This window comes from Acidaminobacter sp. QWL-03, from assembly GCF_058683855.1.
Genome location: NZ_CM178752.1, coordinates 346,028 through 461,370 on the forward strand (window position 1 = coordinate 346,028; position 115,343 = coordinate 461,370).

Annotated in this window: 99 protein-coding genes, 2 riboswitches and 2 other annotated features (2 of these 103 running past the window's edge); of the genes, 68 read left to right on the forward strand and 31 right to left on the reverse strand. The window is 49.8% G+C overall.

Annotated features, from left to right (window positions below; translation table 11 throughout):
- From AC4PHM_RS01510 to AC4PHM_RS01545, 8 genes are all read left to right on the forward strand, one after another.
- Positions 1-790: the 3' portion of a macro domain-containing protein gene (locus AC4PHM_RS01510; RefSeq protein ID WP_492019138.1), read on the forward strand. Its footprint begins 206 nt before the window's first position; only the last 790 of its 996 coding nucleotides appear in the window; its start codon lies beyond the left edge, outside the window; its stop codon occupies positions 788-790.
- 125 nt (positions 791-915) lie between these two features.
- A complete protein-coding gene (locus tag AC4PHM_RS01515; protein ID WP_492019139.1) occupies positions 916-1,608 on the forward strand; it encodes a vWA domain-containing protein in 693 nt (230 codons plus the stop codon).
- Positions 1,609-1,800: 192 nt separating this feature from the next.
- Positions 1,801-2,367, forward strand: a complete 567-nt coding sequence (locus AC4PHM_RS01520; RefSeq protein WP_492019140.1) for a flavodoxin family protein — start codon at positions 1,801-1,803, stop codon at positions 2,365-2,367.
- 39 nt (positions 2,368-2,406) lie between these two features.
- Positions 2,407-2,805: an iron chaperone gene (locus AC4PHM_RS01525; protein WP_492019141.1), complete on the forward strand. Its 399-nt coding sequence runs from the start codon at positions 2,407-2,409 to the stop codon at positions 2,803-2,805.
- 44 nt (positions 2,806-2,849) lie between these two features.
- On the forward strand, positions 2,850-3,164 hold the full coding sequence (locus tag AC4PHM_RS01530; RefSeq protein ID WP_492019142.1) for an MGMT family protein: 315 nt from the start codon (positions 2,850-2,852) through the stop codon (positions 3,162-3,164).
- Between the two features lie 227 nt (positions 3,165-3,391).
- Positions 3,392-3,829, forward strand: coding sequence for a MarR family winged helix-turn-helix transcriptional regulator (locus tag AC4PHM_RS01535; protein WP_492019143.1), 438 nt, complete (start codon positions 3,392-3,394; stop codon positions 3,827-3,829).
- 14 nt (positions 3,830-3,843) lie between these two features.
- Positions 3,844-5,082 (forward strand): efflux RND transporter periplasmic adaptor subunit, encoded by a 1,239-nt coding sequence (locus AC4PHM_RS01540; RefSeq protein ID WP_492019144.1) that lies wholly within the window; start codon positions 3,844-3,846, stop codon positions 5,080-5,082.
- Between the two features lie 17 nt (positions 5,083-5,099).
- Positions 5,100-8,219 (forward strand): efflux RND transporter permease subunit, encoded by a 3,120-nt coding sequence (locus AC4PHM_RS01545; protein ID WP_492019145.1) that lies wholly within the window; start codon positions 5,100-5,102, stop codon positions 8,217-8,219.
- 182 nt (positions 8,220-8,401) lie between these two features.
- Here AC4PHM_RS01545 and AC4PHM_RS01550 read toward each other — a convergent pair whose 3' ends face one another.
- Positions 8,402-8,839, reverse strand: coding sequence for a MarR family winged helix-turn-helix transcriptional regulator (locus AC4PHM_RS01550; RefSeq protein ID WP_492019146.1), 438 nt, complete (start codon positions 8,837-8,839; stop codon positions 8,402-8,404).
- Positions 8,840-9,028: 189 nt separating this feature from the next.
- Here AC4PHM_RS01550 and AC4PHM_RS01555 point away from each other — a divergent pair, with 189 nt between their 5' ends.
- On the forward strand, positions 9,029-9,586 hold the full coding sequence (locus AC4PHM_RS01555) for a glutathione peroxidase (RefSeq protein WP_492019147.1): 558 nt from the start codon (positions 9,029-9,031) through the stop codon (positions 9,584-9,586).
- Positions 9,587-9,760: 174 nt separating this feature from the next.
- Here the strand turns inward: AC4PHM_RS01555 and AC4PHM_RS01560 are convergent, their stop codons facing one another.
- The gene (locus tag AC4PHM_RS01560) at positions 9,761-11,929 is read right to left on the reverse strand and encodes a stalk domain-containing protein (RefSeq protein ID WP_492019148.1); all 2,169 of its coding nucleotides are present in this window, start codon (positions 11,927-11,929) and stop codon (positions 9,761-9,763) included.
- 450 nt (positions 11,930-12,379) lie between these two features.
- Between AC4PHM_RS01560 and AC4PHM_RS01565 the strand changes: the two genes are divergently transcribed.
- From AC4PHM_RS01565 to AC4PHM_RS01580, 4 genes are all read left to right on the forward strand, one after another.
- Complete coding sequence (locus tag AC4PHM_RS01565; protein ID WP_492019149.1) at positions 12,380-14,599, forward strand: immune inhibitor A domain-containing protein; 2,220 nt, start codon at positions 12,380-12,382, stop codon at positions 14,597-14,599.
- A gap of 341 nt (positions 14,600-14,940) precedes the next feature.
- A complete protein-coding gene (locus AC4PHM_RS01570; protein ID WP_492019150.1) occupies positions 14,941-15,822 on the forward strand; it encodes a VOC family protein in 882 nt (293 codons plus the stop codon).
- Between the two features lie 34 nt (positions 15,823-15,856).
- Positions 15,857-16,336, forward strand: coding sequence for a hypothetical protein (locus tag AC4PHM_RS01575; protein ID WP_492019151.1), 480 nt, complete (start codon positions 15,857-15,859; stop codon positions 16,334-16,336).
- 349 nt (positions 16,337-16,685) lie between these two features.
- The gene (locus AC4PHM_RS01580) at positions 16,686-17,054 is read left to right on the forward strand and encodes a hypothetical protein (RefSeq protein WP_492019152.1); all 369 of its coding nucleotides are present in this window, start codon (positions 16,686-16,688) and stop codon (positions 17,052-17,054) included.
- A 38-nt stretch (positions 17,055-17,092) separates the two neighbouring features.
- Here AC4PHM_RS01580 and AC4PHM_RS01585 read toward each other — a convergent pair whose 3' ends face one another.
- From AC4PHM_RS01585 to AC4PHM_RS01595, 3 genes are all read right to left on the reverse strand, one after another.
- On the reverse strand, positions 17,093-18,388 hold the full coding sequence (locus AC4PHM_RS01585) for a M48 family metallopeptidase (protein WP_492019153.1): 1,296 nt from the start codon (positions 18,386-18,388) through the stop codon (positions 17,093-17,095).
- 66 nt (positions 18,389-18,454) lie between these two features.
- The gene (locus AC4PHM_RS01590) at positions 18,455-19,600 is read right to left on the reverse strand and encodes an HD-GYP domain-containing protein (protein WP_492019154.1); all 1,146 of its coding nucleotides are present in this window, start codon (positions 19,598-19,600) and stop codon (positions 18,455-18,457) included.
- The gene (locus AC4PHM_RS01595) at positions 19,593-21,692 is read right to left on the reverse strand and encodes a PAS domain S-box protein (protein WP_492019155.1); all 2,100 of its coding nucleotides are present in this window, start codon (positions 21,690-21,692) and stop codon (positions 19,593-19,595) included. Before AC4PHM_RS01595 ends, AC4PHM_RS01590 begins: the two co-directional genes overlap by 8 nt.
- Positions 21,693-21,961: 269 nt before the next feature.
- Between AC4PHM_RS01595 and AC4PHM_RS01600 the strand changes: the two genes are divergently transcribed.
- The 6 genes from AC4PHM_RS01600 (at position 21,962) to AC4PHM_RS01625 (ending at position 28,482) form a co-directional block, all read left to right on the forward strand.
- On the forward strand, positions 21,962-22,288 hold the full coding sequence (locus AC4PHM_RS01600; RefSeq protein ID WP_492019156.1) for a hypothetical protein: 327 nt from the start codon (positions 21,962-21,964) through the stop codon (positions 22,286-22,288).
- Between the two features lie 162 nt (positions 22,289-22,450).
- On the forward strand, positions 22,451-23,941 hold the full coding sequence (locus tag AC4PHM_RS01605; RefSeq protein WP_492019157.1) for a vWA domain-containing protein: 1,491 nt from the start codon (positions 22,451-22,453) through the stop codon (positions 23,939-23,941).
- A gap of 34 nt (positions 23,942-23,975) precedes the next feature.
- Positions 23,976-25,553, forward strand: a complete 1,578-nt coding sequence (locus AC4PHM_RS01610; RefSeq protein ID WP_492019158.1) for an ATP-binding protein — start codon at positions 23,976-23,978, stop codon at positions 25,551-25,553.
- A 48-nt stretch (positions 25,554-25,601) separates the two neighbouring features.
- A complete protein-coding gene (locus AC4PHM_RS01615) occupies positions 25,602-27,197 on the forward strand; it encodes a leucine-rich repeat domain-containing protein (RefSeq protein ID WP_492019159.1) in 1,596 nt (531 codons plus the stop codon).
- 79 nt (positions 27,198-27,276) lie between these two features.
- Positions 27,277-27,744: a UPF0158 family protein gene (locus tag AC4PHM_RS01620; protein ID WP_492019160.1), complete on the forward strand. Its 468-nt coding sequence runs from the start codon at positions 27,277-27,279 to the stop codon at positions 27,742-27,744.
- Between the two features lie 216 nt (positions 27,745-27,960).
- A complete protein-coding gene (locus tag AC4PHM_RS01625; RefSeq protein WP_492019161.1) occupies positions 27,961-28,482 on the forward strand; it encodes a GNAT family N-acetyltransferase in 522 nt (173 codons plus the stop codon).
- A gap of 71 nt (positions 28,483-28,553) precedes the next feature.
- Here the strand turns inward: AC4PHM_RS01625 and AC4PHM_RS01630 are convergent, their stop codons facing one another.
- Together AC4PHM_RS01630 and AC4PHM_RS01635 are read right to left on the reverse strand one after the other, a co-directional pair.
- Entirely contained in the window at positions 28,554-29,132 is a 579-nt protein-coding gene (locus tag AC4PHM_RS01630; protein WP_492019162.1) for an RraA family protein, read from the reverse strand.
- Between the two features lie 211 nt (positions 29,133-29,343).
- Positions 29,344-31,257 carry a peptidoglycan-binding protein gene (locus AC4PHM_RS01635; RefSeq protein ID WP_492019163.1) on the reverse strand — a complete coding sequence of 638 codons (1,914 nt, stop codon included), beginning with the start codon at positions 31,255-31,257 and terminating at the stop codon, positions 29,344-29,346.
- 319 nt (positions 31,258-31,576) lie between these two features.
- Here AC4PHM_RS01635 and tdh point away from each other — a divergent pair, with 319 nt between their 5' ends.
- The 9 genes from tdh (at position 31,577) to ypfJ (ending at position 46,305) form a co-directional block, all read left to right on the forward strand.
- Positions 31,577-32,602, forward strand: a complete 1,026-nt coding sequence (tdh, locus tag AC4PHM_RS01640; RefSeq protein ID WP_492019164.1) for an L-threonine 3-dehydrogenase — start codon at positions 31,577-31,579, stop codon at positions 32,600-32,602.
- Between the two features lie 287 nt (positions 32,603-32,889).
- Positions 32,890-34,422 carry a histidine ammonia-lyase gene (gene hutH / locus AC4PHM_RS01645; RefSeq protein WP_492019165.1) on the forward strand — a complete coding sequence of 511 codons (1,533 nt, stop codon included), beginning with the start codon at positions 32,890-32,892 and terminating at the stop codon, positions 34,420-34,422.
- A 356-nt stretch (positions 34,423-34,778) separates the two neighbouring features.
- Positions 34,779-36,005 (forward strand): M20 metallopeptidase family protein, encoded by a 1,227-nt coding sequence (locus AC4PHM_RS01650; RefSeq protein WP_492019166.1) that lies wholly within the window; start codon positions 34,779-34,781, stop codon positions 36,003-36,005.
- Between the two features lie 189 nt (positions 36,006-36,194).
- Complete coding sequence (gene aspS, locus AC4PHM_RS01655; protein ID WP_492020440.1) at positions 36,195-38,273, forward strand: aspartate--tRNA ligase; 2,079 nt, start codon at positions 36,195-36,197, stop codon at positions 38,271-38,273.
- A gap of 15 nt (positions 38,274-38,288) precedes the next feature.
- On the forward strand, positions 38,289-39,746 hold the full coding sequence (gene gatA, locus AC4PHM_RS01660) for an Asp-tRNA(Asn)/Glu-tRNA(Gln) amidotransferase subunit GatA (protein ID WP_492019167.1): 1,458 nt from the start codon (positions 38,289-38,291) through the stop codon (positions 39,744-39,746).
- Positions 39,736-41,175: an Asp-tRNA(Asn)/Glu-tRNA(Gln) amidotransferase subunit GatB gene (gene gatB / locus AC4PHM_RS01665; protein ID WP_492019168.1), complete on the forward strand. Its 1,440-nt coding sequence runs from the start codon at positions 39,736-39,738 to the stop codon at positions 41,173-41,175. Before gatA ends, gatB begins: the two co-directional genes overlap by 11 nt.
- Positions 41,176-41,780: 605 nt before the next feature.
- Positions 41,781-43,118 carry an NADP-specific glutamate dehydrogenase gene (gene gdhA / locus AC4PHM_RS01670; RefSeq protein WP_492019169.1) on the forward strand — a complete coding sequence of 446 codons (1,338 nt, stop codon included), beginning with the start codon at positions 41,781-41,783 and terminating at the stop codon, positions 43,116-43,118.
- Positions 43,119-43,471: 353 nt separating this feature from the next.
- Positions 43,472-43,730, forward strand: a binding site (T-box leader).
- A gap of 114 nt (positions 43,731-43,844) precedes the next feature.
- Positions 43,845-45,221: a TrpB-like pyridoxal phosphate-dependent enzyme gene (locus AC4PHM_RS01675; protein WP_492019170.1), complete on the forward strand. Its 1,377-nt coding sequence runs from the start codon at positions 43,845-43,847 to the stop codon at positions 45,219-45,221.
- Between the two features lie 223 nt (positions 45,222-45,444).
- The gene (gene ypfJ, locus AC4PHM_RS01680; RefSeq protein ID WP_492019171.1) at positions 45,445-46,305 is read left to right on the forward strand and encodes a KPN_02809 family neutral zinc metallopeptidase; all 861 of its coding nucleotides are present in this window, start codon (positions 45,445-45,447) and stop codon (positions 46,303-46,305) included.
- A 95-nt stretch (positions 46,306-46,400) separates the two neighbouring features.
- Here the strand turns inward: ypfJ and leuB are convergent, their stop codons facing one another.
- From leuB to AC4PHM_RS01700, 4 genes are all read right to left on the reverse strand, one after another.
- Entirely contained in the window at positions 46,401-47,480 is a 1,080-nt protein-coding gene (gene leuB, locus AC4PHM_RS01685) for a 3-isopropylmalate dehydrogenase (protein ID WP_492019172.1), read from the reverse strand.
- Positions 47,480-47,977, reverse strand: a complete 498-nt coding sequence (locus AC4PHM_RS01690) for a 3-isopropylmalate dehydratase small subunit (RefSeq protein ID WP_492019173.1) — start codon at positions 47,975-47,977, stop codon at positions 47,480-47,482. The genes leuB and AC4PHM_RS01690 overlap by 1 nt, the downstream gene beginning before the upstream one ends.
- 50 nt (positions 47,978-48,027) lie before the next feature.
- Positions 48,028-49,326: a 3-isopropylmalate dehydratase large subunit gene (leuC, locus tag AC4PHM_RS01695; protein WP_492019174.1), complete on the reverse strand. Its 1,299-nt coding sequence runs from the start codon at positions 49,324-49,326 to the stop codon at positions 48,028-48,030.
- Positions 49,327-49,401: 75 nt separating this feature from the next.
- A complete protein-coding gene (locus tag AC4PHM_RS01700; protein ID WP_492019175.1) occupies positions 49,402-50,961 on the reverse strand; it encodes a 2-isopropylmalate synthase in 1,560 nt (519 codons plus the stop codon).
- A gap of 128 nt (positions 50,962-51,089) precedes the next feature.
- Positions 51,090-51,346 (reverse strand) — a binding site (T-box leader).
- A 270-nt stretch (positions 51,347-51,616) separates the two neighbouring features.
- Between AC4PHM_RS01700 and AC4PHM_RS01705 the strand changes: the two genes are divergently transcribed.
- The 4 genes from AC4PHM_RS01705 (at position 51,617) to AC4PHM_RS01720 (ending at position 55,368) form a co-directional block, all read left to right on the forward strand.
- Entirely contained in the window at positions 51,617-53,683 is a 2,067-nt protein-coding gene (locus AC4PHM_RS01705; protein WP_492019176.1) for a molybdopterin-containing oxidoreductase family protein, read from the forward strand.
- On the forward strand, positions 53,680-54,177 hold the full coding sequence (locus AC4PHM_RS01710; protein WP_492019177.1) for a YbhB/YbcL family Raf kinase inhibitor-like protein: 498 nt from the start codon (positions 53,680-53,682) through the stop codon (positions 54,175-54,177). The genes AC4PHM_RS01705 and AC4PHM_RS01710 overlap by 4 nt, the downstream gene beginning before the upstream one ends.
- Positions 54,178-54,255: 78 nt before the next feature.
- Complete coding sequence (locus tag AC4PHM_RS01715) at positions 54,256-54,852, forward strand: protein-L-isoaspartate(D-aspartate) O-methyltransferase (protein ID WP_492019178.1); 597 nt, start codon at positions 54,256-54,258, stop codon at positions 54,850-54,852.
- A gap of 57 nt (positions 54,853-54,909) precedes the next feature.
- On the forward strand, positions 54,910-55,368 hold the full coding sequence (locus AC4PHM_RS01720; RefSeq protein ID WP_492019179.1) for an acyl-CoA thioesterase: 459 nt from the start codon (positions 54,910-54,912) through the stop codon (positions 55,366-55,368).
- A gap of 124 nt (positions 55,369-55,492) precedes the next feature.
- Here the strand turns inward: AC4PHM_RS01720 and AC4PHM_RS01725 are convergent, their stop codons facing one another.
- A complete protein-coding gene (locus tag AC4PHM_RS01725; protein WP_492019180.1) occupies positions 55,493-56,536 on the reverse strand; it encodes a LysM peptidoglycan-binding domain-containing protein in 1,044 nt (347 codons plus the stop codon).
- 461 nt (positions 56,537-56,997) lie between these two features.
- Between AC4PHM_RS01725 and AC4PHM_RS01730 the strand changes: the two genes are divergently transcribed.
- The gene (locus AC4PHM_RS01730; RefSeq protein WP_492019181.1) at positions 56,998-58,803 is read left to right on the forward strand and encodes a DUF4153 domain-containing protein; all 1,806 of its coding nucleotides are present in this window, start codon (positions 56,998-57,000) and stop codon (positions 58,801-58,803) included.
- A gap of 61 nt (positions 58,804-58,864) precedes the next feature.
- Here AC4PHM_RS01730 and AC4PHM_RS01735 read toward each other — a convergent pair whose 3' ends face one another.
- The 3 genes from AC4PHM_RS01735 to AC4PHM_RS01745 all read right to left on the reverse strand — a co-directional run bounded on the left by AC4PHM_RS01735 (position 58,865) and on the right by AC4PHM_RS01745 (position 62,352).
- Positions 58,865-59,281, reverse strand: a complete 417-nt coding sequence (locus AC4PHM_RS01735) for an ACT domain-containing protein (protein ID WP_492019182.1) — start codon at positions 59,279-59,281, stop codon at positions 58,865-58,867.
- Positions 59,281-60,582 carry a phenylacetate--CoA ligase family protein gene (locus tag AC4PHM_RS01740; RefSeq protein WP_492019183.1) on the reverse strand — a complete coding sequence of 434 codons (1,302 nt, stop codon included), beginning with the start codon at positions 60,580-60,582 and terminating at the stop codon, positions 59,281-59,283. The genes AC4PHM_RS01735 and AC4PHM_RS01740 overlap by 1 nt, the downstream gene beginning before the upstream one ends.
- Before the next feature lie 99 nt (positions 60,583-60,681).
- Positions 60,682-62,352 carry an IS1634 family transposase gene (locus tag AC4PHM_RS01745; RefSeq protein ID WP_492017511.1) on the reverse strand — a complete coding sequence of 557 codons (1,671 nt, stop codon included), beginning with the start codon at positions 62,350-62,352 and terminating at the stop codon, positions 60,682-60,684.
- A 579-nt stretch (positions 62,353-62,931) separates the two neighbouring features.
- Between AC4PHM_RS01745 and glmS the strand changes: the two genes are divergently transcribed.
- The 14 genes from glmS (at position 62,932) to AC4PHM_RS01815 (ending at position 77,994) form a co-directional block, all read left to right on the forward strand.
- Positions 62,932-63,351, forward strand: a complete 420-nt coding sequence (gene glmS / locus AC4PHM_RS01750; RefSeq protein WP_492019184.1) for a methylaspartate mutase subunit S — start codon at positions 62,932-62,934, stop codon at positions 63,349-63,351.
- A 20-nt stretch (positions 63,352-63,371) separates the two neighbouring features.
- The gene (glmL, locus tag AC4PHM_RS01755; protein ID WP_492019185.1) at positions 63,372-64,769 is read left to right on the forward strand and encodes a methylaspartate mutase accessory protein GlmL; all 1,398 of its coding nucleotides are present in this window, start codon (positions 63,372-63,374) and stop codon (positions 64,767-64,769) included.
- Between the two features lie 18 nt (positions 64,770-64,787).
- A complete protein-coding gene (locus AC4PHM_RS01760; RefSeq protein ID WP_492019186.1) occupies positions 64,788-66,290 on the forward strand; it encodes a methylaspartate mutase subunit E in 1,503 nt (500 codons plus the stop codon).
- Between the two features lie 22 nt (positions 66,291-66,312).
- A complete protein-coding gene (locus tag AC4PHM_RS01765; RefSeq protein WP_492019187.1) occupies positions 66,313-67,560 on the forward strand; it encodes a methylaspartate ammonia-lyase in 1,248 nt (415 codons plus the stop codon).
- A 157-nt stretch (positions 67,561-67,717) separates the two neighbouring features.
- Positions 67,718-68,560: a fumarate hydratase gene (locus AC4PHM_RS01770; protein ID WP_492019188.1), complete on the forward strand. Its 843-nt coding sequence runs from the start codon at positions 67,718-67,720 to the stop codon at positions 68,558-68,560.
- Positions 68,561-68,574: 14 nt separating this feature from the next.
- The gene (locus AC4PHM_RS01775; protein WP_492019189.1) at positions 68,575-69,231 is read left to right on the forward strand and encodes a Fe-S-containing hydro-lyase; all 657 of its coding nucleotides are present in this window, start codon (positions 68,575-68,577) and stop codon (positions 69,229-69,231) included.
- Positions 69,228-69,512, forward strand: coding sequence for a citrate lyase acyl carrier protein (citD, locus tag AC4PHM_RS01780; RefSeq protein ID WP_492019190.1), 285 nt, complete (start codon positions 69,228-69,230; stop codon positions 69,510-69,512). Before AC4PHM_RS01775 ends, citD begins: the two co-directional genes overlap by 4 nt.
- Positions 69,509-70,453 carry an HpcH/HpaI aldolase/citrate lyase family protein gene (locus AC4PHM_RS01785; RefSeq protein ID WP_492019191.1) on the forward strand — a complete coding sequence of 315 codons (945 nt, stop codon included), beginning with the start codon at positions 69,509-69,511 and terminating at the stop codon, positions 70,451-70,453. The genes citD and AC4PHM_RS01785 overlap by 4 nt, the downstream gene beginning before the upstream one ends.
- Positions 70,453-72,030 carry a citrate lyase subunit alpha gene (gene citF / locus AC4PHM_RS01790; protein WP_492020441.1) on the forward strand — a complete coding sequence of 526 codons (1,578 nt, stop codon included), beginning with the start codon at positions 70,453-70,455 and terminating at the stop codon, positions 72,028-72,030. The genes AC4PHM_RS01785 and citF overlap by 1 nt, the downstream gene beginning before the upstream one ends.
- 840 nt (positions 72,031-72,870) lie before the next feature.
- The gene (locus tag AC4PHM_RS01795) at positions 72,871-74,082 is read left to right on the forward strand and encodes an ammonium transporter (RefSeq protein WP_492019192.1); all 1,212 of its coding nucleotides are present in this window, start codon (positions 72,871-72,873) and stop codon (positions 74,080-74,082) included.
- Between the two features lie 15 nt (positions 74,083-74,097).
- Entirely contained in the window at positions 74,098-74,460 is a 363-nt protein-coding gene (locus AC4PHM_RS01800) for a P-II family nitrogen regulator (RefSeq protein ID WP_492019193.1), read from the forward strand.
- A gap of 237 nt (positions 74,461-74,697) precedes the next feature.
- Positions 74,698-75,726, forward strand: coding sequence for a 3-deoxy-7-phosphoheptulonate synthase (locus AC4PHM_RS01805; protein WP_492019194.1), 1,029 nt, complete (start codon positions 74,698-74,700; stop codon positions 75,724-75,726).
- Between the two features lie 322 nt (positions 75,727-76,048).
- Positions 76,049-77,773 carry an aldehyde ferredoxin oxidoreductase C-terminal domain-containing protein gene (locus AC4PHM_RS01810; RefSeq protein WP_492019195.1) on the forward strand — a complete coding sequence of 575 codons (1,725 nt, stop codon included), beginning with the start codon at positions 76,049-76,051 and terminating at the stop codon, positions 77,771-77,773.
- Positions 77,770-77,994 carry a MoaD/ThiS family protein gene (locus AC4PHM_RS01815; protein WP_492019196.1) on the forward strand — a complete coding sequence of 75 codons (225 nt, stop codon included), beginning with the start codon at positions 77,770-77,772 and terminating at the stop codon, positions 77,992-77,994. Before AC4PHM_RS01810 ends, AC4PHM_RS01815 begins: the two co-directional genes overlap by 4 nt.
- Positions 77,995-78,162: 168 nt before the next feature.
- On the opposite strand, the gene AC4PHM_RS01820 is transcribed toward AC4PHM_RS01815, so the two are convergent.
- The 5 genes from AC4PHM_RS01820 to arcC form a co-directional block, all read right to left on the reverse strand.
- Positions 78,163-79,440 (reverse strand): MFS transporter, encoded by a 1,278-nt coding sequence (locus AC4PHM_RS01820; protein ID WP_492019197.1) that lies wholly within the window; start codon positions 79,438-79,440, stop codon positions 78,163-78,165.
- Positions 79,440-80,393 (reverse strand): ketopantoate reductase family protein, encoded by a 954-nt coding sequence (locus tag AC4PHM_RS01825; protein ID WP_492019198.1) that lies wholly within the window; start codon positions 80,391-80,393, stop codon positions 79,440-79,442. Before AC4PHM_RS01825 ends, AC4PHM_RS01820 begins: the two co-directional genes overlap by 1 nt.
- Before the next feature lie 273 nt (positions 80,394-80,666).
- Positions 80,667-82,259, reverse strand: a complete 1,593-nt coding sequence (pruA, locus tag AC4PHM_RS01830; protein ID WP_492019199.1) for an L-glutamate gamma-semialdehyde dehydrogenase — start codon at positions 82,257-82,259, stop codon at positions 80,667-80,669.
- 12 nt (positions 82,260-82,271) lie between these two features.
- Positions 82,272-82,718: an Lrp/AsnC family transcriptional regulator gene (locus AC4PHM_RS01835; protein ID WP_492019200.1), complete on the reverse strand. Its 447-nt coding sequence runs from the start codon at positions 82,716-82,718 to the stop codon at positions 82,272-82,274.
- Positions 82,719-83,094: 376 nt separating this feature from the next.
- The gene (arcC, locus tag AC4PHM_RS01840) at positions 83,095-84,045 is read right to left on the reverse strand and encodes a carbamate kinase (protein ID WP_492019201.1); all 951 of its coding nucleotides are present in this window, start codon (positions 84,043-84,045) and stop codon (positions 83,095-83,097) included.
- 443 nt (positions 84,046-84,488) lie between these two features.
- Here arcC and AC4PHM_RS01845 point away from each other — a divergent pair, with 443 nt between their 5' ends.
- From AC4PHM_RS01845 to AC4PHM_RS01860, 4 genes are all read left to right on the forward strand, one after another.
- A complete protein-coding gene (locus AC4PHM_RS01845; RefSeq protein ID WP_492019202.1) occupies positions 84,489-84,911 on the forward strand; it encodes a VOC family protein in 423 nt (140 codons plus the stop codon).
- A 176-nt stretch (positions 84,912-85,087) separates the two neighbouring features.
- The gene (locus AC4PHM_RS01850) at positions 85,088-85,624 is read left to right on the forward strand and encodes a DUF2284 domain-containing protein (RefSeq protein WP_492019203.1); all 537 of its coding nucleotides are present in this window, start codon (positions 85,088-85,090) and stop codon (positions 85,622-85,624) included.
- Between the two features lie 42 nt (positions 85,625-85,666).
- Positions 85,667-86,581 carry a DMT family transporter gene (locus AC4PHM_RS01855; RefSeq protein ID WP_492019204.1) on the forward strand — a complete coding sequence of 305 codons (915 nt, stop codon included), beginning with the start codon at positions 85,667-85,669 and terminating at the stop codon, positions 86,579-86,581.
- Entirely contained in the window at positions 86,578-87,375 is a 798-nt protein-coding gene (locus AC4PHM_RS01860) for an MBL fold metallo-hydrolase (RefSeq protein ID WP_492019205.1), read from the forward strand. Before AC4PHM_RS01855 ends, AC4PHM_RS01860 begins: the two co-directional genes overlap by 4 nt.
- 276 nt (positions 87,376-87,651) lie before the next feature.
- Here the strand turns inward: AC4PHM_RS01860 and AC4PHM_RS01865 are convergent, their stop codons facing one another.
- The 7 genes from AC4PHM_RS01865 to AC4PHM_RS01895 form a co-directional block, all read right to left on the reverse strand.
- Positions 87,652-89,241, reverse strand: coding sequence for an IS1182 family transposase (locus AC4PHM_RS01865; RefSeq protein ID WP_492019206.1), 1,590 nt, complete (start codon positions 89,239-89,241; stop codon positions 87,652-87,654).
- Between the two features lie 147 nt (positions 89,242-89,388).
- Positions 89,389-90,186, reverse strand: a complete 798-nt coding sequence (locus tag AC4PHM_RS01870; protein WP_492019207.1) for a UPF0280 family protein — start codon at positions 90,184-90,186, stop codon at positions 89,389-89,391.
- Positions 90,187-90,188: 2 nt separating this feature from the next.
- Complete coding sequence (locus AC4PHM_RS01875; RefSeq protein WP_492019208.1) at positions 90,189-90,608, reverse strand: NIL domain-containing protein; 420 nt, start codon at positions 90,606-90,608, stop codon at positions 90,189-90,191.
- Entirely contained in the window at positions 90,608-91,777 is a 1,170-nt protein-coding gene (locus tag AC4PHM_RS01880; protein WP_492019209.1) for a homocysteine biosynthesis protein, read from the reverse strand. Before AC4PHM_RS01880 ends, AC4PHM_RS01875 begins: the two co-directional genes overlap by 1 nt.
- A gap of 85 nt (positions 91,778-91,862) precedes the next feature.
- Positions 91,863-91,962: riboswitch (SAM riboswitch) on the reverse strand.
- A 77-nt stretch (positions 91,963-92,039) separates the two neighbouring features.
- Positions 92,040-93,005: a hydroxymethylglutaryl-CoA lyase gene (locus AC4PHM_RS01885; protein WP_492019210.1), complete on the reverse strand. Its 966-nt coding sequence runs from the start codon at positions 93,003-93,005 to the stop codon at positions 92,040-92,042.
- Between the two features lie 215 nt (positions 93,006-93,220).
- Positions 93,221-94,063, reverse strand: coding sequence for a 5-dehydro-4-deoxy-D-glucuronate isomerase (kduI, locus tag AC4PHM_RS01890; protein WP_492019211.1), 843 nt, complete (start codon positions 94,061-94,063; stop codon positions 93,221-93,223).
- Positions 94,064-94,184: 121 nt separating this feature from the next.
- Entirely contained in the window at positions 94,185-94,415 is a 231-nt protein-coding gene (locus AC4PHM_RS01895) for a hypothetical protein (protein WP_492019212.1), read from the reverse strand.
- A gap of 393 nt (positions 94,416-94,808) precedes the next feature.
- On the opposite strand from AC4PHM_RS01895, the gene AC4PHM_RS01900 reads away from it, so the two are divergent.
- The 9 genes from AC4PHM_RS01900 (at position 94,809) to glyA (ending at position 104,836) form a co-directional block, all read left to right on the forward strand.
- Positions 94,809-95,489: a GntR family transcriptional regulator gene (locus tag AC4PHM_RS01900; RefSeq protein ID WP_492019213.1), complete on the forward strand. Its 681-nt coding sequence runs from the start codon at positions 94,809-94,811 to the stop codon at positions 95,487-95,489.
- 180 nt (positions 95,490-95,669) lie between these two features.
- Positions 95,670-96,848, forward strand: coding sequence for a M24 family metallopeptidase (locus AC4PHM_RS01905; protein ID WP_492019214.1), 1,179 nt, complete (start codon positions 95,670-95,672; stop codon positions 96,846-96,848).
- 45 nt (positions 96,849-96,893) lie between these two features.
- The gene (locus tag AC4PHM_RS01910) at positions 96,894-97,436 is read left to right on the forward strand and encodes a TRAP transporter small permease (protein WP_492019215.1); all 543 of its coding nucleotides are present in this window, start codon (positions 96,894-96,896) and stop codon (positions 97,434-97,436) included.
- A gap of 82 nt (positions 97,437-97,518) precedes the next feature.
- Positions 97,519-98,787, forward strand: coding sequence for a TRAP transporter large permease (locus tag AC4PHM_RS01915; RefSeq protein ID WP_492019216.1), 1,269 nt, complete (start codon positions 97,519-97,521; stop codon positions 98,785-98,787).
- 26 nt (positions 98,788-98,813) lie between these two features.
- Positions 98,814-100,004: a M20 metallopeptidase family protein gene (locus AC4PHM_RS01920; protein ID WP_492019217.1), complete on the forward strand. Its 1,191-nt coding sequence runs from the start codon at positions 98,814-98,816 to the stop codon at positions 100,002-100,004.
- Positions 100,005-100,110: 106 nt separating this feature from the next.
- The gene (locus tag AC4PHM_RS01925) at positions 100,111-101,160 is read left to right on the forward strand and encodes a TRAP transporter substrate-binding protein (protein WP_492019218.1); all 1,050 of its coding nucleotides are present in this window, start codon (positions 100,111-100,113) and stop codon (positions 101,158-101,160) included.
- 195 nt (positions 101,161-101,355) lie between these two features.
- Positions 101,356-103,245: an aldehyde ferredoxin oxidoreductase family protein gene (locus tag AC4PHM_RS01930; RefSeq protein WP_492019219.1), complete on the forward strand. Its 1,890-nt coding sequence runs from the start codon at positions 101,356-101,358 to the stop codon at positions 103,243-103,245.
- Between the two features lie 36 nt (positions 103,246-103,281).
- Positions 103,282-103,497: a sulfur carrier protein ThiS gene (gene thiS / locus AC4PHM_RS01935; protein ID WP_492019220.1), complete on the forward strand. Its 216-nt coding sequence runs from the start codon at positions 103,282-103,284 to the stop codon at positions 103,495-103,497.
- Positions 103,498-103,612: 115 nt separating this feature from the next.
- On the forward strand, positions 103,613-104,836 hold the full coding sequence (glyA, locus tag AC4PHM_RS01940) for a serine hydroxymethyltransferase (protein WP_492019221.1): 1,224 nt from the start codon (positions 103,613-103,615) through the stop codon (positions 104,834-104,836).
- 123 nt (positions 104,837-104,959) lie between these two features.
- Here glyA and AC4PHM_RS01945 read toward each other — a convergent pair whose 3' ends face one another.
- Positions 104,960-106,258, reverse strand: a complete 1,299-nt coding sequence (locus AC4PHM_RS01945; protein ID WP_492018262.1) for an IS110 family RNA-guided transposase — start codon at positions 106,256-106,258, stop codon at positions 104,960-104,962.
- Positions 106,259-106,861: 603 nt separating this feature from the next.
- Between AC4PHM_RS01945 and AC4PHM_RS01950 the strand changes: the two genes are divergently transcribed.
- The 5 genes from AC4PHM_RS01950 (at position 106,862) to AC4PHM_RS01970 (ending at position 111,073) form a co-directional block, all read left to right on the forward strand.
- Positions 106,862-108,034: an ATP-grasp domain-containing protein gene (locus AC4PHM_RS01950; protein WP_492019222.1), complete on the forward strand. Its 1,173-nt coding sequence runs from the start codon at positions 106,862-106,864 to the stop codon at positions 108,032-108,034.
- Positions 107,961-108,929, forward strand: coding sequence for an esterase family protein (locus AC4PHM_RS01955; protein ID WP_492019223.1), 969 nt, complete (start codon positions 107,961-107,963; stop codon positions 108,927-108,929). Before AC4PHM_RS01950 ends, AC4PHM_RS01955 begins: the two co-directional genes overlap by 74 nt.
- A 222-nt stretch (positions 108,930-109,151) precedes the next feature.
- Positions 109,152-109,610, forward strand: a complete 459-nt coding sequence (locus tag AC4PHM_RS01960; protein WP_492019224.1) for a GyrI-like domain-containing protein — start codon at positions 109,152-109,154, stop codon at positions 109,608-109,610.
- An 82-nt stretch (positions 109,611-109,692) separates the two neighbouring features.
- Positions 109,693-110,199 (forward strand): nucleotide triphosphate diphosphatase NUDT15, encoded by a 507-nt coding sequence (locus tag AC4PHM_RS01965; protein ID WP_492019225.1) that lies wholly within the window; start codon positions 109,693-109,695, stop codon positions 110,197-110,199.
- Positions 110,200-110,284: 85 nt separating this feature from the next.
- Positions 110,285-111,073, forward strand: coding sequence for an SDR family oxidoreductase (locus AC4PHM_RS01970; RefSeq protein WP_492019226.1), 789 nt, complete (start codon positions 110,285-110,287; stop codon positions 111,071-111,073).
- Positions 111,074-111,311: 238 nt separating this feature from the next.
- On the opposite strand, the gene wrbA is transcribed toward AC4PHM_RS01970, so the two are convergent.
- Positions 111,312-111,923, reverse strand: coding sequence for an NAD(P)H:quinone oxidoreductase (wrbA, locus tag AC4PHM_RS01975; protein WP_492019227.1), 612 nt, complete (start codon positions 111,921-111,923; stop codon positions 111,312-111,314).
- A gap of 343 nt (positions 111,924-112,266) precedes the next feature.
- Here wrbA and AC4PHM_RS01980 point away from each other — a divergent pair, with 343 nt between their 5' ends.
- Positions 112,267-112,557 carry a hypothetical protein gene (locus AC4PHM_RS01980; RefSeq protein ID WP_492019228.1) on the forward strand — a complete coding sequence of 97 codons (291 nt, stop codon included), beginning with the start codon at positions 112,267-112,269 and terminating at the stop codon, positions 112,555-112,557.
- Between the two features lie 183 nt (positions 112,558-112,740).
- Here AC4PHM_RS01980 and AC4PHM_RS01985 read toward each other — a convergent pair whose 3' ends face one another.
- Together AC4PHM_RS01985 and AC4PHM_RS01990 are read right to left on the reverse strand one after the other, a co-directional pair.
- Positions 112,741-113,076 carry a hypothetical protein gene (locus AC4PHM_RS01985; protein WP_492019229.1) on the reverse strand — a complete coding sequence of 112 codons (336 nt, stop codon included), beginning with the start codon at positions 113,074-113,076 and terminating at the stop codon, positions 112,741-112,743.
- A 255-nt stretch (positions 113,077-113,331) separates the two neighbouring features.
- The gene (locus AC4PHM_RS01990) at positions 113,332-113,529 is read right to left on the reverse strand and encodes a 4Fe-4S binding protein (protein WP_492019230.1); all 198 of its coding nucleotides are present in this window, start codon (positions 113,527-113,529) and stop codon (positions 113,332-113,334) included.
- A gap of 383 nt (positions 113,530-113,912) precedes the next feature.
- On the opposite strand from AC4PHM_RS01990, the gene AC4PHM_RS01995 reads away from it, so the two are divergent.
- A complete protein-coding gene (locus AC4PHM_RS01995; RefSeq protein WP_492019231.1) occupies positions 113,913-114,251 on the forward strand; it encodes an arsenate reductase family protein in 339 nt (112 codons plus the stop codon).
- Between the two features lie 112 nt (positions 114,252-114,363).
- Positions 114,364-114,454: riboswitch (cyclic di-GMP riboswitch) on the forward strand.
- A 72-nt stretch (positions 114,455-114,526) separates the two neighbouring features.
- Positions 114,527-115,343, forward strand: the 5' portion of a protein-coding gene (locus tag AC4PHM_RS02000) for a stalk domain-containing protein (RefSeq protein WP_492019232.1). Its footprint extends 83 nt past the window's final position; the window shows 817 of its 900 coding nt (coding positions 1-817); its start codon is at positions 114,527-114,529; the stop codon falls past the right edge of the window.

Consider the following 115,343-nt stretch of genomic DNA (forward strand, 5'->3'; position numbering starts at 1 on the left):
GGCAAAATTCGTCATTCACGCGGTTGGACCCATCTGGCAGGGTGGCGGGAACAGGGAAGAAGAGCTCCTGAGAAGTTGCTACATCCGTTCCATGACGTTGGCCGTAGAAAGTAATTTACATTCGATCGCCTTTCCTTTGATTTCCTCAGGCATTTACGGCTATCCAAAAGAGGAAGCCTTACGCGTGGCTATAACGGCCATCAGCGAGTTTTTAATGAAGCATGAGCTTGAGGTATACCTGGTGCTGTTCGACAAGAAGGCGTTTGTCCTGAGCCAGAAGCTGGTCGAATCGATTGATCAGTATATAGACGATCATTATGTGGATGAGCACAGTATTAGAGAAAGCAGCCGCAGTTTGCGGGAGTTTGACATTAGTTCTATGGACTACATGAATCGCCCCTCGGCATCCATTAGTAAACAGCTCTCTCTGGAGGAGCGTCTGGACCGGCTGGACGAATCATTTTCAGGAATGCTCCTGAGGCTGATCGACGAGAAGGGCATGACGGACGTGGAGGCCTACAAGAAGGCCAACATTGACCGGCGCCTGTTTTCGAAGATCAGAAGCCAGCCGGAGTACAGCCCCAGCAAGGCGACAGCCATTGCCTTTGCCATTTCCCTCAGACTGGACCTGGGAGAGACCAAGGAGCTGCTAAGCAAAGCAGGCTACACCCTGTCCCGCAGCAGCCGCTTTGACCTCATCATCTCCTATTTCATTGAAATGGAAATCTACGACATCTTCAAAATCAACGAGGTCCTGTTCGCCTATGATCAAGCGCTGCTCGGCGCGTAAGGATCAAACCTGATTTCGATATATTGGCGCGTTTTAGAAAGTTTAAATTGTCGCTTCCAAGGCGACCCTTCGACCTCCCGAAATTGGTATGCTTAAGGCATCCAATACCAGGGAGGTTTTAAATTATGAAAGCTATGACTGAAACAATGGGAAATAAAACGCAAGCCGCAAACCTCACCGAACTGATTTTTATCCTGGACCGCAGCGGATCAATGGCGGGGCTTGAGAGCGACACCATAGGCGGGTACAACGCCATGATAGAAAAGCAAAAGCAGGAACCCGGCGATGCCGTGATCACCACGGTGCTCTTTGACGACCGATACGAGCTGCTTCACGACAGAATCCCGCTGAAAGGGATACGTCCAATCACAGAACGAGAATACTACGTTCGAGGGACGACCGCGCTGCTGGATGCAATCGGCCAGTCGATCCAAAAACTCATCAATGTTCACCGTCACACTGCGCCGGAAGCCCGGGCGGACAAGGTTCTTTTCGTTATTACTACGGACGGCATGGAAAACGCCAGCCAAGAGTATACGTATAAAAAGATTTACGATATGATTCGCCATCAAAAAGAACGCTATGGCTGGGAGTTTATTTTCCTCGGAGCCAACATTGACGCTATCAAGACAGCGGCCAAGTTTGGGATAAATGCCGACCGCGCAGCCAATTACCATGCGGATGAAGCTGGGACGCAGCTGAACTTCAGATCTGTAAGTGAAGCCGTCAGCGCGGTGCGGGCGAATCGGGAACTGACCGAGGACTGGAAGGCAGAGATCGAGCAGGATTTTGTAAAGCGCGGGGGAAAGAGAAAGTAGTACGCCGCTCAGTTATAAGTTATCAGGAAGATGGGATCTTAAAGCCTATGTGGGGATGCCATCTTCTTTTTTCAATTAACGTCATAATTTCCCGTTTCAGCGCTCGCTATAAAGGGGATGAATAGGGTAATACGTTTGCCCATTGTCTTCCAAGGCATAAGATATGAACAAATTTATCTTCAGGGGGATAATATGAAAATCATTATTTTGACAGGAAGCCCGCACTCGAATGGAACGACAGCTCTATTAGCGGACGAGTTTTGCGCTGGCGCCACTGAAGCTGGCCATGAGATTCTGAGATTTGATACGGCTAAACTGAGGATTGAAGCGTGCCTTGGCTGTGATCACTGTAGAATAATCAGCGGCAACTGCGTTCATGAGGATGATATGTCGCAGATTTATCCACATCTCCAGGAAGCAGAGGCGGTTGTTTTAGTGACGCCGCTTTACTATTTTGGAATGACGGCGCAGCTCAAACGCGCTGTAGATCGTTTTTACGCCATCAATTCTGCCATGAGAGCAACCTCCAAGAAAGTCTGCTTGATCAGTGCCGGGGCTGATGAGGACGAGTGGGCAATGGAGGCCCTTGTCGCCCATTACAGGACTATCTGCCGCTATATGAACTGGGAAGCCGCCGGGGAAGTTGTGGCATTAGGTTCCGGGAAACGTGACGATCTTGCTGAAACTGAATATCTTTCTATGGCAAGATCTTTGGGTGCAGAAATTAGAATGGATCCATCTCGTTATACAATTCTTTAACATGAACATCACAAAATTAAATTTGGGGTAGTGATATATATGTCAGGACAATCCAGTGTTATAGACGACTACATCTCTCAATGTGAGCCTGTGCTGCAGGAACGGCTGAGAGAGATTCGACGAGTTATTCGGGAGGCTGCGCCAGATGCCACAGAGTCCTTCAGCTACCAGATGCCGACGTTTGTCTTTCATGGCAATCTGGTGCATTTTGCCGCCTTTAAAAATCATATTGGTTTTTATCCCGCGCCAAGCGGGATTGAGGCTTTTAAAGATGAAATCTCCGCCTACAAGTGGGCGAAAGGCTCAGTTCAGTTTCCCCTTGATCAGCCCATTCCTTTCGACTTGATCCGCAGAATTGTGCTGTTTCGGGTCGAGGAGAATCAAAGGCTTGCTGAAGAGAAAAAGGCCAGGAAGAAATCAGCTGTTAATAAACCGTAGGGCTAGCAACTTGACTAAAATTAGTGCAAAGGGGCTGCGGAACCATGACACCATTTACAGAACGCACCATTGAAATCATAAAAAGCATTCCACTGGGCAAAGTGGCAACTTATGGCCAAGTTGCACTTTTGGCAGGAAACCCCAGGGCTGCCCGTCAAGTGGCGCGGATTCTCCATTCAATGAGCAGCAGTCAGGGCTTGCCTTGGCACAGGGTCGTCAATGCCCAGGGTAAGATTGCACTCAGTGCCCCTGAAGCGTTTATAACGCAAAAGCGATTGCTCGAAGCGGAGGGTGTGGAAGTGGATGCTGCTGGACAGGTGGATTTGGATGTGACTTTGTGGAATGAGAAGTCTTTTTAGAGTAAGTGAATGTAGGAGAGATGCTGGTGGTTGAAGTGACCATCGGCATATTTTTTTTTGGATTGGAAGGCTGGAGATGGCGGCCAGCACCTATTGATGCCTCGTTAACAGTCTCGCAATTTCCTTATTTTGCTGGATTGACGTTAGCTCATACAAATGTTACATTCTATAATAGTTACTAAACATAACTATTTAATATTATAACCATAACGGAATGGAGGCTGAGGATGGACCGGAGAATTCTGATTGAATCCATAATGACTTTGGTGCCGGTGCTTCATAAGAAATTTTCGAAGGATCTTGGCAGTTGCGAGATTACTCGACAACAAATGGAACTCTTATTCTTTGTAAGCACGGAGGGCGAGAAGCCCATGTCCTATTATGGATCGAAGCTGATGATTTCCAAGCCAAACCTGACAGTTCTCGCCGATAAATTGATTGAGGAAGGCTATATTGAGCGTATTTTATCTCCAGCCGACCGCCGGGTGGTACTGCTGAAGATGACCGAAATGGGTGAAGGCTTTTTCGCTAACCAGCAAAAGAAAATGATTGAGCTGATGCTTGAAAAACTTGAAGACTTTAATGATCAGGAAATCGAAAGACTGAATGAATTGTTTACTGAGATCAAGTCGATCTTCATGAAAAATGAAGCATCAGACGTTTAAATGGAGGATGCCCTTTGAAAAGAATTTTTAGTGCACTATTGATAGCGACCTTGGGTCTGACTTTGCTGACAGGGTGCAGCGACAATGCCACTTCCACTGAACCACCTGAGGTCCAGGCCGTAGCAGTCAGCATTACTGAGATTCAGAGGTCTAGCATTGAAAACTTACGCACGGTTGTGGGCAAGACTCAGCCAGTTCAGGAAGTCAGCGTCTTTGCCAAAATGCCGGGTACGGTGACTCAGGTCAATGCCGAGGTCGGACAACCAGTCAGTAAAGGTGACCTGCTTTTCTCTGTCGAAGATGAGGATATACGACTTCAGGTTCAGCAAGCCCAGGCGGGACTCAACTCTGCCCGTGCGAATCTGGCCCGCACAAGCGGCGGTTCGGTCGAGCTTCAGCTCGCACAGCTGAAGTCCAGCCTGCTACAGGCCGAGCTCATGTTCAAGGATGCTCAGACTGCTCTGGACAGCGCCAGGATTTTGTATGACGCAGGCGCCGTATCAAAATTCGAGCTGGACTCTACAGAGACCCGCTTCAGGACTGCCCAGGCGCAGTATGAAACCGCAAAAAAGGCCGTCGAGCTGACGGAGTCGACGATCAATAAAGAAAATGCTGCCATTGCCAGCGCTCAGGTTCAGCAGGCTCAGGCGTCTTATGATCTGGCTCAAAACCAGCTTGAGAACGCCCGCGTGACAGCGCCCATCAGCGGAATAGTTTCCGTGAGAAACGCCACCAAGGGTGAGCTTATTTCCGGCGCGGTGCCTGCGTTTACCCTGGTTGACCTCTCGACGGTGGTCGTGGAAATCAGTGTCATGCAGGAGCTTGTAAATTCGGTGACTATGGGCGAAACCGTTGAATTGAAGATAGAAGCCGCCGGCGGTTCCGGCACTTACACCGGTAAGGTGACGGCTATCAGCCCAAGCGCAGACCCGCGTACCCAAGCCTACCTGATTAAAATTGAAGTTCCTAATACCGACGGCAGGATCAAGGGCGGCATGCTCGCTACGGTCAACCTGACTACTGACGCCCGCGCCGAAGCCTTGGTTGTCCCGATGGACGCGGTCCTGGACGACAACGGCAAGAGCATTGTCTATGTGGTCGAAGGCGACATGGCAGTGCGCAGGGAAGTGACTGCCGGTCTGTCCAACGGGGAATTCGTGGAAGTTTCCGGTGGGATCGCTGAAGGCGATAAAGTCATCGTCAAAGGTCAGAACTACCTTCAGGACAAATCTAAAATCACCGTGGTGGACTAAGCGGAGGGGGAAGACTTATGAATATTTCTGAACTTTCCATTAAGCGTCCGGTCACGGTGATCATGATGATGCTGATCATTGTGGTACTCGGCGTCGTGTCGTTTATGCGTGTGCCTATTGACCTTATGCCAAGTCTCGAAGTGCCAGTTGCCATTGTTGTGACGAGTTACGAGGGCGCCGGCCCTCAGGAAGTGGAAAACTTCGTTACGCGCAATATTGAAAACGCCCTGGGCTCGGTCAACAACATGAAGAGCATCCAGTCCCAGACCTCAGAGGGCACCTCTGTAGTCATTGTGGAGTTTAATGATGGCACTGACATGGACTTCGCTACGCTGCAGATGAGGGAAAAAATTGACCTCATCAGAGGTTTCCTGCCGGATGGCACCAATAATCCTATGGTTCTCAAGATGGATCCCAATATGCTTCCGATTGTTCAGATTGGCGTATTTTCATCCACTCAGGACGACATTGAACTCAAGCAATATGTCGAGGACGTCGTCAAAATGCGTCTGGAACGCTTGGACGGCGTGGGTTCAGTCAACGTCACCGGCGGTGTGGAGCGGGAAATTCAGGTGGAAGTGGATCCGGACAAGCTTACGGGCTATGGGATCAGCTTCAATCAAATTGTGTCTGTGCTGCAATCCGAGAACATCAATCTTCCGGGCGGCAGTGTGGAATATGGCAGCAAGAATCTCATTGTGAAGAGCATGGGCGAGTTTTCGTCCGTTTCAGAGATCAAGGAGATGCCGATAGCGCTGCCATCGGGCGGTGTCGTTTATCTTTATGATTTGGCGCAGGTCAACGATGGACTGAAGAATCAGTCCACCCTCACCCGAATGAATCAGGAGAACAGCGTCGGCGTCTCGATCCAAAAGCAGACGACGGCAAATACGGTCGCTGTGGTCAATCTGGTCAAGGAAGAGATCGAGCGGATCAAAAAGGACAACCCGGAGGTCGACATTCAGCTGGTCTTTGACCAGGGGCAATTTGTCGAGTTTGCCATCAGCAACGTGTCGACGAACGCAGTCATGGGGGCGAGTCTTGCCGTCCTGATTCTGTTCATTTTCTTAAGAAACCTCAGAACGACACTGATCATAGGCATCGCTATCCCTGTGTCGATCATTACGACATTCATTTTGATGTATCTGGCGGACACAACCCTTAATCTGATTTCCATGGGTGGTCTGGCGCTGGGGGTCGGCATGATGGTCGACAACTCTATAGTCGTCCTGGAGAACATTTTCAGGCACCGGCAGCAGGGTGAGGGACGCTTCCACGCCGCCATCAAGGGCGCCAAAGAGGTCGGTGGCGCCATAACGGCCTCAACGCTGACCACCGTTGTCGTCTTTTTGCCAATCATCTTTACGGAGGGAATGGCAGCCCAAATATTTAAGGAAATGGCGCTGACAGTGACGTTCTCACTGCTGGCTTCACTGGCGGTGGCGTTAACGGTCGTACCAATGCTCAGCTCAAAAATGCTGGCCATGGCCAAAACGGACAAGCCAAAGAAGACCTTCCTGGATGCCGTCTTTGATGGCTGGGGCAGATTCTTCGACAGAGTGGATGCCTATTATCAGCACGTCCTGGTGGGGGCGCTTAAACGTCGAAAACTGACGGTGCTGATCGCACTTGTCATATTGGTGACTTCTTTGTTTGCTGTCCCGTTGATTGGCGTTGAATTCATTCCGGCGACGGATCAGGGCCAGTTCACGGTCAGCATTGAGCTGCCTCAGGGAACGCAGCTTGTGGAGACCAATCAGGTCGCTTCTCAGGTGGAAAGTCTGTTGGCGGCAACGCCGGAGGTTGAGAAGGTGTTTACGACTATAGGCGGGGGCGAGAGCATGATGATGTCCACCTCGACCGATTCCCACGTCGCTTCCATCAGCGCGACTCTGGTGTCAAAGGGGGACAGGAGCCTGAGTACGGCTGAGGTCGTCGAGGCGATCCGAAATCAGGTTAAGCTGATCCCAGGTGCAAAAATTGACGTCACCGAGGTTACTATGATGATGGGCGGCGGCGCTTCCGGTATGGGCGGCGACGCGATTTCCGTCGAGATTTCCGGGTTTGATTTTGAACAACTGGAGCAGATTGCCGGGGAGGTTGAGGAAAAGATTCAGCGTGTGGAAGGGACCAGACAGATCAGTTCGAGTATTGCCGATGGTCGCCCCGAAGCCCAAGTCCTCGTCAATAAGGAAAAAGCGTCACAGTACGGCATCACCAATATCCAAGTGGCCTCAGCGATACGGAGCGCGCTCCAGGGTCAAGTAGCGACGCGCTATAGAGTGGAGGGCGACGAGATCGACGTCCGCGTTCAGCTGCCTGAGGACCAATCTTCAACTTTTGAACATCTAAAGGATTTGAAATTTACGGCACCGACCGGTTCGGTCATGAGATTGGGAGATCTGATTGACATTCAGATTGATGAAGGCCCGGTCAGCATAGCCCGAAAAAATCAGGTGCGTTATGCAACTGTGAGCTCGGAACTCTTTGACCGGGATGTCGGGAGCGCGACGGATGAGCTCCAGATTTATTTAGACGAACTCGTCCTGCCGGAAGGCTATGACTTAACCATTGGCGGACAGTACCAGCAGATCGTGGACGCGTTTTCATCCTTGGTGCTGGCGCTGATTCTGTCGCTGCTTTTGATTTACATGGTCATGGCGGCGCAGTTCGAATCCCTGATTCAGCCATTCATCATTATGTTTTCGGTGCCGCTGGCATTTTCAGGGGCGGCATTTGGACTTGCCATCACGGGAAGGACCTTCAACGTCCCAGCGTTTATTGGAATTATTATGTTGTCGGGGATTGTCGTCAACAATGCAATTATCTTGATCGACTACATCAATATGCTGAGGCACAACGGTCACGAGCGCAATGAGGCAATTATTAAAGCCGGCCCAACCCGTCTCAGGCCAATCCTGATGACGACGCTGACTACGGTCCTGGCCATGATTCCTATGTCCTTTGGACTGGGTGAAGGCGGCGAAATGCAGGCGCCCCTGGCGACGGTCATTATCTTCGGTCTGTCGCTGTCGACCATGCTGACCTTGCTGGTTGTGCCGGTAACCTATACGTTGTTTGATGATTTGGCTATAAGGCTCAAGGATAAGTTTAAGAAGAAAGAATTGAACCACTAAAAAAAGATCAAACAGATGCCTTTTGGCGCCTGTTTGATCTTTTTTTGTGTGGAAGAGTGTGGGCGATTGGCCAAAGTCCGCTGGCTCCTGCTAAAAAGTTGGAGTGTGGGAGCGGGGATCAATAGTTCAAAGGCCTAAGACGCCGGCTTCCAAGAAATTTTGGTCACCTTACGGCATTAAGCTTACTTTTTTAAAGCGCCTATCAGACGGTGCAGATCGACGAGCAGGTTGCCGGTGGATTCCAGATCTGACGGTAAGGCGCAGATCATCTGTTTTGGTACTTCCAGCGCTGGTTTTTTCAGCTGCTGGCCTTTTGCGGTCAGCCAGATGTAGACCTGGCGTTCGTCGAGCGGACTGCGGCGGCGGGAAAGGAGACCATCAGCCTCCATTTTTTTGAGGAGAGGGGTTAAAGTGCCGGTGTCCAGGGAAAGGCGTTCGCCCAGCTCTTTGATGGTGATCTGGTCTTTTTCCCAGAGGACGAGCATGACAATGTAGCCTGTATAAGTCAGACCAAGGGGATCCAGCAGGGGTTTGTACATTCGGATGATTTCTTTGGATGCAACGTAAAGCGCGAAGCAGAGCTGGTTGTCGAGTTTTAACAGATCGTCAGTGGTTGTCATGGTAGTATGACCTCCCGTCGATTTATCAATGATACAATTGAATTGTATAAAATATTTTAAGAAAAGTCAATGAAGGGGGTTGACGGCAATTATTATATTGCGTACAATACAATTGTATCAAATACAAATGAGTTGCTCCCTGATAAGATAAAAATGAACACACAATATTGCGAATGGATGGTGCTTACTATGTCAGTACATGAATTTATTGTCAAAGATGCAGAGAATAATGATGTTTTACTTAATGACTACAAAGGCAAGGTGCTTCTGATCGTCAATACGGCCACGGCCTGTGGACTTACGCCGCAGTATGACGGCCTTCAATCCCTTTATGAGAAGTACTCGGACAAAGGCTTTGAAATTCTGGACTTCCCGTCTAATCAGTTTCTGAATCAGGCACCGGGAACGAATGAAGAGATCGTCAGCTTTTGCCAGCTCAATTTTGGTACGACTTTTAAAACCTTTGGCAAAATTGATGTCAACGGCGAGAATGCAGATCCGCTTTATAAGTATTTGAAAGCTCAAAAACCATCGGACGCTGAAAATAAAGAGAGCGAAGGCTTCCTGGGCAAGCTGAAATCCATCAACCAATTGGTTTTGGGCAACAGCATCAAGTGGAATTTCACAAAATTCCTGGTGAATCAGGACGGACACGTGGTCAAGCGCTATTCGCCAACAGTGAAGCCCGAGGAGATTGAAGGCGACATTGAGGCTCTACTGCAATACAGTGAAGAAAAAGCGGTATAAGCAGTTTCGGTTAGGAAGAGGGAGGAAACTTGGGGTTTGTAGGCTTAAGCCGCTGACGCCAAGTTTCTTTTGAGAAGTGAAACTCGGGGTTGATAGGCTTAAGCCGTGGACACCAAGTTTTCTTGAAATGAAAAAGTGAGGTCATCGTCGCCGATGATCTCACTTTTTTTAGTCTTACAAATCGATTTCGTCCAGCTTGTACAGCTGGTAGGTTTCAATCAGGTCCATCAATTTGATAGGGTACTTCGAGTCAGTGGCATAACCGGCCCGCTTCAGTGCCCAGGCGCCTAGGCTGCTGTCGAACATGACGCTTCGGAAGGTTTCATAGCGGGCACCGGTCAACAAGAATTTCTTATGGTCCGCCCAGCTTTCGTTGGCGCTGTAGTAAGCTCTGAATTTCGCGTCCACTCTAAAGGCAACGCCGTTGTATTCTTCCCAGGTGTTGGAGGTAACGGAGCCGGCAGGGCCGCTGCCCTTGATGCCGAAGAGGTTGGAGGATAGGCGGCCAGTGTATTTGTCAACGGGAACGCTCTGGCCCCAGCCGGTCTCCAGGATCGCCTGGGCGGTTTGCAAGGCGGCAGACATGCCGGATTGGCGGAAATCGTATACCGCCAGATTTGAGGCCATACTGAGAAATTTGCTTTTTTCGATGATAGGCTGAGGGCCAAAGATTTTGCCTGTGTACACGGTTACAGAAACTTCTTCGGTTTCTACGAATTGGCCTGAGGCCGTTGTGGCGATGGCTTTGAGTTTGTACTGGCCGTCATCGCCAGGGACCGGGGTATAGGTGAAATCGGTCGCACTGCCTTGCAGGGTCGCAATAGTTTTTTGCTTGCCTGTCGACGTCTGGGTTAGGATATAGCGAATCCCGGAAAATTCGAAATTGCTCAGGGCGCTTAACTTGGCAGGGACAGCAGTTGTGATGACCTGATCCGGTCCTGCGCCTCTCAGCAGCAGCCGGTTGGAGCCGCTGAGCACAACCGGTACGGGATCGCTCGTATACCACTGGCCGGTCATGTCTTTGACACGGACAATGAGCTCCTTATTGCCTGAATAGGCCGGTCCCGGGAACCAGACATACGCGCCGTAAGGGATTTGAGCCAAGTACTCTTCTCTCTGAGTGACGGGATCCTTAAGGATATATTCTGTTGCCTGAGCATCAAAATTTCGGACGGCTATGAGGGAAACTGGTTTGCTGATGGTCTGCCCGGCCTTGACACCGCCTAGAGCGAGGTTTCGCGGAACATTCACCGTTAGGTTCACGATTTGCCCCGGATAAGCTTGATGCTTCTGATCGTAGGCGGTGACTTTCAGGTTCACGTCGCCATTATATTCTATGGTTGGGGTCCACGCGTAAGTACCCATTGGATCCTGTACATCTGTGGCGAGGGTCTTTCCTGAGGCGAGGTGGACGATTTCATATTTTACATAGGATGCGCCAAAATTGAGGCGCGCACTCAGGTTGACTGTGCCCGTCGCAGGCTGCCCGGCCTCGACGCCGGTGACTGTCAAGGCCACTGCAGGGCTGATGCTTATGGTCACGGGAACTGCGTCGCCGCCGAGAAACTGACCACTTTCAGAATAAAGGGCAGCGGCGAGGACTTTCGTGCCTTGATCTCTCATTTTAGGATGCCAGGTGTAGGAACCGGACAAATCGCTACCCTGTGCAACCACCACACCCTTGCCTGTCGCAGGATCTACCAAGAGATACTTGATCTTGGCGGCATTCGCTGGGGGTGCAGCTGTAAAGGCCGACTGAAGGGTGGTGGTGCCTGGGACGAGGGCATTCGGCTTGATCGAGGTGAGCTTGATGTCGAAGAAGGGTTCGATAACGGCGCTTGTCGAGGAATTCACACGAACGGTCCGGGTCTCACCCTCCCAGGTGATCCCTACGCCAAGGGCGTTGCTGATCAGGCGCAGGGGAACAAAGGTGCGGTCTTGATGGATGAAGGGCTGGACGTCGCTCAGCTGGTAGTGCTTGAGGCCATCAAAAGTGTAGTCCACGAGGCTGCGGTCGATTCTGAGGAGGATGGTTCTGGTGCCTTTTTCAATTAATACAGAGCGGTCGGCCGAATTCCAGGTGACCTCGGCGCCCAAGGTTTCAGAGACGACCCGCAGTGGCACGACGGTTCGGTCATTTTTGATCATAGGCGCCGGGTCAGCAGTGATGGTCTGGCCGTCGATGATGAGGTTGACCGGCGAGGTGTAGGTTGGTGCGGCAAAGGTCGGGGTCATAATGCTGAAGGATACTGCCAACATGGCGGTCAGAAGAGTGGCTTTGATTTTTTTGTTTTTTGCCGCAAAGAGGATTGATTTTGATGGTGCATTATATTTAAAGATCATGGTGTGTATTCCCCCAATAGTTGAATGATAGGTGAGGTGGCAGATGGTGACCATCGGCATAGAAAAGCCTTTGCTTTTAGACGTCGGAAAGGGGTGAAAAGTTTCATTTGAAATTATGATAACACATTTATCCGGCAGAGGGGCAGGGGCGGTGGATTTTGTGGTAGGAAACCCAAATTGGTTAATGAATAATTTTTAGTCGCTTTTAAAGTATAAATGGGTATAAATGTGCTGGAAGCTAAGATTGTGAGGATTATTTGGACGCGTTTCCCCACAGGAGCCAACAGCGTAACCGACCATAAAGTGTGGTCGGTTTTTTTATTGAGGAAAATGTTGCTAAATTAAGGGGATGATCCTATAGGAATGTTTAAAATTGTATAAATCTTATGAAATTTGTCACTCTGCGCCGTGATGTTCACTCCTTATGTTTGAAAGTTGGAGGTCTTGACAATGTGTTTGAGAAAAATTGGGCTATTGCTATTGATGGCCATTCTCATTCTGGGGATGATGCCTACAGGCTATGCTGTGACGGATCGGGATGGAAATGTTGAGGAAGGTGTCGAAGAAGCACCCAAAATGGACAATAAGCCGGATCCTTTGACCACCGAGCAATTGGAATTGAAAGGAAAGGCTTTGGAAGCAAAATTGAGTGGCAAGGACGGCGGTAATTCAGTCGAAGTCGCCAAAGGGCAATTCGTAGAGTTGGCTCGAGAAGGCGAAGGGGCTATTTGGACGGTGCTTGGGGAGTTTGCGGATTTACCGCACAACACACTTCCTGAACCGGACAGAATGGTTAATAACACAACGATTTGGGTTCCTGACTTTAGCAGGGATTATTACATGGACATATTATTCAATGATGCTAAAGGCGCAAATTCCATGCTCAACTATTACATTGAGCAGTCTTCCAACCGCTACACGGTGTATGGGGATGTGACGGATTGGGTCGAAGTACCGGGTAATCTTGAGGATTATGATGATAATCCGGATTCCAATGTTTGGTTCTTTCTTGAAGACAGCGTCAATGGCTGGTACGATGCTCAGATCTCAGCAGGAAAGACACCTGAAGAGATTAATGCCTACTTAAGTCAGTTTGACGTTTGGGACCGCTATGACTACAATGGGAATGGCAATTTTGATGAACCTGATGGCTATATTGATACTTTCCAGTCTGTCCATGCTGGTGAAGGGGAAGAAGGCGGCGGCGCGCCTGAAACTATTTGGAGTCATAGTTGGTACGCTCGATATAACCTGATTGGGCTTGCAGGACCTGGATTTAACTTGTATGGTGGGATCCAGATTGGAGACAGTGACTATTGGATAGGGAAATATACCATTCAGCCTGAAAATGGCGGTGTTGGTGTATTTGCGCATGAATTTGGCCATGACCTTGGACTTCCTGACCTTTATGACTATTATGGAGAGAATGGAACTGGCTTCTGGACGCTGATGTCCTCTGGCTCATGGTTAGGTGAGGGGAAAGACGACATTGGCTCCAAACCAAGCCATATGGGCGCATGGGAAAAATTCCAACTTGGCTGGTTGAATTATGAGGTCGCCAGAGCCGGTTTGAAGACTGTTCATAGGCTAGGTCCTATGGAATTTAACACAAAACAGGCTCAGGGATTGTTTGTGATTTTGCCGCCGAAAGAAGTTACTTCGGTCATTAGTGCACCATATGCAGGGAGTAAGTTTTATTATAGTGGTTCGGGCAACAATTTAGATCAATACATGTATAAAGCATTCACTTTACCAGCTGGCGCTACTTTGTCTGCGAAAGTGAATTATGAAATTGAAGAGAATTGGGATTATGCTTATCTTGTCGCTTCGACTAATGGCGGAACGACATGGACCTCAATTGATACCAATCTATCTATTTCGACTGATCCAAATGGACAAAACAAAGGTTATGGTATAACAGGATTCTCATCTGGTTGGACTGATTTAACTGCTGATCTGTCAGCGTTTGAGGGAGACGTATTACTTGGCTTCAGATACTGGACAGACGTCGCTGCTATTGAGATTGGATTTATGATCGATGAGATTAGCATAACTGGTTATCCTTCTGATGGAGCTGAAGCCGATGCTGGTTGGATCTTTGATGGTTTCAGAGTATCAACCGGCACAGAAAGCAAATTATTCAACCATTATTACGTCGCTGAATACAGATCCTACCAGGGTTATGACAGTGTTCTCAAAACAGGCCCTTATTACTTTGGGTATCCAACAATTCCTGATTTCGTCGACCACTTCCCATATCAGGATGGCCTACTGATTCACTATTGGGATACATCACAAGCGGACAATAATACGGGATTACACCCAGGACATGGTTTGCTCCTGCCAATTGATGCCCACTTCCAGACGCTCTATCGAAATGATGGCGTAAGATGGCGCAACCGTATCCAATCCTATGATTCTACCTTCACAATTTCGCCAACGGACGGTATTCCAAACATTCATCACAATGGCGTTCTTTCTCCGGTTCCTAGCCTCCCAGGCGTCAAGGTCTTTGATGACAGAATCCTTCACTATGATGCAGCCAATCCACTTGGCAGTGTCATTCACCCTAACACCGGGACACTCATCACCGTCCTTCAGGAACCATACCTGAAAGTCAGAAATCCACAGGCACCATTTATGCAAATTCAGGTTAGTCCTGCAAAATAACGCTCAAAAATAGCCTGAAAGAATTAAATTAACACCATAATAAACCATAAACAAATCGAGTTCATACTGATGTCTATTTGATCAATCTTCGATAGGGAAAGCAGCGCCTCGGAAGTCGGCCCCCCAACTTTCAATAGGGCGCTGCTTTCTCTCGTTTTGAAATGCTTTCAATATATTTAGAAATAGCGCGATATTTGGGTATAATAGAAAGGCTGACAAAATGAATCTTTGATTGTTTGTCGCAGTTAGACAGCACAATTTGAAATTATGGATGATGGGCTGGTGGGGGGATTGGGTGACCATCGGCAAACACTCACTTTTTTAAGCCAAGGAGGATCTTTATGCAAAAAATAGTGCCGCATTTATGGTTCGACACTCAGGCCGCTGAAGCCGCGGAGTTCTACGTTTCCTTGTTCGAGAATTCCAGGATCAACAGCAAAAACATTCTCACAGATACCCCTTCTGGCGATGCGGAGATTCTGACCATCCAACTCGCCGGCCAGGACTTTATGCTCATTTCGGCGGGACCTTACTTCAAGTTCACACCAGCGGTGTCCTTTTTGGTCTCCTGCAGTACGCCGGAAGAGGTGGACACTTTCTGGGGGAAAATGATCGAAGGCGGCGCAGCGCTCATGCCGCTGGACACGTATGACTTCAGCGCCAGATATGGCTGGCTGATGGATAAATACGGTCTGTCCTGGCAGTTTATGTGCACGGGGGAAGCGCCAATTACGCAAAAGATCAAACCGACCCTCATGTTTGTTGGTGATCAGTGCGGTAATGCAGAGCCTGCGGCTGAGTTTTATACCAGTCTCTTCAACAACTCTGAGATTGGCGGCATAATGCGCTATGAAGAGGGCTGGCCGCCGAACAAACCGGGAACAATTCAGCATATGCAATTTACCCTGGAGGGCTATCAGATTGCCGCAATGGACAGTGCTTATGAGCACGATTTCACTTTCAACGAGGCGGTTTCTCTGGTAGTCCACTGCGATACTCAGGAGGAGATCGATCGTTTCTGGGAAGCCCTCAGTGCGGTTCCTGAAGCGGAGCAGTGCGGCTGGCTGAAGGATAAGTTTGGTTTGTCGTGGCAAATAGTGCCATCCATTATGAATGACTTAATGACAACCGAGGACAAGGCGCAGATTGCACGAGTGACTCAGGCGTTTCTCAAGATGAAGAAATTTGACATTGAAACGCTGAAAGAAGCTGCGAACGCTTAAGCGACCGAAAATTTTCAACAAGGAGCGTCAACAAATGGCAAAAATTGTATCTAAAAATCAACCGCCCAGGAGAGAAAAATCTGAAGGTAGCTCAAAGTCAGTAGTTCACGGGAAAAGCACTGGAGGTTCAAAGGTATTCGGTGGGGAAAAATCATCAGGCGGAACGAAGTCCTTTGGTGGATCGAAGCCAACAGGCGGCGCGAAGACTATGAGTGGATCAAAACCCGTGAGTGGATCAAACCCCAAAAGTGGATCGAAGCCATCAGTTGGGGAAAAATCAACCGGTTTTGAAAAATTCTCTGATAGCACCAAGTTTAACAGTCCTGTCAAAGCTATGACAGATCAGCTGATTCTCGAACTGCTTCTGGAAGACGTTTTTGAAGAACCAACGGATTACGGCGCGGCGAAGATCCAATCCTTTAAAAAAGCTGGCGTCCAAAGCGCGCAGCCGGGTGTTCTCGTTACTATGGAGGATGGCTCGGCGTACGAAATTATGATTAAGAAGGTTAAATAACAAAGCGAAAGAAGCGGAACACAGCGGTGTTAAACTGTTGGTCCGCTTCTTTTTATTTGCGTGAAGAAGCGAGGGGCGATAGGCCTACAGCCGCGATAGGCCTACAGCCGCAATAGGCCCACAGTTGTGATAGGCCACCGGCCGCTGATACCTGCTCCCTAACCACTAAAAATTTTTTCATAAAAACGCGAAATTTAACTCAGATTCGAAAAATATTTTCATTATTGCGAAATTATTTATTGAATATTCAGAATTCCTGTGTTATAGTCAATTTAACAAATACATAAATAATTTTACTTAAACAAATAATATCAACAAAAATTTAACGAAAAATTAGGAGGGAATAAACATGAGTAAAAAAGATGCCATCCACGCTAACGACAGGATCCCTTTTGTTCTTAACGAAGATCTCGACTATGACTTTATGCGCGGAGGAGACATGTTCCCTTCCAATTACAAAGAGGTTTCTGCTGAGGCCTTTGGAAATGCCTATGATCAAGCAATCACCAACATCAGCAGGTCCATAGCCAGGCAGAGTGAAAAACAAATGGAAAATGGATTTAAAGTGGATCAGGTCACTTTGAATCTCGAGTTCAAACTGGATGCCTCCACCGGAAGGATTGGACTGGACGGATCAGCAAAAATTGAGGTAGTGCTTAAACCGGCAGATCAGGTGCAAGTGTTTGAAGTGACAAAACAATTTGGAGCCGCAGTTTAAAAGAGAAGGGCAGCCAGCGCGGTAACGCGCCAGCTGCCCTATATTTTTTCGTTAAGTTTATGCCCGACAAGCCGCTCAATCGCTTCAATCGCCTCAATCCGCTGACTAACCGGCGGATGGGTGTAGGTCAGTTTAACGGACAGGGGGTGAGGGGTCAGGTTGGAGAAATTCTCTCGGGCGAGAATTTTGAGAGCGCGAATCATGGCTGGGGCGCTGGTGGTGTAGGCGGCGAAACCATCGGCCGAGTACTCTGCCCTACGGGAGATCGCGGTGAGGGGTATGCCGAGCAGGAATCCGAGGGGATCCGTGAGCATCCCAAAATGGAGAAGGGAAAAGCCGAGATGCGCGGCCGAAAATCCAAAGGCATGCACCCAGCTGCCTGAAGCAGTCAGGAAGTAAAGGAGCAGCGCGAGAGTCGCCCCAACTTGGAACACTGACAACAGGAAATTCTTAAAAACGTCCTTATGTTTCGCGTGGCCAATTTCATGGGCCAAGACGGCCACAACCTCCTCAACACCGCACTTTTCAATGAGTGTGTCATAGAGCACAATGTGCTTGAAGCGGCCAAAGCCAGAGAAAAAGGCATTGAGCCGGGTAGAGCGCTTGGAAGCATCCATCACGCTGATTTCCTTAATGGCGTACCCGGTTTTGTCCGCCAACCCGACGATTTGATCGTATAGGGGTCCCGACCTCAGCGGTGTCAGGGTATTGAACAATCGAATGAAGACCTTTGTATACAAAAGATTTACGATCAGGGTTACCAGAACAATGAGCAGCCAGGCGATCAGCCAGACCTGGAGCCATGCTGCCCTGCTGCCTGACTGAGAAGGCGACGCAAATAAGTTTAAATACAGCCACAGCAGGCAGTAAAGCAGGCCGCCGCCAAGCAGCAGTCCCAGGAGCACCGACTTGATCTGATCCAGAACAAACACGCGGGGTGTCGTGACGTTAAAGCCATAGCGCGTCTCTATGCCGAAAGTTCTGTAGAGTTTAAAACCCAGGTTCAGGGCGTACTGGAGACTAAAAACCAGCCCCAGAAAAACAAGCACTCTCAGGATTTCGTGGCCGGTCAGGGCATCAGCGCGCCGGGCTAGGTATGGAAACCCGTTGAATAAAAGCATTGCGATCAGCGCGCCTGTGTTGACAACCCGAGAGATCATGGCAAGTCTGTGAGTCTCCATGGTGTAGTCGAGCCAGCGCTTATATTGAGCGGAGTCGTAAACATCCCGGACATTGTCGGGGATTGGCTGGCTGCGGTGGCGGTAGTTTAGCAGGCTGATGGTTGTTTCCAGCACCAGCGTGAAAGTGACGATTAGGATTGTAAAGATTAGCATGTCTGAATCGCCGTCCTTTAATTTTGACGTCTGTGGGGTTTGTACTCAAGCTCCCGCCCAAATAGCTCAAAACACCGGAAACGTCGTATGGTACGCAGTGTCCTCAATCTCGTAATGATCTTCCAGGAACAGGCTGACGCAGGCGCTGACGATGTCCTCCCGGTACCGTGTTCCGGCGTTACCTGTGATTTCGTCCAGCGCGGCGGCCAGGCCAAGGGCTGCACGGTAAGGGCGGTGGGACATCATGGCTTCGACGACATCCGCGACCATCAGGATATGGGCCTCGGTTGTGATCTCATGGCCCATGAGGCCACGGGGGTAGCCACTGCCGTCACTTCGTTCATGGTGCTGGTAGATGGTTTCGCCAATGATTTTGGGCAGATAAACGTCATTCAGCATATTGAAGCCGGTAGTGCTGTGATTTTTGATGAGCATGAACTCCACCTGGCTCAGTTTGCCAGGTTTTGACAGTATTTCTGCAGGGACTTCAATTTTACCAATGTCGTGGATGTAACCAATGATGCGCAGCATCTGAACCACATCTTCCTCCAGGTTCATTTTGCGGGCTATGGCTGCCGATAGATTCCCAACCCGCCTCTGATGGCCCGCTGTATATGGGTCCCGAACCTCGACCACAGTAGACAGCAATGAAATGATGCTCTCCATAGTGTTTTGCAAATCCAGGGTTTTTTGTTCAATGATCTGTTCCAGATTCTTCTGGTAGAGCTGGTTCTCGAACTCGAGCCGCTTTTTCTGGTCAGACAGCTGCTTAATTTGCGCCGCGTGACCGACAGCCTTCAGCAGATCCTCCTTGACTATGGGCTTGATCAAATAATCATTTGCACCATGATGAAGGGCTTGTGAAGCCGTTTCCACAGAGGGATCACCGGTCATGATGAGGATCTGGACGCTGTGGCAGCGTTCGCGGATCGACTTCAGCAGTTCCAGTCCGGACATCTTGGGCATGACAATATCTGTCATGACGATATCGAATTCCTGCTCATCCAGTTTTTTCAGCGCGCTTGGGACATCTTCCGCGATTTCTGCAGTGTAACCGTTTCGCTTCAGCATTTCACTCAGGGTCAGGCGGATGCTTTTTTCGTCGTCCACTACCAGGACCCTGCTTGTTGGGACTTGGGAGTTGCTGGTTTCAATTTTACTTGATGCGCTGCTCGTACCACTTCTCATCTCGCTGCTCATTCCTCTACTCATTGTCTTGCTCCTTGGCGTGGATATTCCAGCCGTTATCCACCGGCAGGTCCAGCACGAATCTGGTCATTTTGCCCTGTTCCGTATCAAAAGACAAGTCGCCGTGGTGTTCTTTGACTATGCCGTAACTTATGGACAGTCCAAGGCCTGTGCCAATATCTTTGGGCTTGGTCGAAAAAAACGGTTCAAAGATTTTGCTCTGGACCTCCTGAGGGATCCCGCCGCCATGATCCTCGACGGTCAGCCTTAGCCACCTGCGGCCATCATGGTCATTTTGACGACAGGTAAGCCGCATGATCTTATCCTCGTGGAAGCCCGGATATTTTTCGTTGAGCGCGTCCCGGGCATTGGTCAGCAGGTTCATGATGACCTGTTGGATCTGCTGGCTACGACATTTCAGATCAGGCAGGTGCTCATCCAGTTGAACGTGGAACTTGATCTGGTCCTTGCGAATGACGGTCTTAATGAGTGCGGTGGTGTGGTTGATGATGTCGTAAGGGCTGGCATAGCTGTGAGACTGCTTTTCATATCTCGAAAACTGCAGCAGATTCCTGACAATTTCGGAGATCCGCTTTGACTCATGTATGATTTCTTTCGCATATTCCGTGGGCACCGAGAGCGTCTCCATTTCCTCGGAGATCAGCTGGGCGTAATTTATGATGCCGTTGATGGGATTGTTGATCTCGTGAGCCACGCCGCCCGCCAGGGTGCCTATGGCTTCGAGTTTTTGCTGCTGCCTGAGCTGGGACTCGATCTCCATGCGCCTCATTTCATTGGCCTTACGCTCTGATATGTCCCTTGCAAAGACTATGGCGCCGATGGTTTCGTTATATTTCACTGGGACCGAAGCAATTTCGGAGTAGGCCAGTGTACCGTCGAGCTTCAGCAGCACTTCCTCTCTCATCGGCACAGCTCTCTGGAGGACGTTCAGCTCATGAATGCGCTGTTTAACCGCTTCCCTGTAATCCTCATGCACTTGATCCAGGACCTTGAGGCCTATCAAATCCTCTGGTGTTTTGGCGCCGAAGAGTTTCAAAGTGGCTTCATTCACGTAAGTAAAACAGCCATGAGTTTGAATGAAGATAGCGTCAGGGGAATTCTCAACCAGGAGCTTGAAGCGCTCCACGCTGTCAAGGAGCTCTGCTTCGGCCTTTAAACGGTCGCCAATGTCGTGGACTATGGAATAGAGCAGCGTTTTTCCCTGAATTTGAATGGCGCCGCTGTAGACTTCAACGTCTGCAAGGTTGCCGCCGGCCTTTCGATGTTTGAATATAAAACTGTTGCGCTTGTTAGTTTTCGCCTTTTGCATCTGTTGTTTAATTTCTTCCATGGAAAGGGTATTCAAGTCTGAAACCTTCATTGATTTGAGCGTTTCTATGCTCCAGCCGTAAAAGGTTTCTGCGGCGGGGTTGGCGTCGACAATACTGCCGGTTTCCGGATCGACGATCATCATGACAGTATGGTGATTGTTGAACAGGCTTTTATATTTTTCCTCGGCTTCTTTGATTAAGGCGATGGATGACTTTTGCTGTTTTTGATCGTGAATCAGCCTGCTGAGCAGGACGGTGGTGAGCGGATAAATCATCAGGACTGGAAGGGTGATCGCCTGGAGGACAGAGACGGCGGTTTCCTGTGGCAGTGTCAGCATACACAGGAGCATGCCAATATGTAAAGTCAGACCAAAAGCGAAGGCATTTTTCCAGTCAAAGGCGGAGGTATTGGGTGCAAAATAGGTTTTCCAGAGGGTGCCCAAAAGGGCGGACAAACTGATGACCAATACACCGGTGAGTGCTGCCGCCCCACCAATAAAGATGCGGTAGCCTGCCATCATGGCGGCTGCAATCAGTGTGGTGGGAAGTCCAAAATAGAGTGCCGTCAAGCCAACCAAAATGGAACGGGTGTCAAAAATAATGCCTTCCTGGAGTTCGAAAGGAATGGACATGATGATTAAGCCAATTAATCCGAGAATTGCACCTGAGGCTACGTTGTGAAGCTTCGATTCTCCGGTGGTACTGAAGGAGATTTCGTAGATGAGACTTATGGTAAGCAGTACCGCGGAATTGTAGATGATTTGCAGCAACAGGTCTGGATTCATTGGAGCCTCCCGGTTGTAGATTTTGGATACTACATAATAATTTTAATGTAAATTGACAGAGACAGCAACGTAAACTGCAAACAAAAACGTGGATAATGTTACTTTTTTCGACTGAATTAGACAATAAATGACAATGCGCGATAGTTAATGGCATTTCGGAAGTGATTCGACAAAATAATAATCAACACCTAACTTTTTAAATTATGAGTAAGCCTATTGCTTTTGGGCATAATAGAGGCATGACATTTTAACATGAGGAGGCGGGCGATATGAGTCAACCGGAAAAAAAGGACAATACAAGTATGATTCCTTTTGTTTTCAGTGAGGATCAAGACTATGATTTTATGGGCAGCGAGAATATGGAGACGCCCAACTATCTGGAAGTGAGCACGGATACATTTGAACAAGCCTATGATAATGTTATGAATAACCTCAGCAAAATCATTTCCGCTCAGAGCGAAAAGCAGAAGGATGCCGGATTTAAGCTGGATCAAGTCAAACTGAATCTTGAATTTGGCGTGGATGTCGCTTCCGGAAAAATTGGTATTTCTGACAGTGCGAAGATTGAGGTTGTTCTGAAGCCAATTGAGAAATGATTTAATAAAGATGCGAAAAAATTAGGTGGAAAGCCCTGCGTCCGGAAGTCGGACTTGGGGCTTTCTTTTAGGTTTCAAACACTTTACTTCTTTTTGGAAGCGTGATACCGTCATAATAAGAAGGCATGGACAGCTCAGTCAAGAGATAAGGAGGGGGCTTGAATGCAGGAGAAGTTAAGCTCTGAGGCGGCCAAGCTGTCTGCAGAAATTATGAAGCTGACGCGAGATTCACTGATGGTAGCGCTCAGATTCATGGATATGGCCTTATGTCAGCTGGTCCCGATCCCCTTTGACCTGAAGGGATTTGCCTCAGATGGCACCCACTTCTTTTACAATACTCGATATGTACTTGAAACCTATATGAAGGACCGTGACATTTTATCCAGAGATTATCTGCACGTCGTCTTTCACTGGGTGTTCAATCACCCGATCGTGGGAAGAGGCATTGACCGGGAGCGCTGGAACCTGGCGTGTGATATCACTGTGGAAAACCTGATGCTGGAGTTGGGTGTACATAAGACCCCGGACCCGCGCGAGGTTGAAAAACTCGGACACATTGAGGCGCTCAAAAGCAAGCTGGCAGCCATAACGGCTGAGACCCTCTACAGATACTTGGTAGACTCAGATACCGGGGAACGGGAATTTGCCGAACTTAAACAACTCTTTTTAAGAGATGACCACCAAACCTGGTACCTAGAAAATCCCGAGGACCAAGAGAGCAAACCTGAAGAGCAAAGAAACAAAGACCCTGATGAAAATCAAGAAGACCAGAGCCGCCGGCGAGAGCAGAATCAAGACCATGGTGAGGAAGACAGACAGCATGAATCCGTGAAAAATGACCAAACGCAGAGCTCCGACAACACAGAGACTTTAAGAACGCGAATGCCAAGAACCTCAGAGGCGGACCGCCAGGAAGCCTTGGACACCTGGCAAAAAATCAGTGATCGCGTTAAAATGGATATAGAAAATTTTTCGAAAGCCTGGGGGGAACAACCAAACAGCCTGATCCACAACCTGAACGCTCTCCATCGAGAAACCTATGACTACAACGCTTTTCTAAAGCGCTTCGCGGTCCTCGGCGAGGAAATGCAGGTCAACGAAGATGAATATGATTACATATTCTACACCTATGGACTTAAGCTCTATGAGAAGGTGCCGTTGATCGAGCCGCTGGAGTACAGGGAAACCAAGCGGATCAGGGAGTTCGTCATTGCCATTGATACCTCCGGTTCCTGCTCGGGGACCGTGGTGCAGGCGTTCCTCAATAAAACCTACAACATTCTGAAGCAGAGCGAAAATTTTTTCTCGAAGATCAATCTTCATATCCTGCAGTGCGATGACACGCTACAAAAGGATACCAAGATTTCGTCTCAGGCAGAGTTTGATGCATTTCTGAATACCCTCGAACTGCTGGGCGAAGGCGGTACGGATTTTCGACCTGTCTTTCGCTACGTGGATGAGTTGATTGAAGCCGGGGAGTTCGAAAACCTTAAAGGATTACTCTATTTTACCGATGGTTTTGGCACCTACCCCAAACACCCAACCCCATATGACACCGCTTTCGTCTTTTTAGGGGATGAAATCACCAGCCAGATTGATGTTCCGCCCTGGGCCATCAAGCTGGTCTTGCCACCGGAATCATTGATAAATTAAGGCCGCTGGACCAACAGAACAAGGAGTGACGCTCATGAATATCAAAGACGCCAAGACCCAGGTCAAAAACGCGGTCTTCGCCTATCTTTCCAAGGATGAATTCAATGACTACAAAATTCCGGTTGAGAAGCAGCGCCCCATTTTTCTATATGGTGTGCCGGGAATTGGCAAAACCGCAATCATGGAACAGATCGCTGAGGAAATGAGCATTGGACTCGTAGCCTATTCCATGACCCACCACACCCGCCAGAGTGCCCTGGGACTGCCGTTTATTGCCCGAAAAACCTATGGCGGCAAGGAATATGACGTTTCAGAGTATACCATGAGCGAAATCATTGCCAGCATCTATGACACCATGGAAGCATCCGGAGTTCACGAAGGGATCCTTTTCCTGGATGAGTTGAACTGTGTCTCAGAGACGCTGGCCCCGGCTATGCTTCAATTTCTTCAGTTTAAAATTTTTGGACGCCATAAGGTGCCTGATGGCTGGATCATAGTCACCGCAGGCAACCCGCCGGAATATAACAAATCCGTCCGGGAGTTCGACATAGTCACCATGGACCGCATCAAAAAAATAGAAGTGGAACCCAACCTCAAAGTCTGGAAGGAATACGCCTACCAGCAGCAGGTTCACGGTTCGATTCTGTCCTATCTTGAACTGAAGAACCACCATTTCTATTCGGTGGAAACCACTATAGATGGCAAGGCCTTCGTGACAGCCAGGGGCTGGGAAGATCTGTCCAAAATGATACAGCTCTACGAAGGTGCAGGTATTCTGGTAGATGAGCACTTGATTATCCAGTATCTGCAAAATGATAAAATTGCCAAGGACTTTTCGGTGTATTACGATCTCTACAATAAATATAAATCTGACTATCAGATTCGTGAAATATTAGAGGGTAATGCCTCTGAGACACTTCTGGAGCGGGCGGCTGCGGCGCGGTTTGACGAACGCCTGTCCCTTCTGGGGCTCCTTCTGGACGCAGCGACTGCTGAAATGCGTGATACTGTAGAAATGGACAGGGTGATTACTGAGTTAGTCGGACTTCTCAAAGATGTGAAGACAAGGCTTCTGGGAGCCGGGGTCTCATCCTATGTGCCAGAGGGAAACGCGGCACAGACTGCAGCGCCGTTGGCAGCGGATCTCCTTGAGGATGCCATTCGAAGCCAGCAGCAGGCTATGTATAAGGAAAAGATGACTGGCGCGGTATCTCAGGATAGGAAAGCGATCCACCTCAGGATCATTCAGGCGCTGGAAGGATATAAATCAAAATTGGCACTGGAAGCTGCAAATAGTCCTACCGAGGCATTTGCGATCCTGAAGTCCAATTTTGACCAGGACGTGGTTAAACTGAAATCCCGTATTGCGGAAGTTCAAAAAAACCTCGACCACATGTTCGCATTTGTAGACGAGGCTTATGGAGCCGGCAATGAAATTTTGATTCTGGTGACTGAACTCACCGCCAATTGTCACAGTGCCGGGTTTATTGGACAGTTCGGCTGTGAAGCTTATTTCAAGCACAACAAGGCACTTCTGTTCTATGAGCGCCAGCAAGAGATCGTTCAAAAAATTGAAGCTCTTGATACAGCTCTGCACGCGTTGGAGAAATGATTATTGCCTTTTGTTGATTAAATAATCGCGCTTCAAAGGAGGTCGCCTATGGATACGGCAGGTTTTCACGTGGATCAGGAGCAGGGACTTCTGATCCGCTATAAGGGTCATGATCCTCATGTCGTAGTGCCTGAGGGCATCCGCGCTATAGGCGAGTACGCCTTTTCCAACAACAAAGATCTTTACAGTGTAGAGCTCCCGGGGAGTGTAACCGAGCTGGGCAGCTGGGCCTTTGACCGCTGTGAGCGGCTCGGAAGTGTTCATTTGCCGGAAGGACTAGAGACTATAGGCAATAATGCCTTTTATGCGTGCTACAACCTTTCTTCCATACATTTGCCAACCAGCCTGAAGCGGCTCGGGGAGAACGCGTTTTGGGGCTGCATCCATCTTCAAAGTATCGCATTGCCTGAAGGGCTGGAGGAAATCAGCCACTGCGCTTTCAAAATGTGCCTCAGGCTGAAGCGCGTTGAGATTCCTGAAAGCGTCAAAAGCATTGGCCGATGGTCATTTTCAGACTGCGAAAGCCTCGACGGACTGGTGCTTCCAAAAGGCATCCAGCGGATTTCGGATCACGTGCTGAGCGGCTGCAAGTCACTTACCCGCCTGGAACTTCCAGAGGGCATAACACACATTGGTGAATGGTCATTTTCCGGCTGCGTGTCACTTGGCGCTCTAACACTTCCGAGAGGTCTTGAGGAAATTGGAGAATGGGCCTTCAAGGGCTGTGTTGGTCTCCAGTGTATGGAGATTCCTGCGGAAGTCAAACGTATTGGCGCCAATGCCTTTCACTTATGTACCGGTTTAAAGCGCATTGAGGTATCAGGGGACAACCTCTTTTACACGTCAGTGGACGGTGTTTTGATGAATCGGTCTCAGAGTCTGCTGATCAGGCATCCGGTGGCATATGGTGCAGCTGAATACCACATACCTTCTGGTGTGAGACAGATTTCAGACAGGGCATTTGGAGACTGCGTCAGCCTTGAGAAGGTGGAGATCCCTGAAAGCGTCGAGCGCATCGGCGATTTCGCTTTTGAAAACTGCAGGCATCTGAAAGTGGTAAGTTTTCGAAATCATTTGGCGCAGGTGAAGGATGACACCTTCAAAAAGTGCCCGGAGCTGAGACTGCATCTCGGCCATCAGGCTTTTAACGGAGAGGATTTAAACGAGGTGATTCAACGCCACGATGTGGATCCTGAGCGTATTCTGTTTCCTTTTGTGTCAGTGTGGAGCAAAGTCCCGCTCTCCAGAATCACTGAGCTCAAGGCGTGTGTTGAATCGGATGAGTCAGAAATCCGCATTCAGTACAGCGCCTACCAAAGGCTCTTTGAAGTAGTTGACACTATGGATGAAAAGGTGGAACTTGCTCTCAAGCGCATGATCCACTCTGTGGCGCTGACCGCTGAAAACTATGAAATCTATCATCTCTATCTTCGAAATAACCTGAAAAAAAGTGTCTGGCATTTCATGAAACGGCATGATGCACATGCCATGCTTCAACTGATTGAGCATGGCGTGATCCACTCAGACAATATCGATCAGATAATCCAAATGGCCAATACGGGTAAGCACGCGGAAATTGTGGCCATGCTGCTTCAATACAAATATGAGCATTCGAGTTTTGCCGGGGACAAGTACACATTATAGATTAGCGGTGTGGTGAAAGCAGAGCCGATTGAATGCGATTCAATTTCATAAAATACAAGTGGTTGAGGGGGCGTGCAAAATGAAAGTCGATATTGACGCACTTGCCAGTGAACTTGAGATGAGCTTTGACGAACTAGACATGTATTTGGATTTGGAAACCGGCGAGCTGATCATGGTAAGCGATGAAGAGATGAGGCTTGCCATTGATGCAGAGGAGGGGGAAGATTACGCTTCTTATTCGGAATGGGAAAAAGAGGCTATCGAAACAGCTTTAAAAATCCATTTGAATAGTGATCGTTATAAATTGATTCCGAAGATGTCCTCCCATGAAGCCTATGAGATCATGTCTGATTTTTGTTCTACGGTCAAATCTGCGCCCATCAGAGAGAAACTCTATGAGGCACTTGAAGGAAAAGGGCCGTTTCGAAGGTTTAAAGAGTCGGTCTTACATTTTAATATTGAACAGGATTGGTATGCTTACAGGAGTGAGCGGGTCAAGGCGTTCGCGGTGAGCTGGTGTAATGTGAATGGCATCCCTTACGAGTAAGTAAAGCGGTACTGGTGTGAAATGAATAAGACCAAAACTGAGACAAGCCTGCTGGCTGTGGTGAGATCACAATCGGCAGGCTCGTTTTTTATGCAATTTTGTTTATGAATATTGCTTTTTTCTCTTGAAATGATTTTAGGTTTCGTGTATCATTATGCATATCAAATGTATAACTTGTATTATCTGAAAATAAAATCTTTTCCCGGGAGGTGCCTTATGGCTGTGAACACTGTTATGGTAAGACTAGCGACAAAAGAAGATGTGCCTGCGATTCGTCAAATCATGCAGGAAGCCTTTTCCTTCTACGCCATGAAGGTTGGAATCACGACCCCGGGAGCGGTTCAAGCCCTTGATGAAACCTGTGCTGATATCGAGAAGCAGCTGTACGAGAAAATTATCTATGTCGCTGAATGTGACGGCGTAGTAGCCGGCAGCGTGAGACTTGAAGTAATGTCAGACGGCACTGTATATTTCAGCCGTTTTGGCGTTTTGGAGGCCTATAAAGGTCAAAACATTGGCGATCAGCTGATGGAAGCTGTAGACGACTTTATGCATCATCATGGTTATGAGTGTTTGAGTCTGCATACGGCTGCGAGTTTATTGTCCTTGATCAGGTTTTATTATGGCAAAGGTTTTGTGATTGTATCCTCAGACGCGCCGCGTGGCTATACCCGTGCCATGCTGAGCAAGTATTATGAAGGTGTTCAGTCGAAATGCGCAGTTGGCGGCAGCTGGTAGGGATTTGCAGATGTTAAGTTAAAGGAAGTTGGAGCATCATTTGATGTCGCCAACTTCCTTTTTGGTTGCAGTTATTTTGGTGAGGAGATGATTTCCTTTTTAAGGTCGTGATCCGCCTGCCATTTGCGCTGCGCGGCGGCATAGACGGTATGAAAATGCGCTGCAGGGATGACGACAACGCCGTTTTCGTCCCCAACCACAATATCTCCGGGGTGCACATTGAGGCCGCCGCAGCTGACGGGAACCTGAGTTTCGCCCAGTTCGCTGTCAAAGTAGGAGGCGGGCGAAATATATCTGTAAAAGACGGGCAGACCCATTTCGGTGATGCGGTTGACATCTCGGATTGGTCCGTCCACGACGACGCCGCTGACACCTCGCTGAAGGGCCATGGTCGTACGTACATCACCCCAGACAGCGCGGCGTTTGCTGTTGCTGGTGGATATGACAATGACGCTGCCTTCCGGCGCGTTCAGGACTTCATCCATTGTCTTTTTCCCGTTTTCAAAGGGCAGGTGGATGGTAAACGCGGGACCGGCCATTTTCATATTGAAGTGGATCGGGCGGATTTCCACATCCATGACGTTTTCGCCGCGCATTGCGTCGGCCAGTTCTGCGGTGGAAAATTTGCTGAGTAGGTCAGATGTTGTCATTTTTATAACCTCATATCTTTTGAATTGGTGTTGTTGGAATAGGTTGGAGGGTTATTTAAAGATTGTATAAAATATAATGTTTTTTTGAGACTATGTCAATACTCTTAACACGGCTATGACTTATAGTCACAGGTGCTCTCACGATATGAATAAAAAAACGGCCCTGCTGGAATGAGTCCCGCAGGGCCGTTTTTTTAACTTGATTCATTAATTACTGGCCAACAGTAGAAGTTGTGCCTGTAACAGCGCTCTTCTCATCCATAGTAAAGCCAACTGCAGCTTCTGCGCTCATGAAGACAAGGTTTCCGACGATCTTGGAGTTTGTCATCTTGAAGTTAGGAGTGCTGACGTAGACATTGCCGTCAACCGTCGTGTTGACCAATTGGAAGTTTGTGCCTTCAACGTAGACATTACCGTCGAAGATGCCGCCCTGAATGCGGGCATTCGGGCTCTTCACCGTGATGCGCTGAGCAGTCAGAGTGAAGTTTCTGGTAATGTTTTTGTCTGCGTCCTGACTGTAAAGCGCAAGCTTTCTAGCAACTGCAGGAGGCGTTTTAGTGTTTTTGAATTCGCCGTCCATAACCAGTGCTTTATTGACTGCAAGGTCTCTGGAAAGTGAAACAATCCACTTGCCTTCTGTGCCGATACCTTTTTCGAGGTCAGCAACGTTGTTGACGAGAGAAGCGTTTGTAACTGCGTCAACCTGGATCAGGACTTTGCCGCCGCTGACTTTGCTGACTGCGTCCGTTTTGAACGTGTCTTTCGCTTCTTGAGTCATGAAGTAGATTGTACCGTTAATTGTTTGCTTCACAAGGTTGAAGCCTTTAGCGTTGACGTAAACGTCACCGTTAAAAATACCGCCTTGGAAGACAGTGTTCGGGCTGTTGACCCAAACTTTTGGCGCTGTCAGGGTGAAGACGCGCGTAATGTTGCGCTTGTCATCCTGGCTGTAGAAAGCGAGCTTTCTGCGGATAATATCGTTGCCGTTAGCATCTTTCTTGCCGTCTGTGAAAGTGCCGTTGATGACGACTTCTTTATCCGTTTTAATGTCGCGAAGCGCTGCGACGATCCACTTGCCGTCAGATTTGAGACCGGCGATCATAGCGTCTGCGTTGTCAACGAGGGAAGCTGTTGTGACGACGTCAGGCTGAATAAGGATGATTTGACCTGAAACCGTGCTCTTCGCGTCAACTGTTGCGCCATCTTTTGCAGCTTGAGTCGTGTAGTAAACGTTGCCTTCAACTTTTGCATTTGTCAGTTTGAATCCAGCTGCTGAAACGTAGATGTTACCAGTGACCTTAGTACCACGGATCTCTGCGTTTGCAGCGTTGACGTAAACATCACCGACAAAAGCGCCGTTCTGAATGCGGGCGCTTGGGCTTTGAATCGTGAGCTTAGGCGCTTTTAATGTAAAGTTGTCAATGACGTTACGATTCGCGTCTTGAGTGTAAAGCGCGATTTTTCTTGCTTCTTTGCCGTCATCATTGACGAAATTGCCGTCGAGGACGAGCGGTGTAGTGAACGTCAGATCTTTAAGCGCAGCGGCGAGCCAGAAGCCCTCTTTGCCGATTGCTTTTTCAAAGTCTGCGTTATTGTCTACAATTGAAGCGGTTGCGACGGTGTCGACAGCCGGACCAACAGTCTTCTCTTCAGAAGTTGCTGTTCCAGTTGTAACAGGCGCAAGCTTAGCAAGGGTTTTTGGTCCAACAATGCCATCTGCAGCAAGACCGTTAGCGCCTTGGAACGTTCTGACTGCTGCTGCTGTCAGTTTTCCGAAGAAGCCGTCCACTGAAAGATTGTAGCTGAACTTGTTGAGCAGGGTCTGAAGGAGCTTGACATCTTCGCCGAAAGAGCCTTCAACGAGGAGTCTCAGGATGCTCGTGCCATTAGCGGGCGCTGAAACAACAGGAGCTGAAGTGGATGGAGCCGGTGCAGCAGGTTTTGGAGCCGGTGCTGGAGCTGGCTTTGGAGCTGGTGCTGGAGCAGGTGCCGGAGCAGGTGTCCAGTTCGATGCGCCTGTGTTGCCGTCAGTGGCATAAGAGCCGGTAGACGTCACAGCAGGAAGCATTGAGAAGGAAACTGCCGCCGCCATGGTGAGTGCGATGAGTTTTTTGTGTTTAATCATACTGTCCCCCTTGATTTTTTTTGTGAAAAGCCACGCAAGTACTTATGACATTTACTAGTCCTATAGCAGTCATAAAGGTGCGTCATTGCGTTTTATTTTTCACATAGTTACATTATATCAGATGATGTAATTTCGTATATGAATTCATTGTCATTTTTCCGTAAACAATATTTACAAAATAATATTAGACATTAATGTAAATAAATACCTCTTTTTTTATCTTGAAAATATTATGTAATTGTAATAGAATGCTGAATTGTATTAAACCGCAGGATACGATAAAATTAGAGCAGAAATTAATCAAAGGGGATTGAAAATTATGAAAGCTTTAGTTAAAAAGTATGCCAAACCCGGCCTTTGGCTGGATGATGTCGAAATGCCGGAAGTCGGTAAAAATGACGTTCTGATCAAAATCAAGAAGACCTCAATTTGTGGTACGGACATCCATATCTATCAGTGGGATGACTGGTCCCAGAAAACGATTCCAGTACCAATGCACATTGGTCATGAATTTGTTGGCGAAGTCGTTGGTTTCGGCGAAAATGTCTACGACGTCCACATTGGTGAAATTGTTTCCGGTGAAGGTCATCTGGTCTGCGGCCGCTGCCGTAACTGCCTGGCGGGCAGACGTCACCTTTGCATGAACACCAGCGGTGTTGGTGTAAACCGTCCTGGCGCTTTTGCTGAGTATCTTTCTATCCCTGTTACAAACGTTTGGCACTGCGATCCTGAAATCCCCCTCGAGATCCTTTCCAGCTTTGATCCATTTGGTAACGCAGTTCATACAGCGCTCAGCTTTGATCTTCTTGGCGAAGATGTCCTCGTAACCGGCGCGGGTCCTATCGGTATTATGGCTGTGGCAGTCGCGAAGCACGCCGGCGCCCGCAATGTGGTTATTACCGACGTCAATGAATATCGTCTTGAGCTCGCCAGAAAAATGGGGGCTACTCGTGCGGTCAATATCATGGAAACCAAAATTGAAGATGTCATGAAAGAGCTGAAAATGAAGGAAGGCTTTGACGTTGGACTCGAGATGTCCGGCAACGCCGCTGCCCTGAACAGCATGATTAAAAATATGTGCCACGGTGGAAAGATTGCAATGCTCGGAATTCAGCAGCCTGGCACGTCTGTTGACTGGAATACAGTCGTTTTCAATGGCCTCACCATCAAAGGGATTTATGGCCGCGAGATGTACGAGACTTGGTACAAGATGACGGCGCTGCTCCAATCCGGGCTCGACCTGTCGCCAATCATCACGCATCAGTTCCATTACACTGAATTTGAAAAGGCTTTCGAACTGATGGCATCCGGCCAAACGGGCAAAGTTGTACTCAACTGGGATTAATTGAGGTCTTTGACTGCGACATACAGACACATTTGAATAGGGATTGACTTTTGCGACCATCGGCATAGCTTTAAAGTTTTTGTGCCGATGGTCGCTTTATTTCAAAGCCCGCCTTCATGCCGGGCAAATAATTTTAAACTCTCTCAGAAAATTTGACGTATTCTTGACGCTTTATCCCTATACTTTGGGTAAATATTAAAAGTGTCAAGCGGATGCCTTTCGATAGTTATGACGCTAAGTCACTCACAAAATAAAATGAATCCGTCCAGACCAAAGGAGAGAATTACATGTCCAAAATCAGAATTGACGGCAATCAATTGACGATTAACCAGGTTGTTCAGGTAGCGCGGTACGGTTACGAAGTCGAAATCGTTGAATCTGCTCAAGCGGCGATCACGCGTTCCAGGGAAATCGTCGACCGGTTCGTCGAAGAGAAGCGTAATGTCTATGGCATCACAACAGGTTTTGGCAAGTTTTCTGATGTGCCAATCTCCAAGGAAGAGACCAAAGAGCTCCAGCGCAACCTGATCATCAGCCACGCATGCGGTGTGGGACCGTTTTTAAGCGAAGAAATCTCAAGAGCCATCATGCTGCTGCGGGTCAACGCGCTTTCAAAAGGATATTCCGGCATTCGCCTTTCTACGGTAATGACGCTGGTTGAGATGATCAACAAAGGGGTTACGCCTTTGGTGCCTGAAAAGGGCTCCCTTGGTGCCAGCGGGGATTTGGCGCCGCTCTCTCACATGGTTCTGGTTATGCTTGGTCTGGGCGAAGCGCTCTATAAAGGCGAGCAGCTTTCCGGTGCTGAAGCTATGTTGCGTGCTGGCATCCCTGTCGTCGAGCTGACCTCCAAAGAAGGGCTTGCGCTCATCAACGGCACTCAGGTTATGACAGCCGTAGGCTGCATCACAGTCTATGATGCCATGAACGCATTCAAAATGGCGGATATCACCGCTTCTATGACCATGGAAGCGCTGAATGCAGTCACGGACGCGTTTGATCCGCGCCTTCATGCCGTCAGACCGCATCAGGGACAAATGGATACAGCTGCGAACTTGCTCAGACTCCTTGGGGGCAGCGGGCTGACGACACGTCAGGGCGAAATCCGCGTTCAGGATGCTTATGCGCTGCGCTGTGTACCTCAGATCCATGGTGCGAGCAAGGATGCGCTCAAGTTTGTCAAAGAAAGAGTTGAGATTGAGATCAACTCTGTGACGGATAACCCAATTATCTTCCCGGATGACGACGCGGCTATTTCAGGCGGCAATTTCCATGGTCAGCCTGTCGCAATGGCATTTGACTTCCTCGGTATCTGCATTGCTGAAATTGCCAACTCCAGCGAGCGCAGAATCGAGAGACTCGTCAATCCGCAGCTCAGCGGACTTCCGGCATTCCTCACACCAAACGGCGGCTTGCACTCAGGCTTCATGATCGCACAGTACAGCGCTGCTGCGCTGGTTTCTGAAAATAAAGTTCTGGCACATCCAGCCAGCGTGGACTCCATTCCTTCCTCTGCGAACCAGGAAGACCACGTCAGCATGGGTACAATCGCGGCCAGAAAGGCCAGAGACATTCTGACCAACACCATTCATGTCCTTGCAGTCGAGCTGCTTGCTGCGGCACAGGGCATTGAATTCAAGGATCCGGGCAAGCTCGGAAAAGGTACTGCGGCTGCCTTCGAGGTTGTACGTGCGTCTGTGCCTAAGTGGGTGGAAGACCGCGAAATGTACATTGACCTTCGTAAAGGTGAAGCCCTCGTCCGAAGTGAAGAGGTTGTCAAAGCTGTTGAAGCTGCAATTGGTGAGCTTAAACTGGTATAGTGGATATGAAACAGGCAAGAAAAAGGCGTGTCACGCCAATTTCTTGCCTGTTTTTCTTTTTGAAGAGGATTAATTCAATGTCAAAAAAGCCTCACTTGGTAAAAATGATTTTACAGATTGAGTCGCCAATACGGATTCAGCCAAAGGTCTTTTGAATCTGAACCTGCCTGTCTGGCGGTTCATTCCTGAGGAATATAGTGTTTGCAACAGGCAGCTTTAAAAATTGAAAGTTTAAAAATTTGTCGTCATGTGGCATATTTTTTGCATAAAGATAATATAACTTCATTTGTGTACAAAAGTGAATCTATGGAGAAGAACAGGTCAGATGAACCCAAATTGAATTGGAGGCTTACGCTATGAAAGGTATTATCGACGCTGCAAAGGCAGTTGAGAGCAAGATTATTGAAAACAGACATGCGCTGCATCAAATCCCTGAGATTGGATTCGATCTCCCTGCAACGGCTGCTTATATTAAAAAACAATTGATGGAAATTGGGATCGAACCTGAGGATTGCGGCGGGACAGTGGCGCAGTACGTAAGAGAAAAATTTCATTCAGCTGGTTTTCCGGATATGGCCAATTGCACCGGAATTACAGCGACTATTGGACAAGGAGAGCCCTGTATTTTGCTGAGAGGTGACATGGATGCGCTGCCTATGAAGGAAACCTCAGGATTATCTTTTGCTTCCCAAAACAATTTCGCTCATACATGCGGTCATGACAGTCATTCTGCCATGCTTCTCGGAGCGGCAAGGATTCTCAAATCCAGGGAATCCGAATTGAAGGGCACAGTCAAACTTATGTTTCAGCCGGGCGAGGAGCTTGGGTACGGATCCAAGCTGATGATCGACGCCGGACTCATGGAAAATCCGAAAGTCGATGCCGCACTCGCCATACATGTCATGTCGGATATTGAGGCGGGGCAGGTGCAGTATGTCAAAGGGATTACCTCTGCTGCCATGGACACCTATATGCTGAAAATAAAAGGCAAAGGCGGCCACAGCTCCATGCCGCATAAAGCCGTAGATCCCAACATGATCATGACACAACTGTATACGGCCCTGAACCTGCTTCCTGGTCGCGAGGTCGATCCTCAGGAAACAGTCATCCTGACAGCGGGCAAGGCCGCTGGCGGTTCTGCTGCAAATATCATTCCGGACACTGCTGAGCTGCAGGTCGGCATCAGATCCTACAATAGAGAAGCCAGGTCTCATATGCTGCAAAGGGTGCCGGAGATGATTGACCATTACGTAAAGGCATGGCGCGGTGAGGTTGACATAGTGAAGTTTACAACACCTTCGACTTACAATGATCCTAACCTGTGTAATACTTTATTGCCGTTCGTTCAAGAAGCGGCAGGCGCGGAACAGGTTGTCGAAGTGACAAAACCGCTCCCGGGCTCAGAAGATTTCAGCTACGTCAGCGACCTTGTACCCGGACTGTTCCTCATGCTTGGCGCGGGTAAACCCGGCGCGTACCCAATGCATAATCCGAACATGGTGCTGGATGAATCGGTTTTCGCGACGGGATCTGCCATTTATGCGAACTGTGCTGCAGGGTGGCTTGAAGCTAACGCAAAATAAAGATTTTTACAGATGGCTACGGTCGTGACCTCAATCTGGGGGAAGCTGTTTTAGAAGCTCAATAAAAGGATATATATACTTTAATTCGGGGTGGGGGATCTGTTAAGGTGCCCTGCCTCTTTTTATTGGATGAGAAAAAGGAAAGTTAATTGAAAGGAGGGTATCAGCTTGGCGGAGACACTTGGCACCATGAAACGCAGTCATTACTGTGGTGAAATCAGAGAAACGGACATAAACTCAAAAGCTGTCATGATGGGGTGGGCGCAGCGCAGGCGCGATCTTGGCGGTGTCATATTCATTGATCTGAGAGATCACACAGGCCTTGCGCAAATCGTCATAGATGCGAAAAATGTGGACGAAGCGGATTTTGTCAAAGCAGAGCGTATTCGGAGTGAATATGTCATTGCAATTGAAGGTGTGATTGAGAAGCGTGATCCAGAAACGGTCAATCCGCTGCTGGAAACAGGTATGGTGGAACTGAGGGCGAGTAAGCTCAAAATCCTGTCAGAGGCCAAAACGCCGCCTTTCGCCATTGAAGAAAAGAGCAGTGTACGCGAAGAACTGCGGCTCAAGCACAGATATTTGGACCTCAGGCGGCCGGACCTCTTACATAATTTGAAAATGCGTCAGAAAATGACCCAGGCAGTGCGGGAATTTTTAATGGGGCAGCGCTTTCTTGAAGTCGAGACACCGGTGCTGACCAAGAGTACACCGGAGGGTGCCAGAGACTATCTGGTGCCAAGCCGCGTTTTCAAAGGCAGCTTTTATGCCTTGCCCCAGAGTCCGCAGATCTACAAGCAGCTCCTTATGGTGGGCGGGGTAGACCGGTACTTTCAGGTGGCACGCTGTTTTCGGGACGAAGACCTCAGGGCGGACCGTCAGCCGGAGTTCACCCAGGTGGACATGGAAATGAGTTTCGTGGATGAAGTGGAGATAGAGTCTCTTCTTGAAACATTATTCGCTTCGGTGTTTAAAACAGTGCTTGGGAAGGATATTTCGGTGCCTATGCGCCGGATGACCTGGCTGGAAGCTATGGACAAGTATGGCGTCGATAAGCCAGACCTTCGTTTTGGTATGGAAATTGTTGATCTGACGGATATAGCTGCGTCCTGCAGCTTTGAAGTCTTCAGGAAAGTCACCGCGTCCGGCGGCGTCGTTCGGGCGATCAATGCCAAGGGTTATGGCGATTTGACGAGAACGGAAATTGAATTTCTCACAGAGAAGGCGGTATCCTACGGCGGAAAAGGTATGGCGTGGATCTCGATTCGAGAAAACGGAGAGCTTTATTCTGTGCTGACTAAGTTCTTTAAAAAAGAAGAACTCGACGACATGATAGAGCGTCTGGATGGAAAACCCGGTGATTTCATAATTTTCAGCGCAGACAGGCTGGAGGCAGTCAGGGCGATACTGGGAAGTCTGCGCCTTGATCTGGCGGACCTCAGGCATTTGAGACGAAAAGACGATTTTGCGTTTCTTATAGTGACGGACTTTCCTCTCCTGGAGTGGGACGCCCAGGAAAATCGCTATGTGGCCATGCACCATCCTTTCACCATGCCGGTGGAAGCGGATTTGCCGATTTTGGAGAAAGAGCCCCTCAAGGTCCGAGCCAAAGCCTATGATGTGGTACTGAACGGCGTTGAGCTGGGGAGCGGCAGTATCAGGATCCACCAGAGAGAGCTTCAGAAGAGGATGTTTAAGCTTCTTGGCTTTTCTGAAACCAGCGCTCAGGAACGCTTTGGGTTTATGCTGGACGCGTTTCAGTATGGCGCACCGCCCCACGGTGGGTTTGCTTTTGGTCTGGATCGTCTGATGATGTTGGTGGTGGGTGCAGACAGCATTCGGGATGTCATTGCGTTTCCGAAGATGCGGGACGGATCCTGCGCTATGAGTCAAAGTCCGTCGAGGGTCAGTCAGAGTCAGCTCAAGGAACTGGATTTGCTTTCCGGTTCCAAGGATTACATCCATGTAGAGCCTGAAAAGCCGTTGGTGTCTGAAGAGGATGTTGATTATGTTGCTGCTCTGGCGCGGCTTGAACTGAACGAAGAGGAAAAAGAGGAGCTGACGAGAAACCTCCGGGATATTATTGCTTTTGCAGACAAGTTGAATGAATTGGATGTCTCAGGGCTGGACCCAATGGCCCATGTCATGCCAATTGAAAATGTCTTCAGGGCGGATTTTCAGGGGATTTCAGATGACCGTGAACTGATTCTGAAGAGCGCACCTGCACAAAAGGATGGCTGCTACTTCGTGCCTAAGGCTGTAGAATAGGAGGTGTCAGAGCTTATGAAAAAAATGAATGAATTTTCACTTGCTGAGAGCCTTTCGCTTCTCGGCAAAAAAGAGATCTCCAGTCAAGAGCTCGTGAGCGCCTGTTTCGATCAGATCGACCGAGTGGATGCGGAGGTTGGCGCATGGATTACCTTGGACCGGCAGGGTGCGTTGCGTCAGGCGGCGCGGATCGATGACCATCGGCTAAAAGGTCTGGCACTTGGACCTTTGGCTGGCGTGCCTGGGGGACTGAAGGACAATTTGTGCACGACGACCATGCCGACGACGTGTGCTTCCAAGATGCTGGTTCAATATACCTCGCCTTTTGACGCGACGGTCGTTGAGAAGCTCGCCGGTGCAGATGCGGTGATCTTGGGGAAATTGAATATGGACGAGTTTGCCATGGGTTCCTCTACGGAGAATTCGTACATAAAGCCGGTACGAAACCCGGTTGATCTGACGAGGGTACCCGGGGGCAGTTCAGGTGGTTCAGCGGCGGCGGTGGCGTCTTCGCAGGCTGCGTTTACACTGGGATCGGATACTGGGGGTTCGATTCGCCAGCCGGCAGCTTTTTGCGGTGTGGTGGGTTTGAAGCCAACCTATGGTGCAGTGTCGAGATATGGGTTGGTGGCCTTCGCGTCTTCTCTGGATCAGATTGGGCCATTGACGCGGGATGTGACGGATCTTGCCCATGTCATGAATGTTTTGGTTGGGCATGATTCAAGGGATTCCACGTCCGCGCCGGTGGCGTGGCCGGATTTCAGAGACAGCCTGATGACGGATGTGAAGGGCATGAAAATTGCGCTGCCGAGAGAGTATTTTGGAAAAGGATTGAATCCGGAGGTCAAGGCGGCTGTATTGGAAGCGGCGCGGCGTTTTGAACTGCTTGGTGCAGATGTGGACGAAGTCAGCGTTACGACTATGGAATACGCGCTCCCTGCGTATTATTTGATTTCCTCTGCAGAGGCTTCGTCGAATCTGGCGAGGTTTGACGGCGTGCAGTATGGCTATAGGGCAGATGACTTTGAGGATCTGAGGGACTTGTATGTCAAAACGCGAAGCCAGGGCTTCGGGAAAGAGGTCAAGCGCAGGATTTTATTGGGTACCTATGCCTTAAGCTCGGGCTATTATGACGCCTATTACAAAAAGGCCCAGCAAGTCAGAGGTTTGATCCGCAAAGAATTCAGCGATTTATTCAGGACCTATGACCTGATCTTGTCGCCTGTGACGCCTACCACTGCCTGGAAGTTGGGGGAGAAAAGCAAAGACCCGCTGGAGATGTATATGGAGGATATCTATACGGTGCCTATCAATATCGCTGGCGTTCCGGCCATTTCAGTACCCTGCGGTAAGGACTCTGGCGGAATGCCTATTGGCATGCAGCTGATAGGAAAGCCTTTTAATGAGAAGACACTGATTCGTGCAGCGTATACCTTTGAACAATCGGTTGGGGGGTGGCGACATGACGGCTAAGGACTTTGAAGTGGTCATGGGGCTTGAGGTGCACGTGGAACTCAAGACGTCGACTAAAATATTCTGCGGCTGTTCAACGGCTTTTGGCGCACCGCCCAACACGCAGGTTTGCAGGGTGTGTCTCGGACTTCCTGGGGCGCTTCCGGTGCTGAATGAGAAAGTAGTGGACGCCGCTATAAAAGCGGGTATAGCGACCAACTGCGAGATCACGGCGTATGGCAAGCAGGACAGAAAGAACTATTTTTACCCGGATCTTCCAAAAGCTTACCAAATCAGTCAATATGATCTGCCGCTATGCCATGGAGGCTACATTGATGTGGAGGTGCGTGGTGAGACCAGAAGGATTGGCATCACCCGCATTCATATTGAAGAGGATGCCGGAAAATTGATTCACGATAGTGAAGGAACGCTGATTGATTATAACCGCGGCGGAGTCCCGTTAATTGAAATTGTCTCAGAACCAGACTTCCGAAGCGCGCAGGAGGTGGAGGCTTACCTGAGGAAACTCAGGGCGATCCTGATTTACGCGGGGATCTCGGACTGCAAAATGAACGAAGGTGCCTTTCGATGCGATGTCAACTTGTCGGTCAGACAGCGCAGCAGCTCGGAATATGGCATCCGAACGGAAATGAAAAATCTGAATTCCTTCAATTTTATTCAGAAGGCCATTGAGCATGAGGCTCAGAGGCAGATTGCCCTGGTCACTTCCGGAGGCAAGGTCGTTCAGGAGACGCGGCGTTGGGATCAGACCGCGGGAAAATCAATTTCCATGAGGACGAAGGAAGACGCGCATGATTACAGGTATTTCCCGGATCCGGATCTGATGCCTATTGTCGTCTCAAGTGAAAGGATCTCCAATTTGACTTTGGAACTTCCGCAGATGCCGGATGAGCGAAAAGCCCATTATATCCAGCACTATGGACTCAGTGCCTATGATGCAGAACAGTTGGTATCCTCCAGAGCTATCGCAGACTATTTTGAACAGGCTGCAATAGGCTGCAGCAACGTCAAACTCCTTTCCAATATCATGACGACAGAGATCTTCAGGCTTCTGGGGGATCAGGAAGGGGAAGAAAGCGTGCCGGCTTTTGATGCAGCAGATCTAAGAGACTTGGTGAATCGCATTGAGGATGGAACCATCCATATGGGCATTGGAAAGAAGGTTCTTTCTTTTATGTGGACGGTCGGAGGGCATCCGGATATGATCATTAATGCCCAGGATCTTAAGCAGATTAGTGATCCGGAGTTTTTAAAGCCGGTCGTCACTGAGGTCGTTGAAGCGAATTGGAAAGCTGTTCTTGAATTTTTGGATGGTAAAGATAAGGCATTTCAATCTTTAGTGGGTCAAGTTATGGCGAAGACTAAAGGTAAAGCCAATCCTAAATTGGTCACCGAATTGTTGGAAAGCGCGATTCGAAGTAAGAAATAGATTTGGGAAATCAAGTCGTTTTTCTGTCGATTTACAGCGATAGCGGATATTTGCCGGAGTTTTCTCGAAGATTAGGCAGAATTGTTGAAGGCTTGTTGAAAAAATTGAAAAGTGCCGCTATGCGGCATCGATCCGAACGTTAAATCTGTTAAAGAGATAACGTTCGGATTTTTTGTTTCTGGATTTCAACTTTATAAAATACGCGAAAAGAGATTTTATAATAAAATTGGGCACCTGGATGCCGCTGATTTCAAATTGTTTATACAATCACGCTGAAAAAATGAATATTATAAAATTGCAAATTTCATAATTTGAATTATTAGATAATTCGACCTACGAATATAATTGCGTTTATGCATTATCGTATACAATTATTTGGATTTCTAAAAAAATAAGAAAACGTGCGTCATGTTTTCAACGTTGTTTTGAAAAACGACTCAATTTCAAGGGTTTTGAGGACGTGTACCTTCAAAAAGACAAAGTATTCTGTCAAATCTCTATTGACTTATTCGTGTTTCACTATTAAAATCAATAACTAATCAAGCAGTATTCGAGTGATAATTATACAACGTCGGATACGTAAAATTGAATGGAGGTTTTATAAAATGAATTATGTTGAAAAGGCACTTGCAAATGTGAAAAAGAGAAACGCAAACGAGCCGGAATTCATACAAGCAGTTGAAGAGGTGTTTATGTCCATTGCCCCGGTCATTGAACAAAGACCGGATTATGTAGAAGCGAACATTCTTGAAAGAATGACTGAACCTGAGAGAACGATCATCTTCAGAGTGCCTTGGGTGAATGACAAAGGCGAATTAATCATCAACCGTGGTTTTAGAATTCAATTCAACGGTGCACGTGGTCCTTATAAAGGCGGACTTCGCTTCCATCCTACTGTTAACCTTAGTATTCTCAAATTCCTGGGCTTCGAACAAACCTTCAAAAACACATTGACAGGCAGACCGATTGGCGGCGGTAAAGGCGGATCGGATTTTGATCCAAAAGGAAAGAGCGACAAAGAGATTATGCGTTTCTGCCAAAGCTTCATGACAGAGCTCTACAGACATATCGGTCCTGACGTTGACGTTCCGGCTGGGGACATTGGTGTAGGCTCAAGAGAAATTGGTTTCCTCTATGGTCAGTACAAGAGAATTCGCGGCGCTTATGAAGGCGGCGTTCTCACTGGCAAGCATCTTCAATACGGCGGTTCTTTTGTCAGAACAGAAGCAACCGGTTATGGGCTGCTTTATTTGACGAAAGCTATGTTTGATCACCACAATATCCCTATGAAAGATAAAGTCGCCGTCATCTCCGGCTCTGGCAATGTCGCGCTCTATGCCGCTCAAAAGGCTATAGAGTTTGGTATAAAGGTCGTCGCAATGAGTGACTCTTCCGGTTATGTTTATGATGCTGAAGGCATTGATCTCCCTTACATGATTGATCTTAAAGAAGTCAAGAAGGGAAGAATAAGTGAATACGTCAAGACACATCCGAAAGCCCAATATGTAGAAGGTTGGGAAAATATCTGGAATGTTAAATGTGATATCGCGTTCCCTTGCGCGACTCAAAATGACATTACGCTGGAAATCGCTGAAAAGCTTGTTGCGAACGGAACTATTGCAGTGGCGGAAGGTGCGAATATGCCTACTACGAACGAAGCGCTCGAGTACCTCAAGCAAAACGGTATCCTGATCACGCCTGCAAAAGCCAGCAACGCAGGCGGCGTCGCAATCTCATCTGTTGAGATGACTCAAAACTCTATGCGCCAAAACATGACTTTCGAAGAGGTGGACAACATCCTCAAGGACATCATGATGACCATTCATACGGATTGTGTTGAAGCCGCTCAGCAATACGGCTTTGGTTACGACCTCGTAGCAGGTGCCAATATTTCCAGTTTTATGAAAGTCGCAGACGCTATGCTGCTTCAAGGCGACTACTAAAACCGTCGATCTCATCATTTTGAGGGCCGCCCGGATTCCCCTGGATCTGGGCGGTTTTTATCAAGCTGGTTATCAAGTTGGTGACGCGGACAGGTTTTGATTTGGTGACGCGGACAGGTTTTGATTTGGTGACGCGGACAGGTTTTGATTTGATGACGCGGACGGGTTTTGAAATGGGGCCAGAGCTTGGTGTAAATTTACACTTTTGAATCGAATGTAACGTTCATTGAAACTCGGTGTCAGACACCGAGTTTCACATTCAAATTAATTTCAAACGTTCAAAATAGTTGGAAAATTTCATGTTATTACTTGACAATATTTCGAGGACCGAGTAAGATAACTCCAATACAAATTTTAAACCGTCGATCAAGAGGAGTACATGTCAGGCTTAACTTTCAGAGAGCCGCAAAATGGTGGGATTGCGGCAGCGCAGGCGACATGGAATGGACTTGTGAGGGTGGCGCGAACAGCATGGTCAAATAAACCAAAGCTCAGTAGCAGCCAACGGGATCTCCACCCGTTATCCAGAGAGCACGCATGTTGGTGCGTGAATGAGTGGGTCTTTTCAGACCAATTCGGGTGGTACCGCAGGAAATAACTCTTGTCCCTTAGCTTAAGGGGCAGGAGTTTTTGTTTTATCCGGAATTCCCGGGCCAGCCTATAACCAACGAGACGTGAAGTAAACTTATAGAAGCATCAATAATGCGAAAGAGAGGCGACTTGATCATGACTGTCAAAAAAACTGTACCTTACAAAACTTATCTCACTGAAGAGGAAATGCCGAAGAGTTGGTATAACCTGAGAGCGGATATGAAAGAGCAGCACGCGCCCTTCCTGAATCCCGGCACGCTGGAGCCCATTCAAGCGGCTGATCTTTATCCGGTCTTCGCTGAAAAGCTGGCGGACATTGAAATGGACGAGACCACACCTTACATAGCGATCCCGGAAGACGTTCAAAATTTCTACAAGATGTTCAGACCATCGCCGCTCGTCAGAGCTTATGAGCTCGAGAAGCTGCTGGGGACACCGGCGAAAATCTATTATAAATTTGAAGGCAACAATACCTCAGGCAGCCATAAGCTCAATGCCGCTGCGGCTATGGCCTATTATGCCAAGGAACAAGGGCTTAGCGCCCTGACAACGGAAACAGGGGCGGGTCAGTGGGGAACTGCTCTTGCCGTAGCGTGTGCCCATTACAAGCTGGATCTGACGGTCTTTATGGTCAAAGTCTCCTTTGATCAGAAGCCGTTCAGAAAAGCTGTCATGGAAACCTATGGAGCCAACATCATTCCAAGTCCGTCAACGACAACAGCAGTTGGAAGAGCTATTCTCGAGAAAAACCCTGAAACCGGTGGAAGCTTGGGCTGCGCCATTTCTGAAGCTATTGAAGCGTCCATGAAGGATGATGAGTGCCGTTATGCCCTAGGCTCCGTACTGAATCAAGTTCTGGTGTTTCAATCTGTCATTGGACTTGAAACCAAGATTGCCATGGACAAGCTCGGCGAATATCCGGATGTGATCGTGGGCTGTGCAGGCGGCGGTTCCAATATTGGCGGTTTAATGGCCCCGTACATGCAGGACAAATTGACGGGGAAAAAGAATCCTCGAATAGTCGCCGTTGAACCTGCGTCTTGTCCTTCCCTGACCAGAGGCAAATATGCCTATGACTTCTGCGATACAGGTCGAATCACACCGCTCGCCAAAATGTATACCCTGGGCAGCGACTTCATGCCGGCGCCAAACCATGCCGGCGGACTGCGCTACCATGGCATGTCCCCAATTCTGTCCAAGCTTTATCACGATGGATACATGGAGGCGATCTCTGTCCCGCAGTCAGAGGTATTTGAAGCCGCAGTTGCCTTTGCGAAATGCGAACAAATCCTGCCGGCACCTGAATCCTCACATGCAATCTATGGCGCGGTACAGGAAGCCCTCAAATGCAAGGAGACCGGAGAAGCGAAAACGATCCTCTTTGGTTTGACAGGTACCGGTTATTTTGACCTTCAGGCCTATGCTAATTTCAATGCAGGCAATATGTCGGATTACATCCCGACTGATGCGGATCTGAAACAAGGTTTTGATGGCCTGCCGAACATTGGATAGTCATTACTCTGGTGAAAAAATCATAACCAAGTCGCCGGCCTGAAAATCCCGCTTTAGTCCGGTAAATAAAATGGTGCTGAATGGAGGACTGTGAACTTCGACTTCCATCGGCACCATTTCCCTGTTTTTTGGGACAATAAATTTCCATTGGGTATTATAATTCTTGAAGGCATTAAAACGCCGGCAGCAACATGGAACAAGATTAAGTCGGGGGGGGAACGTTATGCGTTGGCAGGGCAGACGTGGCAGCAGCAATGTGGAAGACAGGCGTGGCGCAGGGGGCGGTGCAAGAGGCGGCGGTGGCAAAGCCATAGGCGGCGGCTTCGGTATCCTCCTGATCATCATAGTAGCGCTCCTGGGCGGGGATCCGGGCCAGATCCTCGGCACCACGGATATTTTGGGACCGGGTTCAGATCAGGCCTACGAAGCGACTCAGGAGGAGCAAGAGCTGGCGGAGTTTGTCTCCGTTGTCTTGGCGGATACGGAAGTCGTGTGGAATCAAATTTTCGAAGAGTCCGGCCTGGGTGACTATGAGGAACCGGGTCTGGTGCTTTACTCCGGTTATGTGGATTCCGCCTGTGGTACCGCGGGTGCCTCAACCGGACCATTCTATTGTCCGGCAGACAACAAAGTCTACATTGATCTGAGCTTCTATGAAGAGCTGAGAACGAAGTTTAAGGCTCCGGGGGATTTCGCCATGGCCTATGTCATAGCCCACGAAGTCGGCCATCACGTGCAGAACCAGCTGGGGATCCTCCAGCAGGTCCAGGATCTGCGCACCAAGCTCAGCGAAGCAGACTACAACGAGTACCAGGTGCGGCTCGAGCTGCAGGCCGACTATCTCGCCGGTGTTTGGGCCAATCACGTCAAGGGCATGGGCTACCTGGAAGAAGGCGATTTGCAGGAAGCCATGAACGCCGCCAGTGCCGTTGGCGACGACCGGATCCAGATGCAGAGCAGGGGTTATGTCGTACCGGACAGCTTCACCCACGGCACGTCTGAACAGCGTCAGCGCTGGTTCTACAAGGGATTTGAATCCGGGGATCTCAGCAGCGGCGACACTTTCAACACCAACGATTTATAAACAAGTAAAAGGGGAACACCTTCAGCGAAAGCCATAATTTAGACTTCCTGCTGACTGTGTTCCCCGTTGATTTTTGTTTTTACAGTTGCCTCGGATTATCGCTTCAACGCTTCTATAATCCTTCTTCCCATTTCCTTTGTGCCGATGGTTCTCTCACCCGGCTTCGCGATATCCGCGGTACGCCATCCTGCCTCCAAAACCTCGCTGACGGCGCGGTCAATTGCGGCGGCTTCCTGCTCCAATGAAAAGGCGTGGCGCATCATCATGGAAAGAGAAAGGATCGTCGCGATTGGATTGGCAATATCTTTGCCGGCAATGTCTGGCGCAGATCCATGGATAGGCTCGTAGACCCCTGGCATTCCGGCGCCGCTGAGGCTCGCGCTTGGGAGCATGCCGATGGAGCCGGTGACCATGCTGGCTTCATCGGAGAGGATATCTCCAAAGATGTTGCTGGTGAGAATGACGTCGAACTGCTTTGGATTTCTGACGAGCTGCATGGCGGCATTGTCGACAAACATATGCTCCAGAGTGATGTCCGGATAGTCTGCCGCGACTCGGATGACCACTTCTCTCCAGAGTCTGGAGCTCTCCAGGACATTATTTTTATCTACGCTGGTCACTTTTTTGCTGCGGTGTCTGGCGGCGTCAAAAGCCGCTCTGGCAATGCGTTCGACTTCCATTTCGCTGTAGCACTCTACATCAAAGGCTTCAGGGCCGTGCGGGCCATTTCTTCGGCCTTTTTCACCAAAGTAAATGCCGCCGGTCAGCTCCCTCATAACCAGTATGTCGAGGCCGCCTTCAACGAGGTCTGCGCGAAGGGGGCAAGCATCCTTCAGAACGTCATACAGAATTGCAGGGCGGAGGTTCGCATAGAGACTGAGGGATTTTCTGAGCTTCAGAAGACCTGCTTCCGGCCTGAGATGCCCCGGCATGCCGTCCCATTTTGGGCCGCCTACCGCGCCGAGAAGGACAGCGTCCGATTCTTTGCAGATCTCAATGGTTTCATCCGGAAGCGGCTCACCAAAAACATCTATGGCGGCGCCTCCCGCGAGAACATGGGTCATGGCAAATTCATGTCCATACAGTTCGCCAAGGCGTGAGAGAACGGATTCCGCCTGTCCTGTGATTTCGGGTCCGATGCCATCCCCGGAAATGACAGCTATCTTATACTTCATTAGGCTTCACCCCTCGACTTTTTGATGGAGGCAATCAGACCGCCGCCGTCGATAATGTCGCGCATGAAAGGTGGAAGTGGCTGAGCCTGGTAAGTTTCGCCTTTCGTGATGTTTTCGATTTTGCCGCTTTCGAAGTCGACGCGGATCTCGTCGCCATCGGCAATTTTTTGAGCGGCCTCGGCGCATTCGATGATGGGAAGACCGATGTTAAATGAGTTTCTGTAGAAAATGCGGGCAAAGGTTTCGGCAATGACGCAGGAGACGCCTGCGCCTTTAATGGCGATGGGGGCGTGCTCGCGGGACGAGCCGCAGCCAAAGTTGCGGCCGCCAATCATGATGTCGCCCTTTTGAACTTTGCCTGCAAAGGTGTCGTCAATGTCGATCATACAGTATTTTGCTAGAATTTCAGGATCTGCGGTACTCAGATAGCGTGCCGGGATGATGACGTCGGTATCAATATTATCACCAAACTTAAAAGCGCGGCCGGATGTGCTCATGGAATGTCCTCCTCGTAACGTTTATATTATATAGTAGAAAGTGGTTTGGATTATGCGCGCTCCGGGTTGGCGATTTTGCCGGCAACTGCTGAAGCTGCCGCTACGGCCGGGCTGGCGAGATAGATTTCTGACTCGGTGTGCCCCATGCGGCCAATGAAGTTTCTGTTGGTCGTCGCGACCGCGCGCTCGCCTTTTGCCAGGATGCCCATATGGCCGCCCAGGCAAGGGCCGCAGGTCGGTGTGCTGACAATGGCACCGGCTTCAATGAAAATCTCGATTAACCCTTCTCTCATGGCGTCCAGATAAATTTTCTGTGTCGCTGGGAAGATGATGACGCGAACGCCTTTGGCCACTTTTTTACCTTTAAGATAGCGCGCCGCAATGCGAAGGTCGTCAAGTCGGCCGTTGGTACAGGAGCCTATGACTACCTGATCAATAGTAATGGCGCCGTTCTCCTGCTCCATGCGCTCAATCTCATCAATGGTGCGGGTGTTATCTGGGGAATGCGGGAAGGAAACCGTAGGACGGATGGCAGCGAGATCGATTTCAATGACTTGGGCATAGACGGCGTCCTGATCTGCTTCGAAGATGACGCTTGGCCGCTTGCCGCGGTTTTCGAGATAAGCCTTGGTACGCTCGTCCACCGGGAAGATGCCGTTTTTAGCGCCGGCTTCAATGGCCATGTTGGCAATGGTGAAGCGGTCGTCCATAGTGAGGCTGGCAACGCCTTCGCCCACGAATTCCATGGACTGGTAGCGGGCGCCGTCGACGCCAATTTTGCCGATGATGTGGAGGATGACATCCTTGCCGCTGACATGCTCTGACAGTTTGCCCTTCAGAACAAACTGGATCGCTTCCGGCACTCTGAACCAACAGAGTCCCGTTGCCATACCCGCAGCCATGTCAGTGGAGCCTATGCCAGTGGAGAAAGCACCCAGGGCGCCGTAAGTACAGGTGTGGCTGTCTGCGCCTATGACGACGTCGCCAGGGACCACGAGTCCTTTTTCAGGCAGAAGGGCATGCTCAATACCCATTTCGCCGATCTCAAAATAATTTTCAATGGACTGGTCGTGAGCAAAGACGCGCATTTGGCGGCACTGTTCAGCACTTTGAATGTCCTTGTTCGGCGTGAAGTGATCCGGAACAAGCGCGATTCTCTTGTTGTCAAAGACTGCGGGCTGGCCAAGCTTGGTGAACTCTTTGATGGCGGGCGGTGCGGTGATGTCGTTGCCGAGCACGAGGTCGAGCTTTGCCTGGATGAATTCACCCGGTGCGACGAAGTCTTTGCCGGCGTGGGCCGCGAGGATTTTCTGAGTCATTGTCATAGGCTGTTGTGCTTGAGTAGACATGAATGATGGCTCCTTTTTAGCAGATTTATTTGTGAAGGATCCTTAGCTTTCGCGCCGGATCCCTGGGGGTACGTTCTACGAGATCACGCGGATAGGAGGCTCTGCTGAAATGGACTCAAGTTTTTGAGCCGCGTTCAGGTAAGCGAGAATACTTGCTTCAATAATGTCTGTGGAAAGTCCGCGACCTGTGACGGCACGGCTGCCTTTCCTGAGCTTGACAATGGCTTCGCCCTGGGCGTCTTCCTGCTCTGTGATGGACTGGATTTTGTAATCCTCCAACGTCGCGCCGGTTTTGACGATTTTCTCAATGGATTTGTAAGAGGCATCAATTGGGCCGTCTCCGGCAGAGACTTCCTCGTAGATTTGACCTTCGACTTCCAGAGCGATCGTCGCCGTGGCGGTGATGGTGTTGCCGCTGTTGATGATGAAGCGCTTGAGCTTGTACTTGTTGTGTTCTTCGAGGTTCATAACGTCGTCCTGAAGGAGTGCTTCAATGTCCCGGTCGTCGACGGTTTTCTTTTTGTCGGCGAGGACTTTGAAATCTTCAAACGCGCGGTTGACTTCTTCTTTAGTAAGTTCATAACCAAGAGTCTTAAGTCTGTCTTCAAAGGCGTGGCGACCTGAGTGTTTGCCAAGGACCATGGCATTCGTTCTCAGGCCTACGGACTCCGGGGTCATGATTTCGTAAGTTGAGGCGTTCGCAAGCATACCGTGCTGATGGATGCCGGACTCGTGGGCAAAGGCGTTGGCGCCGACAATAGCCTTATTTGGCTGAACGCTGATGCCGGTAATGGAAGTCAGAAGCTTGGAGGAACGGGCAATTTGAGTGGTCTCAATGCCGGTCTTGATCCCGTAGTAATCAAAGCGTGTCGCGAGGCCCATGGCAATCTCTTCGAGGGCAGCGTTGCCGGCGCGCTCGCCTATGCCGTTGACCGTACATTCTACCTGGGTGGCGCCAGCCTTGACTGCAGCCAGTGAGTTGGCGACAGCCAGACCTAGGTCATTGTGGCAGTGAACGGAAATGTCGACCTTGTGGATGCCGTTGACTTTTTCGCGGATGGACGAGATCAGGCTGCTGTATTCCATTGGTGTTGTATAGCCAACCGTGTCAGGTACATTAAGTGTCGTTGCGCCGGCTTTGATGACGGCTTCAAAGATGCGGTAGAGAAACTCAGGATTGGACCGGGTCGCATCTTCCGCTGAGAACTCTATGTCCTCGCAGTAGCGCTTGGCATATTTGACCATGGCCACCGCGCGCTCGAGCACGGCATCCGGCTCCATTTTGAGCTTATACTGCATATGTATGTCGCTCGTCGCAATGAAGGTGTGAATTCTAGGTCGTTTCGCGTACTGGACGGCTTCCCAGGCAACATCGATGTCTTTTTCAAGGGCCCGCGCCAAGCTGGCTATGGTCGTTTCTTTAAGTTCTCTGGCTATAGTCTGGACGGATTCAAAATCGCCGGGTGAAGCTATGGCGAAGCCGGCTTCAATGATATCGACTTTCATTTTCTCAAGTTGTCTGGCCATGTCGATTTTTTCTTTAAGGGTCATGCTGCAGCCCGGAGACTGCTCCCCGTCGCGAAGCGTCGTATCGAAAATTTTGATCGTCTTGTCCGGTTGAATAATTGTACTCATTTTTTTGACCTCCCTGTTCTGGATGAATCCATGTGTGCCGATGGTGTTTAAAGATGAGAAATGACTTAACCGTAAGATTCTGATCCTCAGAAAAAGTGTTTTTCTGCAACAAAAAAGAGCACGTCCTATGCAAGGACGAGCTCTATGCCCGCGTTACCACCTTTTTTTTGCCTCCGAATTCAACTTGGAGACAACTCTCTACGGTTCAAACAAACCTGTGCCGATAACGGGGCGACCGGATGCTCTTAATGCCGAAAATCTCAAGAGGTTTCGGAGCATCTGCTCAGGAGCGAGAGTCTTACTGGTGTCATTGCCGGCTTTCACCATGTCCGGCTCGCTTTGAATGACGGGTGCAGTAAGGGTATGTCTCCATCAGCGCAAAATTGCTATTAGGGTGTGAATGTTAAGAATATTTATTAAACGAATCTTAACAGGTGGGGCATGGATTGTCAACACTTCGGAAAGAAATTTTATAAATTTTTATTTTTAACGCACATCCGGCTCGCAGGGCGGGATTGGATGGCTTGATACAGTGTATGGATTTCGGTACAAATCGCGCCTTGAGTATGATGGATTGAAAAAAAGTATTTTTTGAAAATTCAAAAGACTGAGGCTGCTGCAGACGAGGTATAATGGAGGTGAGGGGGTGGGGCGGGTGACCATCGGCAAAAAAACGGATAAAGAAAAACAGTTAATTTCAACGGCGTGTCCCCTGGATTGCTGGGACGCATGTTCAATTTTGGCTTCGGTGGAGGACGGTATGATCAAGTCGCTGGCTGGGAATCCGGCGAATCCGGTGACTGGGAAGGGACTGTGCTCCAAAGGGCTGGCCCATTTGGCGAGGCGGACGCACCCTGAGCGGCTCAGGCGTCCGCTGGTCAGGGACGCTTCGGGTGATGGCTTTCGGGCGGTGTCCTGGGATGAAGCGCTGGATCTGGCGGCGAAAAGACTGGATCAGATCCGTCGTGAGGGTCCTACCACGGCGGTGCTGCACTGTGCACACGCGGGGAGCGTGGGGCTGCTGAAGAAGCTGGAGGCGAGGTTTTTCAGTGCTTATGGTGGGGTAACCACCTCTGTGGGCAGCTTGTGTGAAGGCGCGGGGCATCAAGCGCAGAACTACGATTTTGGCGCTGCCTTGAGCCACGAGATTACAGACGTGGTGAATGCCCGCTTAGTAGTGATTTGGGGGCGGAATCCGGCGGAAACCGGGATTCATGCCATGCCATTTTTGAGGCAGGTGAAAGAGCGCGGCGCTGAGATTGTCGTGATTGATCCTCGGGGTTCTGATACGGCAGCAGCGCTGTCTGCGAGGCTTGTGTCTCCAAAGCCGGGGACGGATGGGGCTTTGGCGTTGGCTTTAGCACATGTGCTGATTGAGGAAAACCTGGTGGATGCTGAGTTTATACGCGCATCGGTAAAAGGCTATAAGGCGTTTAAAGATGCGGTTAAACCGTGGACGCCTGAGGCGGCTGAGGCGGAAACAGGGGTTTCGGCTGAAGTGATCCGGTCGTTGGCGCGTCTGTATGGGAGCGCCAAACCTGCCTGTCTCTTGGTGGGTTATGGGGTGCAGCGCTATACCAACGGCGGTGAGACTGTCAGGGCTATTGACGCGCTGGCGGCGATTACCGGCAATATTGGAATTTCTGGCGGCGGTGTGAATTACAACAATGACCGGATGTCCGGGTATTTGGATTCGGAGGTGCTGAGCGGCCAGTCCCTCAGAGTTCACCACCGGACCTATCCGAGGCCAATGATGGCGGATTTTATCCTTTCTGCGGATCGCCCCAAAATTAAGGCGATCTTTACGACTAAAGCAAATCCTGTGACGCAGTTCATGAACACCGGGAAAATGCTGAAGGCCTTTGAGTCAGTTGAATTTAAGGTGACCGTTGACCACTTCATGACGGATACGGCGCTGGCCTCGGATGTCGTGCTGCCTTGTGCGCATTTTTTGGAAACGACGGATGTGATCCTGCCGCCGGCAGTGCACTCCTTTTTGACTTATTGTTCGCCGGTCGTTGAGGCGGACCCTTGGGTGCCGTCTGAGCATTGGATTTTCACGCAGCTGGCCAAGCGTCTTGGTCTTGAGGCTTTTCCGGAACAGAGCGAAGAGGCGTGGCTGGCGCAGGCATTGAAGCCGTTTTTTGAGGTGAGCGGTCATGATTTGGAGTCTCTTAAAAAGGGGCCGGTCAAGGTAACCTTGGCGGGGTCCGCTTTGGATAACGGGCTCGTTGCCTGGCCTGAGCTGAAGTTCAAGACTCCGAGCGGACGGATTGAGCTTTGGTCCAACCGGGCGGGTATGGATGGCTTTGATCCTATTGCGACCTATAGACCTGTCGGGAAGCGGCCTTCAGCTGAAGAGCCTTATTATCTGCAGACACCGCACATTAAGGATTCTCTGCATTCCCAGCATTTCCTGGATCTTTTTGGTCAGGCTCTTCCTGTGGCATATCTTGGTCTGACAGCAGCTGAAAGACTTGGGGTAGCCGATGGTGACAAAATCAAAGTCTTCAACACCACCGGGCAGCTGATCTGTGCCGCGAAGGTGGAGGCGGATCAGAGTCCGGAGATCGTTTTAATCCATGAGGGTTGGTGGCTTCAAAAAGGCGGCGGCGTCAATCAGCTGGTCGCGGAACGCGCTGCGGGTATGGGGCTGCACGCGGCCTATTATGAAGTGACCTGCAATGTGACTAAGTGTGATGGGGAGGAGAATCGTAAATGAAAGTGACGAGTTCAGGCATAATTGACGGCGTGATCCAAGACCGGTTTGGAAAGCGCGGCACGGAGTTTCATGAAGGGAAAATCGCGACGAGGTCGCTGCCGCTAAACATTGAGAAGGCGCCGGAGGGGACGAAGTCCTTTGCGCTGGTACTGGAAGATAAGGACGCGGTGCCGGTTTGCGGCTATTCCTGGATCCACTGGGTTGTGGGGAATCTGACTCGAACTGAGCTTTCGGAAAATGAAAGCCGTACTGCTTCTGATTTTGTTCAGGGCGCGACCAGCTGGTCGGGTTTGATCTACAAAATGGATCGCTTGGAAACGAGTTATTACGGCGGTATGGCACCGCCGGATCAGCCTCATGTTTATGAGCTGCACGTCTATGCGCTGGATACTATGTTGGATTTAGCGCCGGGCTTCTATATGAATGAGCTTTACAAAAAGATGGAAGGGCATATTTTAGGGTATGCCACTCTGAAGGGGATCTATAACGCCTAGGTTCGGAGGTTTGTGGGAAAGGTGTCTTGGTGCATGTGTCTTGGCGTCATACTTGGTTAGCGTGTGGAGGTGTTAGCCATGACCGAAAAAGAACTTCTAATGTTTTTCAAGTCGCTGGACAGGGCTTACTTTATTGACGGACCCTCTAAAGCGCTGGCAGGGTTAGATCACGCGCTGCCAATAGGCTATGGGCAGACTATTTCTCAGCCCAGCCTGGTGTTTGAAATGACCTGGTACCTGGCCCTTGAGCCTGACAGCAAAGTGCTGGAAATAGGGACGGGTTCTGGGTATCAGACGGTTTTTCTTGCGGAATTTGGCGGTACGGTTTACACTATAGAACGTCTGGAAGAACTTGCGGTACCTGCCAGGAAGCGTCTGGAGGGACTTGGCTATGACAATATTCACTACAGGATTGGGGATGGCAGCGGCGGCTGGCCTGAAGCCGCGCCTTTTGACCGCATCATAGTTACTGCGGCATCTTCCGCGGTTCCGGTTGAACTGGTTGAACAACTGGCCCCTGGCGGCAAGATGATTTTGCCGGTAGGCGTTCCCGGAGACCAGGATTTGCTTTTAGTGGTCAAGGATTCGGAGGGCGTTATGAACCAGAGGGTGTTGACTAAAGTCGTATTTGTAGAACTGGTTGGAAAGTATGGCTGGGATGGGTTCGAGGATTGAAATGATTAATAGCGGGGCGCACAGAGACGAAAATGACTTCATTATGGGAGGATTCAATTGGTAAATGACATTTCATTCACAAGGGCTGAGACATGTATGGTTATGGAACCGCGACACAGCAATATCATGGGCAACGTTCACGGTGGAGAACTGATGAATCTGATGGACAATACTGCCGGCATTACGGCCTTCAAACATTGCAAAGGCGACGCGGTGACGGCAAGGGTGGATGAAATCGTCTTTCTGAAGCCGATCCATATTGGTGATATTGTCACCTGTGTTGGTCAGTTAACCTATGTTGGGCGAAGCTCGATGCAGATCATGGTCAGTATTTATGTCAACGATTTCAGCTCAGACGTCGTGCCGGAGGCTTCTCTCAAAGCGTTTTTCACCATGGTGCATATTGTAGACGGCGTACCAACGCAGGTGCCGCGCCTGGTGCCTAAAACGCCTGAGGAGCATGCGTTATATGCATTGGGAGAGAAGAAGTACTTAGAGATTAAGGCCAAGTATTAAATAAGGAATGAAGCGGGTGTCGGCGGCTGGGTGGAAATAGGTGTCTGACACCATCTTCCACATCGCCAAAAGACAAAACGGTCCATTTCACGTATGAAATGGACCGTTTTGTCTTTTGTTCCTGCTATTTTACTGGAACCACAACTTCAACTCTATTTTTGTATGCTTCGCCAACTGCGCCAAGGAAATCGCCGTGTGCGTCGCGTATGGACATAGTTGCACCGGAGACGACATCAGCGAGTGCCGCTTTTTCTTCTGCAGTTAAAGCAGCGAGTTTGGCAAGATCCGCTTCATTCGTTGTCGTTGCTTTGATTGGACGACCTGCTGCAGTTGTGTTTTTAGCAAACCACTGCTCGAGTTCCATGACAGTTTTGCCTTTGAAGAACTCTTGGAAGAAGTCCATTTGCTTATACCACTCGTTAGCTGGATTCATGTGATAAGAATCGCCGCGTTGGCGCTTAGTGAGCCAGTTGTTGACTTCGGCAGCTGCGGATTCAGGTGTGTTGGTTGAAACGCCGGTGACCTTTTCTGTGGTATGGTCTGTGACGTTATAACCTGCTTGGCCAGGCCAGCCGGAGAAGTGAGGCATTGAGGCACCATCATAGTTAGGGGAAGAGACTTCATAACCGTCTATGTAGACATTGAGAATTCTGCCAGCTGAGTCGAAAGTAGCAGCGGCCATTGCAACGTTGAAACTATAGACTGGAACTTCTTCGCTGTCTTTGCCAGGGCCGTTTCTAAAGGCGACTTTGTAGCCAATGCCCTGATAAACCTTGACGACGCTGTCAGTTGCCGCAGGCGCTGCAGGAGTAGTGCCGGCTTTAAGAAGAAGCTTTTGACCAACGTAGATCATGTTGATATTTTTGACTTGAGGATTGAGTGCGACCAACTCACTCAGGGTCATACCGTGTTTGACAGCGATTTTGTACATGGTGTCGCCGCTGACAACGACGTGGTACTCTCCGCCATCCATTGCAGGCATAGGGGCTGGAGCAGAGGTGCTGACCGGTGCAGGAGCAGGTGAACTTGGTACGCTTGGCTGTGTTGGCTCAACCCATGGCGGGGATGCGGAAGTAGTGCTGTCTGCTGCAAGTGACATAGGCGCGAAAACGATCGCGGATGTCAAAAGCATCAAAAGTGCCAGGGCTCTTGCTAGATTCTTTTTCAAACGTATTACCTCCTCTTGAATTTTTTCAGGCTGTCCTCTGATTAATAATTGTTGTGAAAATGTTGACAAAGCAAGTCGAAGACGACCTGATTTATACTAAAAATTGTAACACAATTGTCATCCCTTAACCACAATTTACCTCTTATTAATTAAGAACAATATGACCAAAACCCTTTGGCGTCGCCTGTTGCAGGGGGATTTGCGCGATAGTGATATAGTGTGAAAAGTTTGAATATTTAGGTGTTGCGAGTTATAAAGATGTCAAACTTTTAATAAAATTGCTGCACACACTTATTGCATTAATTGTAGATGGCACTAGGCTGTAACTATTCTGTAATGCGCATTGAAGGTTAGTCATCTAAGATGTGGATGTAGGATGTCATCTCTGTGCAGGATCACTGCAATGCTCAGCCTGTATTCATTCGCCATTTGGGAAAAATAGGAATCGGGAAGGTGCTGTTATGAAAGTAATTAAAGGATCACTAGTTAGAAGGCTCCAAGGTCTTGTTAAAGCTTCGGAGAGGTTTCCGGCCTCGGTTGCCGGATTTGTTGCAGCGCTGCTGGTGGCTTATGCTATCATAGGTGAAGATCTGAATCCGCCACTGATCCTGCAAAAAATGGTATTCACTTCAGTCGTTGGCGCCGTCCTTGGGATTGTGATTCAATTTGCGGTTGAGCGATTTGATGGACTTTCATCCCGAAGGGTTGTGGCGTACATTGCCGGGCTGCTGTTGACGCTGGGCTATTTTCTGATTCTGCTGCCGGCATCAGAGATCAGCGACGCGGTGGTGATCCGAAGTCTGGTAACGATTTTCGCCTTGATCTGCGTGGTGCTTTGGATACCATCCGCAGGCGGGAGAGCAGACTTTAACAGGACTTCGCTGACCTTTTTCAAAACCTTCGCTACGTCGTGGCTTTATGCAGCGGTGCTGACCGCGGGATTTGCGGCTGTGATCGCGACCGTTGACATTTTACTGTTTGATGTCAGCGATAAGGCGTATGCATATTCAATGGCAACAGTGTGGATCTTATTTGCGCCGGTGTATTTTTTATCGCTTTTGCCGCACTTTGACCATCGGCAAAACGCTCTTGAAAATGGTTTGGGCGAAGGACTCCCGGCTGGGGCCGGCACGTTTGATTATCCAAGATTTCTGGAGATCCTGGTCTCTTACATAGCGGTGCCTCTGGTGGCGGTCTATACGGCGGTGCTGGCAGCTTATTTGGGGAAGATTCTGGTGACTCAGGTCTGGCCTTCAGGGCAGCTGGGACCTATGATCCTTCTATATTCTGCAGCAGGACTACTGATCTTTGTAATGGCCAGCCTTCTGGACAATGGATTTGCAAGAGCCTACACGCGTGTGTTTCCAAAGGTGCTGATTCCGGTAATCATTTTGCAGCTGATCTCGGTGGGTATACGGATTGAGGCATATGGCGTGACGGAATCGCGGTATTATGTGGCGCTCTTTGGTGTGTTTTCATTGGCAGCGGGGCTGATGCTGAGCTTTAGTCCGGTTTCGAAGAATGGCCGGGTGGCAATGCTGGCAGCGGTGTTCGCGCTGGGATCCATCCTTCCGCCGGTGGACGCGTTTACGGTGTCCAGAAACAGTCAAATTGGACGGCTTGAGGGGCTTCTCGCCGCAGAGGGGATGCTCATCAGTGGTGAGCTGGTGGCGAAAGCAGAGGCTTCGGAGCTTACGAAAGCTGAAACGACGAGTATTGTGAACTATTTACAGAGTTCCGGAGGGTTGGCGTATGTCAAGTGGCTGCCTGAGGGTTTTAAAGCCTATGAGGATTTTACACGCACTTTTGGATTTGAGCGTACCTATAAACCGTCGGGAGGACAGCGTTACACCATGGTGTCGCTGGACCCTGGGGTGGCTTTGAATGTTGTGGGATTTGAAAAGCTGTTGTCTTTTGACCTGGCCAGGTACGAAAAGGAAATGAGGCCGATGTCCCAAAACGCAGAACTGGCTGGTGAAACGTATGAAGTCAAGGTGACGCGAAGATCTTCTGAGGATGCCTTGGTAACGCTGGTGACGCCGGAGGGCAATGACGCGCTTACAATTGATCTGGAAAAGGCGGCGGACAATATTGCGCCTGAAATGGGAATGCTTAAGGAAATGATGCTGCCGGAGGCTATGACCGTCGCGGTTGAAAACGACAGGTTCAAGATGTCGGTGGTGTTCCGGGGCATTCACAGATACGAGATGGATCAAGGTGTTATTGCATCGGATTATAGTTTCTATGTATTAGTGGGGCGCAAATAAAAATAAGTCAGTGTCGACAAGCCATTTTGGGCTGTGGACACTGACTTATTTTGCTTTTTGACTATAGATCCACAACTGTGTTAAGGCCTTTGTCTTTCAAAATTTGCAGTGCCTTTTCCTGGTTGTCAGTCTTGAAGACGACATAAGGCATTTCGCGGCGGCGCATGACGAAGGAATAAATGTATTCGATGTTGATGCCGTTGTCGCTCATGATGTGGAAGAGCTCGTTCAGGCTGCCGGGTTTGTCGATGGGCTCAACGGCGATGACTTTGCTGAGTTTGGCGACGAAACCATCGGCCTTAAGGTCTCTCAGGGCTTCTTCGGGCTTGTCGACGACGATGCGGACAATGCCAAATTCAGTCGTATCAAAAACGGCGATGGCCCGGATGTCAACGCCATACTTATAGAGCGCATCGGTGACGGCAGCCAGGGCGCCGTGGCGGTTTTCAACGAAAACGGAAAGCTGATCGATGAGCATTATTTTACCTCCCTCATATCGATGACGCGTTTGGCCTTGCCTTCAAAGCGTGCCAGAGTGCGGGGCTCATGCAGGTGGATTTTGGCGTCGATGCCCAGTACGGTGCGGAGTCTCGTACGGATGGTTTGCTTGAGGGCTTCGAGCTGGCCAAAGGATTCAAGCAGGTTGTCGTCGATAAGCTCGACATCGATTTCGATTTTGTCCAGGTAACCCTTCTTGAAGACTTTGATCTGGTAGTGCGGGCCAATCCCTTCGGTGTTGAAGAGAACTTCCTCGATTTGGGAAGGGAAGACGTTGACGCCGCCGAGGATCAGCATGTCGTCTGTGCGGCCTTGAATTTTGGCCATGCGGACAGTGGTGCGGCCGCAGTCGCAGGTCTCATAGTGTAGGGACGTAATATCCTTGGTGCGGTAGCGCAGAAGCGGCAGGGCTTCTTTGGTGATGGTGGTGATGACCAGCTCGCCGACTGAGCCCGGCGGCAGGACTTCGAGGGTCTCGGGGTCGATGATCTCCGGGATGAAGTGGTCCTCGAATATGTGCATACCGCAGAGAGCCTTGCATTCGCCGGAGACACCGGGGCCAATCAGTTCACTCATGCCGTAGTTTTCGGTGACGAAGATGCCCCATGCTTCCTGGAGCTCCCGGCGCATGGCTTCGGTAGAGCCTTCGCCGCCGAAGAGGCCCCATTTTAGCTTCAGGTCTTTCTTGGGATCAATACCCATAGACTTGGCAACTTCTGCCATATGTAATGCGTATGAAGGGGTGCCGATGAGGGCGGTCGTTCCAAAGTCCTGCATGATCATAATCTGCTTTTCGGTATTGCCGCTGGACATTGGGATGACGGAGGCGCCGACGCGTTCGAGGCCTTGGTGAAGGCCAAAAGCGCCTGTGAAAAGGCCGTAACCAAAAGAGACCTGAGCTGTGTCATCAGCTGAGACACCTGCCATGGTGACGATGCGGGCGATCAGCTCGGTCCAAGTCTCCATGTCATTTCTGGTGTAGCCAACCACTGTTGGCTTGCCTGTGGTGCCTGAGGAAGCGTGATAGCGGACGACTTCTTTTTGTGGCACGGCGAAGAGCCCGAAGGGATAGTTGTCCCTGAGGTCATTCTTGACTGTCAGTGGCAGTTTTTTAAGGTCATCCAAAGACTGAATGTCATCAGGTTTCAGGCCAAGCTCATTGAGCTTGGCGCGGTAATGGGGAACGTGATCATAGACACGGCGGACGGTCTGCTTCAGCCGTTCGAGCTGAAGCTTTTCCATCTGATCGCGCGCCATGGTTTCGTAGGTGCTCCAGATCATTTTGCTTCCTGCCTTTCACTATTTTATAAATTTTATTGGTTCTTTACGCATAGTCCGCTGAATAGTTTAACGTTTTTCTATAGTTAATATTATCCATTTTTAACCGCGGATAAAAATATCCTCTGGTATTCCAAGATACCTCATGACGGCTTTGACATTTGGGCGCAGCGGCTCGTTGAAACCACGATGAAGGGTTCCATTGACTCGTATCGCTGATGTTTTAACAGAAAAAAAGATACGGAAAATAGCCATCAAGGAAGGCCTTGTAAGCTTCTTATCTCCAGGTCCCATAATGGTTGCTGATTCTTTCTTCATTTCTCTTCGAACAACATGTTCAGCAATACTCAGTACAAGCATCAGGATCAGCATCAAGTACCCAAGGGCTTCAACGCGTCTTGGGGAGTCCACGTAAAGTGCATTGACAAACTGTGGCGACTTCAAGAATTGAAACTTTCGTTCGACGCCGCCCTGCGTCTTGTATTCTCGAAGAATCGCTTCTCCTGACAGGCTTTGGTCTGTAGAAACCACCACAAAGATACATTCCTTGTTGATGCACCGCTGGATCTTCTGTTTATCCTCTCGAATCGAAACAATGACGGAGAAGATGCTTCGCGTTGGATTTGCATCAGGATTCTTGCTGGGCCGCCCAGGACGCTTGATGATTTCCTCCGTGATTTCAAGACCAATGTCATGATACTTGATTTTACTGATCTCAGACTTCATCAACGTCTCAATCTCAATCTGTGCATCTTCCCGGCAGGCAAAAGTTCGTTTACCTAAACGTTTCACCAATGTTTCCAAGGATTCGCGCTCTTTAGTAATACGCTTTTCGACAGTTTTACGCTTTGAAGCCTCAAGCTTTTCGGAATAGCACACAGCCATCTTCATCGGAACATCATGATAGACGCATGACTCCGACATTATGCGGTAGATGGAAGGCTCTGTGGCGGTTTCATACTTGTAAACTGGCAAAGTGTCCAACTGATCCAGCGCTTTTTCAACCGCACGCCTGCACTCAAGGACATTGTCAGGCATACGTGTGATGATCTCAATCTGAAGACGTTTGGCCTTTTCAAGGAATTCACGCGTAAAAGCTGCGCTGTCCGCGATGTAGAAAAATGGTGTCCCGTCACTTTCGAACTGATCTCTCAAATGTGCAGCACGTTCAAGGTTGTCTACGTTGTAGGTTTTGTCGCTGAGATTGCCTGAAAAAACCTGGCCATCAATGCAAATCCCTTGAGTGACGCCCATTCCATACATGATTTGTTTTTTGTCAGGACGATGTTGTTTTGAATAACCGAAGGTAATGTCAACCGCTCCAACTGTTCCTTCTTCAGTTTCATACTGGCCCCACATCACCTTAGACGTGGTATCAAAGTTGACGCTGCCCAGCCGTATGCCATAATGTTTAAATGCTTGAACTGCAATGGCTGAGAGGAGATTTGCACCGCCTGCTTGCTGCATCAGGTCCAAGAATCCGCCGAATCGGTCATCGTTGAGTTTGTTGCGATCTATAGAGCAATTAAAAAGGGAATCCAGATCAATTCTTTCAAAGTAGTCGCGAATCCGATACAGTGGGTGATGCTCATCAGCCATCGTCACCAGCATCATCTGAGCGAGGTGTCCGTATTGAATGTCAGTAGGCCTTCCGTTATGCGAGGTCAAGTGTTCATCGAAAATCTTGCCTAATCCGATCTGCTCACAAATCCCAATAATTAAACCGGCTTTGCCGCTGTAGTAAGGAATAATTTGTTCAAATGAAAGACTCATGGATTCACCTCGAAATATTTGATATAGCTATATTTCGACACAAATCACAAAATTCCTTTTTGAATAATTTGGAAATTATAAACTTTTTATTTGGTAATATTAGTTAGGCGGACTATGCGTCTTTAAAGAATACCTTTTAGGGATTTGATTGGCAAGCGGTGAATTTTGAAAGATTGTGAAAGAATTTGGAAGGATAATGGCAGTTTGGAGCAGGGGGGGAGACATGATGGGACTGATTCAAGAAGAACCGAATGAGAATCATTCTCGCATGCTCTGGCACCGAGTTGAATTCTGTCCGCGTCACTAAAACGAAACCTGTCCGCGTCCCCAACCCAGAAAAAAGTTTGAAATCAGAAATGTATGCAAAATCATACAAAGAGCTGAAAAATTATGGAAATGTAGTGTTTTCAATGGTTTTAGCATGTATACAATAATAAAAATGCAAGATATAATGCAATATAAGTCATATTTGATGACAAAACGATAAAATTATGAAATATTACTTGCAATTTAGAAAGAATATGATATTCTCATATCAAACAAAGCGATCCACTTCAAAGTGAAAACGGAGGCATAAGAATGACGAATACGGTTGTACTTGGAGTCATAGGCGCGGACTGTCATGCAGTCGGCAACAAAATTTTGGATTACGCATTCAGCAAAGCGGGTTTCAATGTGGTGAACATTGGCGTCTTATCATCGCAGGAGGAATTCATCAATGCCGCGGAAGAGACTGGCGCGAAGGCTATGATCATCTCGTCCCTCTACGGCCACGGTGAGATCGACTGCCGCGGATTGAGAGAAAAATGTGATGAGGCGGGTCTCGACGACATGCTCCTCTATGTCGGCGGAAACCTGGTTGTAGGCAAACACGACTGGGAAGAAGTCAAAGAGAAATTCCTAGCTATGGGCTTCAACCGCGTCTACCCACCAGGCTCAGATCCGGAGCTCGGCATCCGCGACCTGAGGGACGACCTCAAACTTCCCAAGCCTGAATAGCCTCGAAAGGGGTCTTTAAAGTGAACCATTACTTACTTATCGATTTTGGCAGCACCTACACCAAGCTGACAGCAGTGGACTTAAACGCTGAAGTCATCCTGGGCACTGCCAAAAGCTACACCACAGTCGAAACCGATATCATGACGGGCTATGAAGCCGCGCTGGCCGAGCTGAAAGCGACCCTCGCAGCTAAAGGCCGCCCGGACCTTGAGTTCGACCGAAAACTGGCATGCTCCTCGGCGGCAGGTGGCCTTAAAATGGTGGCCATAGGACTGGTCCAGGAGCTGACGGCGGAGGCGGCCAAGCGGGCGGCCCTCGGCGCAGGCGCACGGGTACTTCAGGTCTTCGACCACGATCTGACCCGTCGAGACATCGAAAAAATAGCAGCCCTAAAACCGGACATGCTCCTGCTGGCAGGCGGTACGGACGGCGGCAATCAGACCTGCATCCTTCACAACGCAAAGCGCCTCGCGGAGGCAAAGCTTCCCGTTCCTGTCGTCGTGGCAGGCAACAAATCCGCCATGGATGACATCGACGATCTTTTTAAAGAGGCTGAGCTCATCTACAGCATGTCCGACAATGTCATGCCAAAGCTCAATGTGCTCAACGTCGACCCAGCCCGCGAGGAAATCCGGGAAATTTTTATGCAGCGCATCACCCACGCAAAAGGTATCCACACTGCCACCGGCATGATCGACGACATCCTCATGCCGACCCCGGCAGCGGTCCTGAAGGCCGCTGAGCTCCTGTCGAAAGGGACCGATCTGGAGGACGGCATAGGCACCCTGGTCATGGTGGACATAGGCGGCGCGACCACGGACGTTTACTCCATCTGCGACGGCGAGCCGACTCAGCCGGGCGTGACGCAAAAGGGGCTCGAGGAGCCCTTCGCCAAACGCACTGTCGAAGGCGACCTGGGCATGCGCTACTCCGCTCTTTCGCTCAAGGAGGCCGCCGGATCCAAACGAATCCGCGCTTATCTGAAAGATGACTTAGCCGATGTCGACGCTGCCTGCCGTCACCGCAGTCTGCAGCCAGACATGATCCCGCAGTCGCCCGAGGAACGTCACATGGACGAAGCCATTGCCAAAGCGGCAGTGGCCCTCTCCGTAGAGCGCCACGCAGGTTGCCTCGAATCCTATTACTCGCCCATGGGGGTCGTGATTTCACAGCTCGGCAAAGACCTCGGCAATGTGGCAGCCTTTATAGGCACAGGCGGCGTCTTGGTCGCCAGCGAAAATCCGAAAGCCATATTGCAGGAAGGACTTTACGACCAGGAGACACCCACGAGCTTAAGACCAAAAGCACCGGCTTTCAAGCTGGATCAGGACTACATCCTGTCGGCCATGGGACTGCTTTCTCAGGACCATCCCGACATTGCGCTCAGAATCATGAAGCGGCATATCGTGACGCTCTAACTTATAGGGGGATACAAAATGGAACTCAAAAATAAGAAATTGTCCATGGACGAATTTTTACGCATCCGCGAAGAAGTCCTCAAGCAGTGGCCAACCGGCGAAGGCATAGACCTCGAAGCCAACGTCGCTTTTCTGAAACAAGTGCCGGAGCACAAAAGCTTTCCTGCGAAGCTCCGCTGGGCGAAGGAAAACGGCATCACCCTGGCGCAGCCTCGCGCCGGCGTCGCCCTGATCGACGAGCACATTCAGCTCCTCAACTTCCTTCACTCTGAAGGCGGCGCGGATCTGCTGCCTAGCACTATCGACAGCTATACCAGACAAAACAAATACAACGAATGCGAACGCGGCATCACTGAAAGCCGCAAAGAAGGGCGCTCCCTCCTGAATGGCTTCCCGGGCGTTAATCACGGCGTTCACGGCTGCAGAAAAGTATTCGAATCTGTCAATCTGCCGCTTCAAGCGCGTCACGGCACACCGGATGCCCGTCTTCTGTCCGAAATCATCCACGCAGCTGGCTGGACCTCCAACGAGGGCGGCGGCATTTCCTACAACATTCCTTACGCCAAGAAAGTCAGCCTTGAAAAGACGATTACAGACTGGCAGTACTGCGATCGCCTCGTCGGCTACTATGAAGATCATGGTATATCCATCAACCGCGAGCCGTTTGGTCCGCTGACAGGAACGCTGGTGCCGCCAAGCATGTCCAATGCTGTGGCGATCATCGAAGCGCTCCTGGCGGCAGAGCAGGGCGTCAAGAACATCACCGTAGGCTACGGCCAGTGCGGCAACCTGGTTCAGGACGTCGCGGCCATCCGCGCCCTCGAAGACCAGTGCAACGAATACTTAAAAGCTTCCGGCTACAACAACGTTTACCTGACCACCGTCTTCCACCAGTGGATGGGCGGCTTCCCGCAGGATGAGTCTAAAGCCTTCGGCGTCATCTCTCTGGGCGCGATCGCAGCTTCCCTGGCAGGTGCCACCAAAGTAATCGTCAAGACACCTCACGAGGCTTACGGCGTTCCTACAAAAGAAGCAAACGCTCAGGGCATCAGAGCTACAAAGATGGTCCTCAATCTCCTTCAGGAGCAGAAAATGCCCCTCAGTATCCAGCAGATCAACGAGAGCCGCATGATCAAAGCTGAGACTCAGTGCATCATTGATAAAGTCCTAGAACTCGGTGAGGGCGATCTCGCTGTCGGTACAGTCCGAGCTTTCGAAGCCGGTGTTCTGGATATCCCGTTCGCGCCATCCGTCTACAACGCTGGCAAGATGATGCCGGCCCGGGACAATGACGGCGCGATTCGTTACCTCGACTTTGGCAACGTGCCGTTCTCTGAGGAGATCAAAGAGTTCAACCGAAATAAGCTCGAAGAGCGTGCCATGTTTGAGCACCGGGAAGTCGACTTCAAAATGACGATTGATGACGTCTATGCTGTCAGCAAGGGCAACCTGATCGGTCGGCCTGAAACGGAGTCAGACGCTGCAAAAAGCATTAAAAAATATCTTTACAAAACCGAATAGCAGAAGGGGTTAGGTGGACGTTATGAAAATTATTGATGTGGTTTGCGCGCCGGGAAGAACTGGCTTCTATTTTGACGATCAAAGAGCGATTAAAAAAGGCGCGACTTTGGATGGCTTTGCTTACCAAGGCGCGACTATGACGCCGGGTTTCCATGCCATTCGGGTGGCCGGTGAAGCGATTTCTGTCATGTTGATTCTCGAGGACGGCCAAATAGCCCACGGGGATTGCGCCGCAGTCCAATATTCCGGTGCCGGCGGCCGAGATCCGCTCTTCATTGCAGCTGATTTTATTCCCGTCATTGAAAAAGAAATCGCTCCTAAGCTGATTGGTATGGAACTCACTGCTTTTAAACCTTTGGCGGAAGCTTTTGACAAGATGGAGATCAACGGAAAACGCATGCACACGGCGATCCGCTATGGCATTACACAAGCCCTTCTTGACGCGGTAGCGAAGGCCCAGCGCATTACTATGGCTGAAGTCGTTCAAAAGGAATACAATACGGGCATTGATATCAAACGCATCCCAATATTTGCGCAATCCGGTGATGACCGCTATGACAACGTCGATAAAATGATCATCAAAGGCATAGACGTCATCCCTCATGCTTTGATCAACCACGTTGAAACGAAGCTTGGCCGTCAGGGCGAGCTGCTCCTCGCGTATGTGGAGTGGCTCAGAGACCGCGTCATCAAGCTCAGAGCGGATGAAACCTATAATCCTATTTTCCACATTGACGTATACGGGACCATCGGCATAGCCTTTGAAAATGATCTCGCTAAAATGACGGACTACCTGGAGACGCTGGCCAAGGCGGCGGCGCCGTTCCAGCTTCGCATTGAAGGCCCTATGGACGTGGATGACCGGGAGAAGCAGATGCACGCGCTCAAAGACCTCTGCGCTATGGTCGATGCCCGGAACATTCCGGTGGAGATCGTTGCCGACGAATGGTGCAACACGCTGGAGGACGTCAAGTATTTCGCGGACAACAAGGCAGGCCATATGCTTCAGGTTAAGACGCCGGACCTTGGCGGTGTCAACAATATTATTGAAGCGCTGCTCTACTGCCGTGAAAAGGGCCTCGGAGCCTACAGCGGCGGCACATGCAACGAGACTGCCCGTTCGGCGGAGATCACGACGCAGATCGCGATTGCGTGCGACGCCTCCCAAGTTCTGGCGAAGCCGGGCATGGGTGTTGACGAAGGCTTCATGATCGTCAATAATGAAATGAATCGCGTTGTGGCCCTCGCAGCGCGACGCCTGCGCGCTTAGTGAACGCATAACTAAACGCATAACTAAACGCATAACTAAACGCACAACTAAACAGTATGTGATTTTCAGCAGGGTCTGGGTAAAGGTGAACCGTCAGGGAAGTGATGGCTAAACCCGCCCAGACCCTGCGTTTATTAATTTTAATGAGGTGAAGCGATTGAAACAGATTCACGTAAGTGTTATAACAGAAGCGGTGAAAAACAGCTGTCTGGAAGCGAACTACCGACTGCCGTCGGATGTCATGAACGCGCTGGAAACGGCGGCGGCATCCGAGCCCTTCAAGCCCGCTGCGGGGATCCTAAACCGTATTGTTGAAAACCACCATCTCGCGGCCAAGGGCGTCTATCCCATCTGTCAGGACACGGGGATGGTCTTTATCCTGGTCGAGCTGGGACAGGAGGTCCATATTGAGGGGGGCTCGCTGGAAGAAGCTATCAATGAAGGCGTCCGGCAGGGCTATGGTCAGGGTTTCTTGAGAAAATCCGTAGTGGGGGATCCGATTCAGCGGGTCAACACCGGAGACAATACCCCGGCGGCGATTCAGTGGCGCGTGGTGCCCGGGGATCAGCTGCGGGTCGTTATTGCGCCTAAAGGCTTTGGCTCGGAGAACATGAGCCGGCTTAAAATGCTCAAACCTTCTGATGGGCTTCAGGGCATTGAGGACTTTATCCTGGAGACGGTCGAACTGGCCGGTTCCAACCCGTGCCCGCCTATTGTCATAGGTGTTGGCATTGGCGGGACCTTTGATCTGGTAGCGGGTCTGGCAAAGCGAGCGTTGATGCGTCCGCTGGATGAGCTGCATCACGATCCGTATTATCAGGCACTGGAAGCGTCGCTGCTGGAAAAGGTTAACGCAACAGGAATAGGCCCTCAGGGCTTTGGCGGAAAAACCACGGCGCTGGCTGTTCGGATTGAAGCTTATCCGACCCATATCGCCGGGCTGCCGGTCGCGGTCAATATCAATTGTCACGCGGCAAGACACGTTGAATTTACCTTATAAGGAGGCGGGTTTGTATGATGGAGAAAACTGAAAACATTCAAAAAGATATCCGCATTACATCGCCTCTTTCCCGTGAGCAGGCTTTGGCGCTGAAGGCAGGGGATTCCGTGCTGATCAGCGGCGTGATTTATACGGCTCGGGACGCGGCGCACAAGCGCATGGTGGAGACCCTCGACCAGGGCGGAGAACTGCCTTTTGACGTACGCGACGCCATTGTGTACTATGTGGGGCCTTCCCCGGCGAGACCGGGCAATGTCATAGGCTCTGCGGGTCCGACGACCTCGGGGCGCATGGATGCTTATGCACCGCGGCTGCTGGATTTGGGGCTGCGGGGCATGATTGGAAAAGGCGCCCGCAATCAAGGGGTTATTGACGCCATTGTCCGAAATGAGGCGGTTTATTTCGCGGCCATAGGTGGCGGCGCGGCGGTCATTGCGGACAGCATCAAGTCCATGGAAGTAATTGCGTTTGAGGAGCTGGGTGCGGAAGCGGTCAGAAGGCTTGAGGTCGTGGATCTTCCGGCGATTGTGGCCATTGACAGCACGGGCGCGAACTATTATGACATTGGACGTCGGGCTTATCTCGCGGAGCGGGATGGCGCAGTGGGTGATGCAGCTGAGGGTGATGCCGAAGATGCTGCTGCGGGTGCCGGGGAAGGTGGTCGGTTATGATAGTGACCAGAACGGCCAAAGCCGGAACCCTGGAGTCCAATGACATTTTTATAATGGTGTCGCCTTCTGAAAGCGAAGGTGTCACCCTGGAGCTGCAGAGCATTGTCCTGGCTCAGTTTGGCCGTCAGATCCGGGAAACTATTTTGAAGACTGTGGCGGCACGGGGCGTGACTCAGGTCAGCATTTTGGCTCAAGACCGGGGCGCGCTGGATTATACGATTGAAGCCAGGGTTGAAACGGCCCTTGACAGGGCGCTGGCGGAAAGCGGGGTGATCCTGTGAAGCGACTTCGAAGAACGATGCTCTTTGTACCGGGCAACAATCCCGGTATGATTCAAAGTGCCACCGTGTTGGGCGCGGACTGCGTCATCCTGGATCTGGAGGATGCTGTGAGTCTCAGCGAAAAGGACAGCGCGAGAAGGCTTGTCACGAAAGCCCTGCGCAGCTGGTCTTTCAAGACGACAGAGGTAACGGTGCGCATCAATCCCATCACGACGGTGTATGGGCCTCTCGACCTGGAGGCTATGCTGGAGGTTCAGCCGGACATATTGCTGATTCCCAAGTCGGAGGTGGCTTCTATTCGGGAGGTCGAGTCGCGGATTTCAGCCTTTGAGGCAGCCCGCGGGGGTGAGGCGGTGCGGACCAAGCTCTTTGCGCTGATCGAGAGCGCAGCCGGCGTCGAGTGTGTTCACGAAATCCTTGAGTCATCGCCGCGGCTTGAGGGTGTGCTCTTTGGCGGTGAGGACTATACCTCGGATATGGGGATTGCCAGAACCATGGGCGGCATGGAAATTGAGTATGCGAGGAATAAGGTGGCGGTGGCTTGCAAGGTTCACGGGGTGGACGCGGTGGATACGCCGTTTACGGATGTGGACAATCACGAGGGGCTGCTGGCGGACACGCGCAAGGCGAAGGCCATGGGCTTTACCGGCAAGGCGGCGATCAACCCGCGGCAGGTGGGCATCATTCACAAAGGCTTCGCACCGGATCCGGTGGAGGTGCGGTATGCCCTCCGGGTGCTGGAAGCCATGGAAGAGGCTGAGGCGGAAGGAAAGGGTGTCTTTTCGCTGGACGGCAAGATGGTGGACGCGCCTATTATTCAGCGGGCCCGTCAGATGGTGGCTCTTGCGGAGAAATTAGGGATGGTCAAGGCTTCAAAGGCTTTGGAAGTTTCAAATAATTCGAAGGATGCGATTGATTCTCAGGAAGGAGGCTTGGTGTGATGCATGGTATTGAATTTGAAATGACGCCTGCGTCAGGGGAAACCCGTCGCCAGGCGCTTCCGAAGTATATCGAGGGCTATGGCGAAGTGCGGGCGTTTAATGGGGCGTTTGCGAATGTCGGGGTGGGAATTTCTGACCATCGGCCAAGGCGCTCTAAATCTGTGCGTCCTGGACAGTCGAAGCTTCTGGCGACTATTGAGGAAGCGCTGGACCGGGCTGGGCTGCGGGACGGCATGACGCTGTCCTTTCACCATCATCTGCGCAACGGCGACCATGTGCTCAATCTGGTTATGGACGCGGTCGCGCGGCGGGGCGTGCGGGATCTGACCCTGGCGGTTAGCTCGATTTTTCCGGTCCATGAGCCGTTGGTGGCACTTATGGATGCGGGCGTTGTGACGGGTCTGGCGACGAACTATATGTCCGGACCAGTGGCGAAGGCGGTGTCTCAGGGCCGCCTGAAAAAGCCAGCAGTTATGATGACCCATGGCGGGCGGCCGCGGGCCATTGAGAGCGGCGACTTGCCTATAGACATTGCGTTTATAGCTGCGCCATGCTCAGATCCGTACGGCAACTGCAACGGTGTCCATGGCAAGTCGGCCTGCGGGGCGCTGGGCTATGCGGTGGCGGATGCACAGTATGCGGATGTGGTGGTGGCGGTCACGGATCACCTGGTGGCGTATCCGGCGTCGCCGGCAGAAATCACGCAGACCATGGTGGATTATGTGGTGGAGGTGCCTTCAATTGGGGATCCCCAGGGCATTGTCTCGGGGACGACCCGAATTACCCGGGATCCGGTGGGTCTTGCTATAGCCCATAAAGCAGCCCAGGTCATTCAAGCGTCGGGGCTTCTCGAGGACGGCTTTTCCTTCCAGACCGGCGCCGGCGGTACGTCGCTGGCGGTGGCGGCAGAGCTTAAGGGCATGATGAAGGACGCTGGGATTGTTGGGAGCTTCGCGGCTGGCGGGATCACCGGCTACCTGGTGGATATGCTGGAAGAGGGTTTGTTCAGCAATTTGCTGGACGTTCAGTGCTTTGACCTCAGGGCGGTAGAGTCTTACAGAGACAACCCAAGGCATTTGCCGATGGACGCTTCCATGTACGCCAATCCCTTCAGCAAGGGTGCCGTTGTCAATCAGCTGGATGTGATGATTCTGGGGGCGACGGAAATAGACCTGGATTTCAACGTCAACGTCACGACGGGCTCTGACGGCACCATCATGGGCGGCTCCGGCGGCCACAGCGATACGGCGGCCGGCGCGAAACTGGCCATGGTGGTCACACAGCTGGTCAAGGCCAGGCTGCCGATTGTCCGCCGTCACGTCACCACCATTACAACACCGGGCGAAACGGTGGACGTGCTGGTAACGGATCACGGCATTGCGGTAAATCCGGCGCGGCAGGATTTGATTGCTGCTTTGGAAGCGTCTGGTCTCGAAGTGGTTTCGATTGAGGCCTTGCTGGCGCTGGCGGAGTCCATGACGGGCGTTCCGGACGAAATCACTTTTAGCGATGACATAGTCGCTGTGGTTGAATACCGGGATGGTACTGTGGTGGATGTAGTGAGAAGGACGAAGTAGGTTGGGGAAGAGCTAATAAAAGAACTCAGTGCGAAGGTAAAAAACCGATCAAAGGAAGTCGCGTGCGACTTCCTTTGATCGGTTTTCTTTTTGTCGAAGTGTTGAATCGAGGTGCACGTATGGCAGCCGAAGATGTACTTTTCGCGACTCGGATGGAGCGAAGTGGTACGCTGTATATTACAATTTCATTACCGTCCCCAACTCAGAAGTTGTCCGCGTCACCAACTTGAAAGTTCCCAAAACTTAAAACTGGAAAATGGCGCGCCATTTTCCTTCCTTTTTATTATTTTGATCGAAATGTTGCAATTTCCACATATTCTAAATTCATTTTATAAAACTTCGCGATGAATAGAAATGTGTATAAATGATCATCTGTATATAAAAATACAATCTGGCACATTGTATACAATAAGTGCAAATACGAACGAAAATTGTTTTAATATATATAATAGTTTGTATAATTGGCATAAAAACTATAAATAAATTTAATATTTATTGAAATGCCACTTGACAATGGGAGTGAACGGTTCTAGAATCATATACTATATTAACAAAGCGCGCTCATAAATATGCATCGATGCAAAAACAAGTCGAAGGAGGTGAATGTCTGCAAATGAATACAAAAGAATCGGAAATTTCATTTATCAGCCATTTTGCGTTACAGCCTATTTGCATGCTAAACTTGCAGACTTCACCAAATCGTACTGGAAGCCGGCACTAAAATTCGAAATGAACTTCAAACCGCAAACCATAAAGACATCAGGTTTGTGAGTGTCAACCATCGGCATGCTTTGGTGATAAATAAAGAGCATGCCAAACAGAAGAGGAGGGAACTGTCAAATGGATACCATGATCCTGAATACCATGTGGGTTTTAATCGCCAGTGTTTTTGTTTTCCTGATGCACGCAGGCTTCGCAATGGTCGAGGTCGGATTTACACAATCGAAAAACGCCGTCAACATCATTATGAAAAACTTCGTCACGGTGTCCATAGGGGTTCTCGGCTATTATGTCGTGGGGTACGCTTTAATGTATGGGGCCGACGTGAGCGGTCTGATTGGAAGCGACCAGTTTGGGCTGATGGGCTCGCCGGAGTCGGTCGCCGGGATCTCCTTTGACGTGTTTTTCTTTTTCCAGGCGATCTTCGCGGCGACCTGCGCGACCATCGTTTCCGGCGCCATGGCGGAACGCACGAAATTCTTTTCTTATGTGGCCTTTTGCGTTGTCGCGACGACACTCATCTACCCTCTGATTGGCCACTGGATCTGGGGCGGCGGCTTTCTCTCAAGCGTCGTCGGATTCAGGGACTTCGCGGGCGGCACGGCGGTTCACGCGGTCGGCGGGTTTTGCGCGCTGATAGGCGCTATTATGGTTGGTCCAAGAAACGGGAAATATAAAAATGGGGTACCTAGAGCAATACCTGGCCACAACATTCCCCTTGGCGCCTTGGGTGTGCTGATCCTCTGGTTTGGATGGTTCGGCTTTAATCCAGGCAGCACTCTCGACATCACCTCGCCGGCAACGGCCCACGCCGCAGTGACGACCCTGATCAGCGGCGCGGCGGCCACCATCACATCTATGCTGCTGAGCAATGTCAAATACGGCAAGCCTGACGCTGGTCTGACCCTTAATGGTGCTTTAGCGGGGCTGGTCGGGATCACGGCGGGGGCCAACCAGATTTCGTTTGCCGGCGCCATAGTGGTTGGCGTTGTCAGCGGCGTACTGATGCTTTTGGCAGTTGAGTATATTGATACGAAGCTGCGCATAGATGATCCGGTGGGCGCGATTTCGGTCCACGGTGTCTGCGGCGTCTTTGGCACGCTGGCGGTGGGAGTGCTGTCCGTGGACGGCGGCCTCCTCTATGGCGGCGGGATGACACTGTTGGCCGCTCAGGTCATTGGTGTGGGCGTCAGCGCGGCGGTGGCCATGGGGCTGGCCTTCCTGACCTTTGTGGGGATTAAGGCGACCATTGGCCTGCGCGTTGAGGAAAGCGAGGAGCTGCACGGTCTGGATGGGATCGAGCACGGTATAGCGGCATATATGGATCTTTAGAGGGAGGCGCGGATAATGGTTGAAAAGATGAGCAAAATTGAAATCATAATGAACCCTGACAAGTTTGAGGACCTGAAGGAAGCCATGAACGGCATTGGCGTGACGGGGATGACGGTGACGAACGCGCTGGGCTGCGGCCTCCAGAAGGGGCACAAGGAGTATTACCGCGGGGTTCAGGTGGAAATTAACTTGAAACAGAAGTTGAAGGTGGAAATTGTCGTGTGTGAGGTCCCTGTGGAGACGGTGATCCAGACGGCGCTGAAGATCCTGCAGACAGGGAATATTGGTGATGGCAAGATTTTTGTCTATGACGTGGTCGACGCGGTGCGCATCAGGACGGCGGAGCGGGGACCGGCGGCGGTTAAGGATCCGAAGTGATCAAGGACAAGGCGTTCAGCCGATGGTCACAGTCACACCAGGTGAGATTGTGAGTGGTGATGACCATCGGCAAAATGCTTTTAGAGCGGATGGTGTGCCATACAATTTTTCCCATAATTCAACGCCTTTATGAAACGTTCTAAAAAATCAATTTGAATTTTGGAACGAAACGTAATATAGTGTTCTGAATACATAGAATTTTATGTGAATGTTCACGGAATTAAAGGGGTGTTAACTATGGGAATGAAATTTATCAAACGGTTGCCAAGTAAAGAGGAAGTCCTTGCGGAACAGCCTCTATCGCTTATTTCAAAGAAGAAAAGGGACAAGCGCGTGGACGAAATCAAGGCGGTGCTTGAGGGGAAGGATGATCGTTTCCTCTTGATTATTGGGCCGTGCTCGGCGGACAATGAGGAGTCGGTCTGTGAGTATGTCGAGAAGCTGGCGCTGGTACAGGAGAAGGTCAAGGACAAGCTGATCCTGATTCCGCGGATTTACACCAATAAGCCGCGCACGACGGGGGCTGGGTACAAGGGGATGGCCCACCAGCCGGACCCGAATAAGGAGCCGGATATCCGCCAAGGGATCCGGGCGATTCGCCAGATTCACTTGCGTGTCCTGATGGACTACGGCCTACCGGGTGCCGATGAGATGCTGTACCCCGACAACTACTCCTATTTGGCGGATGTATTCGCCTACAACGCGGTGGGCGCGCGGTCTGTTGAGAATCAGCAGCACCGTCTGACCTCCAGCGGGGTGGAGGTGCCGATAGGCATGAAAAACCCAACCAGCGGCGACTTTTCAGTGATGCTGAATGCAATCAACGCAGCGCAGCAGAGCCATATGTTTATTTACAGGGGCTATGAGGTGGAGTCGGACGGGAACCCACATGCTCATGCGATTCTTCGCGGGGCGGTAGATGTCCACGGACGCAATCTACCAAACTATCATTATGAAGATCTGATACACTTCATTCATATGTATGAGAAGTCGGGTTTCCAGAATCCTGCGATTGTGATTGACACGAATCATTCGAATTCCATGAAGAAGCATTATGAGCAGCCGCGGATTGCTAAGGAGATTATGTTCAGCCGCAAATATGATCCGAGCATTCGGAGCATGGTCAAGGGTCTCATGATTGAAAGCTATTTAGTGGGCGGCACTCAAAAGATAGGCGAGAACGTTTACGGGAAGTCCATTACCGACCCATGCCTGGGCTGGGAGGAATCGGAGCAGCTGATGTATTATATTGCGGATAATGTTTAGGTGAATTTGAATTTGACATGGTGAAAACCCGGCGGTGCCCAGAGGGATTGGGCACTGCCGGTTTTTTTTATTTTAAAGAAAGTGAGACTTGAATAATGAACACTGATACGTGATGAGTATTACGGATTCGTTACCATCCGCGTCCCCAACTCAGATGTTGTCCGCGTCCCCAACCCGAAACCTGTCCGCGTCCCCTGTAGCCCATTGCCCCCCAAAAAACCCCACCCCATGGAACATCTGCCGGCGACGCAACTAACACGTGAATTAACCTCCAATTTTTGTTAAACTGTTTAGTAAGAATAATGAATCTCAGGAGGGCGTTATGGACAACCTGCTCAGAATCAACACCAGAACCAGATCGATCCAGTACGAGACAACACCTGAGGCTTACCTAAAAACCGGCGGCAGAGGCCTGATCGCGAAAATCCTGCTGGACGAAGTCGATCCGACCTGTGAACCCCTGGGGCGACATAACAAATTAATTTTCGCCATGGGACTCCTCACAGGCACCAATGTTTCCAGTGCCAGCCGCGTCTGTATAGGGGCCAAAAGCCCGCTGACACAGGGCATCAAGGAGAGCAACTCCGGCGGCACCACTGCCATGCGGCTTGCGCAGATGGGGCTCAAAGCTCTGATTCTGGAGGATCAGCCGGAAGATGATCTTTGGCACTATGTCAAAATCAGCAAAGAGGCATGTACCCTAGAGCCTGCAGAGGCTTACCTTGGCATGGGCACAGGAGAATTCTGCAACGCTATACATAAGCTCTACCCGGGCGCGGCTATCAGCTGTATTGGTCCCGTCGGTGAAAGGCTTTACAGCTCAGCGGGGATCGCAACGACGGATACAGACCATAAACCTGGTCGTTTCAGCGGCCGCGGCGGCCTTGGCGCGGTCATGGGCTCCAAGAAAATCAAAGGCATAGTCGTCCTTGGAAAGGATCCTATGCCACTGACAGACAGGGAGAGCTTTATGGCTGCCTTAAAAACCTACACTAAAGTGGTGAAGGACGCGCCATCCACGCTCAACTACAGAACCTTGGGCACAGCGTCCATGGTGCGCGTTATGAATGGTCACGGCGGTCTACCTACCCGCAACTTCAGTCTTGGTCAGTTCGAGGGTATGGATCAGATCTGCGGAGAGACGATCTTTGACGTCATCACCGAGCGAGGTGGAGAAGGCAGAACCTCCCACGCCTGCATGCCGGGCTGCGTGATTCAGTGCTCCAACATTTATCCGGACAAAGAGGGCCGGGCTATCGTTTCCCCGCTGGAGTACGAAAACCTGGGCCTCCTGGGTTCCAACCTGGGCATCTCTGACCTTGATACCGTCGCCCGGCTCAATGCCCTGTGCAACGACATGGGCATTGATACCATCGAAACCGGCGCTGCCATTGGCGTGGCTATGGAAGCGGGGATTGCAGCCTTTGGAAATGGTGAGGCCGCACTGAGTCTCCTGGAAGAGATCAGAAAAGGCACCGTGCTGGGCCGCGTGCTGGGTAACGGCGCTGTTGTCACGGGCAGAGTCTTTGGAATTCGCAACGTGCCAGCGGTCAACGGTCAGGCTATGCCGGCCTATGATCCGCGGGCTATCAAAGGCATGGGCGTGACGTACGCCACTTCACCCATGGGCGCGGATCACACCTATGGCGCAACGGCCAGAGCCCAAATCGAACAGGCCTCAAGCGTTGGCCAAGCGGAGCTTTCCTTCAGTACTCAGAAAAATATGGCCATCTATGATACCCTGGGATTTTGCATCTTCTGCAGCGGCGCTATAGGAAATCAGCATCAGCTTATAGCGGACCTGATCAACGCAAGATATGGCTGGTCAGTGGATGTCCCGTGGATGAAGGCGCTGGGAGAAGAAACACTCAAAAATGAGCACCTCTTCAATCAAAAGGCGGGCTTCACCAACGCCCATTACAAAATGCCGGAATGCTTTACCGAGCGCGTGCTGCCCGGGGTGAACACCGTCTTTGACGTGAGCCAGAAGGAACTGGAACAGGTCGTAGAGGCACATTTAGAAGGTCGAAGGACCCTAAAACCATGATTGTGATTAAGATCGCAGGCAGCATAAAAAATGACGTCACTGGCCCAGTGACGCTGACGCTTGAATGGAAACCGCTGACGGTCCTGGAATGCTTGGAGCAACTGGGAATCGACGAAAAGCAGGTCGGCGCGGTGCTCGTGAACGGCAAGCCAAAGAAAATGTCTCATACCCTTGAGGATGGAGATGAGGTGCAGATCCTGCCCGTTTTGAGCGGCGGATAGGGTGGGATTGCAGCGACATCATGTGGAAGTGGGTGTCCACAGCCTATGCCTGTTGATACCTTCTTCATGCAAAATGAATGACCATCGGCAAAGTTTTTGAAAGCTTTTAAAAGCTTTTAAAAGCCCAAGAACTCTGCCGATGGTCATTTCTTATCAATCCAATTAAGATCATGCTGCTTTCAACAGCCTCTTGAAAAACACTGACTGCAGCCACAACAGACTAATGCCGCACAGGACCGCCAGGAAAAGGAAGACCATCCAGGCCAGACCGTAACTGCCCGTCCGGTCGAAAATCAGGTTTGTCACCAGCGGCCCGGTCGTCGCGCCTGTGATCATGGTGACGTTGACCAGTCCATAGACGTTGCCAAAGTCCTTGTTCCCGAAGAAACTGCCCGTCAGGTAGGCATTGCCCACCGTAGTGATGGAAGCGGCCATACCGACGAGTACCGAAGATGCCTCTGCAACCGGGACTGAAGCGGCGTTTAGGTAGCCTGCTATCGCTGTGACAAATGCCAGGATGGCAATGGTAATCCCGCGCCTTGCGCCAAACCGGTCGAAGATCGCGCCCAGGCTCAATTTGCCAACCAGCATGCCCAGAGCCTGAACAGAAAACATCAGCGCTGAAAATTCAGGGGAATGGTCCAGTTCCATAAAATACGCCACAATAGTCAGTTGAGCGCCGCCAACCATGACGCAGATCAGAAACATGGTGACAAAATACATCCAAAAGGCGGGCATGGCTTTCAGCTCAGACAGCAGAAACCCTATTGGCGCTTCTGGGACACTCTGTGTTTGAAGTTCAGTAAGGTTCGATTGTTTCTTTAGCGGACCCAGTCCTTTTTCTTCAGGACTGCGCACCGCCAAAAGCCAAACCAGCGGCAGACAGATTGTCAGGATCATGCCTCCACTGAACCAATATCCCGCTTGCCAGTTGTTGCTTGAAATGACTTTGGTGATCATGGGAGAAAAAAGCGCAGTTCCTATACCGCTTCCCGCAGCGACAATTCCAAGGGCGAATCCCCGCCGGTCCATGAACCAATGGTTCACCATGAGGGATCCAGCGAGATTGGAGCTGCCAACAAATCCAGGTCCGAGGAGGAGGGCAATCAGATAAAAGTGCCATGGTGAACGCGCGAAGGAAAAAGCGGCAAAACCAAGTCCTGCCAGAAGGACGAACAGCGCGAGGCGCCGCTTAAGATGACGGCTGCGGCTGAGAATCCGCCCAACCCAGGCGGAGGAGGCTGCTGCGGAAAGACCGACTAATGTGAAGGTGAGGGTAAATTCACCACGCTCCATACCCAGGGCTTTTGTCACGGGCAGTATAAACAGACTGTGACAGCTCATAATGATCGAAAAGCTGACGGCCATCAGCATGAAGCCAAGGACAACAATCCACCAGCCGAAAAAGATTCCGGGCTGGTTCTTAGAAAGGCTGCGCGCTGCCATTACGCGTTAACCCGGCTGCTGGGAGCATCAGCCCCAATGAGAACTTCAGCAGATTTGATCGTCCTGTACAACGCTTCATTAACAGGGGTTGGGACGCCGTACTGCCGACCCAGCGCCATGACTGTTCCGGAGAGCATGTCTACCTCGGTTTTTCTGCCGCTTTCCAGATCGTTCAGCATGGAAGGGCGGCTCTCCGGTGGCATAGCCATCAGGACCTTGTCCCAGTTTTCAAGATCCGTCTCATTTAACCAGATCCCGTTCTTCTCTGTGATCCGGATCAGCTCCCACATGGCGGAGCGCATGAGGGCGTGAGCTTCGGGAATCCTCTGAAACGCCCCAAAGCCGCTTCGGACCACTGCAGATGCCTGATTGATCCCCACGTTGACCATAAACTTGTACCAGAGCTCCCTCAGCATATTTTGGGGGAGGTTGTATGATAAACCTACTCTGTCAAAAAAGTCGGCCACGGCTTTGACTTCCTCTTTAAGCTCTGTATTATCTGCGAAACCAAAGCTGATTGTTCCATACTGGCTGAAGCGGATTTTGTTCTTTTCCCGCGCGCCGTCAATGCTCATCACCAGGCCGTACAGAACTCTATGTCTTCCAAAGGCTGCCGCCAGACGGTCTTCGCTGGTGATGCCGTTCATTAACGACAGAATCAGCGTTTCATAACCTACAAAAGGGCGCATTTCTTCAATTGCCGCCTCAAGTCCGTAGTCTTTGACTGCCACGAGGATCAGGTCTGCGGGCGTCGGATCCGGTTCGTCCGGATCCGCAAGAAGGAAATTATATCGCTGGTCATTAATGATCAGCCCATCAGTTTCATAGCGGTTTTTTCGCTCTCCCCGAGCGAGAATGCGGAGGCAGTCGGGATCTGCTTCCGATATTTTTTTTGCGTAGGCGCCGCCAACAGCGCCCGCGCCGCAAAGGATGACATTCTTTATGATTTTCAAGGGGGGGTACCTCCTGGATAACTTTAGATTATATTTTATAAAACATTGGTTGTATAATCTTACCATAAGACCCTGCAAAAATGTAAGATGGAATGGTAAAAATCCGAAAAAATGAAAAGTGAGATGTTTGTTTTTGTTAGGAGTCTGTCCCCGGTTTCAGGTTGGGGGTTTCAGGTTGGGGACGCGGACCGTAATATAATTGCAACAATTAAAAAATGCCACGTCCCAATTATAATCTCAGGGGGGCATGGCATTTTTTCTATTCGAAGGTCACTACGCCAAGTTTTCCTTAATGCTTCTCGGACTCATCCACCTGAGCAGGTTCAGCATAGAACCAGCCTTATCGTTGGTGCCGGAAAGCCTTGAGCCTCCAAATGGCTGCTGCCCGACAACTGCGCCTGTTGGACGGACGTTGATGTAAAAATTGCCGGCACTGTGCGTCAATGCTTGATTGGCAAGCTGAATGGCATACGGATCTGTCGCGAAAACAGAACCGGTCAAGCCGTATTTTGAGGTCTTGTCGCACAGCGCCAGGGTATCCTCAAAAGCCTCATCCTCATAGAGATAAACCGTCAACACTGGACCGAAAATCTCTTCTTCCATAGTAATAAAGTGCGGATTTGTGGTGAGGATGACCGTTGGTTCTACAAAGAATCCCTTTTCTTTTGAGCAGCCGCCTCCTGCGATCACCTGGGCTTCATCTGAAGCCACAGCGGTCTCAATGTACTGCTTAATATTATTGAAGGATTTTTCGTCGATAACAGCGCCCATAAAGGTATCGAGGTCCTCGACATTACCAGTTTTGATTTTTCCAATCTCTTCAAACAGTGCTGTCTGAATCTCAGGCCATAATCCTTTTGGGAGGTATGCCCTGGACGCGGCAGAGCACTTTTGCCCTTGGTACTCAAAGGCGCCCTCTGCCAAGCCGTGGGCAACTGCTTTTACATCTGCGCTGGTATGTGCAATGACAAAGTTCTTTCCGCCTGTTTCGCCTACCAGCCTTGGGAAGGTTCTGTAATTCTCCAGTTGATTGCCGACCGTTTTCCAAATATTTTGGAAGGTTTTGGTGGACCCGGTAAAGTGAACGCCGCTCATGAGGTCATGCCCAAGGATCACGTCGCTGATCTCACTGGCATCCCCCGGTAAAAAGTTGATGACGCCAGCCGGCAGCCCGGCTGCCTCATAAAGCTTGTATACCACATAGGCAGAGTATACCGCTGCAGAAGCCGGCTTTAACAAAACCGTATTGCCGCAGATCGCGGGCGCGGCGGCCAAGTTGCTGCCTATCGCAGTAAAATTGAAGGGGGCAACTGCAAAGACAAAGCCTTCAAGTGGCCGATAGTCAGTTTTATTCCACGCGCTGAGACCGGAAATGGGTTGGTCCGCATAAAGTTTGCTCAGACAGTAAGCATTGAATCGCATAAAGTCAACCAACTCACAGGCGGCATCAATTTCTGCCTGTTTGAAAGTTTTACTTTGGCTGAGCATGGTGGCCGCGTTCAACTTTGCCCTCCAGGGACCGGCAGCAAGCTCGGCAGCTTTGAGGAATATGGCGACCCTTGAAGACCAGGGGAGACTTTCCCATTTTTTCTTTGCCTTTAGGGAAGATTCAATGGCTAGTGCAGCTTCCTCGCGACCTGCTTTGTGGTAAACACCAAGCACATGTTGATGATCGTGGGGCATGACGCAGCTTGAGGTGTTGCCGGTTCTAATTTCCCTGCCGTCTATAATGACGGGAATCTCGACGCATTCAGACTTCATTCTGGTTAGTTCCCGTTCCAGCTCATTTCGTTCGGGGCTGCCAGGCAGGTAGCCTCTGACGGGTTCGTTGACAAAGGGATTGACTTTTGGACTGTGAAATTGCATGACTTAGACCTCCTAAGTGTCTTTAGGCTGTGGTGACTCAGTCAGGATCAGCATGGTAAAAGTTTCGAGCATGCCTTCAATTTTCAGAAGGGCATCGTGAAGCTGGGTCATCTGATCTGTTACGCTGGCTCGAATTCTGAGCATCATGCACCACTGGCCGGTTATACGATAACATTTTTCGATTTTTAATCCTTCAATGCGAATAGACATGACGCGGTTCATGATGTCGTTGAAATCTGTGGTTTTAACATTCATAAAGACAAAGGCGCGAATGCCTTGTCCGGTTTTACCCCAGTCGATCTCAGCAGAATAACCCTTGATGGCGCCTGTGGCTTCGAGCTTGGAAATTCTCTGGTGAATGGCAGGGCGTGACATATTAAGCCGCTTGCCAATCTCTTCGTGGGTCAGGCGGCCATTGTGTTCAAGTAGTTTTAAAATTTGTATATCGAGGTTGTCCATGGAAGTCCCTCCTTGAGAAGATCGTAAAGGATAGCGCGTTGTATTGCAACTAATAGTTTGAATGATGATTAAAATCAAACGATGTGTAATGCTTTGATCCGTTGGGCAGCGATTTTGGGCGATCATGTCAACGAAACGAAAGAACGAAACGGAAGAACGAAACGGAAGGGTGAGGGGAAAAGCCCAATCGAGAACCGTCTTGAATTGGGGGTCATTCTACCTTCTCGGCTTAGGGTCCGTTCCGGTTCTCGGTTTTGGAGGACTGAAATAAAATACGTTAAATGAAAAAGTCATGCCCGCGAAACAATCTCTGCAGACATGACTTTTATTAAAGCTTATAATTTAATCACTCAATCTTTACAAAAATAGTTCCATTTTAGTTAAACGTCACATGGGTCCCTGCCTTGCCATCCAGGGCCTCCACAGCTTTATAGAGCGATGTGATGATCGCCCGCTTGGAGGGATTGGCGCGCACGAAGCGAATGGCAGCTTCGACCTTTGGCAGCATGCTGCCCGGTGCGAACTGGCCCTCATCTACATATTGCGCGGCTTCAATAAGTGTCATGTGATCCAGATCCTTCTGATTTGGCTTATTAAAATTAATGGCAACTTTTTCAACTTCCGTCAGAATCAGCAGGATATCTGCGTTGACGTCTTCGGCAAGCCGCTCCGCCGCCAGGTCCTTGTCTATAACCGCTGCGACGCCTTCAAAAGTCCCGTCAAAATGCTCAATGACCGGAATGCCGCCTCCGCCAACAGTGATGACAATGGTCGTATCCCAAAGCCGTTTGACGGAGTCGAGCTCGACGATCTTTCTCGGAATAGGGGAGGCCACCACACGTCGCCAGCCCCGACCGGCGTCTTCCTTCATGATGTAGCCCTTTTCCTCCATGAGCTTCTTCGCTTCCTCCTCAGAGTAAAACGGGCCGATGGGCTTCGTGGGGTTCTGAAATGCCGGATCGTTCTTCTCGACGACCACTTGAGTCACGAGGGAGACGACGGGAATATTCTTATTGCGTTTATTCAAGGCGTATTTTAAGCCCTGCTGGATGTGATACCCAATATAACCCTGGCTCATGGCGCCGCAGACGTCAAAAGGCATGGCAGGCGTCACGTCTCTTGCAGTTTCAGACGCGAGGAGAATGCGGCCAACTTGTGGTCCGTTGCCATGGGCAATCGCGATCTCATAACCACGGCAGCTGATTTCAGCAAGATGCTCACAGGTGTTTTTGACAACTTCGAGTTGAGCCTCGGCAGTCGCTGGGCTCCCAGGCTCCTGAAGCGCGTTGCCTCCTAATGCGATGACCACTTTTCTGGCATTGCTCATTCTTTGCGGGCTCAGACGCGAAGCGTGGGCCCTTCTCTCCTTTCGACGATCGGAATTTGAGATGCTGGTTATTGGGAGTGTATATACCCTACACACTTCCATTATACGCAACCAACCGTTGTGAGGATATGACGATTTAAAAAGACGCATTCTGCCGATGGTTGTGGTTCAACAACATCACCCCACCAGCGAACTCGACTGCAGGGTGGATTGGCTTGGGCGAGGACTGGGGTGGCTGGGACCATCGGCAGAATGTATTTGAATTCTGCAATTCAAGAACAATACTAAAAAAGCAGGAAGAGTGTTATGACTTAAAGCGCTACATTTGGTCATATTGGTGACCGAGTAAATAGTGTTTTTTGACTATCTTTTGGGTAAAATAACTGGGTAGGGAAAATCAAGCAACAGTGAAATTGACCTTAATCTCCCAAGGAGGCTTTACAATGTCAGTAGGTGTTTACGTTAATTTTGATGGTCAGTGTCAAGAAGCAGTGGAATACTACGCATCTGTCTTTGAAACCGAGCAGCCCGTCTTCATGACTTTTGGAATGGGTCCGGAAGATCCGTCCTATCCAATGCCGGAAGAGGCGAAATCCCGTATCATGCACACCAATTTAATAATTGAAGGCTCTATGATCATGTTTTCAGATACCTTCCCAGGGATGCCGTTTACAGTAGGCAACAACATGACTTTGATCCTTCAGTGCGACAGCAAAGAGCGCATCACGAAGTACTTTGAGAAGATGAGCGATGAGGGCAGCGTCGACATGCCGCTGCAGAAGACTTTCTGGAGCGAGCTCTACGGCAGTGTTGTAGATAAATACGGCATAGGCTGGCAGTTCAGTTACGACGAGACTGTTAAATGATTGAGGAAATCCCCGCCGCAGCGGGGATTTTTTGTTTGGGGTGAAGGCCTAATGTTGGAAAGGGTTTGAGGCTGTCTTTTCATTGATCAAATTGCGGGTCAATAGACGCCTGTCCCTGACACCGCCTTCCATGCTATAATGGAAAGCAAAGCCATAACTGAAAGGAAGTTGTCACCTTGGAAAAAGCGAATATCATAGAGCTGGCTATAAACCTTGGGGCACGTGATGCCAGGATCATTCGCGTGGATGCTGTCAAAACCGCCGCCTGGGTGGCACTTAAGTGCCGCTACGGATGTGATCATTACGGCAAAAGCCTGTGCTGCCCGCCGCACACGCCAACTTACAAGGAGATGAGAGAAGTCCTTAAAGACTATACTCACGCGGTGCTAATTCAGTGCCGGACGCTTGAGGAGACTACGGAACTTGCCCTTAATCTGGAGCGCGCACTCTTCAAGCTGGGCTACCATAAGGCCATTGGTTTTGGGGCAGGCAAATGTCTGCATTGCAGAGACTGCACCATGACGCTCTGTTCGCGGCCCTTCGAGGCGAGGCCTTCCATGGAAGCCTGCGGCATGGATGTGATGGCTACTGTTAAAGCCAGCGGCATGCCTATAAAGAGTATGGCCGATGGTCGCGCAGCTGTAGGTCCCGAATCTCAAAACATCCAGGATGACACAACCTACTTTGGGTATGGATTGGTTCTAATCGATTAATTTATATATGAAAAAAATGAACATTCATGGAGGACTTAAATCTTGAAAAACCTGAAATATTGGATCATGTTGATCCTGGCCAGCTTTTTCTGGGCTGGAAATTATACTTTGGGAAAAGCCGTGGTCGCCCAAGTGACACCACTTCAACTGACCTTTGTGAGATGGCTGTTTGCCTCGATATTAATGTTAATCATTGCGACAATTATCGAAAAGCCAAACTGGAAACAGGTGTTCAAATCCTGGCCAATCTTGCTGTTCCTGGGCTTCAATGGCCTAATAGGCTATAACATGGCATTGTATACCGCACTTAAATTCACCACACCTGTGAATGCGTCCTTGGTAAGTGCTTTGAATCCAGCCTTAATGGTCGCGGTGTCTGCAGTCGTGCTCCATGAAAGGCTCTCAAAAATACAGAAGTTGGGTATTATATTCTCACTTTCGGGCGTCATGGTCATTTTAACCCAAGGGAATCTGGAGAGACTTGTCAGTCTTGACTTTAATCGCGGTGATTTGTTAATGCTGATTGCCATAGCGGTATGGACGGTGTATTCCATTGTCGGAAAGCGGCTTAAAACGATTAAACCCATTACAGCCAGTGCCGCGGCTGCGCTGCTGTCCACTCTTGTCATGCTGCCGGCGGTCGTTTATCAGACTAAGGCGCCCGTTACTTTAAACACCTCGGGAATTCTGAGTGTGGTCTATATTGTTCTCTTTCCATCGGTAGGGTCCCTCATGTTCTGGAACCTGTCCGTTCGACAGATAGGCGCGGCGACGGCAGGGGTTACCCTGAACCTGATCCCTGTGTTTACCTCCCTGTTCAGCATCCTGATGGGGGAGGCCATCACCTTGCCGCAAATCATAGGAGGGCTCATGGTGTTTGCAGGGGTCTACACGACCAGCGGACTTTTGGAAAATCAGATCGCAAAAGAAAAGAAAAAGTGTGGTGAAACGGTATGACGGAAGATTCATTGACTTATATAGCCAACGCGGGTGTGATGCTGAGTCTCGATGGCAGGAAGATCCTGATCGATCCGCTGACGACCCCTGGCAATGACATTTATTCAGACACGATGCAGGGTGCGCGTGAAGCACTGCTTGCTAACGCTGCGCCTTATGACCATGTGGATGTTGTGCTTGTGACCCATCACCACAGGGATCATTTTCATGCAGAAGGGATTCTGGCCTTGCTGAAGTCGCAGCCAGGGGCGCATCTGGTGTCAACGCCTGAGGTGATCCAGCGGCTGAAAGCAGCGGGCGCGGACGAGGTACTTGGCGAGAAGGCTGAGGGAAGATGGACAGAGGTCAATCTGGCCCTTTACTCACATACAGAGACCACCTGCAATGGCGTGACGCTTCAAATCTTCAGGACGCTGCATGATGGCAAGGATTACGCAGACGTGACAAACCTGATGTTTGTTATTAAGTCGTCCACCATGACTGTGGCTCAGCTCGGTGACAGCGCGCCGGCGGAAATCAATTTTGAAGGCATTCTCACGAAAATTGGTGTGTCTCTGGATATGGTCATAGTCAACTTCCCGTACATTGCGATTCCTGCGGCGCGAAAGCTTGTGGAGGGCCACTTGGCACCCGCGTCTCTTGCGGTGCTCCATTTTCCTGACCCTGCCGGGGAAGCCGCGAGTTGGACTGAGGTAGCCAAAAAGAGTTTTTCCCGAGTCAAAGAAAGTTATTTGCCTACGGTGTTGCTGGAGACCCTTGGAGAGACTATAGTTCTGCCGATGGTTGTGGATTAAGGAATGAAACTCGGTGTTGAAACTCGGTGTCAGCGGCTTTGGCCTATCGACCCCCAGTTTCCAAAAAAACGAAACTGGGTGTCTGACACCCAGTTTCTTCTTCAAAAAAAGAAGGGGCTGTTGCAAAACTAGTAAATTTAGTTTTGCAGCAGCCTTTTTGCGTGCTATTTGCAATAACTTGCTTTCGAGAAAATTGACTTTTAGCTCGAGTCACCCATTAACATTAATTATAGGGTCGACAAAAAAGCCTAGTGTCTGCGTTTTAAAATTTCTAGGCTAAGCCGCTTTTTTGTACTCGATAATGCCGGTTTGGTTGTTTTGGATTTTATTATGGAGTTTGTTCAGGTTAATCGCCATAGCGACCATAATCATATCCGCTACTATTTTTTTCATTCCCTTACGTCGAAACCGGTCATAAGCAAGACCATCTTTGACTTTTGAGAATACACCTTCCGCCTGAATGGAGCGGTTGATCCTCTCGTTGATGCCTTCTTCTGATGCAATATTTTCTGCGGATTGACTACGGAACGCTTCAAAGGCAGGAGAGTACTTCAGGCTTTTCTTTTCAGGATCAGGATTCTTTCGACTTTTAATGCATTGGTCACTGTATTGGCAGCCTTTGCATTCAAAGCATGTGTAAACCCAGTTGATGTCTTCGAAGCCTGAAGCAGATCTCTTGATGCTGTCTTTACATCGGATGAGCTTTTTGCCAGCTTTGCAAACATAGACATCTTCATTTTCCATATATTGCATGTTTTCTCTTCGGCTAATGTCTTCTCTTACCTTTTTTATGTCTTTCGTTTCATGATTTGCCGGTTTGATGTAAGCTTTCAAACCTTTGCTGGCTAGATACGCGTAGTTTTCCACGCTTTCATACCCTGCGTCTGTGACGATGTTTTTTATGCGAGAACTATACGCTGCCAGCAGTTCTTCGAGAAAAGGCTTCAGTGTATGCAGATCATTCGTATGCTGGCTGCCCATCACGCCTACGACAAATGCGCCGCTTGAAGCCATTTGGATGTTATAAGCAGGCTTAAGTTGACCATTTCGCATATGATCATCTTTCATGCGCATGAAGGTTGCATCGTGATCTGTCTTTGAATAACTGTTTCTGGTGCCCATAGCCTTAAGATGCTTTTCATATGTTTCAAACTTTTCTTTTATCTCTTTATAGTACTCGTACTCACGTTGCTGCACGGTCTTGCGATGACCTACACCACGCACAAACTCAATTTTCAGCTTGCTGCATCTGTTTCTGATGTTGTTAAACTCCGCACACACCCTTGATTGGACTTCTTTTAAGGTGCTATTTTCTGACATGTTAAGTTCTTTGAGCATGCGTTCTTTTAGCTTGCTTTGATATTTTTCGACAGCCTTGCGCCAAACAAATGTGTATCGATTGGAGACTGCCTCAATCTTAGTCCCATCTATATACAGACTCTTTAGGTCTACATGCCCATCTTCTATGAGTATTTCCACAAATTGTCTCTGCAAATCCGCCATATGATCAATGAGCATGTTTTGAAATCGACAGATCGTGGTGTGATCCGGCGCTTTTCTACCTCCAAGAAGGTAGTGTCCTCTCACATCATACTCACAAAAATCTTCAATTTTTCGATTTGATGATTTTCCTTCGCTATTACAGAAAAGAACAATTTTAAGGAAGTTAACAAAATCTACGGCTGGCTTTCTGCCCTTTTTAGGCAAGGTGCTTATTATTGCGCTTAAATCCATCCTCTCTACTATTTTGCACACCAGTCTGACCTTGCTATCCTCTGGAATTAATGTGCCCACACTAAAATTCATTGGCAGTTGCCAAAATTGGGCTGAAGCGTTATGATGATCTAGGGTTATTTGGTTCTGCATAAATCAATTATACCCTATCGGGACTGGCTCTTGGAGCCGGTCCTGATTCATTTTTTGCAATTAAATAGACAGATGGTCATCAATTAGATTTCCATCTGTCTCTTTTTTAGGGGGGCCTATTTTGCAACAGCCCCTTCTTTTCCTTATTCACTTCTTCACCGGCTTAAGATCCAGCTCACCCCACATGCCGAGGTGCTCATCCAGGATTACTAAGACACCTTTGACACCGGTGATGGCTGCGGCAAACTTCACTGCGGTGTCAATATCCTCGGGGACGCTGACCTGGTTGGCGGTGGCGGTAGCGACGGCATCCGCTAAAGCTGTGTTTTGAGAGAGGATGACCGCAGCGTGTGCTCTCCCAAAGCTGAGGGAATGTCCAAAGCGGCCTGAGGAGGTGCAGATGCCAAGCGGCGTCTCCTCGGGCTTGATATGGAGGGCCAGACGGCCTGAGAGGGGAGAGTCTCCAGCGTAGATCAGGACGCGGCGCTCGGTGGAGAGGTTGAGGTAGAGATCGCCTCCGTTTTCGACTATGACGTCCGCATTCTGCCTGCGAAGATAAACGCCAACCGCTTCGGCTACAGCGCCAGCCACGGCGGCCATGGGTCCCACGCCGGCCGCAGAAGCAGACTGTTTCATTCGCAGTATCAAAGGCGGATCCTCGGGTCGAGGCCCGAGAGGGGTCAGACTATTCAGAAACTCAGGCTCTGACTCGATCTGGGTCACCAGGATGCTTCGGCACGCCGCCAGCACGTCTTCGACGCCGTTGATCTCTGATGACACATAAAGGTCAAGATCAGATTCCCTTTGGGTCACATTGAAGCGCTTGAGGGGATGAGGGTGATGGCCAGCTGTCCAGTCGCGGTAGAAGCGGGGTTCGTAGTGGGGGGTGGACGTCGAAGCGCTGGGTTGGGTGAAGTGACCATCGGCAGGGCCTTGGTTTTTCATTTTTAAAGCACCGGCTCCGGAACCAGCCCAGAAATGGCGCGGGATGGGCAGACCGGGATGCAGTGGTTGCAGCCCACGCACTTGGCAGGATCGAAGCTCAGCTTCCAGTCCGGCGCGGCAATGGTGAGTGCTTTGATGCCGCAGACGGAGGTGCAGAGGCCGCAGTCGGTGCAGCGGTTTTCGTCAATGGTGATCACGGACGGGATCAGGTCCACGTTGAGGCCCAGGTTCTGGAGATACTCCATGGCGTCGGCGATAGATTTCGAAGGGCCCTCAATGTCGTAAAGGAGGGAGCCCATCAAATTGAAATCGATGTTCGCCTTCAGGATGTTGAGCTTCAGGTCAAAGCGCTTGATGAGCTCGTAGGTCACCGGCGTGTTGGTGAGTGTGGAGGGGAAGGTCATGTACATTTTCGTTTTCACTATTCCAGCACCTCCGCGTTGGCCATTTTCTTGACGCCCTGATTCTGAGTGAAGAGTTTTACAGGGGCTTGAAGTTCGAAACTGCCGTTTTGGATCTTCTCTTTCAGGATGTCCGCGATTTCTCGGGCTTTCCGGAGGCTCGTGGTAGGGGAGGTCTTGACCATTTTGCCGTTAACTTCGATCTGCCCGCTTTGGAGCTCCGCGTAGTTGACTTTTCTAACCGTTGGTCTTGAGAGGTGCGGCACGGAATAATCGATCAGATTTGTCTCGATATCCTTGTTGCGCACTGCGCAAAAGCGCAGCATTTCCCGGTCGAGAAGGGGAATCGGAATGCCAATGCCCACGTTGAGGGAGGTGCCGTAGGCCTTGAAAACGGCGGGGCTGATGTATTTGGTGTCCATCTCTTTCAGATCACCAATGACCGCAAGCGTCGCGCCGGTGCCAATTGGGGTGCCGTTTGCATTTCGCGTCGGTGCAGTGTTGCACTGGGTACCGTTCCAGGACACGTAGCCGACCGCCCCACCAACAAGAATCCTGGTGCCCATGCCGATGGTCCTGAGCTCGGGATCATTCAGCAGCGGACTCAGCTCGCCGGAGGTCGCATAGGTGACGTTGCCGTAATTCGGAAGCAAGGTGCCCATGTAGGTGTAGACGGCCTTGCCGGAGCCGTTGGTTGCGGCGGCGTAGTTTTGGTAGGCATTTCTTGGATTGAACAGATAAGCCTCATTCAAATCTTTCAGTGTGACGGTGGCTTTAACTTTTTTGCCAGGGTAGCAGTCGGTGCCCTTGCTGGTGGCTTCAAGGACGATCTCTTTGCCATCGATTAAATCGCAAATGACGTGGGCGCCGCCGTACTCGTAGCCTTGGTCCTCGGATTCAGCGGTAGCACCTATGTAAGTATCCACAGCGGCCAATCCGCCGTAGGCCTCGACTTTGTTGAGAGTCAGCTTTTCAAGACGAGTTGGGGGATCGGAGTGCCCAAAGTTCAGGAAAGCGCCGGAGGAACACATTGGTCCGAAGGTTGCAGTGGTGACCACGTCAACGGCCTCGAAGACCGCTTCTTCGCCGTCGCGGTCGATCATCGCCAGGATTTCCTCAGCCGTGCAGACGACGACAGTGCCGTTTCTGATTTTTTCGTTGATTTCATCAAAAGTTCTTTTCTCTCTCAAGTGATGTCCCTCCATTTCAAAATTGAATGACGCACCCGAACATGAAAAAAGCCCCGCCGACGGCAGAGCTTACGTAATCACGCATTCCTCATCTTTCGGTTAAACCGCTGGATTTGGCACCACGCCTCAAAGGGCAGGTTGCCGGACTTCATAGGGCCAGTTCCCTCCGTCTCTCTGGATAAGAGTCATCTCGAATAAGAGATGACAAATATTTAATTGAATTTATTATAGTGATATGAGATGGGGATGTCAAGAGTTCATTTTACTTGTTGAGCTGCTTTCGCGCTGTTTCTGAGGTTAAATCCTCGCACCGGCCGCCTCTGAGGACCGCGCTGGCGCCGGAATGGCCAACTATGGCTTCTGCCAGGCGTGCTGTGTCCATGGCTTTAGCCAAGTCGATGCCGGTCTCAATACCCATTTCATGCATCATATGGATGATGTCCTCAGTCGCTATGTTGCCTGAGGCGCCCGGAATGTACGGGCAGCCGCCGAGTCCGGCAAAGGCGCCATCGAAGGTTCTGAAGCCGGCTTGGAGTCCGGCGATAATATTTGCCATGGCCATACCGCGAGTATTGTGGAGGTGGAGCACCCAGCGAACTTCCGGAAAGGTTTCGATCATGTGGCTGCCCAGTTCGAAGATGAGTCTGGGATTGGCCATGCCGGTGGCGTCGGAGAGAGATAGTTCGCTGATGCCGAGGTTGAGATATTGACGAGTGATCTTTTCGAGTTGTTCAACGGGAATTTTCCCTTCAAAGGCGCAGCCCCAGGCGGAGGACATTGCCCCTGAGACTTCAATTTTGTTTTTCGACGCGAACTCGACGCAAGTCTCAAAACCTTTCATCATTTCCAGAGGTGTTTGATTGAAGTTGTTGATGCAGTGGGACTCACTGACAGAGACCGTCAGCTTGGCTTTGGTCAGCCCTGCTGCATGAGCCCGTTCAAGGCCTTTTAAATTGGGCACCAGGACGCGGTATTCCACGCCGGGGACTTTGGTCATGCGGGAAGCTAACTCTTCAATCCCGGCCATTTGCGGGACCGCTTTAGGGTGGACGAAGGAGCCAAGCTCAACGATTTTTACGCCGGAGTCAACCACAGCATTTAGAAGCTGTAGTTTCTCCTCTACGGTGAGAATTTTTGGCTCATTTTGAAGGCCGTCCCTGAGTCCGACCTCGCAGATTGTGACTTTGTCTGGCCAGAGCATAATGGGTTTGGTTTGTGGGGTATTCAAAAGGGGGTCTCCTTTCAAGGGGAAGTCGAGAATTGTGTCTGAATTGTAGTGAGTGCCTGTTGCTCATTTCAGATTGGTGCCAGAGCTTAGTGTAAATTTACACTTAAAGAAGACTGGTGAAAACTGGGTGTCTGCGGCCTTTGGCCTATGAGAGAAAACTGGGTGTCTGACACCGAGTTTCTTTCATGACCCCGTGTTTCTTCCTTTTCGAGTCCTTATCTCAAATCCGTCACCTTGATATGATCCATGTCAGTAAAAGTTCTATTTTCACCTGCCATTGCCCATATAAAGCTGTAATTGCTGGTGCCGCAGCCAAAGTGAACAGACCAGCTTGGGGAGATAACGGCTTGCTCATTTTGCATAGCAATGCTTCTTAGCTCCTGTGGCTGCCCCATATAGTGGAAGACCAGGTTGTCTTCAGGTACGTCGAAATAGAGGTAAACTTCCATGCGGCGTTCATGGGTGTGGCAGGGCATAGAATTCCAAACGCAGCCTGTGTCCAGAATGGTGCAGCCCATGGACAGCTGGCAGGTCTCCAGAACTGCCGGATGGATCAGCTGATAGATCACGCGCTTGTTGGAGGTTTCAAAGCTGCCCAGTTCTACTTTGTTGGCGGTTTCGAGAGTGATTAACTTGGTTTCGAATTTGGTGTGGGCTGGGGCAGAGGTCATGTAGAACTTTGCGGGTTGGGACGGATCATCGCTTTTGAATAGGACTTCCCGGGTTTCCTTAGCAATATAGAGAGCGTTGAGGTGATTTAGGGGGTAGGGGTGACCATCTGCAATGACTGTTCCTGATCCTCCCAGGTTGATGATGCCCAGTTCCCGGCGCTCCAGGAAATAGCTGACGCCCAGATCTTTTTCAGGGTCTACGTTCTTCTGAAGGTCAAGGGTGGTGGTCAGCGGCATGGCGCCCAGGGTCAGAACGCGGTCGATGTGGGAGTAAACCGCAGTCACATTGTCAGGGATAAAGACCTGCTCAATGAGAAACTCGGTTCTAAGCTGGGCGGTGTCATAGTGCTTGGCATCTTTTGGGTTAGCGCCGTAGCGTACGTCCATTTGTAGTCCTCCTCAAAATAGGGGTCAGATTGTCTGAGCCTATGCATGAAGAATGCCTCTGGCAGCGGGAGACCGCTGCGCGGAGGCACTCAAGTTGAGTGTAAGAGATAAGTAGCTTCTGTTAATCAAAGATTTTTTCGCGTTCGAAGAGCTTTGGCTCCGCTTCTTCGGTGGCGATTGGCCCTTCGTGCTCGACATTCCAGTGTTCAAGTACTTCCGGATCAGGATCTCCAGAACTCTTATAGGCTTCTTTCGCAAGCCTGATGTCTTCCTCAAGCTGTTTAAGTTCAGAGAGCAGAGCTTTTCTTCGGTTGTTAAGGTCAGCGACTTTTTGGAGCATGGTTTCGCTCATTAGAACACCTCCTCATTTTAGCATTAAACTTATACCCTGAAAAGGGCGGGAATCACACCAAAAGGATAGTTGTGAGGGAGGAAGTTTGGGAAAAGAACGCGTGATTGATTGAAGTGGTGTTATACGCTTCGCTGGAATGGATGTAGAGGTGTCTTTTTTTGTCTGTTGATTTAGGTGGGCTGGGGGGTGGTACCGCTCGCCCTGAACCTTGCTGCGCTTCGGTCGCGTGCGAAGCCCTATTGCGTGCTGCGCCCTATACAAAGTCATATGATTTTGTGCACGTCTTAAGCTTTTTGCGAATTATCTGAAAAAAAAGATTGTAGATTGTCGACAATCTGCTATAATGGGTACATAGACATCAGAAAATTCTCCTTTGCAAAGGGGTTATGCCCAATGGCAGAAGCTATAACTGAATATCAACGGGACAATTTATGTTCCGTTGTCTCCGATTATATCAAAGAGCAAATACTTGTCGGGAAGTATAAAGCCGGAGACCATGTGCTGGAGGCGACAATTGCGAAAAATCTTGGCATCAGCCGCTCACCGGTGAGAGAAGGGATTAAGGATCTCGAAAAGGAAGGCATTGTCGAGATCGTTCCCAGAAAGGGGACCTACGTCACAACTTTCAGCATTAAGGATATCCACGAGGTCTTTGATATTCGAATTCTTCACGAATATGACATATTAAGGATCCTGATTCAAGAGCGCAAGTTAAACGAAGAAGATTTTAGAATTTTGACCAGTCTGGTAGACCGCATGGTCTTCATTGTTAAAAGTGATTTGAGCGATCAGGAAAAAGTTATTCAAATCAACAAAATGGATATGGATTTCCACATATACCTCTGGAATAAATCTGACAGCAAGCGTCGGATAAAAATTTTGAAAGATATGTTTTTTCAATTAAAAATGGCTATGATGTATGATACCAATGAAACCGGAGATTTGATGCAGACTGCAACAGATCACTATGAGATCATTGAGCATCTCAGAAATGGGGATCTGGAAAAGTGCAAGGCAGCATTCCTGAATCACATCAACAGTTATAAACAGGGCAACTTTGAGAATCCCTATTAAGGCTCCCAGCTAAAGAGGAGGTCCTCTCCTTTTTAATAACAATTGTCGACAATCGACACAAAATCTTACAATTAAGATTTGTCACAATTAGTCACAATTAGTCACGATCGACTGTACGAAATCACAAAGTCATTAAAGGTGTTCAGAAGTAGCAATCAAAGGACGGAGGTTGAAAGAGAAATGAGTAAGACGCTGTATTTCGAAGTATCGGAATATCAGGAAAGACTTGGCCGGACGCAGAAAAGCATGGCTGAGAAAGGTATCGACGCACTAATCGTCACAGATCCCGCCAACATGAATTATCTCTCTGGGTTTGACGGATGGTCCTTCTATGTCCATCAATGCCTGATCGTGTTCGTGGATCAAAACAAGGTCATGTGGGTCGGACGCGGACAGGACGGCAACGCTGCCAGACTGACCACCTGGCTGGAAGAAGAAGATATCCGGGCTTACACGGATGACTACGTTCAATCCCTGGTAAAACATCCAATGGACTTTGTGTCAGATATCCTTAAAGAGAAGGGTTACGACAAAAAAGTCGTCGGAACTGAAATGGATACCTATTATTTCACGGCGAAGTGTCAGGAGAGCTTGATGAAAAATTGCCCATCGGCAACCTTCATAGATGCGACTAACCTGGTGAACTGGGTTAAGATCATAAAATCTGACAACGAAATTGCCTACATGAGAAAAGCGTCTCGTATTGCCGAGCGCGTTATGGAGACAGCGTATGAAGCCGTGGATATTGGTGTCAGACAGTGTGACGCAGCCGCTAAGGTTTCAGCTGCTCAAGTTTACGGGACCGAAGAATTTGGCGGAGACTATCCTTCCATTATTCCGCTCATGCCGAGCGGAATTCGAACCTCAACACCGCACCTCAGCTGGACAGATGAGCCTTACAAGGATGGTGACACGGTCATTCTCGAGCTCTCTGGCTGTTACAGGCGCTACCACTGCCCACTCGCAAGAACCATGATCTTGGGCAAAGCGCCTCAAACTGTCATTGATCTCGGCAAAGTCGTGGTAGAGGGAATCAACGAAGCCTTAAGTGTCATCAAGCCTGGCATTTATGCTGAAGATGTGGAGCGCGCCTGGGCGAAGAGCATAGCCAAGAGCGGATTCATCAAAGATTCCCGCATTGGTTATTCCATGGGATTAAACTACCCGCCTGATTGGGGCGAGCACACTGCCAGCTTAAGACCTGGAGACAAGACTGTGCTTCAACCAAATATGACTTTCCACATGATCCCAGGTATCTGGTTGTCGGATTGCGGCGTTGATATCAGCGAATCCTTCCGCGTCACTGAAACGGGTGTTGAGACCTTCACGAACTATCCGAGAAAACTGCTCGTGAAATAATCCAAAAGTGCGAGATCCTCGCGGTTTTGAAAGGAGTGAAACGGGTTGAAGAATATTTTTAAATTCATCACAAGATTTGAAGAGTTTGTCTTAAGCTATTCAATTTTGCTGATGGCATTTATTCTCATCGGCAGCGTATTAAGCAGAACGTTCCTGAACTCCAGCTGGACCTTTGCGGAGGAAGTGGGGCAGAGCTTAACCATTATAGTGACGTTCATGGGCGTCGGATATTGCGCAAAAAAAGCAAACCACATCACAATGTCAGCTGTTTTCGATCTGCTGAATCCAAAATTCAAGAAAATATTCATGATCATCATCTCCGGTGTTTCAACTATCATGATGCTCTACATAGCCTTCATCAGTTTGCAGTACACCATGAAAGTCCTGGAGCTCGGCAGGGTAACCCCATCATTAAGAATTCCAATGTATCTGATTATTGCCATTGTACCAATAGGATTTGTCTTAGGTGCAATCGAATATGCCAGGACATTTATCCTGAACGTTACAAAGAAACAGCTCTATCTGTCCACTGAGGTAGTGCTGGATACGGACCTTAAAATCATCCCGCCGTCAGATTCCAAAGCGTGATGAGATTCCCAACTGACTGAATTTGGCTGGCAAAGGGTGGCAGTTGAAGATTGTCGCTCGGTCCGGCCAGGGAGGTGTTGACTTGGTACTTTTATTAATGGCCATCATGGTAGTTCTCTTGCTTCTCAATTTTCCAATGCTGCTGACCATGATCGTGGCACCATTGACGATCTTGCTCAATTATTTTCCTAACGTTAATCCAATTTTGGCGATCCAGCAGGTAGTCGCCGGCGTACAGCCCTTCGTTCTGTTAGCGGTTCCAATGTTTATTCTGGCAGCAGACATCATGTCAGCAGGACAAACAGCGAAGCGGCTCCTGGACTTTGTGCAGACTTTTGTCGGGCACATCCACGGTGGTCTGGGCATCACAACTGCTGCAACCTGTACGTTGTTCGGTGCGATTTCCGGTTCCACCCAGGCTACGGTTGTCGCAATAGGCAAACCAATGAGAAACCGGATGCTGGAAAGCGGATATCGCGATTCAGATACTATTGGCTTGATTATTTCATCAGCTATTATCGCGCTTTTAATCCCGCCTAGTATCTCCATGATTATGTACTGCGTCGTTACTGGCGCATCCGTCGGAGACCTATTTATTGCAGGTGTCCTCCCGGGCTTATTGATTCTCGCCTTTTTCTCGGTCTTCATATACTTCGATGCCCGAAGAAAAAACATACCTCTGAGCAACAGGCTTACATTTAAAGAACGCATGGTGTCGTTCAAAAAAGCGATTCTGCCCCTTGGCTTCCCGGTTATCATCTTTGCAGGAATCTACTCAGGAATTTTTAGTCCGACTGAAGCTTCTGCAATTGCCGTGCTCTATGCGCTGATTTTAGAGATGCTGATCTTCAAAACCATCAAACCAAGTGATTTGCCTAAGATTGCGCTGTCTACCGGTGCTGTCACTGCTTCCGTCTTTATCCTCGTTGCAGCAGGTTCATTGTTTTCATGGGCAATCTCCTATGCGAGGATCCCTCAGATCATCACAGCTGCTGTTCTAGGTGTTGATCCAAGCGCTTTAAGAATTCTAATCACTGTCACAATTGCTTACTTCATTGGTTGTATGTTCGTCGACTCTATTGTCGTCATAATCATCTTGACACCAATCTTCTTCCCGCTGGCAATGGCTGCCGGGATTCATCCGATCCATCTTGGCATAGTCGTCACCCTTCAGGCTGCCATAGGATCCATTTCGCCTCCATTCGGCTGTAACATTTTCACTGGGATAGCAATTTTCAACAGACCGTTCCTTGAAGTCATAAAAGGACTTCCACCATATATTTTCATGCTTGTGATCATTTCTATTTTGATCATTGCCTTCCCACAAATTTCGCTGCTGTTGGTGCCTTAAGACCAACGAGACAAGGAGTATGAAGGATGGACACAATTAAACAAGCTGTACTGGCGCTGGAGTCCGAACTGATTGAACTCAGACGGGATTTTCACCGGCATCCGGAGCTGGGCTACCAGGAATTCAGAACCTCGAGCATTGTCAAGGATTACCTCGACGGATTGGGCATTGAGACCAAGGTTGTGACTGGCACCGGCATTGTAGGACTCTTGAAAGGCACCAAAGGCCAAAGCGCTGCCGATGGTCCCACAATCCTCCTCCGCGCCGACATGGACGCTCTGGCACAAGACGAAAAGAGCGGTGTCGACTACGCATCCCAAACGCCTGGCTTGATGCACGCCTGCGGACATGATGGTCATACGGCCATGCTCCTGGTCGCTGCGAAGATCCTTTCCGGTTATAAAGACCAACTGAAAGGCAATGTCAAATTTGTCTTTCAGCCTAACGAAGAGGAAGCAGGGGCCCTCAACATGATTGAAGCTGGCGTCCTTGAGAACCCAGAGGTCGACGCGGCTTTCGGCGTACACCTCTGGACTCCGGTGCCGAGCGGGAAGATTGGATTATCGAACGGACCGGTCATGGCAGCCACTGAAGAATTTGAACTCGCCATTATTGGACAGCCTGGGCATACTTCAACACCGCATACTGCAAAAGACCCAATCCTCGCGGCTTCTTCGATTTTACAGCTGCTGCAAAGTATTCAAACCAGGGAGATAGATCCTTTAGTGCCTATCACCATCATGGTAGGCAAGATCAAAGGTGGCAGCGGCCGTAACATCATTGCGGACCGCGTCGAATTAGGTGGTACCATCCGATTCATGTTCGCCAATGAACCTGTCGAGAAAAAGATCTTGCTGGAGAAATTCGAACGACTGATCAAAGGGGTTTGTGAAGCCCAGGATGTGGGCTATGAATTGAAGTATATTCCGAGCAACCCGACGCTGATGAATGATGAGCGCATGGTACAAGTGCTGAGGGAGGCGGTGGTCGAGACCATCGGCGGACCTGAAGGCATTATTGAGCACCGCTGCATGGCAGGTGAGGACTTTGCTGAGTTCACCCAGAAGGTTCCCAGCGCATTTTATTTCCTTGGAACGGGCAATGCGGAAGTGGGCAGTCACTATCCGCACCACCATACCTGCTTCAACATTGATGAAAGCACACTCAAAACCGGCGTGGAGATTCACGTCAGAACCGTTATGAATATGCTGAAGTAACCCACTGTACTAACAGCGGACGGGCTGAGCAGCAATAGGCAGAAGCAACTGCGCCCCAAAAGCTGAGGTCATACACTAAGTTGAAGAGACTAAGGGAGGATTCATTGTGAAGAAGCTTATTACATTGTTAATGCTGATTGTACTCGTAGGCGCTGCGGCTGTTGGATGCGGACAAAAACCTGCGGAGGCCCCTGCGGCAACCGGTGAAGAGACTTACAGCTGGCGTTTTGCCCACGAGGAAATCGACGGCAGTGTTCAGGACTTGTATGTCAAGAAGTTTAAGGAAATCATTGAAGAAAAGTCCGGCGGCAAAATCAACATTGAAATTTATCCTGTAGGCCAAATTGGCGATGCGCTCCAACAGGCTGAGATTCTTCAGAACGGCGGCATTGAGTTTGCGATAGTATCTCCGGGCAACACGGGGACAGTCGTTCCTGAGAACCAATTATTCTCTCTCCATTTCCTCTTCTCGGATGATATGGACAAGAACGCAGAAATCTTCAAGAACAGTGTGGCTTTAAATGAAATGCTCAGCGGTAAATATCTCGAAAAGAACATTCAAGTTCTGGCTTATTGGACAGAAGGCGCAATGCAGTGGACTTCCAACAAACCGGTCACAACCCCGGCGGATTGGAAGGGCATGAAAATGCGTACCATGCAGTCCCCTATGATCGTCGCTGCCTACGAAGCTTACGGAGCGAACCCTACGCCTGTGCCTTACATGGAAGTCTACTCTGGTCTCCAGCTCAACATGATTGAAGGTCAGGAGAACCCACTCTTCGCGATTGAAGAAATGAAGTTCTATGAAGTACAGAAGTACCTCACGCTTGCCAGCTCCAACCTTTATATGACGACAACGTCTACCAATCCAGATTTCTTTAACGGACTTCCTGCTGACATCCAGCAGATGGTTCTCGACACTATTGAAGAACTTCGACCTTATTCATTTGAAGTTCAAGCTGAATTGAACGGTGCAGCACTTGATAAGATCAAAGCAGCGAGCGATATCGAAATTGTAGAACTTACACCTGAACAACGCGAAGCTTTCCAAGCAGCCAGTGTCGCCGCTTATGACCGTTATGCAGCTGTCGTCGGCGCTGACGGCAAAGCGATCCTCGACAAACTGATCGAAGAAGTTGCGGAGATGACGAAGTAATAAAGTAAAAATTAATAGTTAAATAGGATGTGCCTGGAGTATGGCGCTCCAGGCACATTTCAGTTTTAGTCTGTGCCAGATGCTTTAATGAACGTTGCAGACAGTCCCAGTCTAATTAAAGAACGTCGACAACCTCAGAGTATCACTGGCGTAACATGCGGGTGATACTATTTATCCCACCGAAGGAGGATGAAAATGGTAAATTTTCCAGAAGTTAAAATCCTGGAGATCGATCTCACATCCGGCACCATCAATCAAAAAACCCTTCCAGGCGAAATCTACCGTTTGTATCCAGGCGGCTCAGCTCTTGGGCTCTACCTGATGATGCAGGATTACATACCAGGCACGGAAGCACTCGATCCAGGCAATGTCCTTGTATTCAGCGTCTCACCGCTGACGGGGCTGCCCATCAGCGGCATCAGCAGAATGAACGTCACCGCCAGAAGTCCCCTCACCGGTACGGCGGGAGACAGCCAGTCCGGCGGCTTCATTGCCTCTTATCTGAAGATGAACGGCTGGGATGCTGTCGTCTTTAAAGGCAAATCTCAGAAACCGGTCTACCTCGTGATTGATGGCAACAAAGCTGAGCTGAAGGACGCGTCACACCTTTGGGGGAAAGTGACCGGCGAAGTGGAGCTTGCGATTCAGGATGAACTGGGCGATAAGAATATTGAAGTCGCTCAAATTGGCCCAGCAGGCGAGAATCTCGTCAAGTACGCCTGCATCATCAACAAGTGCAGCAGAGCCAACGGCCGCAATGGCATGGGCGCCGTCATGGGCTCCAAGAATCTGAAAGCCATGGTTGTCAAAAAAGGCCGGCCGATGGTCGCGGCGGACACAGAGGCTTTCATGGCACTGGCGCGAAGCGCCCGGAAACGACTTGAAGAAAACGAAGGCGTCGCTGGGCTGGGTCTGAATGGCACGGATGGCGATCTGGAAGGCTTCAGCGACTCCGGTTTCCTGCCGACGCGAAACTGGAAAACAGGGTACTTCCCGGAAGGTGCCACAAATATAACCGGCACGACCATGTATGAGACGGTACTAAAAGAGCGTGACACTTGCTATGCCTGCGCGGTTCGCTGCAAGCGCGTGGTTGAAATTCCGGGCCGGGTAGATCCTGTTTATGGCGGCCCTGAATATGAAACCTGTGCGGCCCTGGGCTCCTACTGTGGTGTCACAGACCTGGCAGACATTTGTGAAGCCAATATGCTCTGCAATATGTATGGAATGGATACCATCTCCTGCGGTGCGACAATTTCCTTTGCCATGGAGTGCTTTGAGGAAGGACTGTTGACTTCAGAGCAAGCGGAAGGCCTGGATCTGAAGTTTGGAAACGGTGCAGCAGTCAATACGTTGGTCAAGAAAATTGCTCTGCGCGAAGGCATGGGGGATTTGCTTGCGGAAGGCAGTGCCCGGGCTGCTGAGAAAATTGGCGGCGGGTCTGAAAAGTTCAGCATGTCTGTCAAGAAGCAGGAGCTGCCCGCCCATATGCCGCAGTATAAACCAGCTGTTGGCCTGGTCTACGCCGTCAACCCGTTTGGCGCAGATCACCAATCCAGTGAGCATGACGTTTTCCTGGTGATGCCGCCAGACAGCCGTGAGCGTGAGCGCCTCGGCAAGCTTGGAATTTGGAAGGGTTATGATAATCCGTATGAACTGGACGCAGAAAAGGTCCGCTTTGCGCTGGATACTCAAAAGTATTTTTCGGTGCTGGACTCCCTGAGCCTCTGCCAGTTTGTCTGGGGTCCGTCCTGGGAGCTGTATGGTCCGGATGAACTTTTAGAGCTCTGCCGCGCAGGCCTTGGCTGGGAAACCTCCCTTTACGAGCTGATGATGGCTGGTGAGCGCCGAATCAACATGATGCGCCAGTTTAATGCCCGCGAAGGCTTTACCGCTGCTGAGGACATGCTTCCGGCACGTCTCTTTGAACCGTTTGCCGATGGTCCCGCAAAAGGTATTCACGTCGACCGTGACGCTTTCGAAGCCGGAAAGAAGCTATACTATGAAATGGCGGGCTGGGATCCGCAGACCGGCAATCCGACGGCTGCAACATTGAAGAAATTGTCGCTGGACTGGTTGCTTTAAATAACAAAGTTGAAATGACAAAAGGAGGGACAGACTGTGGGTGAGACAAAGAGAATCAGCATTACGCTGAATCATAAGCTGTGTGAAATCGATGCGGGCATGACCGTCAGCGAACTCTTGAGTTTCAAAGGTTTTCCCAAGTCTGTCGCCGTCTTTGTCAACAAAACACCGCTTCTCATGAAAACCTATCCAACGTATGAGTTAAAGGAAGCGGATATAGTGACAGTTTTCAGGCCACTTGGGGGCGGCTAGCGCCTATTGCGACTAGGGCCTATTGGGCTAGGGCCGGGTTGGGGAAAGGTGACCATCGGCAAAAGCTCTTTTGAGCGCGTGAAAACGAGGCAATGGAAAATAAGGAGGAAATGTTATGTTCAAATCCCTTGGAGATTTGGACGCGCTTTTGAAGCAGCACGATGCATACCGAAGCAACTGCTTGAATCTGATCGCGTCTGAAAACTACACCAGCATGAAAGTGCGCAGCTATCTGGACAACGATTTTGGCAACCGTTATGGGTGCTACGCAACGCTTAATCCATCTGTGCGTGATTATACAGGAAATAAATATATCAATGATTTTGAGGTTCAGACCCATGAGCTGATGAAAGAGGTTTTTCATGGGGAGTACGTGGATCTGAGACCAATTGGCGGCCACATGGCGGGTATGTCTGTGGTGCTGGCACTGCTGGATCCGGGGGATCTGGTCATTGAGGTCAGCCTGGAAAACTGGGGGCATGGTCTTGTGGGGCCAATGTGTCAAGTAAGCCATTTTAATAAGACCATTAATGTTAAGTATATGGCTTTTAATGAGGACCGGGCGGTGGATAACGCAAAGCTTGAGGCGCAGATCCGTGCCGAAAAGCCGAAGCTCGTCATCTTTGGCGGGTCGGGGACGCTTTTTCCGGAGCCGGTGCGACAGTTCAGAGCTCTTGCGGATGAGCTGGGCTTCTACATTGCTTACGATGCGTCCCATGTGACGGGCTTGATTGCCGGTGGTGTGTTCCCGAACCCTTTGGATGAAGGCGCAGATATCATGTTTGGCAGTACGCATAAGTCTTTCCCGGGACCGCAGGGAGGGTTTGTGACATCCAACAACCGTGAACTGATGAAGAAAGTTGGGGAGACTTTGTCGCCTTCACTGGTGACTAGCCATCATCTCTTTAGAATTCCGGCTCTGGCGGCATCCCTGCTGGAGATGAAGACCTTTGGTCCTGCCTATGCGAAACAGATCGTGGCGAATTCAAAGGCGCTTGCTATGGCGCTGGAGAAAGTTGGATTTAATGTCCTTGGCAAGAACCGGGGATTCTCCGAGTCACATATTATCCTGGTTGACGCTGGCGCACAGGTGCAGGTGGGTCCTGCCAAGCATCTTGAGCAGGCAAACATACTTTGCTCAGATGACTTTTCGGGCGCAAGCCCGGAAATTAGAATTGGCACCTCTGAAATCACCCGCCGTGGTATGAAGGAAGGCGATATGGATCAGATCGCTCAGCTCATCTACAGGTCGCTGATTCTTAAAGAGGATGCAGCTGTGATTTCTAAAGACGTTGAAGCTTTAGTTTCGAAATTCCAAGGTGTCGCGTTTGCTTTTTAAGACCAGCTAAGGAAAGTCAATTCTTTTCTTTAAGAAAGATAAAAAAATTGAGTTTAAAAAATGGGTACAACAAACTAAGCCATTGAAAAGTACGAACAATGGCTATTTTTCAATTCCATTGAATCAGGCAGCTATAAGTTGTAGTTTTGCCGCTCTCCAGGATTGGTGTTCTTCTGGCTGTCTGACTTCAAATGGCTTATCATCTCGCAATACTGCAAAAATATAGTGTAATAGCTTATGCATAACTGCAACGAGTGCAACTTTTTTCTTCTTGCTTCCACATTTTTTCTGATAATAGTCCCTCAGGATTGGGTTGACTTCCTCGCCATTGCTCTTAGTACTTATTGCGGTTAATGCAACCGTAAACAGGACTCTTCGCCCAATTCGAGTGCCTCGTTTGGAGATCTTATTTTGATCCCCTTTAAACTTCCCTGATTCGTTAACACTTGGATCAATGCCAAAGTATGCAACAAATGCCTTTGGGGACTTGAACATCCTAAAATCACCGATCTCGGCGATCAGTGTTACAGCGGAAATGTAGCCTATTCCAGGGAGTTGGTCTATCAGCTCGATTTGACGTTTAACTGTTGCCGGAAAGTCCATAGAATTAACAATTTCACGGATCTTGTTAACGATGCTTTCCAAATTCTTTTGAAGACTTATGATATTATCCACACAGATTTTTATCTTAATCCCCAGCATTGAGAATTCCATGGGCATAGAAGCAGCATTGGAAGCATACTCAAGTAGTCCATCCACTTTCTTCGAAGCCCAAGACGCACCTTTACGACCATGTTTAGCAATCAATTCTATGAGTATAGAGCGCTCCGCAGATAAGATATCCATAGGGGTTGAAAAGTCCTTTAGAAGCGCCAAAGAGGCTTTGCCATAAGGCTCTGAGAAGACTTTTCTATATCCAGGGAACAGTAGATAAAGATCTGTGCTAAGCCGGTTTTTCATTTCAGTGATAGTATCAGAGAGTGAATAGTACTCTCTTACCATCATACGAAGTGCGAGGACTTGGGGCTCAGGAATAATTGAAAACTTAACGTTTTGATACTTCGCAAGTTTTGCAATCTTTTCAGCATCTTTTGAATCGTTTTTCACTTTTCTTATGTCAAGATTTTTGATAGAATGTACAGACAAAGGGTTGAGGACAAATCCTTTGAGGTCATTCGATCTCAGAAAGAAGAAGAGTGGTAAATGAAAGATACCCGTAGATTCTACGAAGTAGATGGGCTTTCGTTGTAACCGCTCTTCTTCGTTTTTGAGAATCTCTAATAGTTTTTGGAATCCAGAGGGGTTGTGATCAATTCGAAAAGGTTTTCGAATCAGAGCACCCGACGGCTCTAACATGGCAACAAAAGAAAACTCTGAAGAGACATCGAAGCCCACTACAAAATCATCAATAAATCGGGACAAAACTAGCACAACCTTTCGTACAGAATGAATCAGAGCTTCCACTGTATGAAGAACGTCTAACAAACTTGCGTTTGAAACGGGTAACACACGAAGGTGGCCCAACCAGCTAAACATCGAATCGTTCTTGTGGAGTGACACTCTTAATCGCGGATAAAGCCTCGAGATGAGGGATCCAGTTGGGGAGCATGTCTATCTCTCTGACAAGTGAGATTATAACATCATGTAGACTGGCTTTCATCAACAATTGAGCCTCTGATTCATCTGAACAATATATACTTAGTTTTCAAGGAACGTTCGGTCATCAAGTGCTTATCTAACCTATCTCTATCTTACAAGTTGGGGACGGTAATGATTCTGTAATATATGCACCCCCCTCCATCAGCCAAAAGGTTCGGCCTCGCTGCGCTTCCAAACGCGCAGCGGCGCTCCTTTTGGCCTTTTCTTTTTGAATCCTTTCAAAATTTTGCCTTATTTTCACCAAACCCCCGTCACCCTGCGCCCTACTTCTTTCAATCACCCCCATTCTATGTTAAGATAGGTTAACCAAAAATCATGAAATCATTTCAATGTCAGAAGATTTCATAAATCAGCGAGGTGACAACCATGAATTATGTCTTTGTATCACCGTACTTTCCATCCAATTTCAAATATTTTGCGATCCGCCTGAAAGAAGAGGGAGTTAACGTCCTGGGTGTTGGTTCCGAGCCTTATGATAACCTCGATCCGGAGCTCAAATCAGCCATGACCGAATACTTCAAGGTGGACGACATGGAAGACTACAGCCAGATGCTCAAGGCCTGCGGTTATTTTACCTTCAAATACGGCAAAATCGACCGGATTGAGTCCCACAATGAATATTGGCTCGAGCAGGATGCCCAGCTTCGAACGGACTTCAACGTCTTTGGCTTTAAAAACGAAGATATGGCCAGTGTCAAATTTAAATCCAAAATGAAGGAAGTCTTCAGAAGCGCCAAAGTCCCAGTCGCCCGCGGCAAGGTCATAAAAACTCCGGAAGAGGCCAAAGCCCTCATCAAGGAAACCGGTTATCCCGTCTGCGCCAAGCCGGACAACGGCGTGGGTGCCGCCAACACCTACAAAATCAAGAACGACGCCGACCTGGACAGGTTCTTCGAAACCAAGCCGGATACGGATTACATCATGGAAGAATTCATTGAAGGCGAGATCCACACCTTCGACGGCCTTGTGGACCGCAGCGGCGACGTCGTGTTCATGAATTCCTTCATCTTCGACAAAGGCGTTATGGAAACCGTCAACGACCAGCTGGACATGTTTTACTACAGCCAGCGCGAAATCCCGGAGGACCTCAAGAAACTTGGACTCGCTGCCGTAAAAGCCTTCAACCTGAGAGAGCGCTTCTTCCACATTGAATTCTTCCGTCAGAAGGACCAGAAGCTCATCGGCCTCGAAGTCAATGTCCGACCGCCGGGGGGCCTTTCCATGGACATGTTCAACTTCTCCAACGACCTCGACTTTTTCAGCCAGTACGCGAAGCTCGTCGCCGGTAAACCCGTGGAGATCGACGCCAAGCGCCCTTACTACTGTGCCTACGTGGGCCTCAAGCAGCGCGGCCTCATCCGCCACAGCCATTCCACCAGCGACTCGCTGGACAAGTTTGGCGACCTGGTCGTCCACCATGGCCCAATTGCGTCGATCTTCGCCGCGGCCATAGGCGACTACGCCATTGTCGTCCGCTCCCCTGAACTCGAGCCCCTCAAGGAAGCCAGCCGCTTCATCATGGCCCGGGAGAACGCCTAACACAGGCGTAGGCAGCAGCTGCCAAAAGTATTTCTTATCAAAGATAAAAAAATTCTGCCGATGGAGACCCCACCCCAAACTCAACATTAGGTTTTGGTTGACGCGACCATCGGCAGGAATTTTAAGGAGGGTAACCAGCATGCAAGTCGATTATCATCAGTTCTACAGCTCGCGCCTGGGGCGCTACATGGAATTCAAAAGCTACGGCCACGCCGGCAAACCCATGATCGTGTTCCCGTCCAGCGGCGGACGCTTTTACGAATACGAGGACTTCAAAATGATCGAGGCAATCGCGCCCTTCATTGAAAACGGCCTGATCCGCGTCTACACCCCGGACAGCATTGACGCCGAAACCTGGCTGAGCAAGTTCGGGTGGCCCGGTGACCGCGCGCGGCACCACAATGCCTACGACGCCTACATCATCGAGGAGCTGGTGCCCTTCATCCGCCACCACGCCAACTGGAAGGGCGGCATGATCGCTACGGGCTGCAGCATGGGCGGCTACCACAGCGTCAACTTCTACTTCCGCCATCCGGACGTCTTCGATACGGTCATTGCCCTCAGTGGCATCTACGACGCGCGCTTCTTCGTGGGTGAAAACATAGGCGACTACGACGTCTACATCAACTCGCCGGTGGATTACCTGAAGAATATGCAGGACAATCACTACCTGGAGGCCTACAGACGGGGCAATATTATCATCTGCACCGGCCTGGGCCTGTGGGAAGAGGACACCATCCGCGACACCCGGGCCATAGAAGAGATCTTGAAAGCGAAAAGCATTCCGGCCTGGATTGATTATTGGGGCTATGATGTGGACCATGACTGGCCTTGGTGGCGGGTCCAGATGCCGCATTTCCTGGGCAGACTGCAGGATCAGGGAAAACTGAGATAAATATGAAACGGGTGTCGAAAGGGCTGACAAGCGGCTTTGGACACCCGTTTCTTATTTTTGGACTTGTATCAGGTAAAGATTATTTTCTCCAAAAACTTCCGCTTTTGAAGGTTTTCACCCCACTAAAGCGGGGTAAAAACTCTTTGACTGGGTTCGTGTGACAGCATGTCGTCTGTGGAATGCCTGTGTCAGGCATGTGGTTTCCGGAATGGAGGAAGTTGTATGTATTATGGAATTGAGTTGTTCGAAACAGCCGCTCAACCGGTGCTGTCCCAGCGGCATGTGACCTCTGTGGACCAGCTTCCGGTGGTGATTGGCAAAGCCTATGAAGCCATTTTTGGCCATCTGTATCAGCTTGGTGAGCAGCCGGCGGATATGCCGTTTGTCGCTTACTACAATATGGATATGTCCGCCCTGGAGGTGGAAATTGGCGTCCCCGTTGCTCGGATGCTTGAGGGCAGCTCTGCGATTCAGTCTGGCGAGATTCCTGCTGGCAAGAAGGTCGCCGGTATGTACCAAGGGGCATATGCTGGCATGACCGCCATTTATGAAGCCCTCAACCAGTGGATGGCCGAACGGGCCATTGAACCTACCGGGGTTGTCTATGAATATTATTACAACAGTCCGGAGGAAGTGCCGGAGAGCGAGCTTCTGACCAAGGTGGTCTTTTTGGTTAAGTAAAATCGAGAACTTTTTTTAACCGATGGTTGAGGTACCATCACCATCGGCAAACTTTATCCCTTGAAGGAGGTGAATTTCCCACTTGAGATACCAACACTGCCCCAAATGTGGCGGGCACCTGTCCCTGGAGGAAACCCAGGATGTCAACCGGCCTAAATGCACGTCCTGCGGCTTTGTTTTCTTCCAAAACCCTGCAGTCGGCGTTGCCGCGATCCTGATCCGGGACCGTAAAGTTCTGCTTGGACGGCGCATAGGCAGCTACAGCGGCACATGGTGCATTCCCTGTGGTTATGTAGAATATACCGAAGACGTCCGGGATGCCCTCGTTCGGGAAATGAAGGAAGAGACTGGGCTGGACTTTGACCTGGGCGACGTCTTCGCGGTGCATTCCAATTTTCACAATCCAGCGCAGCATACGGTGGGCCTCTGGTTTCTGGCGCAGGCGGAGGGGGATCCAATGCCCCTCGACGACCTGGATCAAGTTGGCTTCTTTTCCTTTGAGGATTTGGAGTCTTCGGACATGGTCCTGGCTTTCCCGACGGACGGTTTGGTGCTGAAGTCCCTGAAGGACAAGGGTTTAATTGATTGATTGATTGATTAGACGCGCCCGCCCGTTATTATGTACATGGTTGGTTCAACTGTAGCTATAGACGCGAAAGGAGCAGGTGATTGGTTTGGATTTAGGACTCAAGAACAAAACGGTCATTGTACTGGCCTCAAGTGATGGCCTCGGTAAAGCCATTGCTGCGGAATTTGCCATGGAAGGCGCCAATGTCATGCTGTTCAGTTCTTCGGAAGTGAAGCTGAAAGCGGCAGCGGATGAAATTGAGATTTTAAGCGGCCGCCGTCCGCTGTACTGTGTGGGTGATCTACGAAAGCCTGAGGACCTCTCGCACCTGGTGGAGGAGACCGTCAAAGCCTATGGCTCCATTTATGCCCTGGTCAACAACGCCGGCGGACCGCCGGCGGGCACTTTTGAGCAGTTTGAGGATGACGTCTGGCAGAGTGCTTTTGAGCTGACGCTGCTGTCCTACGTCCGGATGATCCGTCTGGTGCTGCCGCATATGAAAGCGTGCGGGGGAGGACGGATTCTGAACTCAACTTCTTCTTCGGTGAAACAAGTGCTTGAGAATCTGATCCTGTCCAACACCTTCCGAAATGGTGTCGTGGGCCTCTCCAAGAGCCTTTCCCAGGAGCTTGGTCCCGATGGGATCCTCGTCAACGTCATAGGCCCTGGCCGCATTGGGACTTTGAGAATCACCTATCTGGACCAGATCAGGGCAGACCGCATGAATGTGTCTGTGGAAGAGATTGAGAGAGAAACCTTCAAGAATATTCCGCTGGGCCGCTATGGGAAGCCGTCAGAGTATGGGAAACTAGCTGTTTTTCTGTGCTCAGAAGCCAACACTTACATCACCGGACAGACGGTGCTGGTGGATGGTGGATTGACAAAGGCGCTGTGAAAATGAGAAAAGACAGGATAAAGTGGATGAGACGTCCATTTTATCCTGTCTTTTTGTAGGCGGCGCTCAGTATCATCAGGCACTAGCCGATGACACCGGGTTTTCATTTTGAGGAACTGGGTGTCAGACACCCAGTTCTCGTTTTAAAGACATAGAAAATCCCCGCAATGCTTCAGGCGCTGCGGGGATTTTTGGAGGAAAATCGATGTTTAATCGGGTTTTGTTTTTGTGAGAGCGCTTACGCGCGGCCTTTTTTAATCCAGCCAGCAGTCTCGATGAGTCGCTTGGTTTGGTGGGCGACAGCATCCTTAACATCCTCAACCGGTTTGCCATCCTGTCCTTGTGTGACGGAGGTGCCATAAGGATTGCCGCCGGCTTTGAAGATAGAAGCGTCGGTGTAACCAGGCGCGACTATGATGGCGCCCCAGTGCATCATGGAAGTGTAGAGGGAAAGGATAGTTGCTTCCTGGCCGCCATGAGGGTTCTGTGCTGAGGACATGGCGCTGACCGCTTTGTTGGCCAATTTGCCTTGTGCCCAGAGGCCGCCTTGAATGTCAATGAAGTTCTTCATTTGAGATGCCATATTGCCGAATCGGGTTGGGACGCTGAAGAGGATGGCATCGGCCCAGTCGAGGTCGTCGGAGGTCGCGGTTGGAATATGCTTAGTGGCTTCGACATTAGCTTTCCATGCTGGATTACCTTCAATAACTGCTTCCGGAGCAAGCTCTTGAGCTTTAACGAGTCGGACATCAGCACCTGTGGACTCTGCAGCTTCTTTTGCCCACTGGGCGAGCTGATAGTTGATTCCTGTAGCACTGTAATAGACGATTGCTAATTTTGTGTTTGACATTTGAAATACCCCTTTCAAGTGGTTGTTTTTATTTGAATGTTGTTTTGTGTTTGATAACTGTTCTCATTATAACACATTTATTACTAATTGGAAGTACTTTTTCGAAAATAATTCTAATTAGTAGTATTTTGTGGTGAATTACCAGTGATTCATCAAAATTGACTAGTTTTGCAGAGGGGGTACTAGGGATTTGCTATAATAAGAGCAGGACTGCTCTATGGTCTGCTCTATTTTGTGGAAATCATGTCAAAGGGGTTTACCTGGAAGTCATCCTGATTTATAATGGATGAGACAAAGGCGTTATGTATACAAAACGCAGAGATTCAGAGTTGGAGGGACTTTAATGAGTATATTTGAAATTGTGATGCTGACATGCTTTGGCTTTGCATGGCCAATTTCCATACATAAATCCTGGACCAGCAGGAGCACGGGCGGGAAAAGTCCTGTGTTCTCCTATGTTATTATTATTGGCTATCTGAGTGGACTGACCCATAAGTGGCTCAATAGCCGGGATCTAGTCATGGTGCTGTATGCTATCAATATGGTTATGGTGACTATTGATCTTTTGATCTATTATAGGAATAAGAGGCTTGAGGCGGCTAAGACCATCGGCAAAGGTCTTGAATCAGCCTAGGTGAATGGGTAACTTTTGAAATGGGTGACGAGCGGGGAGAAGGTGTGATGCAGCTGTGGCTGTGGGCGCCGGCTTCCCGTTTTTGTTTGTAAGGCGATTAATGTTGGATATTGAAATGTTTTGGAGAAATAAAAAAGCTCCTAGGCGTGTTGCCTGGAGCTTTGTGAGCTTGTGGATTTGAAATTAGGAAGCAATGAGGTGATCGAAGCCGAGCCAGGTTTTGACATCATAGAGGTGATAGTCAAAAGGCAGGTCGTCGATAACGAGCTTAGCCAGGTGGTTGTCACCGGCGCTGAGTTTGGAGGCTAGGAGATCGAAGGCGTCGGTGGTGAAGATGCCTTCGGCTGTGCCAGCTGGGGCTGATGCGTCAACGATGGTGACGCAGGTGCCGTTTGCGTCGCAGTGTATGGAAATGCTGCCGGTGTCTGAGCATGAAATGCTGCCAAGGACGTTGGCGGTCTTGCCCTCAAAGTTGCCGTTGATGACCATGCCATTGTTGAGTACGATGTAGCCTTTCATACTTATCCCTCCGTTGAATATATATACAATCAATGTGATATTTAATCTTTATCTGTTATAAATAATAGCATATATTAATAAATAGTCAAGTTGTTTTTGGAAGTTTTTTGTGATGGGTTTATATGGACGGGATGACTGGAGGCAGGAGCTGGGGACTGGTGTTTGAGGTGAATCTTGTCAAATAAAATACCGCTGATTCATAGCTCTCGAATCATGCGGCACTTTGGATAAGTAATTTGGGGATCAGACGGCAGCCTATTTCATTGCGACAGCGCCATGGGGACAGACAGCAACGCATTTTTTGCAGCCTATGCAAAGGGCGGCGTCTATGATGGGATGCTCTGCTTTTAGGAACTTTCTTTTTTGAGTCACAGCGCCGGTCGGGCAGACGCGTTTAACTGGACAAAATGGAGATTGATCGCATTTATTTTTAACTATAAAGGCTTTTTTCAAGAGTGGTGGCTCCTTTCTGCACCCCCTACCATAGGGGGTTGTTAATAACACTATACCCGAACTTAAAGAGGGTGTCAAGAATGTTGAGGGGGGATTTTAGGGCGAATGGAAATGAGAAATTTGTGTGGCTTTGGTGACGCGCTGCAGAACAGTATAAAGGTGAATAATTAATATTCATGCGAAAGCTCTGGCACGGTTTTTGAGTGGGTGACAGGCACTGAAATGGTTTTTGTCCACGTCCCCAAAGTTGAAGTTGTTCGCGAGTGTTATGTTCTATTATCCACAAGTTAAATTATGATAATTGCTGAACCCGCTGCTTGAATGACCTGCCGGATCGTGAGACAATGGAAAAAACCTAGAAATTGTGATCTTGGAGGCTAAATATGAATATTCAAATTTTCGGGAAGTCGAAATGCTTTGATACGAAAAAAGCAGAGCGGTATTTTAAAGAGCGGGGCATTAAGTTTCAAAAGATAGATCTGCTGGACAAGGGCCTAAGCAAAGGGGAACTGAACTGTGTCGCCGCAGCGTTGGGGCTCAATGCTTTATTTGACATGGAATCGCCACTTTACAAAGAGCTCAATCTGGACCGCATTGGCGGTCACGAGCTGCGTGCGGAGATCCTTTTGAATCATCCCAAGCTCTTTAAGACACCCATAGTGCGTAATGGCAAGCAAGCGACGCTTGGGTATTGTCCTGAGATCTGGAAGACTTGGTTGTAAGGATGAACACCCTGTTTTTCCCCAAAAATAATATCCTCATAACCCGCTTCAAGCCGTTGACATCACCTATACTTGGAGTATAATGAGGCTATACAATTACATAGGCAGATCATCTCCGAAATGGCAAACCGGCTGAAAGGCCGGGACGCAAAGTGACGGACCTAAAGCATCTGAAAGGATGCCATGGTGGCCGCACCGCCGAAGGATGACTTCACAGGCACTATAGCGTTCCTGGAGCATGATTCTGCAATTCCAAACCAAAGGGAGGAAGACAGATGAAACGCAACAGCAGGAGTAAGGGGTTAGTGCTTTTTTTGATGCTTGTTTTAGTTCTCACCATGAGCGTCATGCCGTCCGTAGCCGCAAAGCCTGAAAAAGAAGTAAAGGTTAAGCCGATGGTCACAGAACAAACCAAACCAGTGAAGGTAGTTCGGGATGAGGCGTGGAAAGCTGCGAAAGATGCTGCAGAGGTGCTTAAAGAACAATTGGAAGTTTCTAAGGATACTCTCGAATTAGAATATGAGACACTGGTGGCGGCGGGAGATACAGAAGGCGCACTGGCTAAAGCCGCAGAGCTGGCAACTGCTAAAGCGAGTTTCGCAGCAGCCAAAGCTGCACTCAAGAGTGTCATCAAAAATGGCTATACACAGGAAGAGCTCACAACAATCGATGCAATTGGCGTAGCGCTCGTCCAAGCGGATTCAACTATTCAAGTTCTTCCGGTCGAAAATATCATTGTCAAAGGCAAACATCTTGGTTTTGATACGCCGCCTGTCATTAAATCCGGGCGCACTTTAGTGCCGGTGAGGGCACTGGTCCAGGCTTTTGGTGCTGAAGTTAAATGGAATCCGGTCGATCAAACAGTGACTATTACAAAAGGTGACCAGATGATTGTTCTGACACTTGGAGAAACAGAAGTCGTTGTCAATGATGGTACTATTCAACTTGACGTTCCCGCTCAAGCCATGAACGGCAGAACCGTAGTCCCACTCAGATTTATTGCAGAGCAAATGGGTTTTGAAGTGGATTATGAGGATGGGGACATCACGATAGAAGAAGTCGAAGTGGATCAAACGGTTCAAATGACTGAAA

What these genes read in the sequence shown, in the direction of transcription:
- AC4PHM_RS01820 (WP_492019197.1), bottom strand. Translation starts at nt 79,440, where the DNA reads ATGGCAGCGCGCAGCCTTTCTAAGAACCAGCCCGGAATCTTTTTCGGC.
- AC4PHM_RS01520 (WP_492019140.1), top strand. Translation starts at nt 1,801, where the DNA reads ATGAAAATCATTATTTTGACAGGAAGCCCGCACTCGAATGGAACGACA.
- citF (WP_492020441.1), top strand. Translation starts at nt 70,453, where the DNA reads ATGCATGGTATTGAATTTGAAATGACGCCTGCGTCAGGGGAAACCCGT.
- leuB (WP_492019172.1), bottom strand. Translation starts at nt 47,480, where the DNA reads ATGAAGTATAAGATAGCTGTCATTTCCGGGGATGGCATCGGACCCGAA.
- AC4PHM_RS01560 (WP_492019148.1), bottom strand. Translation starts at nt 11,929, where the DNA reads ATGATCTTTAAATATAATGCACCATCAAAATCAATCCTCTTTGCGGCA.
- AC4PHM_RS01595 (WP_492019155.1), bottom strand. Translation starts at nt 21,692, where the DNA reads ATGAATCCAGACCTGTTGCTGCAAATCATCTACAATTCCGCGGTACTG.
- AC4PHM_RS01575 (WP_492019151.1), top strand. Translation starts at nt 15,857, where the DNA reads ATGGCAAAAATTGTATCTAAAAATCAACCGCCCAGGAGAGAAAAATCT.
- AC4PHM_RS01835 (WP_492019200.1), bottom strand. Translation starts at nt 82,718, where the DNA reads ATGGACAACCTCGATATACAAATTTTAAAACTACTTGAACACAATGGC.
- AC4PHM_RS01570 (WP_492019150.1), top strand. Translation starts at nt 14,941, where the DNA reads ATGCAAAAAATAGTGCCGCATTTATGGTTCGACACTCAGGCCGCTGAA.
- AC4PHM_RS01710 (WP_492019177.1), top strand. Translation starts at nt 53,680, where the DNA reads ATGAAAGTGACGAGTTCAGGCATAATTGACGGCGTGATCCAAGACCGG.
- AC4PHM_RS01700 (WP_492019175.1), bottom strand. Translation starts at nt 50,961, where the DNA reads ATGAGTACAATTATTCAACCGGACAAGACGATCAAAATTTTCGATACG.
- AC4PHM_RS01895 (WP_492019212.1), bottom strand. Translation starts at nt 94,415, where the DNA reads ATGAGCGAAACCATGCTCCAAAAAGTCGCTGACCTTAACAACCGAAGA.
- AC4PHM_RS01580 (WP_492019152.1), top strand. Translation starts at nt 16,686, where the DNA reads ATGAGTAAAAAAGATGCCATCCACGCTAACGACAGGATCCCTTTTGTT.
- glyA (WP_492019221.1), top strand. Translation starts at nt 103,613, where the DNA reads ATGTTCAAATCCCTTGGAGATTTGGACGCGCTTTTGAAGCAGCACGAT.
- AC4PHM_RS01600 (WP_492019156.1), top strand. Translation starts at nt 21,962, where the DNA reads ATGAGTCAACCGGAAAAAAAGGACAATACAAGTATGATTCCTTTTGTT.
- AC4PHM_RS01860 (WP_492019205.1), top strand. Translation starts at nt 86,578, where the DNA reads ATGACGGAAGATTCATTGACTTATATAGCCAACGCGGGTGTGATGCTG.
- AC4PHM_RS01565 (WP_492019149.1), top strand. Translation starts at nt 12,380, where the DNA reads ATGTGTTTGAGAAAAATTGGGCTATTGCTATTGATGGCCATTCTCATT.
- AC4PHM_RS01605 (WP_492019157.1), top strand. Translation starts at nt 22,451, where the DNA reads ATGCAGGAGAAGTTAAGCTCTGAGGCGGCCAAGCTGTCTGCAGAAATT.
- AC4PHM_RS01985 (WP_492019229.1), bottom strand. Translation starts at nt 113,076, where the DNA reads ATGAAAGGCTACATCGTACTCAACAATGGCATGGTCATCAACGGCAAC.
- AC4PHM_RS01620 (WP_492019160.1), top strand. Translation starts at nt 27,277, where the DNA reads ATGAAAGTCGATATTGACGCACTTGCCAGTGAACTTGAGATGAGCTTT.
- gatA (WP_492019167.1), top strand. Translation starts at nt 38,289, where the DNA reads ATGAAAAAAATGAATGAATTTTCACTTGCTGAGAGCCTTTCGCTTCTC.
- AC4PHM_RS01530 (WP_492019142.1), top strand. Translation starts at nt 2,850, where the DNA reads ATGACACCATTTACAGAACGCACCATTGAAATCATAAAAAGCATTCCA.
- AC4PHM_RS01555 (WP_492019147.1), top strand. Translation starts at nt 9,029, where the DNA reads ATGTCAGTACATGAATTTATTGTCAAAGATGCAGAGAATAATGATGTT.
- AC4PHM_RS01760 (WP_492019186.1), top strand. Translation starts at nt 64,788, where the DNA reads ATGGAACTCAAAAATAAGAAATTGTCCATGGACGAATTTTTACGCATC.
- gdhA (WP_492019169.1), top strand. Translation starts at nt 41,781, where the DNA reads ATGAATTATGTTGAAAAGGCACTTGCAAATGTGAAAAAGAGAAACGCA.
- AC4PHM_RS01950 (WP_492019222.1), top strand. Translation starts at nt 106,862, where the DNA reads ATGAATTATGTCTTTGTATCACCGTACTTTCCATCCAATTTCAAATAT.
- AC4PHM_RS01735 (WP_492019182.1), bottom strand. Translation starts at nt 59,281, where the DNA reads ATGCTCATCGATCAGCTTTCCGTTTTCGTTGAAAACCGCCACGGCGCC.
- AC4PHM_RS01800 (WP_492019193.1), top strand. Translation starts at nt 74,098, where the DNA reads ATGGTTGAAAAGATGAGCAAAATTGAAATCATAATGAACCCTGACAAG.
- gatB (WP_492019168.1), top strand. Translation starts at nt 39,736, where the DNA reads ATGACGGCTAAGGACTTTGAAGTGGTCATGGGGCTTGAGGTGCACGTG.
- AC4PHM_RS01615 (WP_492019159.1), top strand. Translation starts at nt 25,602, where the DNA reads ATGGATACGGCAGGTTTTCACGTGGATCAGGAGCAGGGACTTCTGATC.
- AC4PHM_RS01870 (WP_492019207.1), bottom strand. Translation starts at nt 90,186, where the DNA reads ATGAAAAACCAAGGCCCTGCCGATGGTCACTTCACCCAACCCAGCGCT.
- AC4PHM_RS01585 (WP_492019153.1), bottom strand. Translation starts at nt 18,388, where the DNA reads ATGCTAATCTTTACAATCCTAATCGTCACTTTCACGCTGGTGCTGGAA.
- AC4PHM_RS01765 (WP_492019187.1), top strand. Translation starts at nt 66,313, where the DNA reads ATGAAAATTATTGATGTGGTTTGCGCGCCGGGAAGAACTGGCTTCTAT.
- AC4PHM_RS01550 (WP_492019146.1), bottom strand. Translation starts at nt 8,839, where the DNA reads ATGACAACCACTGACGATCTGTTAAAACTCGACAACCAGCTCTGCTTC.
- AC4PHM_RS01745 (WP_492017511.1), bottom strand. Translation starts at nt 62,352, where the DNA reads ATGAGTCTTTCATTTGAACAAATTATTCCTTACTACAGCGGCAAAGCC.
- AC4PHM_RS01980 (WP_492019228.1), top strand. Translation starts at nt 112,267, where the DNA reads ATGAGTATATTTGAAATTGTGATGCTGACATGCTTTGGCTTTGCATGG.
- AC4PHM_RS01650 (WP_492019166.1), top strand. Translation starts at nt 34,779, where the DNA reads ATGAAAGGTATTATCGACGCTGCAAAGGCAGTTGAGAGCAAGATTATT.
- AC4PHM_RS01535 (WP_492019143.1), top strand. Translation starts at nt 3,392, where the DNA reads ATGGACCGGAGAATTCTGATTGAATCCATAATGACTTTGGTGCCGGTG.
- leuC (WP_492019174.1), bottom strand. Translation starts at nt 49,326, where the DNA reads ATGTCTACTCAAGCACAACAGCCTATGACAATGACTCAGAAAATCCTC.
- hutH (WP_492019165.1), top strand. Translation starts at nt 32,890, where the DNA reads ATGTCCAAAATCAGAATTGACGGCAATCAATTGACGATTAACCAGGTT.
- arcC (WP_492019201.1), bottom strand. Translation starts at nt 84,045, where the DNA reads ATGAGCAATGCCAGAAAAGTGGTCATCGCATTAGGAGGCAACGCGCTT.
- kduI (WP_492019211.1), bottom strand. Translation starts at nt 94,063, where the DNA reads ATGGACGTACGCTACGGCGCTAACCCAAAAGATGCCAAGCACTATGAC.
- AC4PHM_RS01995 (WP_492019231.1), top strand. Translation starts at nt 113,913, where the DNA reads ATGAATATTCAAATTTTCGGGAAGTCGAAATGCTTTGATACGAAAAAA.
- AC4PHM_RS01740 (WP_492019183.1), bottom strand. Translation starts at nt 60,582, where the DNA reads ATGATCTGGAGCACCTACGAAACCATGGCGCGCGATCAGATGGAAAAG.
- AC4PHM_RS01545 (WP_492019145.1), top strand. Translation starts at nt 5,100, where the DNA reads ATGAATATTTCTGAACTTTCCATTAAGCGTCCGGTCACGGTGATCATG.
- AC4PHM_RS01690 (WP_492019173.1), bottom strand. Translation starts at nt 47,977, where the DNA reads ATGAGCACATCCGGCCGCGCTTTTAAGTTTGGTGATAATATTGATACC.
- AC4PHM_RS01865 (WP_492019206.1), bottom strand. Translation starts at nt 89,241, where the DNA reads ATGCAGAACCAAATAACCCTAGATCATCATAACGCTTCAGCCCAATTT.
- ypfJ (WP_492019171.1), top strand. Translation starts at nt 45,445, where the DNA reads ATGCGTTGGCAGGGCAGACGTGGCAGCAGCAATGTGGAAGACAGGCGT.
- AC4PHM_RS01610 (WP_492019158.1), top strand. Translation starts at nt 23,976, where the DNA reads ATGAATATCAAAGACGCCAAGACCCAGGTCAAAAACGCGGTCTTCGCC.
- AC4PHM_RS01905 (WP_492019214.1), top strand. Translation starts at nt 95,670, where the DNA reads ATGAGTAAGACGCTGTATTTCGAAGTATCGGAATATCAGGAAAGACTT.
- AC4PHM_RS01730 (WP_492019181.1), top strand. Translation starts at nt 56,998, where the DNA reads ATGAAAGTAATTAAAGGATCACTAGTTAGAAGGCTCCAAGGTCTTGTT.
- AC4PHM_RS01920 (WP_492019217.1), top strand. Translation starts at nt 98,814, where the DNA reads ATGGACACAATTAAACAAGCTGTACTGGCGCTGGAGTCCGAACTGATT.
- AC4PHM_RS01715 (WP_492019178.1), top strand. Translation starts at nt 54,256, where the DNA reads ATGACCGAAAAAGAACTTCTAATGTTTTTCAAGTCGCTGGACAGGGCT.
- AC4PHM_RS01515 (WP_492019139.1), top strand. Translation starts at nt 916, where the DNA reads ATGAAAGCTATGACTGAAACAATGGGAAATAAAACGCAAGCCGCAAAC.
- tdh (WP_492019164.1), top strand. Translation starts at nt 31,577, where the DNA reads ATGAAAGCTTTAGTTAAAAAGTATGCCAAACCCGGCCTTTGGCTGGAT.
- AC4PHM_RS01930 (WP_492019219.1), top strand. Translation starts at nt 101,356, where the DNA reads ATGGTAAATTTTCCAGAAGTTAAAATCCTGGAGATCGATCTCACATCC.
- wrbA (WP_492019227.1), bottom strand. Translation starts at nt 111,923, where the DNA reads ATGTCAAACACAAAATTAGCAATCGTCTATTACAGTGCTACAGGAATC.
- AC4PHM_RS01590 (WP_492019154.1), bottom strand. Translation starts at nt 19,600, where the DNA reads ATGAGTAGAGGAATGAGCAGCGAGATGAGAAGTGGTACGAGCAGCGCA.
- AC4PHM_RS01805 (WP_492019194.1), top strand. Translation starts at nt 74,698, where the DNA reads ATGGGAATGAAATTTATCAAACGGTTGCCAAGTAAAGAGGAAGTCCTT.
- glmS (WP_492019184.1), top strand. Translation starts at nt 62,932, where the DNA reads ATGACGAATACGGTTGTACTTGGAGTCATAGGCGCGGACTGTCATGCA.
- AC4PHM_RS01960 (WP_492019224.1), top strand. Translation starts at nt 109,152, where the DNA reads ATGTATTATGGAATTGAGTTGTTCGAAACAGCCGCTCAACCGGTGCTG.
- AC4PHM_RS01795 (WP_492019192.1), top strand. Translation starts at nt 72,871, where the DNA reads ATGGATACCATGATCCTGAATACCATGTGGGTTTTAATCGCCAGTGTT.
- AC4PHM_RS01810 (WP_492019195.1), top strand. Translation starts at nt 76,049, where the DNA reads ATGGACAACCTGCTCAGAATCAACACCAGAACCAGATCGATCCAGTAC.
- aspS (WP_492020440.1), top strand. Translation starts at nt 36,195, where the DNA reads ATGAAACGCAGTCATTACTGTGGTGAAATCAGAGAAACGGACATAAAC.
- AC4PHM_RS01845 (WP_492019202.1), top strand. Translation starts at nt 84,489, where the DNA reads ATGTCAGTAGGTGTTTACGTTAATTTTGATGGTCAGTGTCAAGAAGCA.
- AC4PHM_RS01900 (WP_492019213.1), top strand. Translation starts at nt 94,809, where the DNA reads ATGGCAGAAGCTATAACTGAATATCAACGGGACAATTTATGTTCCGTT.
- AC4PHM_RS01525 (WP_492019141.1), top strand. Translation starts at nt 2,407, where the DNA reads ATGTCAGGACAATCCAGTGTTATAGACGACTACATCTCTCAATGTGAG.
- AC4PHM_RS01635 (WP_492019163.1), bottom strand. Translation starts at nt 31,257, where the DNA reads ATGATTAAACACAAAAAACTCATCGCACTCACCATGGCGGCGGCAGTT.
- AC4PHM_RS01630 (WP_492019162.1), bottom strand. Translation starts at nt 29,132, where the DNA reads ATGACAACATCTGACCTACTCAGCAAATTTTCCACCGCAGAACTGGCC.
- pruA (WP_492019199.1), bottom strand. Translation starts at nt 82,259, where the DNA reads ATGCAATTTCACAGTCCAAAAGTCAATCCCTTTGTCAACGAACCCGTC.
- AC4PHM_RS01625 (WP_492019161.1), top strand. Translation starts at nt 27,961, where the DNA reads ATGGCTGTGAACACTGTTATGGTAAGACTAGCGACAAAAGAAGATGTG.
- citD (WP_492019190.1), top strand. Translation starts at nt 69,228, where the DNA reads ATGATAGTGACCAGAACGGCCAAAGCCGGAACCCTGGAGTCCAATGAC.
- AC4PHM_RS01775 (WP_492019189.1), top strand. Translation starts at nt 68,575, where the DNA reads ATGATGGAGAAAACTGAAAACATTCAAAAAGATATCCGCATTACATCG.
- AC4PHM_RS01675 (WP_492019170.1), top strand. Translation starts at nt 43,845, where the DNA reads ATGACTGTCAAAAAAACTGTACCTTACAAAACTTATCTCACTGAAGAG.
- AC4PHM_RS01815 (WP_492019196.1), top strand. Translation starts at nt 77,770, where the DNA reads ATGATTGTGATTAAGATCGCAGGCAGCATAAAAAATGACGTCACTGGC.